Source organism: Marvinbryantia sp. (assembly GCF_047017445.1).
In the GTDB taxonomy this organism is placed as follows: Bacteria; Bacillota; Clostridia; order Lachnospirales; family Lachnospiraceae; genus Marvinbryantia.
In genome coordinates this window covers 129999-244893 of the sequence record NZ_JBKXTT010000005.1, presented here as the reverse complement: position 1 = coordinate 244893, position 114895 = coordinate 129999, and the positions used below count along the sequence as shown (strand labels likewise).

The 114895-nt window shown below is 53.1% G+C and carries 108 protein-coding genes, 2 tRNA genes, 1 pseudogene, 1 riboswitch and 1 other annotated feature (1 of these 113 running past the window's edge); of the genes and pseudogenes, 10 read left to right on the top strand and 101 right to left on the bottom strand.

The annotated features are described in order from the left end of the window. Window positions 1-242, bottom strand: the 5' portion of a protein-coding gene (locus ACLU9Q_RS07825; protein ID WP_296841006.1) for a glutamine--tRNA ligase/YqeY domain fusion protein. It extends 1438 nt beyond the left edge of the window; the window shows 242 of its 1680 coding nt (coding positions 1-242); it begins with the start codon at window positions 240-242; the stop codon falls past the left edge of the window. Window positions 243-478: 236 nt separating this feature from the next. Further along, window positions 479-2176 (bottom strand): glycoside hydrolase family 13 protein, encoded by a 1698-nt coding sequence (locus tag ACLU9Q_RS07820; protein WP_296841003.1) that lies wholly within the window; start codon window positions 2174-2176, stop codon window positions 479-481. 117 nt (window positions 2177-2293) lie between these two features. On the opposite strand from ACLU9Q_RS07820, the pseudogene ACLU9Q_RS07815 reads away from it, so the two are divergent. Next, window positions 2294-2548, top strand: a pseudogene (locus ACLU9Q_RS07815) (AraC family ligand binding domain-containing protein); the annotation flags it as partial. Between the two features lie 39 nt (window positions 2549-2587). Here ACLU9Q_RS07815 and ACLU9Q_RS07810 read toward each other — a convergent pair. After that, on the bottom strand, window positions 2588-2728 hold the full coding sequence (locus ACLU9Q_RS07810) for a hypothetical protein (protein ID WP_330490609.1): 141 nt from the start codon (window positions 2726-2728) through the stop codon (window positions 2588-2590). Between ACLU9Q_RS07810 and ACLU9Q_RS07805 the strand changes: the two genes are divergently transcribed. Beyond that, window positions 2687-3160 carry an AraC family transcriptional regulator gene (locus ACLU9Q_RS07805; protein ID WP_334297259.1) on the top strand — a complete coding sequence of 158 codons (474 nt, stop codon included), beginning with the start codon at window positions 2687-2689 and terminating at the stop codon, window positions 3158-3160. The two genes, ACLU9Q_RS07810 and ACLU9Q_RS07805, sit on opposite strands and share 42 nt — an antisense overlap. 38 nt (window positions 3161-3198) lie before the next feature. After that, on the top strand, window positions 3199-4209 hold the full coding sequence (locus ACLU9Q_RS07800) for a diacylglycerol/lipid kinase family protein (protein ID WP_296928361.1): 1011 nt from the start codon (window positions 3199-3201) through the stop codon (window positions 4207-4209). A gap of 14 nt (window positions 4210-4223) precedes the next feature. On the opposite strand, the gene ACLU9Q_RS07795 is transcribed toward ACLU9Q_RS07800, so the two are convergent. From ACLU9Q_RS07795 to ACLU9Q_RS07560, 48 genes are all read right to left on the bottom strand, one after another. Further along, window positions 4224-5237 (bottom strand): glycosyltransferase family 2 protein, encoded by a 1014-nt coding sequence (locus ACLU9Q_RS07795; RefSeq protein ID WP_302592068.1) that lies wholly within the window; start codon window positions 5235-5237, stop codon window positions 4224-4226. Window positions 5238-5243: 6 nt separating this feature from the next. Further along, window positions 5244-6332: an A/G-specific adenine glycosylase gene (gene mutY / locus ACLU9Q_RS07790; RefSeq protein ID WP_296840933.1), complete on the bottom strand. Its 1089-nt coding sequence runs from the start codon at window positions 6330-6332 to the stop codon at window positions 5244-5246. Window positions 6333-6409: 77 nt separating this feature from the next. Further along, window positions 6410-7897, bottom strand: coding sequence for a L,D-transpeptidase family protein (locus ACLU9Q_RS07785; RefSeq protein ID WP_296906467.1), 1488 nt, complete (start codon window positions 7895-7897; stop codon window positions 6410-6412). Window positions 7898-8114: 217 nt separating this feature from the next. Next, window positions 8115-8885, bottom strand: a complete 771-nt coding sequence (locus ACLU9Q_RS07780; protein WP_296906465.1) for an N-acetylmuramoyl-L-alanine amidase — start codon at window positions 8883-8885, stop codon at window positions 8115-8117. A gap of 111 nt (window positions 8886-8996) precedes the next feature. Then, window positions 8997-10667: an amino acid ABC transporter ATP-binding/permease protein gene (locus ACLU9Q_RS07775; RefSeq protein ID WP_296906462.1), complete on the bottom strand. Its 1671-nt coding sequence runs from the start codon at window positions 10665-10667 to the stop codon at window positions 8997-8999. After that, a complete protein-coding gene (locus ACLU9Q_RS07770) occupies window positions 10664-12484 on the bottom strand; it encodes an ABC transporter ATP-binding protein/permease (RefSeq protein ID WP_296840448.1) in 1821 nt (606 codons plus the stop codon). The genes ACLU9Q_RS07775 and ACLU9Q_RS07770 overlap by 4 nt, the downstream gene beginning before the upstream one ends. 200 nt (window positions 12485-12684) lie before the next feature. Next, on the bottom strand, window positions 12685-15057 hold the full coding sequence (locus tag ACLU9Q_RS07765; protein WP_296840446.1) for an HAD-IC family P-type ATPase: 2373 nt from the start codon (window positions 15055-15057) through the stop codon (window positions 12685-12687). Between the two features lie 17 nt (window positions 15058-15074). Then, window positions 15075-16475 carry an amidophosphoribosyltransferase gene (locus ACLU9Q_RS07760; protein ID WP_412624922.1) on the bottom strand — a complete coding sequence of 467 codons (1401 nt, stop codon included), beginning with the start codon at window positions 16473-16475 and terminating at the stop codon, window positions 15075-15077. 235 nt (window positions 16476-16710) lie between these two features. Next, a tRNA-Gly gene (locus ACLU9Q_RS07755) sits at window positions 16711-16783 on the bottom strand. A 230-nt stretch (window positions 16784-17013) separates the two neighbouring features. Then, window positions 17014-17086: transfer RNA gene (locus ACLU9Q_RS07750), tRNA-Gly, on the bottom strand. Between the two features lie 102 nt (window positions 17087-17188). Beyond that, window positions 17189-18673, bottom strand: a complete 1485-nt coding sequence (locus ACLU9Q_RS07745) for a methyltransferase domain-containing protein (RefSeq protein ID WP_412624938.1) — start codon at window positions 18671-18673, stop codon at window positions 17189-17191. Next, window positions 18666-20120, bottom strand: coding sequence for an IMP dehydrogenase (guaB, locus tag ACLU9Q_RS07740; RefSeq protein WP_296837073.1), 1455 nt, complete (start codon window positions 20118-20120; stop codon window positions 18666-18668). The genes ACLU9Q_RS07745 and guaB overlap by 8 nt, the downstream gene beginning before the upstream one ends. Before the next feature lie 178 nt (window positions 20121-20298). After that, on the bottom strand, window positions 20299-20808 hold the full coding sequence (locus ACLU9Q_RS07735; protein WP_412624921.1) for a DUF6106 family protein: 510 nt from the start codon (window positions 20806-20808) through the stop codon (window positions 20299-20301). 411 nt (window positions 20809-21219) lie between these two features. Further along, window positions 21220-22842, bottom strand: a complete 1623-nt coding sequence (gene groL, locus ACLU9Q_RS07730) for a chaperonin GroEL (RefSeq protein WP_412624920.1) — start codon at window positions 22840-22842, stop codon at window positions 21220-21222. A gap of 15 nt (window positions 22843-22857) precedes the next feature. Beyond that, window positions 22858-23142, bottom strand: a complete 285-nt coding sequence (gene groES / locus ACLU9Q_RS07725) for a co-chaperone GroES (protein WP_412624919.1) — start codon at window positions 23140-23142, stop codon at window positions 22858-22860. Window positions 23143-23359: 217 nt separating this feature from the next. Continuing rightward, a complete protein-coding gene (gene codY, locus ACLU9Q_RS07720; protein ID WP_296837061.1) occupies window positions 23360-24145 on the bottom strand; it encodes a GTP-sensing pleiotropic transcriptional regulator CodY in 786 nt (261 codons plus the stop codon). Window positions 24146-24243: 98 nt separating this feature from the next. Then, window positions 24244-26232 (bottom strand): type I DNA topoisomerase, encoded by a 1989-nt coding sequence (gene topA / locus ACLU9Q_RS07715; RefSeq protein ID WP_412624917.1) that lies wholly within the window; start codon window positions 26230-26232, stop codon window positions 24244-24246. A 20-nt stretch (window positions 26233-26252) separates the two neighbouring features. Continuing rightward, window positions 26253-27356 (bottom strand): DNA-processing protein DprA, encoded by a 1104-nt coding sequence (gene dprA, locus ACLU9Q_RS07710; RefSeq protein ID WP_412624916.1) that lies wholly within the window; start codon window positions 27354-27356, stop codon window positions 26253-26255. A 13-nt stretch (window positions 27357-27369) separates the two neighbouring features. Then, a complete protein-coding gene (locus ACLU9Q_RS07705) occupies window positions 27370-28902 on the bottom strand; it encodes a YifB family Mg chelatase-like AAA ATPase (RefSeq protein ID WP_412624914.1) in 1533 nt (510 codons plus the stop codon). Between the two features lie 166 nt (window positions 28903-29068). Beyond that, a complete protein-coding gene (locus tag ACLU9Q_RS07700; RefSeq protein ID WP_412624913.1) occupies window positions 29069-29626 on the bottom strand; it encodes a 4'-phosphopantetheinyl transferase family protein in 558 nt (185 codons plus the stop codon). Between the two features lie 29 nt (window positions 29627-29655). After that, window positions 29656-30288 (bottom strand): RNA polymerase sporulation sigma factor SigK, encoded by a 633-nt coding sequence (gene sigK / locus ACLU9Q_RS07695; protein ID WP_296837045.1) that lies wholly within the window; start codon window positions 30286-30288, stop codon window positions 29656-29658. Window positions 30289-30361: 73 nt separating this feature from the next. After that, a complete protein-coding gene (gene holA / locus ACLU9Q_RS07690; RefSeq protein ID WP_412624912.1) occupies window positions 30362-31336 on the bottom strand; it encodes a DNA polymerase III subunit delta in 975 nt (324 codons plus the stop codon). Window positions 31337-31343: 7 nt separating this feature from the next. Further along, window positions 31344-31541, bottom strand: coding sequence for a small, acid-soluble spore protein, alpha/beta type (locus ACLU9Q_RS07685; protein ID WP_296837039.1), 198 nt, complete (start codon window positions 31539-31541; stop codon window positions 31344-31346). 70 nt (window positions 31542-31611) lie between these two features. Further along, entirely contained in the window at window positions 31612-31794 is a 183-nt protein-coding gene (locus tag ACLU9Q_RS07680) for a PspC domain-containing protein (protein ID WP_412624910.1), read from the bottom strand. Beyond that, a complete protein-coding gene (locus tag ACLU9Q_RS07675; protein WP_412624909.1) occupies window positions 31791-32486 on the bottom strand; it encodes a TIGR01906 family membrane protein in 696 nt (231 codons plus the stop codon). The genes ACLU9Q_RS07680 and ACLU9Q_RS07675 overlap by 4 nt, the downstream gene beginning before the upstream one ends. Then, window positions 32467-33753, bottom strand: a complete 1287-nt coding sequence (gene hemL, locus ACLU9Q_RS07670) for a glutamate-1-semialdehyde 2,1-aminomutase (protein WP_296907840.1) — start codon at window positions 33751-33753, stop codon at window positions 32467-32469. Before hemL ends, ACLU9Q_RS07675 begins: the two co-directional genes overlap by 20 nt. Continuing rightward, window positions 33753-34736 (bottom strand): porphobilinogen synthase, encoded by a 984-nt coding sequence (hemB, locus tag ACLU9Q_RS07665; protein ID WP_412624907.1) that lies wholly within the window; start codon window positions 34734-34736, stop codon window positions 33753-33755. Before hemB ends, hemL begins: the two co-directional genes overlap by 1 nt. Next, the gene (gene cobA, locus ACLU9Q_RS07660) at window positions 34736-36256 is read right to left on the bottom strand and encodes a uroporphyrinogen-III C-methyltransferase (RefSeq protein WP_412624906.1); all 1521 of its coding nucleotides are present in this window, start codon (window positions 36254-36256) and stop codon (window positions 34736-34738) included. The genes hemB and cobA overlap by 1 nt, the downstream gene beginning before the upstream one ends. 1 nt (window position 36257) lies before the next feature. Next, on the bottom strand, window positions 36258-37202 hold the full coding sequence (gene hemC / locus ACLU9Q_RS07655) for a hydroxymethylbilane synthase (RefSeq protein WP_412624904.1): 945 nt from the start codon (window positions 37200-37202) through the stop codon (window positions 36258-36260). Further along, the gene (gene hemA, locus ACLU9Q_RS07650; RefSeq protein WP_296838273.1) at window positions 37165-38433 is read right to left on the bottom strand and encodes a glutamyl-tRNA reductase; all 1269 of its coding nucleotides are present in this window, start codon (window positions 38431-38433) and stop codon (window positions 37165-37167) included. Before hemA ends, hemC begins: the two co-directional genes overlap by 38 nt. Next, complete coding sequence (locus tag ACLU9Q_RS07645) at window positions 38430-39215, bottom strand: sirohydrochlorin cobaltochelatase (protein WP_412624903.1); 786 nt, start codon at window positions 39213-39215, stop codon at window positions 38430-38432. The genes hemA and ACLU9Q_RS07645 overlap by 4 nt, the downstream gene beginning before the upstream one ends. Before the next feature lie 35 nt (window positions 39216-39250). Continuing rightward, window positions 39251-40441 carry a YARHG domain-containing protein gene (locus ACLU9Q_RS07640; RefSeq protein WP_412624902.1) on the bottom strand — a complete coding sequence of 397 codons (1191 nt, stop codon included), beginning with the start codon at window positions 40439-40441 and terminating at the stop codon, window positions 39251-39253. Between the two features lie 263 nt (window positions 40442-40704). Further along, complete coding sequence (locus tag ACLU9Q_RS07635) at window positions 40705-41337, bottom strand: precorrin-8X methylmutase (RefSeq protein WP_412624901.1); 633 nt, start codon at window positions 41335-41337, stop codon at window positions 40705-40707. Further along, window positions 41334-42893, bottom strand: a complete 1560-nt coding sequence (locus tag ACLU9Q_RS07630) for a cobyric acid synthase (protein WP_412624900.1) — start codon at window positions 42891-42893, stop codon at window positions 41334-41336. Before ACLU9Q_RS07630 ends, ACLU9Q_RS07635 begins: the two co-directional genes overlap by 4 nt. Before the next feature lie 14 nt (window positions 42894-42907). Continuing rightward, window positions 42908-43966: a pyridoxal phosphate-dependent aminotransferase gene (locus ACLU9Q_RS07625; RefSeq protein WP_412624899.1), complete on the bottom strand. Its 1059-nt coding sequence runs from the start codon at window positions 43964-43966 to the stop codon at window positions 42908-42910. 73 nt (window positions 43967-44039) lie between these two features. Next, complete coding sequence (cbiB, locus tag ACLU9Q_RS07620) at window positions 44040-45080, bottom strand: adenosylcobinamide-phosphate synthase CbiB (RefSeq protein WP_412624898.1); 1041 nt, start codon at window positions 45078-45080, stop codon at window positions 44040-44042. Window positions 45081-45102: 22 nt separating this feature from the next. Next, complete coding sequence (locus tag ACLU9Q_RS07615) at window positions 45103-46521, bottom strand: cobyrinate a,c-diamide synthase (protein ID WP_412624896.1); 1419 nt, start codon at window positions 46519-46521, stop codon at window positions 45103-45105. A gap of 43 nt (window positions 46522-46564) precedes the next feature. Further along, window positions 46565-48568: a precorrin-6A reductase gene (gene cobK, locus ACLU9Q_RS07610; RefSeq protein WP_412624895.1), complete on the bottom strand. Its 2004-nt coding sequence runs from the start codon at window positions 48566-48568 to the stop codon at window positions 46565-46567. Continuing rightward, complete coding sequence (gene cobJ, locus ACLU9Q_RS07605) at window positions 48561-49292, bottom strand: precorrin-3B C(17)-methyltransferase (RefSeq protein ID WP_412624894.1); 732 nt, start codon at window positions 49290-49292, stop codon at window positions 48561-48563. Before cobJ ends, cobK begins: the two co-directional genes overlap by 8 nt. Continuing rightward, the gene (locus ACLU9Q_RS07600) at window positions 49285-50340 is read right to left on the bottom strand and encodes a cobalt-precorrin 5A hydrolase (RefSeq protein ID WP_412624892.1); all 1056 of its coding nucleotides are present in this window, start codon (window positions 50338-50340) and stop codon (window positions 49285-49287) included. Before ACLU9Q_RS07600 ends, cobJ begins: the two co-directional genes overlap by 8 nt. Further along, window positions 50337-51095, bottom strand: a complete 759-nt coding sequence (gene cobM / locus ACLU9Q_RS07595; RefSeq protein WP_412624891.1) for a precorrin-4 C(11)-methyltransferase — start codon at window positions 51093-51095, stop codon at window positions 50337-50339. The genes ACLU9Q_RS07600 and cobM overlap by 4 nt, the downstream gene beginning before the upstream one ends. Before the next feature lies 1 nt (window position 51096). After that, complete coding sequence (gene cobI, locus ACLU9Q_RS07590; protein WP_412624890.1) at window positions 51097-51786, bottom strand: precorrin-2 C(20)-methyltransferase; 690 nt, start codon at window positions 51784-51786, stop codon at window positions 51097-51099. A gap of 25 nt (window positions 51787-51811) precedes the next feature. Beyond that, window positions 51812-52969, bottom strand: coding sequence for a cobalt-precorrin-5B (C(1))-methyltransferase CbiD (cbiD, locus tag ACLU9Q_RS07585; RefSeq protein ID WP_412624889.1), 1158 nt, complete (start codon window positions 52967-52969; stop codon window positions 51812-51814). 98 nt (window positions 52970-53067) lie between these two features. Next, complete coding sequence (locus ACLU9Q_RS07580; RefSeq protein WP_296840266.1) at window positions 53068-53502, bottom strand: dUTP diphosphatase; 435 nt, start codon at window positions 53500-53502, stop codon at window positions 53068-53070. 13 nt (window positions 53503-53515) lie between these two features. Continuing rightward, window positions 53516-54007 (bottom strand): anaerobic ribonucleoside-triphosphate reductase activating protein, encoded by a 492-nt coding sequence (nrdG, locus tag ACLU9Q_RS07575; RefSeq protein WP_296840269.1) that lies wholly within the window; start codon window positions 54005-54007, stop codon window positions 53516-53518. Window positions 54008-54130: 123 nt separating this feature from the next. Further along, on the bottom strand, window positions 54131-54940 hold the full coding sequence (locus tag ACLU9Q_RS07570) for an ABC transporter ATP-binding protein (protein WP_296840283.1): 810 nt from the start codon (window positions 54938-54940) through the stop codon (window positions 54131-54133). Further along, a complete protein-coding gene (locus tag ACLU9Q_RS07565) occupies window positions 54934-55866 on the bottom strand; it encodes an ABC transporter permease (RefSeq protein WP_296840293.1) in 933 nt (310 codons plus the stop codon). Before ACLU9Q_RS07565 ends, ACLU9Q_RS07570 begins: the two co-directional genes overlap by 7 nt. A gap of 14 nt (window positions 55867-55880) precedes the next feature. Next, window positions 55881-56885 carry an ABC transporter substrate-binding protein gene (locus ACLU9Q_RS07560; RefSeq protein ID WP_296840296.1) on the bottom strand — a complete coding sequence of 335 codons (1005 nt, stop codon included), beginning with the start codon at window positions 56883-56885 and terminating at the stop codon, window positions 55881-55883. A 102-nt stretch (window positions 56886-56987) separates the two neighbouring features. After that, window positions 56988-57238, bottom strand: a binding site (T-box leader). A 213-nt stretch (window positions 57239-57451) separates the two neighbouring features. On the opposite strand from ACLU9Q_RS07560, the gene ACLU9Q_RS07555 reads away from it, so the two are divergent. Both ACLU9Q_RS07555 and ACLU9Q_RS07550 read left to right on the top strand, forming a co-directional pair. Next, window positions 57452-58558 carry a hypothetical protein gene (locus ACLU9Q_RS07555; protein WP_296908526.1) on the top strand — a complete coding sequence of 369 codons (1107 nt, stop codon included), beginning with the start codon at window positions 57452-57454 and terminating at the stop codon, window positions 58556-58558. Beyond that, window positions 58551-60458, top strand: a complete 1908-nt coding sequence (locus ACLU9Q_RS07550) for a protein kinase domain-containing protein (RefSeq protein ID WP_296908528.1) — start codon at window positions 58551-58553, stop codon at window positions 60456-60458. The genes ACLU9Q_RS07555 and ACLU9Q_RS07550 overlap by 8 nt, the downstream gene beginning before the upstream one ends. 142 nt (window positions 60459-60600) lie before the next feature. On the opposite strand, the gene ACLU9Q_RS07545 is transcribed toward ACLU9Q_RS07550, so the two are convergent. From ACLU9Q_RS07545 to ACLU9Q_RS07530, 4 genes are all read right to left on the bottom strand, one after another. Beyond that, on the bottom strand, window positions 60601-62559 hold the full coding sequence (locus tag ACLU9Q_RS07545) for a hypothetical protein (protein WP_296908530.1): 1959 nt from the start codon (window positions 62557-62559) through the stop codon (window positions 60601-60603). 3 nt (window positions 62560-62562) lie between these two features. Then, complete coding sequence (locus ACLU9Q_RS07540; protein ID WP_296837963.1) at window positions 62563-63243, bottom strand: hypothetical protein; 681 nt, start codon at window positions 63241-63243, stop codon at window positions 62563-62565. 244 nt (window positions 63244-63487) lie between these two features. After that, window positions 63488-63664 carry a 30S ribosomal protein S21 gene (gene rpsU, locus ACLU9Q_RS07535; RefSeq protein ID WP_006864570.1) on the bottom strand — a complete coding sequence of 59 codons (177 nt, stop codon included), beginning with the start codon at window positions 63662-63664 and terminating at the stop codon, window positions 63488-63490. A 118-nt stretch (window positions 63665-63782) separates the two neighbouring features. Next, window positions 63783-64832 (bottom strand): zinc-dependent alcohol dehydrogenase family protein, encoded by a 1050-nt coding sequence (locus ACLU9Q_RS07530; RefSeq protein WP_296837953.1) that lies wholly within the window; start codon window positions 64830-64832, stop codon window positions 63783-63785. A gap of 185 nt (window positions 64833-65017) precedes the next feature. Here ACLU9Q_RS07530 and ACLU9Q_RS07525 point away from each other — a divergent pair, with 185 nt between their 5' ends. After that, window positions 65018-66151: an ROK family protein gene (locus ACLU9Q_RS07525; RefSeq protein WP_412624887.1), complete on the top strand. Its 1134-nt coding sequence runs from the start codon at window positions 65018-65020 to the stop codon at window positions 66149-66151. A gap of 13 nt (window positions 66152-66164) precedes the next feature. Here the strand turns inward: ACLU9Q_RS07525 and ACLU9Q_RS07520 are convergent, their stop codons facing one another. The 30 genes from ACLU9Q_RS07520 to ACLU9Q_RS07375 form a co-directional block, all read right to left on the bottom strand. Next, window positions 66165-66521 carry a SpoVA/SpoVAEb family sporulation membrane protein gene (locus ACLU9Q_RS07520; RefSeq protein ID WP_296837947.1) on the bottom strand — a complete coding sequence of 119 codons (357 nt, stop codon included), beginning with the start codon at window positions 66519-66521 and terminating at the stop codon, window positions 66165-66167. A gap of 25 nt (window positions 66522-66546) precedes the next feature. Beyond that, a complete protein-coding gene (gene spoVAD / locus ACLU9Q_RS07515; RefSeq protein ID WP_412624936.1) occupies window positions 66547-67557 on the bottom strand; it encodes a stage V sporulation protein AD in 1011 nt (336 codons plus the stop codon). Between the two features lie 152 nt (window positions 67558-67709). Beyond that, window positions 67710-68603 carry a hypothetical protein gene (locus tag ACLU9Q_RS07510; RefSeq protein WP_412624886.1) on the bottom strand — a complete coding sequence of 298 codons (894 nt, stop codon included), beginning with the start codon at window positions 68601-68603 and terminating at the stop codon, window positions 67710-67712. Between the two features lie 15 nt (window positions 68604-68618). After that, window positions 68619-69560 carry an ABC transporter permease gene (locus tag ACLU9Q_RS07505; RefSeq protein WP_412624885.1) on the bottom strand — a complete coding sequence of 314 codons (942 nt, stop codon included), beginning with the start codon at window positions 69558-69560 and terminating at the stop codon, window positions 68619-68621. Next, the gene (locus ACLU9Q_RS07500; protein WP_412624883.1) at window positions 69560-70693 is read right to left on the bottom strand and encodes an ABC transporter permease; all 1134 of its coding nucleotides are present in this window, start codon (window positions 70691-70693) and stop codon (window positions 69560-69562) included. Before ACLU9Q_RS07500 ends, ACLU9Q_RS07505 begins: the two co-directional genes overlap by 1 nt. Then, window positions 70686-72224, bottom strand: a complete 1539-nt coding sequence (locus tag ACLU9Q_RS07495) for an ABC transporter ATP-binding protein (RefSeq protein ID WP_412624882.1) — start codon at window positions 72222-72224, stop codon at window positions 70686-70688. The genes ACLU9Q_RS07500 and ACLU9Q_RS07495 overlap by 8 nt, the downstream gene beginning before the upstream one ends. A 173-nt stretch (window positions 72225-72397) precedes the next feature. Continuing rightward, window positions 72398-73591 (bottom strand): BMP family lipoprotein, encoded by a 1194-nt coding sequence (locus ACLU9Q_RS07490; protein ID WP_412624880.1) that lies wholly within the window; start codon window positions 73589-73591, stop codon window positions 72398-72400. 118 nt (window positions 73592-73709) lie between these two features. Beyond that, complete coding sequence (locus tag ACLU9Q_RS07485) at window positions 73710-75875, bottom strand: complex I subunit 5 family protein (protein WP_412624879.1); 2166 nt, start codon at window positions 75873-75875, stop codon at window positions 73710-73712. Between the two features lie 18 nt (window positions 75876-75893). Continuing rightward, a complete protein-coding gene (locus ACLU9Q_RS07480; protein WP_296908532.1) occupies window positions 75894-77369 on the bottom strand; it encodes a complex I subunit 5 family protein in 1476 nt (491 codons plus the stop codon). A 15-nt stretch (window positions 77370-77384) separates the two neighbouring features. Beyond that, window positions 77385-78863 (bottom strand): complex I subunit 5 family protein, encoded by a 1479-nt coding sequence (locus tag ACLU9Q_RS07475; protein ID WP_412624878.1) that lies wholly within the window; start codon window positions 78861-78863, stop codon window positions 77385-77387. Window positions 78864-78881: 18 nt separating this feature from the next. Then, window positions 78882-80393, bottom strand: coding sequence for a complex I subunit 5 family protein (locus tag ACLU9Q_RS07470; RefSeq protein ID WP_296908534.1), 1512 nt, complete (start codon window positions 80391-80393; stop codon window positions 78882-78884). Then, entirely contained in the window at window positions 80393-80770 is a 378-nt protein-coding gene (locus tag ACLU9Q_RS07465; RefSeq protein WP_296908536.1) for a sodium:proton antiporter, read from the bottom strand. Before ACLU9Q_RS07465 ends, ACLU9Q_RS07470 begins: the two co-directional genes overlap by 1 nt. A 1-nt stretch (window position 80771) precedes the next feature. Beyond that, entirely contained in the window at window positions 80772-81743 is a 972-nt protein-coding gene (gene mbhE / locus ACLU9Q_RS07460; protein ID WP_296908538.1) for a hydrogen gas-evolving membrane-bound hydrogenase subunit E, read from the bottom strand. Beyond that, window positions 81736-81996, bottom strand: a complete 261-nt coding sequence (locus tag ACLU9Q_RS07455; protein ID WP_296908540.1) for a hydrogenase subunit MbhD domain-containing protein — start codon at window positions 81994-81996, stop codon at window positions 81736-81738. Before ACLU9Q_RS07455 ends, mbhE begins: the two co-directional genes overlap by 8 nt. Further along, on the bottom strand, window positions 81996-82373 hold the full coding sequence (locus tag ACLU9Q_RS07450) for a cation:proton antiporter (protein WP_412624877.1): 378 nt from the start codon (window positions 82371-82373) through the stop codon (window positions 81996-81998). Before ACLU9Q_RS07450 ends, ACLU9Q_RS07455 begins: the two co-directional genes overlap by 1 nt. Further along, a complete protein-coding gene (locus ACLU9Q_RS07445; RefSeq protein WP_296908544.1) occupies window positions 82360-82725 on the bottom strand; it encodes a monovalent cation/H+ antiporter complex subunit F in 366 nt (121 codons plus the stop codon). The genes ACLU9Q_RS07450 and ACLU9Q_RS07445 overlap by 14 nt, the downstream gene beginning before the upstream one ends. Window position 82726: 1 nt before the next feature. Beyond that, the gene (locus ACLU9Q_RS07440; RefSeq protein WP_296908546.1) at window positions 82727-83194 is read right to left on the bottom strand and encodes a Na+/H+ antiporter subunit E; all 468 of its coding nucleotides are present in this window, start codon (window positions 83192-83194) and stop codon (window positions 82727-82729) included. Between the two features lie 76 nt (window positions 83195-83270). Continuing rightward, on the bottom strand, window positions 83271-83732 hold the full coding sequence (locus ACLU9Q_RS07435) for a SpoVA/SpoVAEb family sporulation membrane protein (RefSeq protein ID WP_296908548.1): 462 nt from the start codon (window positions 83730-83732) through the stop codon (window positions 83271-83273). Between the two features lies 1 nt (window position 83733). Next, window positions 83734-84147 carry a stage V sporulation protein AB gene (locus ACLU9Q_RS07430; RefSeq protein ID WP_296908550.1) on the bottom strand — a complete coding sequence of 138 codons (414 nt, stop codon included), beginning with the start codon at window positions 84145-84147 and terminating at the stop codon, window positions 83734-83736. Continuing rightward, window positions 84144-84797, bottom strand: coding sequence for a stage V sporulation protein AA (locus ACLU9Q_RS07425; RefSeq protein ID WP_296908552.1), 654 nt, complete (start codon window positions 84795-84797; stop codon window positions 84144-84146). Before ACLU9Q_RS07425 ends, ACLU9Q_RS07430 begins: the two co-directional genes overlap by 4 nt. A gap of 71 nt (window positions 84798-84868) precedes the next feature. Then, window positions 84869-85585: an RNA polymerase sporulation sigma factor SigF gene (sigF, locus tag ACLU9Q_RS07420; RefSeq protein ID WP_296837828.1), complete on the bottom strand. Its 717-nt coding sequence runs from the start codon at window positions 85583-85585 to the stop codon at window positions 84869-84871. A gap of 13 nt (window positions 85586-85598) precedes the next feature. Beyond that, window positions 85599-86045: an anti-sigma F factor gene (spoIIAB, locus tag ACLU9Q_RS07415; RefSeq protein ID WP_296837827.1), complete on the bottom strand. Its 447-nt coding sequence runs from the start codon at window positions 86043-86045 to the stop codon at window positions 85599-85601. Window positions 86046-86056: 11 nt separating this feature from the next. Continuing rightward, window positions 86057-86392, bottom strand: coding sequence for an anti-sigma factor antagonist (locus tag ACLU9Q_RS07410; protein ID WP_296837824.1), 336 nt, complete (start codon window positions 86390-86392; stop codon window positions 86057-86059). A gap of 191 nt (window positions 86393-86583) precedes the next feature. After that, window positions 86584-88140 carry a tetratricopeptide repeat protein gene (locus ACLU9Q_RS07405; protein WP_302225579.1) on the bottom strand — a complete coding sequence of 519 codons (1557 nt, stop codon included), beginning with the start codon at window positions 88138-88140 and terminating at the stop codon, window positions 86584-86586. A gap of 12 nt (window positions 88141-88152) precedes the next feature. Next, window positions 88153-88299, bottom strand: coding sequence for a hypothetical protein (locus ACLU9Q_RS07400; protein WP_006864251.1), 147 nt, complete (start codon window positions 88297-88299; stop codon window positions 88153-88155). After that, window positions 88296-89594 (bottom strand): bifunctional folylpolyglutamate synthase/dihydrofolate synthase, encoded by a 1299-nt coding sequence (locus ACLU9Q_RS07395; protein WP_412624875.1) that lies wholly within the window; start codon window positions 89592-89594, stop codon window positions 88296-88298. The genes ACLU9Q_RS07400 and ACLU9Q_RS07395 overlap by 4 nt, the downstream gene beginning before the upstream one ends. Window positions 89595-89874: 280 nt before the next feature. Beyond that, window positions 89875-90615, bottom strand: coding sequence for an amino acid ABC transporter ATP-binding protein (locus ACLU9Q_RS07390; RefSeq protein WP_302225587.1), 741 nt, complete (start codon window positions 90613-90615; stop codon window positions 89875-89877). Next, window positions 90605-91297 carry an amino acid ABC transporter permease gene (locus ACLU9Q_RS07385; protein ID WP_302225589.1) on the bottom strand — a complete coding sequence of 231 codons (693 nt, stop codon included), beginning with the start codon at window positions 91295-91297 and terminating at the stop codon, window positions 90605-90607. The genes ACLU9Q_RS07390 and ACLU9Q_RS07385 overlap by 11 nt, the downstream gene beginning before the upstream one ends. Then, entirely contained in the window at window positions 91297-92088 is a 792-nt protein-coding gene (locus ACLU9Q_RS07380; RefSeq protein WP_296837833.1) for a basic amino acid ABC transporter substrate-binding protein, read from the bottom strand. The genes ACLU9Q_RS07385 and ACLU9Q_RS07380 overlap by 1 nt, the downstream gene beginning before the upstream one ends. Window positions 92089-92288: 200 nt before the next feature. Then, window positions 92289-93293, bottom strand: a complete 1005-nt coding sequence (locus tag ACLU9Q_RS07375) for a M15 family metallopeptidase (RefSeq protein ID WP_302225591.1) — start codon at window positions 93291-93293, stop codon at window positions 92289-92291. A gap of 318 nt (window positions 93294-93611) precedes the next feature. Here ACLU9Q_RS07375 and ACLU9Q_RS07370 point away from each other — a divergent pair, with 318 nt between their 5' ends. Beyond that, window positions 93612-95072: a lipopolysaccharide biosynthesis protein gene (locus ACLU9Q_RS07370; protein WP_302225592.1), complete on the top strand. Its 1461-nt coding sequence runs from the start codon at window positions 93612-93614 to the stop codon at window positions 95070-95072. 8 nt (window positions 95073-95080) lie between these two features. On the opposite strand, the gene ACLU9Q_RS07365 is transcribed toward ACLU9Q_RS07370, so the two are convergent. From ACLU9Q_RS07365 to ACLU9Q_RS07305, 13 genes are read right to left on the bottom strand one after another with little or no spacing between them, the layout of a single operon-like run. Next, complete coding sequence (locus tag ACLU9Q_RS07365; RefSeq protein WP_296837804.1) at window positions 95081-96262, bottom strand: ATP-grasp domain-containing protein; 1182 nt, start codon at window positions 96260-96262, stop codon at window positions 95081-95083. Further along, entirely contained in the window at window positions 96171-97208 is a 1038-nt protein-coding gene (locus tag ACLU9Q_RS07360) for a glycosyltransferase (RefSeq protein WP_296837801.1), read from the bottom strand. The genes ACLU9Q_RS07365 and ACLU9Q_RS07360 overlap by 92 nt, the downstream gene beginning before the upstream one ends. 26 nt (window positions 97209-97234) lie before the next feature. Continuing rightward, window positions 97235-99952: a YfhO family protein gene (locus tag ACLU9Q_RS07355; protein ID WP_296837798.1), complete on the bottom strand. Its 2718-nt coding sequence runs from the start codon at window positions 99950-99952 to the stop codon at window positions 97235-97237. Window positions 99953-99956: 4 nt separating this feature from the next. Next, window positions 99957-102095 (bottom strand): RNA degradosome polyphosphate kinase, encoded by a 2139-nt coding sequence (locus ACLU9Q_RS07350; protein ID WP_296908555.1) that lies wholly within the window; start codon window positions 102093-102095, stop codon window positions 99957-99959. A gap of 12 nt (window positions 102096-102107) precedes the next feature. Then, entirely contained in the window at window positions 102108-103625 is a 1518-nt protein-coding gene (locus tag ACLU9Q_RS07345; protein ID WP_412624874.1) for an exopolyphosphatase, read from the bottom strand. Between the two features lie 34 nt (window positions 103626-103659). Then, window positions 103660-104970, bottom strand: a complete 1311-nt coding sequence (locus tag ACLU9Q_RS07340) for an ATP-binding protein (protein ID WP_412624873.1) — start codon at window positions 104968-104970, stop codon at window positions 103660-103662. Further along, on the bottom strand, window positions 104967-106112 hold the full coding sequence (pheA, locus tag ACLU9Q_RS07335; protein ID WP_412624872.1) for a prephenate dehydratase: 1146 nt from the start codon (window positions 106110-106112) through the stop codon (window positions 104967-104969). Before pheA ends, ACLU9Q_RS07340 begins: the two co-directional genes overlap by 4 nt. Next, the gene (gene folK, locus ACLU9Q_RS07330; protein WP_412624870.1) at window positions 106109-106924 is read right to left on the bottom strand and encodes a 2-amino-4-hydroxy-6-hydroxymethyldihydropteridine diphosphokinase; all 816 of its coding nucleotides are present in this window, start codon (window positions 106922-106924) and stop codon (window positions 106109-106111) included. Before folK ends, pheA begins: the two co-directional genes overlap by 4 nt. Continuing rightward, the gene (gene folP, locus ACLU9Q_RS07325; RefSeq protein ID WP_412624868.1) at window positions 106917-107723 is read right to left on the bottom strand and encodes a dihydropteroate synthase; all 807 of its coding nucleotides are present in this window, start codon (window positions 107721-107723) and stop codon (window positions 106917-106919) included. The genes folK and folP overlap by 8 nt, the downstream gene beginning before the upstream one ends. After that, window positions 107720-108202, bottom strand: coding sequence for an HD domain-containing protein (locus ACLU9Q_RS07320; protein WP_412624866.1), 483 nt, complete (start codon window positions 108200-108202; stop codon window positions 107720-107722). The genes folP and ACLU9Q_RS07320 overlap by 4 nt, the downstream gene beginning before the upstream one ends. A 2-nt stretch (window positions 108203-108204) precedes the next feature. Further along, window positions 108205-108762, bottom strand: a complete 558-nt coding sequence (gene folE, locus ACLU9Q_RS07315; protein ID WP_296838830.1) for a GTP cyclohydrolase I FolE — start codon at window positions 108760-108762, stop codon at window positions 108205-108207. A gap of 13 nt (window positions 108763-108775) precedes the next feature. Beyond that, window positions 108776-110128 carry a bifunctional folylpolyglutamate synthase/dihydrofolate synthase gene (locus tag ACLU9Q_RS07310; RefSeq protein WP_412624864.1) on the bottom strand — a complete coding sequence of 451 codons (1353 nt, stop codon included), beginning with the start codon at window positions 110126-110128 and terminating at the stop codon, window positions 108776-108778. A 4-nt stretch (window positions 110129-110132) separates the two neighbouring features. Next, entirely contained in the window at window positions 110133-110681 is a 549-nt protein-coding gene (locus ACLU9Q_RS07305) for a folate family ECF transporter S component (RefSeq protein ID WP_412624862.1), read from the bottom strand. A 141-nt stretch (window positions 110682-110822) separates the two neighbouring features. After that, a riboswitch (THF riboswitch) is annotated at window positions 110823-110924 on the bottom strand. Window positions 110925-111023: 99 nt separating this feature from the next. On the opposite strand from ACLU9Q_RS07305, the gene ACLU9Q_RS07300 reads away from it, so the two are divergent. The 3 genes from ACLU9Q_RS07300 (at window position 111024) to ACLU9Q_RS07290 (ending at window position 112858) form a co-directional block, all read left to right on the top strand. Then, window positions 111024-111401 carry a putative ABC transporter permease gene (locus ACLU9Q_RS07300; RefSeq protein ID WP_296838823.1) on the top strand — a complete coding sequence of 126 codons (378 nt, stop codon included), beginning with the start codon at window positions 111024-111026 and terminating at the stop codon, window positions 111399-111401. 108 nt (window positions 111402-111509) lie between these two features. Continuing rightward, a complete protein-coding gene (gene pyrB, locus ACLU9Q_RS07295; RefSeq protein ID WP_296838821.1) occupies window positions 111510-112436 on the top strand; it encodes an aspartate carbamoyltransferase in 927 nt (308 codons plus the stop codon). Next, window positions 112430-112858: an aspartate carbamoyltransferase regulatory subunit gene (locus ACLU9Q_RS07290; protein ID WP_296838819.1), complete on the top strand. Its 429-nt coding sequence runs from the start codon at window positions 112430-112432 to the stop codon at window positions 112856-112858. The genes pyrB and ACLU9Q_RS07290 overlap by 7 nt, the downstream gene beginning before the upstream one ends. 85 nt (window positions 112859-112943) lie before the next feature. Here the strand turns inward: ACLU9Q_RS07290 and ACLU9Q_RS07285 are convergent, their stop codons facing one another. The 3 genes from ACLU9Q_RS07285 to ACLU9Q_RS07275 all read right to left on the bottom strand — a co-directional run. Continuing rightward, window positions 112944-113861: a hypothetical protein gene (locus ACLU9Q_RS07285; RefSeq protein ID WP_296908558.1), complete on the bottom strand. Its 918-nt coding sequence runs from the start codon at window positions 113859-113861 to the stop codon at window positions 112944-112946. Between the two features lie 30 nt (window positions 113862-113891). Next, the gene (locus tag ACLU9Q_RS07280; RefSeq protein ID WP_296835578.1) at window positions 113892-114383 is read right to left on the bottom strand and encodes a cation transporter; all 492 of its coding nucleotides are present in this window, start codon (window positions 114381-114383) and stop codon (window positions 113892-113894) included. Window positions 114384-114404: 21 nt separating this feature from the next. Further along, on the bottom strand, window positions 114405-114895 hold a 491-nt coding region (locus tag ACLU9Q_RS07275; protein WP_296928356.1), incomplete at its 5' end, for a hypothetical protein.

Sequence of the window (114895 nt, the reverse complement as noted above, 5' to 3'; positions counted from 1 at the left end):
ATGGATTCTACAAATTCCATCTTTTCCTTCGTCGGATTCGTGTCGTCAAAGCGCAGGTTGAATTTTCCTCCGTACTGCTGTGCAATTCCGTAATTTAATAAAATGGATTTTGCGTGTCCGATGTGCAGGTAGCCGTTCGGCTCCGGCGGAAACCGCGTGCAGACCGTATCACATTTTCCCTCCGCAATGTCCTTATCAATTATCTGCTCGATAAAATTTCTGGAAACTGTCTCTTTTTCCATAACGCTCCTCCATCATTCTTCTTTCTCCGGGCTGATCTCCTCCAGACTGATTTCTGCGCCCGCATCTTTCATCGTAGTCCATCTGTCCGTGCAGGCGGAAATTTTTTTGCCCTGTTGCTCCATAGTAGCATAAAATTTCCGCAAATTCAATAGGAACAGTTCAGCCTTTCCCCGTCAGAGCGCTCATAATGTTACTGTTCACTCCGTTCGCAGTAACCTCATAGCTGATCCGTATTTTACCACTCTGCCACGGGTCTGTCCTGATACAAAACTGCCATACATTCATACGGCTCCAGCGTCATAGATTCCTGTACCCTGGCCCGGTTATAATTAGAAATCAGTATTTTCCCATTTCTTCCCCGCAAATTTTCCGGCACTTCATAAGATATCTTCTGCTCCGTAAAGCTGCAGATCACCAGGAGCTTCTGCTCTTCCAGGCTGCGGATATAAGAATATATTTCTTCGCTTTCCGGCAGCAGTAATTCATAATCTCCATACACAATGATATCGTACTGTTTGCGCAGCGCAATCAGCTTCTGGTAATAGTGAAATACCGAATCCGCTCTCTCCAGCTGTTCCTTCGCGTTAATTTCCTTATAATTCGGGTTTACCGCTATCCACGGGGTCCCTTTTGTAAATCCGGCATGTTCGCTGTCATCCCACTGCATCGGAGTGCGGGCATTATCTCTTCCTTTATAGCTTATATAGTCAAACATTTCTTCCGGTGAGATAATTCCCTTTTCTGTGAGTTCATGGTAGGCATTAATGCTTTCAATGTCCCGGAACTCATCCAGCGATGTAAATGGATAATTTGTCATTCCCAGCTCTTCTCCCTGGAAAATGTAGGGGGTTCCCTGCAGCATATGCAGGCATGTGCCCAGCATCTTTGCGGATATCTCGCGATACTCCTGAGTATCGTTTCCCATACGGGAAAGTATTCTCGGCTGGTCATGGTTGCACCAGTAGAGACTGTTCCACGCCTTTCCCTGGAGCTGTGTCTGCCATTTGCTCATAACCGCTTTAAGCTCTGACAGCTTTATCTTTTTGTGATTCCATTTAAAGCTTTCTCCGCCGTCAAGATCCATATGCTCAAACTGGAACACCATATTGAGTTCTTTTCCCGAAGAGGAAGCGTATTTTTTCGCCTCTTCTACCGTAACCCCGGAGCACTCTCCTACTGTGATAAGGTCATATTTGGATAAGACCTTCCTGTTCATCTCCTGCAAATACTCGTGTACTCTCGGTCCGTTTGCGCAATATGGTCCGAAATCTCCATATCCGCTTTTCCCCACCGTTCCATCCGGAAGCTCCGGCACCTTCGATATCAGGCTGATCACGTCCATCCGGAATCCGTCGATGCCCTTATCGCACCACCAGGTCATCATATCGAACACACTTTTTCTTACAGCCTCATTCTCCCAGTTAAGATCCGGCTGCTTTTGTGAAAACAGATGCAGATAATACTGGTCTGTCGCCCCGTCATATTTCCACGCCGAACCGCCAAAGCAGGACCCCCAGTTATTCGGTTCTTTTCCGTCCTTTCCTTCTCTCCATATATAAAAATCACGGTACGGATTATCTTTTGATTTCCGGCTTTCCACGAACCATGCATGTTCATCGGAGGTATGATTGACCACCAGATCCATCATTATCTTAATTCCGAGCTCATGTGCCCGTTCGAGCATACGGTCGTAGTCTTCCATCGTTCCGAATTCCTTCATAATCGCCTGGTAATCGCTGATATCATAGCCCATATCGTCATTGGGCGACTGGTACACCGGACTTAACCAGATTACGTCGATTCCCAGTTCCTTTAAATACCACAATTTTGACCGGATTCCGTTCAAATCGCCGATTCCATCCCCATTACTGTCGCAAAAGCTCCGCGGGTAAATCTGATATACAACACTGCTTTTCCACCACTTTTTTTCCATATTTTCTGCCCCCTTCTTGTTTTTCATTGTGTTTTTTAGTATAGTATAGAAAAAGCTTTCATGCTTGCATAATCTTACCAGATAATAACACTATTTTACGATTTGGAGTGAAACTGCATGATTCCGATTTACCATGAAAACAATACGCACGGCACAGCCGTTTTTCCCCTGCAGGTATATTCCCACCATGATAAGGATGGTTTCTTTTCCGTGTCACAGCATTGGCATGAGGAATTAGAGTGGATCTGTGCAGAGCACGGCGTGCTGAATCTGACCGTACGCGGCAGGTCTTTTACCCTGCACCCAGGCGAATTTTGTTTTATTAATTCCGGAGAATTGCATGAAATTAAATCCGGGGGACCCTCTCTGCATCACGCAATCGTTTTTAATCCGGACATTCTGGACTTTACATTATACGATATATGCCAGCATAATTTTATCCGCCCGGTCACCAGCGGTAATTTGATATTCCCCACGCTTCCCTCTGTATTTTCGCCGGAAGAATCCCAGATGATTCTGTTTCACATGCAGGAGATTATACGGCTCTATCACACGCTCCCCTCCTGTGCTTCTTTAAGCATCAAAATTCATATATTACAGATACTGGAATTGTTTTTTCAGGCAGACTGCTTTTTAGAAAATACCATATCTTCAAAAGAAAAGGATTCCCAGAATAAACTGAAGAAAGTGATAGAATATATACACGAAAACTATGCCGGACCGATATCTTTACCGGATCTGGCCAAAATATGTTTTATGAGTCCCAATTATTTCTGCCATTATTTTAAACAGGAAATCGGGAAACCACCTATTGCTTTTATCAATGAATACCGGATTCAAAAAGCCTGCCAGATACTCACGGATTCAGAATTGCCGGTCTCCCAGGTCGCGCTTTCCGTCGGATTTGATAATTTCAGTTACTTTATTCGTAAATTCCGGGAATACAAAAACGTAACCCCGACGGAATACCGTTCGCACCTGTAAATTCCACATCTTTGTTTACAATTTTCGGTATATCCTGTATGATTAAGAAAAAAGGTTCCCGCTTTGCGGGACTTTGCGCTGCAAAGGAGAACATCATGTACTGTTTCATCGTCAATCCGAACGCCTGCTCCGGCAAAGGGCGGAAAATCTGGGAACGGCTTGCCGGAATATTACGGCAGGAGCAGGTCGCCTACAAAGTATTTTTTACGAAGGGACCCGGCCACGCCACGCGCATCGCGGACATGCTCTGCGCAAAATATGCCCCGCAGGCGGCAGACACCCGCACGTCCGGCAGCCCCCTCTGCACCATCGTGGCGGTGGGCGGCGACGGCACGGCAAATGAGGTTATCAGCGGTCTGCACGATTATTCCGCTATCCGCTTCGGCTATATTCCCACCGGCTCCGGCAATGACCTCGCCAGAGGGCTCTCACTTCCGACAGACCCGGAGGCGGCGCTTGCAGCGATTCTGCACCCTTGTGCAATCCGCCGCATTCATTCCGGCTGTGTCCGTGTAAACGGAAAAGACCGCCATTTCGCTGTCAGCACCGGCATCGGCTTTGACGCGGCAGTTTGTCACGAGACCTTCCGCTCGAAAATAAAGCCTGTTTTAAACCGCGTCGGACTTGGAAAGCTCACCTATCTCGGCATCGCCCTGAAGCAGCTCCTCCTGCTGCGCCCGTTTTCTCTCACGCTGGTGCTGGATGACAAAGAGCCGGTCACCTTCCCGGCGGTTTATTTTGCCGCGGTCATGAATCTGAAATACGAGGGCGGCGGTTTTATGTTCTGCCCCAATGCCACGGCGGAGGACGACCTTCTCGATATCTGCCTCATTGAAAAAATGCCGAAGCTGAAGATTCTCCTCCTGCTCCCGACCGCCTTCAGCGGCAGACACGTGGGCTACAAGGGCGTACATATCCTGCGCTGCAAAAAGGCGAAGCTTTTCGCAGGCTCTGCGCAGGCGATCCACACGGATGGAGAGGCTGCCGCCGTTGAAGCTTCCATGGAGGTCTCCTTAAGCGAAGAAAAGCTGCCGTTTATCATCGGATAAGCGGCAGTTTCTTTTTAATTAAATCCATAAAACTTCTGCGTCAGCTTGTAGCCTGCCACCGATACGGATCGTCCTCCCTTTCCCGGAAGGTTGCACGCCCGTCCAAGCAGTCCGTGACGGATTTTCCAGTACAGCCCCATGTCCGCACTTTTCAGGTAGCGCCAGAGTTCCTGTTTTTTCTCGAAATTTTCATCCGTGCCGGATTTGAGCAGCAGCATGGAGGACACCGTCATAATAATATCCAGATAGCTCATCATGTATTTCCGGCAGTGCTTGTTCAGCCCCTTCAGATTCGCCATAATATCAATCATCATCTTGTTGACCTTAATCTGCTGGTCGATCCTGCCGATCATTACCTGCTCATTGACAGACTGATCCTCGCGCCCGATGAAATAATGATAAAGCTCCACGTCCATATAATACATTTTCTTTACAAACGGAAGCGGCTGGAATACAAACAGATTGTCCACATAGAAGGTGTGCTTCGGCAGCTCCAGCTTACACTCGCGCAGAAGCTTTGTGCGGTAAATAACGGAATGCATCAGAATATAATGTCCGGTGCGCACGCCTACCTCATCCCATCTGAATACGCGTCCCACCGGGAGCTGATGACGGTACTGCATGATTTTTTTGCGCTTTGCGCCCACCTTGTCATAGATGTAGTTGCAAATCATCATGTCGACCACATCGGGACCGCCGATCAGGCTCTTCAGCGTGGCGATCACCTTCGGATAAGCGTCCTTATCTACCCAGTCGTCACTGTCAACAACCTTAAAATAAAGCCCGGTGGCATTGCGCAGACCGGCATTCACCGCCTCGCCGTGACCGCCGTTCTCCTGGTGCACCGCCTTTACGATGGTCGGATATTTCGCGGCATATTCGTCCGCGATCTTCGCCGTGTCGTCCTTTGAACCGTCGTCCACAATAATGATCTCGACGTCCTCGCCGCCCGGAAGCAGCGATTCGATGCACTTTCTCATATAATTCTGCGAATTATAGCTTGGAATTGCAATGGATAGTATCTTCATAAACTTCTACTCTTCCTCCCTGTATTTCTCTTGTCCAAGTTTTATCTGCAGGTATTTCGTATACGCTGCAAATGCTGCCGGAATCGGATATTTCTCCTCCGTCTCCCGCGGCTCGACAAATAAATATTCCGTCTCCTTCTCCGGCTCCTCGATCGTGATCACGTAACCGGTCATGTGCCACTCCACATGACTGAAAATATGCTTCGCCCCCTCAAGCGGAAGGATACGGATCGGTGAAAAACGCTTTTTTTTCAATAGCTCCAGGACCTGCCCGTCACTTAACGCTCCCTCGACATTCGGAAGCTCATAAAGTCCCGCAAGCAGTCCCTTCGGCGGTCTTTTGTGGATTGCCACCCGTTCGCCGTCTTTGATGATAAGGACCGTGCGCTCCTGCACTCTGCGCGGTTTTGCCGCCGCTTTCTTCGGAAGAGAGCTGACAATTCCCCGCGCAAACGCCCTGCACTGATCGCGCAGCGGGCAGATATCGCATTTTGCCGGACCATTCGGCACGCAGACGATCGCTCCCAGCTCCATCAGCGCCTGATTAAACGCGCCCGCCCTGTCTTTCGGCATGATCGCTTTCAGATGGTTTTCCATCTCCTTTTTTACGGATGCCTTTAAAATATCCTTTTCACTGGCGGTAACTCTGGAAATCACGCGCAGCACATTCCCGTCGACCGCCGGAACCGGTATCTGAAAGGCGATCGAGGCAATCGCTCCCGCCGTGTAGCTGCCGATTCCCTTTAACTTTAGAAGCGCTTCGTAATCCGCCGGAAGCTCTCCGCCGTATTCCTCCATCACCGTCTGTGCTGCCTTCTGCATATTGCGGACGCGATTGTAATAGCCAAGCCCCTCCCAGAGCTTTAAAAGCCTTTCCTCCCCACACGCCGCAAGTGCGGCAACGTCCGGAAGTGCCTCCGTGAATCTCTGAAAAAACGGCTTTACCGCCTCCACGCGCGTCTGCTGCAGCATGATTTCCGACACCCATACATGATACGGTGTCGGAGAATCTCTCCAGGGCAGTACCCTTGCATTTGTGTCAAACCAGGCAAGCAGGGGCTGCACGATGCTCTCTAATTCTTTGTTTGTTTCCATATTTCCCTCAGCGTCCCAGGCAAAAGCACTCTGCAGATATTCCGCGCTGCGCTTTGCCCCGGTCGGTGCCGGACATCTCAGTAATAGCAGATGATCGGCATTCCCGCATATATATTTTCGTAAATTGTCTTTGCCGCCTCCAGCGGAAGGTTGATACAGCCATGCGAGCCGTCTGACTGGTTGATATTCCCGCCGAAGCTTCCGCGCCAGGTGGCGTCGTGCAGACCGATGCCGCCGTTGAACGGCATCCAGTAAGTAACCTCCGTCCGGTAGGTCTTTGCCTCATCCTCCAGCACCGACGGGGACTCCTTGTAATACAGAGTATAGGTGCCCGCCGGAGTAGTACGGTCTGACTGCATCATATCGCCGGATACGCAGTCCGTCGAGACGATCTCTTCACCATCAATGTACATCCAGACATGCTGGTTTCCAAGGTCGATTTCCACATAGTCATAGCCAAGATCGCTGTTCTCCCAGCTCACCGCTGTCTGTGCAAACACGGCATAGCGGTCTCCCTGGTATCCATTGCGGATACATTCCAGAAGCTCCGCCGTCTCGCCCTCCTGATCGATCACCCAGCCGTAGTAACCGCCGGATACCGTAACCGTTCTTCCATCGTGCGTCTTAAATTCACGCGGCTTGTCCGCCGTATCGTATTTCGATGCAAGCTGCGCAACAAACTCACGCACAGCATCCTCGTTTAAGTTTACGTCACCGCTGTTTTCGTCGTAAGAAATCCAGCCGCGCACTGTGTCACCGTTCAGCGCCTCTGTGTTATCTCCGAACAGATAAACGATACTTGTGCTGATGAGCGTATTCAGCTTCTCGCAGGTAGCGTTCAGCGTCTCATCCTCCTGCCGTTTCTGCGGCGTCTGGTAACAGTTCTTCTCCTCCAGCGATACCTTCGCATTTGCGAAATCAACCGCCTCACGGATCACGCGCGTTACCTTCTCGCTGTCCAGCCGGTTTCCTTCTGTTTCCGGGATAATCAGGTATTTCCCGTCCATAAAATCAATGTAGGCATCCTGCGGAGCCGTCACATTGCTTTCATCCAGACAGGCAAGCGCTTTTATCGCCTGCGTCAGCATTTCCTCATCATACTGCGCGCTGGAGTTGAAAGTATAAGATATCTCATTCCACAGGCACAGCGGCCACAAAAATATATTCTGACTCTGCTTGAATGCCTGCGTCTCTCCCTGCGACACATAATGATAGTTGATCTGCTCCGCTGTGATCGTCTCGCTGCTGCCGCCGCGTTCCGCAATTTCCAGCTTATAGGAGCCTATTTTTTCCGCAATGATATCTTCCACCTCATTGACCGTCATCTCCGACGCGTCAAAACCGTTGATCGTGGTATGCAGGAAAAAGCGGTCCTTAAAATGAACCACCCCTGCAATGTAAATGCCAAGAAGTACGAGAAATACCAGCCCCAGAAAAATAAGGAAAATGTTTCTCACCCGTTTTTTTACGGATTTCTTTTCTTCTCCGGCTTTTCCCTCCCGCTCTCTGCGGGGACGCCTGTCATTTCCCGATAACATTTTCTCTCTGTCGTCCTTTGTGCTCATTTCTTCCCCTCACCAATTCATGAAAACTGCGCCTTGTAAAGCTACTAAAAACCCTGTGAAGCTACCGGCAAGTGCACCTGACTGCGTGCAGGCACGCGCGGCTGCATTGCCGGCAGCTTCCCACGGCTTATTTCCTACTGGACATTTTAACACATGGATTTGTAATTTAAAACCCCCATCTTCTTTTTTAAATAAAGATATAATAAATTTTTAAGATTTAGGTTGTGATATATGTCTGGTAGCCGTTGCTGCGAAGAATTCCTTCCATGCGCGTTGCGTTGCCAAGATTTCGGAATGCACCAACCTGCACAAGATAGTATCCGTTTTTTTCGATAATAAATGCAGGATATCCCTCGCTTACTAATTTTTCAAGCTGCCGCTGCGCATTTTCCGGGTTGCGGAAAGCGCCGGTCTGCACCCGGTAATATGTCTGCTCTTCCGGAATATCGGCGGCGCTGCTGCTTTGCACGGTATCCAGGATTCCCTGCGCGATTCCCTGTGCAATACGGTCAAATTCCTCATCAAACAGGCGATTGTCTTCCTCGCTGTTGATAAAGCCTGCCTCCACCAGCACCGCCGGCATCCGGCTGCGCCGCAGAATGACAAGCCCCGGACGCTCCTTCACTCCAATATTGCGGAAACCGACTTCTTCCAGCTCACGGTTGATATTTTCCGCCATTTCCAGCTTTTCCCCCGCTTTGTTGTAAACAAGCGTTTCCACACCTGTGTACTGATTCGGAATCGGGCTGGAATTACGGTGCAGAGAGACCAGAAAATCCGCGCCCGACTCATTCGCCGCCGTCGCCTTCTGAAACGGCGTCTGATAGACGTCCTCCGTTCTGGTAAAGAATACCTCCTGGCCGTTCTGCTTTAAAATGTCTCCCACGGCAAGCGCAAGCCGCAGATTATCGTCCTTTTCCTGCCTTCCCTCAAACACCGCTCCCGGATCGCTTCCCCCGTGTCCTGCATCTATTGCGATTTTTGCCATAAAAATACCTCTTGCATATGCTGTTCTCTATAGCATATGCAAAATACAGCATTCTTTGAATGTTTTTTAAAAGAAAAAGAGCACGCGGCGAAGCCTCGTGCTCAGGTATCATCAGCTTTTTCTCCCTCCCGCTTTTGACAGCGCTTCCACAGAGTAAACCTTATCGGCGATCCGCATGGTCGACTGCCGGTGCGATACAAGCGCTACGGTTCTTCCCGCCTGCTCCTCACGCAGCGATTTTAAGATCACCGCCTCGTTGAGACTGTCGAGGTTGCTTGTCGGCTCATCGAGCAGCAGGAAGGGCGCGTCGTGCAGGAACGCCCGCGCAAGCCCCAGTCGCTGCCGCTCGCCGCCGGAAAGCGTATCGCCAAGCTCGCCCACCGGCGTATCGTAGCCCTGCGGCAGGCTCATGATAAAATCGTGCACGGAAGCCTTTTTGCACGCCGTCTCAATTTCCGCATCCGTGGCGTCCAGTTTTGCGATGCGCAGATTATTTTTGATGCTGTCGTGAAAAAGATGTGTCTCCTGCGTGACAAAGCCCTCCATCCTGCGCAGATTCGACGTGTTGATTTCAGATACCGGCGTTTCCGTTATACAAATATTTCCTTCCTGCACGTTCCAGAAACGCATAAACAATTTAAGAAGCGTAGACTTTCCGCTGCCGCTCTTTCCGGTGATGCCGATAATGCCCGGCTCCATCCGAAGCGACACATCCTCAAGGATCGTCTCTGCACCGTAGGAGAAGGTGACATGCGCCGCCTCCGCCCCGTCAAACACAACCTCCGGTCTTCCCGTCACTTCCTCCACCGCCGGAGTCTCCTCCAGAATATCGAGCACGCGGTTTCCGGCTGCAAAGGTATTCTGCAGCGTGCTCCCCAGGTTTGCCAGGGCAACTGCCGGACCAAAGGAAGAAAACAATGCCAGCGTCGGGATCAGCACGCCGTCAAAGCCGACTGCGCCGCGCTGGTACAAAGCTGCTGAAGCAAACAGCATACAGAGGTCAAACAGCAGGATCACGGTATTCGTGACAGCCATATTCCTTCCGGAGGTGCGCTTCATACGCTCTTCATCCTTTGCCAGCGCATCGGTCCGCCGGTTCATCTCCGCAAGGCGCGCTTCCCCCTGTCCGTACTGAAGCGTCTCCAAAAGCCCCCGCAGCCCATCCAGCACAAAGCTGCTCAGCTCCCCCGACTTCGTGCGGAACCGCATACCGTCCTCCCCGCTCAGACGCGAGGTGACAAGCGGGATCGCCACGCCGACCACCGCATACGCGAGCAGCGCAAGCAGTCCCAGCGCCGGATGAAAGCTTCCGATAAACAGGCACATCACGATCGTAAAAAGAAACGCGATCGCCGCCGGAGAAATGGTATGCGCATAGAACACCTCCAGAAGCTCAATATCCGAGGTGATCACCGAGATCAGATCGCCGCGGTCTCTCCCTTCCAGCTTTGCCGGGCAGAGCCTTCTCAGCGCCTGAAACACCTTGTCGCGAATCAGAGCCAGCAGCTTAAACGCGATATAGTGATTGCACGCCTGCTCCGCGTAGCGCAGAATTGCGCGCAGCAGCGCAAAAATAAGCAGGCAGGCGAAAATCATCCGAAGAGAATGTCCCGTATCAAACCGCAGGACATCCAACACTGCATAACCGCCAAGGATCGTGATAAAGGAGGCGCAAAGATGCCCGATCAGTCCCATGGTTATCGCCAGTATCATATAGCCTGTCAGTGGCTTTACAAGACCGATCAGTCTTGCCATCACCATAAATCCGCTTCTTCTTTTCATGCTCCCACAGTCTCCTTTCCGGCGTTTTTCTCTGAAGATGCTTTTGCCGCGGCTCCTCTCTGTGCACTTGCCTCCGCATAAGCATCCTTCCGTGAAATCCCATAATTCTCCAGATCCTGCTGCGCATTCCACAGCTCTGCATACACGCCGCCCCGCATAAGCAGCTCCTCATGACTGCCGCTCTCCTTCACGTATCCGTGCTCCATCACGTAAATATTGTCGGAGTCCGTTACATTCGCCAGCCGGTGCGAGATCAGGATCACCGTCTTATGCTTTGCCAGCAGGCAGATTTCCCGCATAATATCGTTCTCGCTCTCCACGTCAATATTGGAAGTCGCCTCGTCGAAAATATAGACCGGGCTGTCATGAAGCAGCGCCCGCGCCAGTGCAAGCCGCTGGCACTGACCGCCGGAAAGATTGGAGGCGCGCTCATTCAGCCGCGTATCCAGCCCGTTCTCGCTCTTTAAGAAATCCGCAAGCTTCACGCGCGCAAGCACCGCCCACAGCTCCTCATCCGCAGCGTCCGGTTTGCCCATAAGAAGGTTGTCCCGCACCGTCCCCTTAAATAAATAGCTCTGGTGACTGATATAAGTAACGTTTCTCATCAGATCAGCCTCGCGGATATTCCTCAGCTCTTTTCCGCCAAGCGTTACCGAACCTGTATACCCTCTGTTCCTTCCCATCAGGATTGCCGCAATCGTAGATTTTCCGCAGCCGCTCTCCCCGACGATGGAGGTAAAGCTGCCCTGCGGAAATTCCATGCTCACGCCGTGCAGGATTTCCCGATCCTCCTCATAGGAAAAATGAATATCCTCGCAGTTAATGGAGCATTCCTCCGGAAAAGCTTCTGTTCCCTTTTGCGTCTCCGGCAGATCCAGCAGCCGGAAAATTTTGTCGCTCGCCGCCATCCCGTTCATCGCGATATGGAAAAAGCTGCCGAGCTGCCGCATCGGGATAAAGAAATCCGCCGCAAGTAAAATGATCAGAATACAACCCCTCACCGAAACCGCGCCCGCCTGTAACTGCGTCACCGCCATGATCATTCCAAGCGCAGCCCCGCCGTAGGCAACCAGATCCATGATCGTGATGGAATTAAGCTGCATCGTCAGCACCTTCATGGTAATTTTGCGGAATTTCTCCGATTCGCGGTTCATCTCCTCATTCTTAAAATCATCCGCCTGATAAATCTTTAAGGTCGTCAGGCCCTGCAGATTTTCCAGAAAGGTATCGCCGAGCGCCGTGTACTGCCCCCAGTATTTCGAAAGCAGTTTTTTTGCCCAGGTCTGCACCGCCGCGATCGCGATCGGGATCAGCGGCACGCAGACGAGCAGCACAAGCGCCGACGGCACATTCACGAAGCACAGAACAAGAAACAGGGTCAGCGGAGCCAGCATCGCATAGAAAAACTGCGGAAGGTAGGCGCCAAAGTATGTCTCAAGCTGGTCGACCCCCTCGACTGCCATCTGCACCACCTCCGAGGTTTTCACCTGCTCCTGGTAGGAGGAGCCAAGCCGCAGAAGCTTTTCATAAATCTGCGCGCGCAGCGTCTGCTTTACAGCCCTGGAGGAAAGATAACCCATGCGGCTTGCAAAAACAGTACACACAAAGCGCACCAGCAGCGCAAAGGCCGCGGCGATCGCCGTCCGGAGAATGGTATTTCCATCCGCTGTTTTCGTAAACAGTGACGCCAATAATCCTGCGATAGCCGACATCATACCAATATTGGCGGCAAGGGAACACCACTGCAGCGCCACATTGCCCGCGACATATTTTTTGCTTTCCGGAACTGTTCCGATCAGCCGTTTGTTTATCATCATAATCCTGCACTCCGTTTCTGTTGTTCTTTATCCGGCTATTAGTAGTAGCTAACCGTTTGCCGCCAGAAAGCGGTTACCTGAATTAGTAACCGCTAACTTGTTTTAGTATACGAAAAAACAACGCATTTGTCAAAGGATTTTTTGTCGCCGTCATATGCCCGACTGCTCACAACGTTACACATAACGTTTTTACAGTCATTTCAAGCGACAGAAGGATCGGGAGCCTTTTTGAATTTCTGTTTTATTTTGTTTATGATATCGTAGCACCAGTAGATAGCCTTTGTGAAGCCAATATCCAGCATGATCGCCATACAGGTCATCGGGATCAGCAGAAGACTCTGCCACCGCAGCAGCGGATACACGCCTAAAAAGCCCGGTGCGATCAGTACTCCGGCAATAAATACGACCGGAAGCACCGTGCACAGCAGCCTGTGAAAATGATTCATCGGCTGGCAGACGCGGTAGACAACGATCATGCTGACGAAACCGCCAAGCACCAGATTGTACGTAGAACTCATCATCTCGTCCCCGTTCCAGAAGCCGGACATCAACTGCGTCATGACGATCGTGATCACCATCGTGAGCGCCGCCGGAAGCGATACGCGCAGTACCTGCCGCAAAAATCCGCGGGATACCGCCTGCTGGTTCTGTTCCAGCGTCAAAAGGAAGCTGGGCACGCCGATCGCGGTTCCGCTGATCCAAGAAAGCTGGATCGGAATAAACGGATACGGCTGCTGCAGAAAAATGAAGATCACGCAGAGCAGGATCGAATAAATCGTTTTCGTAAGGTAAAGGGCGCTTACGCGCTCGATATTGCTGATGATCGTGCGCCCCTCGCCGACAATGTTCACCATGGATGCAAAATTGGAATCCAGCAGGACAATATGCGCCACCTGCTTTGCCGCGTCGCTTCCCGCCGCCATCGCAATGCCGCAGTCAGCATCCTTGAGCGCAAGCACGTCGTTCACGCCGTCTCCCACCATGCCGACCACATTTTTATTGGCCTGGAATGCCTTAATGATATTCTGCTTCTGCTCCGGCTTAACCCTGCCGAACACAGTATATTTTTCCACTTCTATACACAGCTCGCCAAACTCCTCCGGCAGATTGCGCGCGTCGATGTAGCGCTCACCGCCCTCCAGACCGGCTTTCACCGCAATGTTTGACACAGTCACCGGATTGTCGCCGGAAATGACCTTGATCGCCACCTCCTGCTTTTTAAAATACGCGAAGGTGTCGGCAGCCTCCGGGCGGATCTGGTCGGAAATGATGATCAGCCCGAGCGGGGCAATATTTTCCGCCGCAGCTTCCTCCCCATTGATCTCGCAGGTGCCAAGCAGCAATACACGCAGCCCCTGCGCCGAATACTGATTAACCTTCTCAAGAAGCTGGATGTTATCGCTCTGCAGAAACTCCGGCGCGCCAAGAACAAACGCCCCCTGCTCCTCGAATCCGGCAGCGCGGTATTTCCTGTCGGACGAGAACGGGATCTTCTGCGATACCTTCCACTCCTTCGACTGCGGGAAACGCTTTTTCAGCGCCTCCTGCGTGCTGTTTACATCATCAAAGATATAGGAGAACTCTCCCATAATTTTTTCTATGCGCTCCTGCGCGACACCTTCCTGCGGCACGACCTCCACCACATCCAGATCGCCGGTCGTGATGGTTCCCGTCTTGTCCAGGCAAAGAACGTTGACGCGCGCCAGCGACTCGATGGATTCCATCTCCTGCACAAGTGCCTTTTTCTGCGCCAGCCGCCCGACGCCGAGCACAAAAGAAATACTGGTGAGAAGCACCAGCCCCTCCGGGATCATACCGATCACCCCTGCAACGGTGTTTACCACCGCGTCCGCCGTCGTGATTCCCTCCACGCTGCTTTGCGAGAGGTACAGCAGAATGCCGACAGGGATCAGCAGAACGCCGTCGATCTTGATGATCTTCTTGATCGTCTCCTGCATCTCCGAGGACGCGCGCTTTTTGATACGCGCCTTCTTCGCGAGCGAAACCGCATAATTGTCTTCACCGACGTGAAAAACCTTGGCGACACCGCTGCCGGCAACCAGATAGCTGCCCGACATCAGCGTATCCCCCGGCTTCTTTTTCACCGGCTTCGACTCTCCCGTCAGCATGGATTCGTTTACTTCTATGCCGTCCGACTCCAGCACCGTGCAGTCCGCGCAGATCTGATTGCCGTTTTCCACTACAATGATGTCGTCCATCACGACATCCTCCACGGCAACCTTCTGCAGCTCCCCGTCACGGATAACGTCGGTCTGCGTCACGGTCATCACCGATATCTTATCGATCAGCTTTTTCACGCGGAATTCCTGCACGATGCCGATCAGCGTATTGATAAGGATGATGCCCATAAAGGTCATATTTTTAAACTGTCCCGTGCCGGCAACCAAAATTGCCAGAAACAGGTTTAAAAAGTTAAAATATGTCAGTGTGTGTTCCTTAATGATATCCTTCTTCGATTTCGAAGCGCTGGTATCCGTCTTGTTGGAACGCCCAAGCGACACACGGTCCTCCACCTCCGCGACGGAAAGCCCGTGATAATTCCATTTGTTCATTTTCTACCTCAATTCATTTACTCTTTTCCGTTCCAGCAATATGTGCAGAGCTTCGACGCGTCAATGCCGACCGATCTGATCATATCGTCCAGACGGTGATAGCGCAGGGAGGAGAAATTCATCTCGCGTCCGATTTCCTCCACCATTTTCTGATAGCGCTCGGAATCCGGGTTTGAGTATTCCTGCAGATGCTTCTTTGCCTCGTCCCCCTCAAACCGCTTCATCACCCGACGGGTGATCAGATCCATCTCCGACGTGGAGCGGGAAAAATTCAAAAACTTACAGCCATAAATCAGCGGCGGGCATGCCGGGCGGATATGCACCTCTTTTGCCCCGCTGTGATAGAGAAATTCCGTCGTCTCACGAAGCTGCGTGCCGCGCACGATGGAATCATCGATCAGCAGAAGCCGTTTCCCTTTGATTAAATCATGCACCGGGATCAGCTTCATCTTTGCGATCCGGTTTCTCTGGCTCTGCATCGTCGGCATAAAGGAGCGCGGCCAGGTCGGTGTATACTTGATAAACGGTCTGGAAAACGGGATTCCTGACTTGTTTGCATATCCGATCGCGTGCGGCGTTCCAGAATCCGGCACACCCGCCACGGTATCCGGGCGCACATTGTCGCGCTCCGCCAGCAGCTCGCCGCAGCGGTAACGCATCTGTTCCACGCTGATGCCCTCGTAGGATGAGGACGGATAGCCGTAATATACCCAGAGGAAGGTACAGATCTTCATTTCCTTTCCGGGCTGCACAAGCGTCACTACCGCCTCCGGCGTCATGACGGCGATCTCTCCCGGTCCCAGCTCACGGTAATCGTCGTAGCCGAGATTTAAGTATGCAAAGCTCTCAAAGGAAGCGCAGAAAGCGCCCTCTTTCTTTCCGATCACCACCGGCGTCCTGCCCAGACGATCCCTGGCAATATAAACGCCCTTCGGCGTCAGCACCGTCAGCGTCATAGAGCCATCGATCTTTTCCTGCGCGTACTGGATGCCCTCCACGATATTTTCCTTCTGATTAATAAGCGTAGCGACCAGCTCGGTTGCATTGATCTCCCCGCTCGTCATCTCCATGAAATGCGTGTGCCGGGACAGAAGCTCGTTTGTGAGTTCTTCCATATTATTAATCTTGCCTACCGTAGAGATCACGTAAGTGCCGTGATGGGAACGGATCAACAGCGGCTGCGGCTCATAGTCCGAGATACAGCCGATCCCCATATATCCCTTCATTTCATTTGCGTCTTTTTCGAACTTCGTACGGAAAGGAGAATTTTCGATATTATGAATTGCCCGGTCGAAACCATCCTTTCCGTAAACAGCCATACCGCCGCGCCGCGTGCCGAGATGAGAATGGTAATCCACGCCGAAAAACAAATCAAATACACAATCCTCTTTTGAAGCCACTGCAAAAAATCCGCCCATTTTATCTTCCTCCAGTTAATGTATGTTCAATGTCTGTGCTCCTGCACTTGCAGTCATATACCAATATACCAATATCTGAGAAAATGTACAAGGAAAAAAATATTAAAAAATAATGATATCTGAAAATACCTTTCTAAACGTTACGCCTCACAGCCCTCCGTCCATATACGCAGTCCGGAGCAGTCAAAATTGTTTGAGATAACAAAAAAATCCAGTATTTAACTGGATTTTTCAGAGCGCGAGACGGGACTCGAACCCGCGGCCTCGACCTTGGCAAGGTCGCGCTCCACCAACTGAGCCACTCGCGCATATTGTCGACCTCATTTCTTTTTGTTCCCGCCAACAGTGAATACTATACTATATCTTTTGAAGTTTGTCAACACAAAAATGAAACATTTTTTCCAAAATTTTTCCGAAATTTTTTCTTCACTTCCATTTTTCTGATTACCTCATCATTTAAGACAACTAAAAAACGTCCACTGGACGTTTTTGTCGTATGCAAGGCAACAAAAAATCCAGTATTTAACTGGATTTTCAGAGCGCGAGACGGGACTCGAACCCGCGGCCTCGACCTTGGCAAGGTCGCGCTCCACCAACTGAGCCACTCGCGCATATTGTCGACTTCGTTTCATTATCCTGTTTCTGTCGACAATCAATACTATACTACATGCATCCGAATTTGTCAACACTATTTTTGAAGTTTTTCTATTTTTCTATTTTAATCGGAATACTACTACAAAACTTCCCTCCCGCTCATTGATGCAGAACGTTTTTTTGATGTAGTAGCGTCCATGCTCTTCGAGACTGTGTTTCAGAATCCCATAGTCGGGCGTATATGCCACAATGGTTGCGCCGCTTCTCGCCACCCGCGGAATATATTCAAGAAAACGGTCATAGAGCGCCGCAACGCTCTCAACATTCCGCAGCCTGCTGGCTGCCGGAAGATTTGTCACAATCTCATCAAACGGCTTCTCATGTGTGAAATCAACAAAATCCCGATGAATATAATCGGACCGCACATGTGCAAGAGAACTGTTTTTGCGCGCTTTGCGCACAGCTTCCTCCATGATATCCACACCGTACAGCGCACTCGGCGTTGCCACCTGCCTGCGCTCGATCAGCATCGTTCCGACGCCGCAGAATGGGTCCAGCACACGCGCGCCCTCCCGCAGATAGTCCTTCACAAGATACATGATCAGCGCCGCGTTCACCGGAGCGATGGATACCGGAAGCGATTCCACGCGATAGGAAAACCGTCTGTCTTTTATCGTAAACAGCTTGAGCAGCGGAATAAAACGCCCTTCCCGGTTACCCACCAGACGCAGCTCTATCTCATAACCTCCCGGCGCATTTAAAAGCTGACGATCACTCTCTTTTTCCAACGCACGCGCCAGCTTTTTCACCAGATCCACCTTCTGCTCAGGTACCATCTGCGCGCGCACCTCCAGGCGGAAATAAAACGGCTGATCCTCCTTATGACATTTTTTCAGAAACGGAAGCATCTGCGAATGCGCAAGCTGCTCCGCCATATTCTGGGGACTTCCTTCCAGAAGCTCAAGCCCCGGAATCGGGAACAGCATTTCTGTGTAAGTACGGATAGGCTGCACACGCTCCAGATTATCGGTCACAAAACGCACGCCGCCGGCCAGCAGACGCACCTTTTCCGGCCGATAGAGCTGTTCCGCCGTCGCCTCGCGATGTTCCCGGTTCACGAGCAGAATGACTTCCAGCCGCTCATGCCAGGCAGTAAAGGTATGCTTCCGGATTTTTTCCGTCTTTACAAGGACAGTCTTCAGCGCCGTCTGCTCACAGTAGACATGCTTTTCCTCCTCCGGCGTCACCGCGATACGGTCAAGCTCCTCCATGCGCGCCTTTATAGCCTCAAGATAAGGCGTACAGTCATATTGTGAGAGCGCCTTTAAATAATCTGCGCGGATGTAAAGAATCTCCTCCCGCTGATATGCTTCCCAGAGGACAGGCTTTAAGGATTCCTCTCCCAATTCTCCCATCACCAGCGCCACATTCTTTCGCACCTTGGGATCCTCATGCTTCAAAAGCTCCGTGAACACAGAGAAATCCCCTGCAAGCTCTTTTGCAAGGGTTTTCCCACTGTGTGTTTTCCGTATCTCTTCTTTTAATCCGAGCGCGGACTCGCGAAGATCTACGCCTTTTTTTAAATTGTCCAGATATTTATTCATCAACACTGTAATTCGGTGCCTCTTTCGTTATATGAATATCGTGCGGATGAGACTCTTTAAGAGCAGCCGCCGAGATCTTTACAAATCTTCCGTTCTGCTTCAGATCCTCGATTGTCGGCGCACCGCAGTATCCCATACCGGAACGCAGACCGCCCATAAGCTGGAACACGGTATCTTCCACGCTGCCCTTGTATGCTACACGTCCCTCTACGCCTTCCGGTACAAGTTTCTTTGCGTTTGACTGGAAGTAACGGTCTTTGCTTCCGTTTTCCATCGCCGCAATGGAACCCATGCCGCGGTATACCTTATATTTTCTTCCCTGATAAAGCTCAAAGGTTCCCGGGCTCTCGTCGCAGCCTGCAAACATGCTTCCCAACATGCAGACATTCGCGCCTGCCGCAATCGCCTTTGTGATATCGCCGGAGTATTTAATGCCGCCGTCCGCAATGATGGGGATGCCGCTCTCCTTTGCTGCCTCGTAGCAATCCATAACCGCCGTGATCTGCGGAACGCCGATACCGGCAACAATACGGGTGGTACAGATGGAACCCGGTCCGATGCCGACCTTCACTGCATCCACGCCGGCCTCGATCAGCGCCTTCGTGCCCTCTGCCGTCGCAACATTTCCTGCGATCAGCTGCAGATCCGGGTATGCCTCCTTGATCATCTTTACACATCTGATAACATTCATGGAATGTCCATGCGCAGAATCCAGTACAACGACATCGACGTGTGCCTTCACAAGCTCTTCCACGCGCTCCAGGCAGTTTGCCGTGATACCGATCGCTGCGCCGCAGAGAAGACGTCCCTGCGCATCCTTCGCAGAGTTCGGATACTTGATCTGCTTTTCGATATCCTTAATAGTAATGAGCCCTTTTAAATTGTAGTCGTCATCAACGATCGGCAGCTTTTCCTTGCGCGCTTTGCCAAGGATCTTTTTCGCTTCCTCCAGCGTGATGCCGACCTTCGCTGTAACCAGCCCCTCGGAGGTCATGCTGTCTTTAATTTTCTTTGTATAGTCTTCTTCGAATTTTAAATCACGATTTGTAATGATTCCTACCAGTTTTCCGTTTTCTGTGATCGGTACTCCTGAGATTCTGAATTTTGCCATCAAATCGTTGGCATCCGCCAGCGTATTTTCCGGTGAAAGATAAAATGGATCTGAGATAACACCATTTTCTGAACGCTTTACTTTGTCTACTTCCTCTGCCTGCGCTTCAATAGACATGTTTTTGTGGATGATCCCGATTCCACCCTGTCTCGCCATCGCGATCGCCATTCTGTGCTCTGTAACGGTGTCCATTCCGGCGCTCATCATCGGAATATTCAGCTTGATCTTCTTTGTCAGATACGTGGTAAGATCAACCTGGTTTCCGATCACCTCGGAGTATGCCGGCACCAGAAGCACGTCGTCAAATGTAATTCCCTCACCTATGATACGGCCCATTTCCTATTCCTCTCTTTCTTGTATTTCCCGATATTCTATCAAATATCATTTCGGCTGTCAACTGTCAGAGACACTTTTTTCCGCCCCTTAAAGCATTCTTTTTTACCCACACATTTGTCCGTCTTTTAAAGACATTTTGCGCAGATCCCGCACCTTTTCAGATCTTTTGCGCCTGCCGTTAATACAGGTTTACCTCGCGCGGCGCCACGCGCTTCATATCCTTCAGAATCACCTCGTTCGGCTCGAAGATCACGCGCTCCAGCCCTTTCTCTCCCTTGACGATCATCGTGTAGGATTTGTTCTGCTCATCACGCGAGGAAAAATCGAGTGTTTTTAAATCCTGACGGCGATTGTAGGAATCCAGCGCGTGAGAATTTGTGGGCGCCAGAAGCTCCAGATTTTTGATATCGACGCTGTACACGCGCTTTCTCTTCTGCTTTGACATGATCTTGTCGATATCCAGCTCACCATTTACATACAGATACTCAAATTCCACATCAAATGTCGGGATAAGGAAAAAGTCCGCGATGCCGAGCGCGACCGCCACGATAAAAGCAATCAGTCCGAGCGTCGTGAACAGCGCTGCCAGCACTGCGAGAACCGTCGCTGCGATCAGCAGAGCTTTCAGGATGGTGTCCTTTGGTGTCTTCTTCCTCTTTACAATAATTTCCGTATACAAATCACTCATATCCGAGTCCTCCTTTTTCGAATAGTATATCATATACAAAGGACACTTGCAAAAGAAAATTGCAAGTGTCCTGATATTGTAATTAAAATTTTGTGCCTGCAAGCAGCCAGCGGATTTGTACGCCTCACTCCGCCGTGCAGACTCGGAAACTTCGTTTCCTCGTTATCCGTTGCACTCATATAACCTTACGGGAATGTGCTTGTCTGCTTCCGCAGACACCGGAGGACGGAAACAAATCCTTCTGCCTGCAAGCAGTCAGCGGATTTGCCACCTCACTCCGCCGTGCAGACTCGGAAACTTCGTTTCCTCGTTGATGGGCATTCGCCCAATGAATCCGCGGTCACCCTGCGCTGCCTGTATGCAAGCATACACAGCGCATGTGTCCGCGGATTCGCACGGCTCATTGCTTTATCACATCATTCCCTGGTTCATTCCGCCGCCCTGCATTGCCGGTTCCGGCTCTTTGATGTTTGCCACGCAGGATTCTGTGGTGAGGAAGGTGGCAGCTACGCTGGTTGCGTTCTGCAGCGCGCTTCTTGTTACCTTCGCCGGGTCGAGGATGCCCGCCTCGATCATGTCTACGTACTCTTCCTTATATGCGTCGAAGCCATGACCTTTCTCTTCTTCCATAACCTTATTTACGATTACGGAACCTTCCAGACCAGCGTTTTCTGCAATCTGGTAAAGCGGTGCACTCAGTGCTTTCAGAATAACCTTAGCGCCGGTCTTTTCATCGCCATCAAGATTCTCAACCAGCTTTTCTACTTCTTTTGCCGCATGGATATATGCAGAACCGCCGCCTGCTACGATACCCTCTTCTACGGCTGCTCTTGTTGCGTTCAGAGCATCCTCCATGCGGAGCTTTGCTTCCTTCATTTCTGTCTCGGTAGCTGCACCGACACGGATTACCGCTACGCCGCCTGCCAGTTTCGCAAGGCGCTCCTGCAGTTTCTCTTTATCAAACTCGGAAGTTGTCTCCTCGATCTGTGCCTTGATCTGTGCAACTCTTGCCTTGATTTCTTCACGGTTGCCCTCGCCGTCCACGATAACGGTGTTCTCTTTTACAACCTTAACGGATTTTGCACGTCCGAGCATATCGATCGTGGTATCCTTCAGCTCCAGACCAAGCTCCTCGGAGATTACCTGTCCACCGGTAAGGATCGCGATATCCTTCAGCATATCTTTTCTTCTGTCGCCATAGCCCGGTGCCTTCACAGCAACTACGCCGAAGGTTCCTCTCAGCTTGTTGACGATCAGCGTGGTGAGCGCTTCGCCCTCTACATCCTCCGCAATGATCAGCAGCTTTCTGCCGGACTGCACGATCTGCTCCAGAAGCGGCAGGATATCCTGGATCACGGAGATCTTCTTGTCGGTAATCAGGATGTACGGATCTTCCAGCACTGCTTCCATCTTTTCCATATCGGTTGCCATGTATGCGGAGATATAACCTCTGTCAAACTGCATACCTTCTACCAGGTCAAGCTCGGTCTTCATGGTCTTGGATTCCTCAATAGTGATAACGCCGTCATTGGAAACCTTTTCCATAGCGTCCGCAACCATATTTCCAACTTCCTCATCACCAGCGGAGATAGCTGCGACTCTCGCCATCTGATGCTTTCCGGTAACCTTGCTGCTCATGGATGCGATAGCTTCTACCGCAACATCGGTTGCCTTCTTCATACCCTTTCTCAGAACGATCGGGTTTGCGCCTGCCGCCAGGTTCTTCATCCCCTCCCGGATCATTGCCTGTGCAAGAACGGTTGCTGTCGTCGTACCGTCACCGGCTACATCGTTTGTCTTGGTAGCAACCTCTTTTACAAGCTGTGCGCCCATGTTTTCAAACGCATCCTCCAGCTCGATTTCCTTTGCAATGGTAACGCCGTCGTTTGTGATGAGCGGAGCGCCGTACTGCTTGTCAAGTACTACGTTTCTTCCTTTCGGTCCAAGTGTTACCTTGACCGTATCTGCCAGCTTATCTACGCCAGCCTCAAGTGCTGCTCTTGCCTCTGAACCATATTTGATTTCCTTTGCCATAATAATGCACCCTCCTTATTCTACTATTGCCAGAATATCATTCTGTTTTACAATGATGTATTCCTCGTCGTCCAGCTTCACTTCATTGCCGGCATATTTGGAGTAAATTACCTTATCTCCAACCTTAACCTGCATCGTAACTTCTTTTCCGTCTACCACGCCGCCCGGTCCTACAGCGATAACCTCTGCCTGCTGCGGCTTCTCCTGCGATTTTGCTGCCAGGATAATCCCGGATTTTGTAGTCTCTTCTGCTTCAAACTGCTTTAATACAACTCTGTCACCCAATGGTACTAACTTCATGATTGTTTCCTCCTTCATCAGCTTTCTTATTATTAGCACTCATTTCAGTCGAGTGCTAATCACAAGACATATATTAGTAAATATATGTAAAATATGCAACTTTATACGTTTGCAAAAATCAGGAGCATTCTTCCAATAACTCTCGTTATCTTTCGAATGCTCCCGTTTTCTCACTTTTTCAATATAATTTCTAAAAATTTTGTAAACACACGGCTCCTTAAAACTTCTTCCTGCTCGCCTTGATTTCTTTTAATTCATCAAACACAACGTCATTTACGACCTTGATATAGGTCCCCTTCATTCCGGAGGAACGTGACTCTATAACACCGGCGCTCTCAAATTTGCGCAGTGCGTTGACGATCACCGAACGCGTAATGCCCACGCGGTCCGCCACCTTGCTCGCCACCAGAATGCCCTCGTTCCCATCGAGCTCGTCAAAAATATGGATGATCGCCTCCAGCTCCGAGTAGGAGAGCGTGCTGATGGCAGATTTTACGATCTGGATCTTGCGGTTCTCCTCCGCATTCTCCTCGTTTACAGAGCGCATCATCTCCAGCCCGACTACCGTCGTGCCGTACTCGCTCAGAATAATATCGTCGATCGTGTACTGACTGTCGCATTTATACATAAAAACGGTTCCAAGGCGCTCGCCCGCGATATCGATCGGATTGATAATCGCCTGATACTTTCCGACGTCCCCGTCCACAAATCCAAGTGTTTCCAGATTGACATTTTCTTTGGTAGAAAGTACCGCCAGGAGACGTTCGTTCAGCAGCGGGTCAATAAAGCCGCCCACCTTATCCGCAATCAGCTCGTGAATCTCTTCCACCTGGTCACTCAGACTGACACCGAGCACCTTGCCCTTCCGGCTGATAACCAGAATATTGGAATCCAGAATATCCGTCAACACCTGACAGATGTCGTTGAAAACTACCTTACTGGAGTTGTTGTTGTGTAAAAGCTTGTTAATTTTTCGTGTCTTGTCCAATAATTGTACACTCATTGCGCACCCTTCCTTTCCGTTGTTGTCCAATGCCTCATGCGCTCAGTGTACCACAGTTTTCACAAAGCATCAATAAAAAATATATTAATTTCAGACAATTACTTTTTTTCCTCCACTGGTTTTGGTTTCTGCCAGGTCATATAGTCGCATTCCGGATTATTCTCGCAGCCGTAATAACGTCTGCCCTTCTTCGTTTTGCGCACGACAAGCTCCCTGCCGCACTTCGGGCAGGGCACGCCGATCTTCTCCAGATAGGGCTTTGTGTTGCGGCAGTCCGGGAAGCCCGGACATGCGAGGAATTTTCCATGCGGTCCGTATTTGATCACCATATTGCGCCCGCACTGCTCACAGATGACATCGGTTTCCTCATCCGCGATCTTTACGCTCTCCAGCTCCTTTTCCGCCTGCTTCACCGCCTCTTCAAGGTCAGGGTAGAAATTGCTGACCACCGTCTTCCAGTTCACGACACCCTCCTCTACCTTATCGAGAAGCGACTCCATGTTTGCCGTAAAGTTTACGTCCACAATGCTCGGGAACGCCTTCTTCATCATCTGGTTGACGACCTCGCCCAGCTCCGTCATGTACAAATTTTTATTTTCTTTTATTACATATCTGCGCGCAAGCAGCGTCGTGATGGTCGGCGCATACGTACTCGGACGGCCGATGCCAAGCTCCTCCAGCGTTTTTACCAGCGCCGCCTCCGTGTAATGAGCGGGCGGCTGCGTAAAGTGCTGCTTCTCCTGCAGCTCTTTTTTTGTCAGAACCGTATCCTTTGTGATTTTTGTAAGAACAGACTGGCTCTTTTCGTCCTCCTCCGACTCCTGCGTATAGACAGCCATAAAGCCCTCAAACGCCAGATGAGAGGCGGAAGCGGTAAAGCGGTACTGTCCGGCTCCGATTTTCGCCGATATCGTCTCGTAGCGCGCGCCAGCCATACGGCTCGCCGCAAATCTTCTCCAGATAAGCTGGTAAAGACGGAACTGATCCCGCGACAGCGACTCCTTGATGAGCGTCGGCGTGCGCCCGATATCACTCGGACGGATTGCCTCGTGCGCGTCCTGGATCTTCTTTCCGAATGCCTTCACCTGGCTTTCGCCCGCCACATAATCGCTTCCATACTGCTCTCTGATATATTCTTTTGCCGCCGCATCTGCCTCGTCAGCGATACGGACGGAATCAGTACGCAGATAAGTAATCAGACCGACGGTGCCGTTTCCCTTGATATCCACGCCCTCGTAAAGCTGCTGCGCGATACGCATTGTTTTCTGCGTGGAAAAATTCAGCACCTTAGACGCCTCCTGCTGCAGGGTACTGGTCGTAAACGGCAGCGGCGCCTTGCGCACGCGCTCTCCGGTCTTAATTTCTGCAACGGAAAATTCCTCCTGTTCAATTTCCTTTAAAACCGTATCCAGCTCCTCCCGGGAATGAAGCGTCATTTTCTTTTTCTCGGTTCCGTAAAAGGCTGCCTCCAGGGGCTTTTTTGAGCCCTGCACATCCAGGACCGCATTTAAGGTCCAGTATTCCTCCGGCACGAATGCATTGATCTCCTCGTCCCGGTCGGCGATCAGACGCAGAACCGCAGACTGCACTCTTCCGGCGCTTAAGCCCCGCTTTACCTTCGCCCACAGAAGCGGGCTGATCTCATAACCCACCATGCGATCCAGCATACGCCTTGCCTGCTGCGCATCCACAAGGTTCATATCGATCTTCCGCGGGTTTTTGAGCGATGCCTTCACCGCGTTTTTTGTGATCTCGTTGAAGGTGATTCTGCGCATCTTGTCCTCGTCCAGCTTCAGCGCATGCGCAAGATGCCAGCTGATCGCCTCCCCCTCGCGGTCGGGGTCGGTTGCCAGATAAACTTTATCCGCTTTTTTTACTTCCTTGCGCAGCGACGCAAGCAGCTCCCCTTTTCCGCGGATGGTAATATACTTCGGCTCATAATCGTGCTCCACGTCGATACCGAGCTGGCTTTTCGGCAGATCGCGCACATGCCCGTTGGAGGCCGCCACCTCATAATTTGAGCCTAAAAATTTCTTTATCGTCTTGACTTTTGTGGGAGACTCCACAATTACCAGGTTTTTCGCCATCAGGATTTCCTCCGTAAAAATCATTTCATTTTTACATAATTATTTTTACCGCTTTCTGACGCAAGCCCCTTCAGCTCCAGGGTGCTTAAAACTCCCATAAGCTGCCAGATGGGAAGATCTGTCTCCTCCGCCAGCGTCTGCAGGTTCTTTGCATCAGAATCCAGACAACTATACACCAATTTTTCAGACGATGCAAGTACCAGATTTGGATTTTTCTCTTTTGCGGCTTTTCTTGTGAGGAAACCATTTGTTTCCAGAAACTCCTCTATATCGGTGATCATCCCCGCGCCCTCCTGGATCAGGCGGTTGCATCCGGCGCTCAAAGCGTCCTGCATACGTCCCGGGAACGCATAGACATCCCGTCCCTGCTCCAGCGCCAGATCCGCCGTGATCAGCGTACCGCTTTTTTTCCGCGCCTCTACCACCACTACGATCTCGGACAGCCCGCTGATAATACGGTTTCGCATAGGAAAATGCCAGGCGGCAGGCGCCGTGCCCGGATAAAATTCTGAGATAACGCCGCCTTTATCCGCCAGCGCCTCATATAACCCCCTGTTTTCCTTTGGATAGCAGATGTCCGCGCCGCAGCCAAGAACGGCGTAGCTTTTGCCGCCGGCTTTTACGCATGCCTCCTGTGCCTGCGCGTCGATACCGTATGCCATGCCGCTCACCACGGAAACGCCGTTTTGAGCAAGTCGCTCCGAAAACTCCTGGGCAGTGTTTCTTCCATTATAAGTGCACATTCGCGCGCCTATGACGGCCACACAGCGTTCCTCCTTCGAAATCATCGCTCCTTTATAAAACAGGCCGGAGGGGTAATCCGGTATCTGCAGAAGCCGTGCGGGATACAATGGATTTTCGCAGCTAATAAATTGTATTCCCTTTTCTCTCCACTTATGATAGGCATCCTGCGCGCGGGAAAGCTCCCAGTGACTGCGCACCGCCTGCAGCTTCTTCTCCGTTAAAACCGGAAGCAGCCCCTTTTTTCCCTTTGCCTCAGTATATAATCTCCCCGGTTCCCGGTAAACCTGCAGAAGCCGTTTCCGGTCTGCTTCAAAAAGCCCGGGAATGCTGCAGAGCCAGAACCACTCCAGCTCTCTTCTCTCGTCGTATAGCTTCTCCAATTTTCCGCCCTTTCTATCGGTTTAGCCAGTAGCGCTTATGAATGCTGCGGTAGCAAAGCGCTTCCTGCAAATGCTCCGTCTCGATCCGCCCGCTTTCCATCATATCGGCGATCGTCCTCGCCACCTTCAAAATACGGTAATACGTGCGTGCGCTTAAATCAAGCTTCTCAAATGCCTCCTGCATCAGCATCTCCTGTGTGCTGCCAAGCGGACAGTAAGTGCGGATGCCGCTCTGGTCGAGATCGGCGTTGAAACGAAACGGCGTATTTTTGTAGCGCTGCTCCTGTATCCGGCGCGCCTTTAACACCCTTTCCCGGATCTGCGCCGACGTCTCCGCCGTTTTCTTCACCTCCAGAGACCGGTACTGCAGTGCCGGGACCTCGATCGTAATGTCGATGCGGTCCAGAAACGGCGAGCTGATCCGGTTTAAATACTGCCGCACCTGATGATTCGTGCAAAGACATTTTGCAATATCAGGATAATTTCCGCACGGACAGGGATTCATCGCCGCAACTAACATAATATTTGCCGGATAAGTGCAGATGCCGCTGGTTCTGGAAATACACACCCGGCGCTCCTCCAGCGGCTGCCGCAGCACCTCCAGCGTCTCCCGCGAAAACTCCGGCAGCTCGTCCAGAAACAATACGCCGTTGTGCGCCAGGCTTACCTCTCCGGGACGCGGATAGTTGCCGCCTCCCGCCATCGCCTTTGCCGTGATGCTGTGATGCGGAGCGCGGAACGGACGCTGCTGTACAAGGTGGCAATCCCTGTTCAGCATCCCGGCGATGCTGTAAACCTTCGAAATCTCGATCTTCTCCTCCAGCGAAAGCGGCGGCAGAATCCCCGGTATGCGCCGCGCAAGCATCGATTTTCCGGAGCCGGGCGGTCCCACCATCAGCAGATTGTGAAAGCCGGACACCGCCACCTCCACCGCCCGCCGCGCCGCCTCCTGTCCGGCAATCTCCGCGAAATCCTCGTAGTGCGTCTCCGCTTCCCCGGCGCCATTTTCCGAAGCGCACGCCGGCTTCAGCGCGCGTTCGCCCTTTAGGTACGCGATCGTTTCTGCCAGTGTCTCCACGCCAAGGATCCGGATACCGGAAATAACCGCCCCCTCCTTTTCGTTTGCCTTTGGAAGAATGCAGGTATGACAGCCGCTTTCCCGCGCACCCGCCACGATTGGCAGGATGCCCGGCACCGGCAGCACCTCTCCGTTTAAATTTAATTCTCCGGCGATCAGAATCCCCTCAAGACGCTCTCCCGGAACCTTTCCGTAAGCTGCAGCCACCGCCACCGCGATCGGAAGATCAAAGCCTGTTCCGCTCTTTCTTACATCCGCAGGCGACAGATTGACGGTAATCCTTTTGGGCTCCATACGAAGCCCGCTGTTTTTCAGGGCGGTGCGCACGCGCTCCTGCGCCTCCTTCACCTGTGTTGACAAAAAGCCCACCATCGCAAACGACGGCAGCCCGTCGGTAATATCCGCCTCCACATTCACCGGTCTGCTCTCCACGCCAAAGATAGCCGCAGACGTCACTGTACTAAACAAACACATTTCCCCTTTCACTTTCGTACTGCCGCGCGCAGGTGATAAAAGATTCCCATAACTATAAAGATACAGGATCGTCACGATTTCCAGATGATTCAGATAAAATTTTAGACTTATTTTAATGATATGATATCATAAACACTTTATAAATGCAACAAAAATATATTTAAATTTCTAATTGTGTAAGTGCGCCGCGATAAGGCACTTCTGTGCAGGCGCACATACAGATCTCCTCCTGTTCCCAGAGCCGCAGAAAACAGCCGCCGTACGTAAACTTATCCTGCCGCACAGCAGCAGACATATCCAGAAGCCGCATATCGCTTCGGATGCCGGTGCCGAGATATTTCAGATACGCCTCCTTTACCACCCAGATTCTCGTCAGCATCCGGTTCTTCTGCGCTGCTTCCTGCAGAAGAGACACTTCCTGTTCATGACATACCCGCTTAACCAGTGGTCCTTTGTAATCCCGCACAGTCTCCATATCCACGCCGATGGGCGTGCTGCTGATGCCGCAGAGGATCCCCTCCCGGCAATGACTGTAATTAAAAAAAATCTGCGGCATTTCCGGAAAGTAGGGCTTTCCCAGCTCCGACGCCGCGATCACCGGCAGCCGCTCTATGCCGTACTCCAGACGAAGTCCGGCAAGCAGCAGCTCCCTTGCGTTTTCTGTCTGCTTTGTATGCTTTTCCTGTTTTTCTATGGTTTTTCTGCAAAAATAGATCATGCTCTCTCCTTATAAAACGCCGCCGTCCGTCATGCCTGCGATATCTGGAAGTGCTGCCGCAGCTTCGCGACCGCGCTCTTTTCGATCCGCGATACATACGATCTTGATATCCCCATTTTATCAGCAATTTCCCGCTGTGTCATCTCCGATTTCCCATAAAGCCCGTACCGGAGCTTTAAGATCTCTTTTTCACGCTCTGAGAGAACATTTTCCAGTAGACCATAGAGTTTCTGCGTATTTTGATCCAGCTCCATGCGCTCGATCACATCAATGGTCTCCCCCTCGATCACGTCGATCAGGCTGATCTCATTGCCCTCCTTGTCGGTTCCGATCGGTTCATTTAACGATACCTCGCGCGCAATCTTTTTTCGTGAGCGAAACAGCATCAAAAGCTCGTTTTCCACGCATCGGGCAGCGTAGGTTGCCAGCTTGTTGGTCTTGGCGTGATCAAAGGTAGAGATCGCCTTTATCAGCCCGATGGTTCCAACCGCGATCAGGTCCTCCCCATCCTCCCCCTGCTTCTGATACTTTTTTGCCACATGCGCCACCAGCCGCAGATTCCGCTCAATCAAAATTTTTTTCGCTTCCAGGTCGCCCTCCTTATATTTCTGAAGAAACAGGGCTTCTTCTTCGGGAGTAAGCGGCTTTGGAAAAGACTTCATAAAAAAGCACCTCAAAGGGGTTTCTATTAGTCTATGTGAGAACTCCCTTTTTAGTGCTTTTCCCTTTTTCCGTCTATGATTTTTTCGCGAGGATCAGCTCCACGCCGAGTTTTTCATTTAAATTGCCGGTCTTGACCGCTTCCTCCGTCTCCACGCACTGCGTGACAAGCTGCTTTAGCTGCGCCTCAGAAAACCGCTCCGACTGCCGCACGCAGCCCTGGGCGACAAACCGCTGTATTCCCAGCCTTTCCGCAATGCTGTCCGCATCGTAGCCGTGGCTTCGCAACCCCTTCACCTGAAGAAGCTGGTTGAACTGCCGGGTCACAAGAAACAGTATCCTCATAGGCGGTTCCTTTAACGCCAGCAGATCGTAGTACAGATCAAGCGCCCTGCGGTTATTTCCGGCGGAAACGGCGTTCACCATCTCAAAAATTTTGTTGACAGTCTGCGTCGTGCAGATTTCCTCGACGTCCTCCGGCATGATCACATCTTTGTCGATGGTGTAGCAGAGCAGCTTTTCCAGCTCCGTGCTGATATTGTTCATATCCGTTCCGGTCTTTTCCAGAAACAGATCCATCGCCCTGCGCGTAATATTCTTGTTTTCCTTTTTTAAAATCCCCAGGATCCAGCGCGACAGCGTATCCTCCGTCTGCTTCTTAAATTCCACGATCCTGCCGTGGCTCTTCACCGCCTTGTAGAGCTTCTGCCGCTTGTCCACCTCATCCTCCACGAAAAGAAAATACGTGGTGGGCGGGACATTTTCAAGATACTGTGCGAGCTGCGCGCTGGCGCTCTTAAAGAACCCGCTGTCCTGAATGACAAGAAGCCTCCGCTCCGCAAAGAACGGCAGCGTCTCCGCCTGATCGATCAGCTCGTTCACTGAAATGTTTTTCCCCTCGTAGCAGTTCAGATTTACGGTATCCTCCGGGGAGATGAGCGCCGTCTGCAGACGGTGCTTATACTGCTTTTTCAGATAGTCCTCCTCCCCGAAGAGAAGATAAATATTTTTGAAATCGTTATTTTTCAGATCCTGTATCAGATTTTTCATGTAATCCCTATACTTTTTCTTCCCGTCTGCGCTTTGTAATAAGACCGCCGATGCGCCCCGTCTCCTTTGCGGACAGCGACCGCCAGCCGTCCTGCAGCACACGGTCTAAAAGTCCCAGCTCATCCGCGATCTCATACTTCAGCTTTTCCTCCGGTTCCATATTCTCCAGATCAATTTTTTTCTTGCTTTTCGGCATAAAAACCATACCCCTTTCCTGTTTTCTTTAAGGAGTATCGTCCATTTTCCGCCGCTTATACATCTTTTTTAAAAATCCTCTACGGCTCCGACGGGATAATGATCACCGCGATAATGTAAGCAAGCACCCCGCTGCCGCCGGTGAGTCCGAGGATCGCAAAGATCAGCCGGACCAGCGTCGAGTCGATATTAAAATATCTTGCGATCCCGCCGCATACGCCGCAGATCATCTTATCGTCTGCCGATTTATAAAGTCTTTTCATTTTTCTCTCCTTTTCCGCGCGTTTTGCGCATTATGCTTTTCTTTTACGATCCCGGAATCTCCGCGCAGGGACTGCACCCTGGAAAGGACCACGCAGACTGCCGAGCCGATCAGGATCAGCGCCAGGATCAGCACTGCGCAGTGCAGGAAATAGGTATCCGGAAGAATGGTGATCACCGGATCCGTCGCCGGATCGAACAACCAGTAATCATTTGCAAAAACCAGCTCATGGAAAAGTACAAACGCACGGTCCCAGTCCACGGCGATCAGTATCGCAAGCACCGCGACAAGAAGCGGCGTCAGAAGTCCTGCCCATTTCAGAAACGTCACTTTCCATTTTTTCACGCAGAAAACAATGACGGCTGCCGCCACCAGCGGCGCAGTGACTGCCAGTATCCGCAAAAAGAGCTGAAAGATCACCTTCACCTCGCCAAAATGAATCTCCCCCTCCCTGGACATCGGCAGCGTCGGAAATTCCAGTTTTTCCTGCCGCGGCGAGAGGTTGTAGTCGATCAGCGCATCATAGTTTTCCCGGATCTCCTTCTCGGAATAACCCGATTCCTCCGCAATCTTTAAATGCTGTATATCAAAATAATACAGCGGTCTGCACGCCAGCGTCAGGTACACGGCTGCTGAGATGAGAAACAGTATCGTGACCGGCACCAGAATGATCTCAGTAATTTTCTTTAACATAATCCTCAGCCCTCTGCAGGGTATCCGCCAGCTCCTTCTTGCGGGTATGTGCAGCCGAGAGGAACATTGCCTCAAACTGCGATGGTGCAAAATATACACCATGATTCAGCATATATGCAAAATACCTGCCATAGCTCTCTGTATCCGCCGTCTTTGCCGAAGCATAGTCGTGCACCTTCTCCCCGGTAAAGAATACGCAGCCGAGCGAGCCGATATGATTCAGACAGTGCGGCACGCCATAATGCGTCAGGATCTTTCCAAGCTCCCCGTAGAACCAGTCGCCCTTTGCATTCAGCTCTTCATAGAAGCCGGGCGTATTCCGCAGAATGTTAAGCTGCGCAAGCCCTGCCGCCATCGCCACCGGATTGCCGCTTAAGGTACCCGCCTGGTAAACTCTTCCGACGGGCGAAACCATCTCCATGATTTCCCGTCTGCCGCCGTACGCGCCCACCGGCATCCCGGCTCCGATGATTTTTCCAAAGGTAGTCAGATCCGGCTTTATGCCGAAGTACTCCTGCGCTCCGCCTGCGCTTAATCGAAATCCGGTGATCACCTCGTCAAAAATAAGAAGGCTGCCGTACCTGTCGCAGAGCGCGCGCAGTCCCTGCAGAAACCCCTCCACCGGGGGCACAACGCCCATATTAGCGCCGACCGGCTCCACGATCACTGCGGCGATTTCCTCCCCGCAGCTCTCAAACAATGCACGCACGCTCTCCAGATCGTTGTATACCGCCGACAGCGTATCCTGCGTACAGCCCGCCGGTACGCCCGCACTGTCCGGCACGCCCGCCGTCATGACACCGGAGCCTGCCTTTACCAGCATCGCATCGGTATGACCATGATAGCATCCCATAAATTTCACGATTTTATTTCTGCCTGTAAAGCCGCGCGCTGCCCTGAGCGCACTCATCACCGCCTCCGTGCCGGAGTTTACCATGCGCACCATCTCGATAGAGGGAACCATCTCCGAAATCAGCCGCGCCATCTTTACTTCATTTTCCGTCGCCGCGCCGAAGCTCAGTCCCTTCGCCGCCGTCTCCGTGACGCTTTTTAATACCTCCGGATGATTATGCCCCAGAATCATCGGCCCCCAGGAACCGACAAAGTCAATATAGGTATTGCCGTCCGCATCTGTCATATATGCGCCGTCCGCGCGCTCGATAAAGCGCGGCGTCTCCCGCACGCTTCCGAATGCGCGCACCGGGCTGTTCACCCCGCCAGGCATCAGCGTGACCGCCTCCTGAAAAAGCTGCTCTGATCTTGTCATCAGCCGATTCTCCCTTCGTCCATATACTTTGCAAGCTCTTTTGCAAAATACGTGATATAAATATCGCTGCCCGCACGGTAAGCCGCCGCCGCCATCTCGCAGATCACGCGCTCCTCGTCGATCCAGCCCAGCTTCGCAGCCGCCTTAACCATCGCGTACTCACCGCTTACACTATAAGAGGCAACCGGCGTATGCACTGCTTCCTTCACCTTCGCCACCATGTCCAGGTACGACATCGCCGGCTTCACCATGATGATATCCGCTCCCTCTTCCTCGTCCAGCAGCGCTTCCTTAATACCCTCGCGGCTGTTGTGGAAATCCATCTGGTAGGTCTTGCGGTCCCCAAAGGACGGCGCCGAGCCTGCCGCATCGCGGAACGGCCCGTAAAATGCAGACGCATATTTCACCGCATAGGACATGATCGGAATATTCGTAAAGCCGTGCTCATCCAGCGTATTGCGGATCGCAAGCACGCGCCCATCCATCATATCGGACGGCGCCACCATGTCCGCTCCCGCCTGCACATGGGAGAGCGCGGTCTTCGCAAGCAGCTCCAGCGTTTTATCATTCTCAACATCGTGTCCGCAAAGCACGCCGCAGTGTCCGTGCGAGGTATACTCGCACATGCAGACGTCCGTGATCAGGTACATCTGCGGGAAATGTTCTTTTGCGTAGCGCAGAGCGCGCTGCACGATGCCGTCGGCGGCATACGCCTGGCTTCCCACCTCATCCTTCACCGCCGGAATGCCGAACAGCATCACAGACGTCACCCCTGCCTCAAGCAGCTCCTGCAGGCACTCGCCCATGCGGTCGACGCTGTAGCGATACTGTCCCTCCATAGAGGGAATTTCTTCTTTGATGTTCTCTCCATCTATCACAAACATCGGATATACTAAAGACGCTTTATCCATCCGTGTCTCCCGCACCATCCTGCGCAGATTCTCCCCACCGCGCAGTCTGCGCGGACGCTTTCTCAACTCCATTACAACGCTTCCTTTCTTTTTCCGCGTGCAAGCTCCTCCACCAGTCGCACGACCGCTTCCATGGACGGCTCCTCTGCCATAAAGGTCTCCATGCCAAGCTCCTCTGCGGCGGCTCTTGTCTTTCTGCCGATGCAGACTGCACGCACCTTTGCAAAATCCAGCCCCAGAACACTCTCTTTAAAACCCTTCACTGTCGACGCGCTCGTAAATACCGCATAGTCGATCTGCCCGTTTTCAAATTCCGCACGCACATCGATCAGCGGCGACATCTCATAGACCGTATCGTATGCCGCCAGATCCACTGCCGTTATGCCCGGCGTCTTTTTCAGCTCCTCTACAAGCTCCGTGCTTCCCGCTGCTGCACGGAACAGAAGTATTTTTTCACCGCCCCGGCATTCCTTTGCAAGCGCTCTTCCAAGCTCCTCTGCATATGCCTGCTGCGGCATCAGATCCGCATAGCAGCCGTATTTTTCCAGCTCCTTTTTCGTACCGCTTCCGAGGACGGCAAGCTTCAGGGACGCCAGACGCCGGACGTCCATGCGGCATTTCTTCATGTCCTCAAAGAATACCCGCACCCCGGAGGGACTGGTAAACGCCAGCCAGTCGAAGGCGGACAGATGCTCCAGCGCATCCTGTATTTCTCCCGCACATTCCCGCGGCGCAATGCGGATCGCCGGCAGCTCCAGCACCTCCGCCCCCTGCTCCCGCAGTCTTGCGGCCATCTCTGAGATCAGCTCCCGCGGTCTTGTGACAAGGATTTTCTTTCCGAACAGCGGTTTTTTCTCCTGCCAGGAAAATGCTTCCGCCAGGCCGCACACCTCTCCGACCACAATGATCGCCGGCGTCTCAACGCCCTGTCTTCTCACTTCCTCCGCCAGGTCAGCGACGGTGGCAACAATCTTTTTCTGCGCCGCCGTCGTTCCCTTTTGCAGGACCGCCGCCGGCATATCCGCGCGCATCCCCGCCGCGAGAAGCCCTTCGCAGATATCCTCCAGGGCGGTAACTCCCATCAGAAACACAAGCGTCCCGCCGATGCGCACCAGCGCCTCAAAATCTATGTCGTACTCTTTTTCCGCGCGCTTATGCCCGGTGACAATATGCAAAGAAGAGCAGTAGTCCCGGTGCGTGACCGGGATCCCGCAGTATGCCGGAACGGAGAGCGCCGACGTCACGCCCGGCACCACCTCGAAGGGGATCTGCTCTTTCACCAGAAGCTCCAGCTCCTCGCCGCCTCTGCCGAAGAGAAAAGGATCGCCGCCCTTCAGGCGCACAACAAGCCTGCCTGCTTTTGCTTCCCGGACAAGCACACGGTTGATCTCCTCCTGCTTCATCGTATGATGACTCGCGCGCTTTCCCACATTGATCAGCTTTGCCTCCCGCGGGATCATGCCAAGCACGCCCTGCCCGACGAGGGCGTCGTAAACAACGACCTCCGCACGCTTTAAAATCTCCTCGCCTCTTCTCGTAAACAGACCGGGATCAGAGGGACCGGCCCCGACAAGATATACTTTTCCCTGCATACTATGGTTCCTTTCCTACCAAACAAATATCCGCAAGATGCCCGCCTTTTTCTGCCTCTGATGAGCAGACGCTCTGAAAAAGACATTCGGCAAGCCTCTGACCGATCTTTACTGCTTCTGTGCGCGCTCCGCTTATGCTTCCCCTGCGCCATCTTGCGCTGCTCTCCTCACAGTAAAGACCGGTCAGAAAAATCCGCCCGCCCTCTATCCGGGCATACGCCGCCGTCGGCGAGCTGCAGCCTCCGCCAAGCGCCCGCACAAAAGCGCGCTCGCAGAGCGCCGCATCCCGCGCCTCTGTATCCGAGACTGCCTCCAGATACCCGTAATCCTCCCCTGCCCGGCCCTGCACGGCAAGAATGCCCTGTCCGGCGGCGGGAACGATCTCCTCCGGAGAAAAATAGCGGCTGATACGCGCCGCAAGCCCCAGCCGCATAAGACCGGCAGCCGCCAGGACAAGCGCGCTATATTCTCCGCCATCCAGCTTTTGCAGCCTGGTGAGCACGTTTCCGCGCACCGGGCGAAAATCCGCCTGCGGATACAGCTCCTTTAGCTGCAGGATCCGGCGGCTGCTCGAACAGCCGATCGGTTTTGAAAAATCGATCTCCCGTGCGCCCTCCGGCAGCACCAGCACATCCCGCACATCCGCCCGCTCAGAAAACGCAAGCAGCGGAAGATCATCCGGGATCTCCATCGGGACATCCTTCAGACTATGTACGGAAAGATCGCTCCTTTTTTCCAGAAGCGCCCGGTCCAGCTCCTTCACGAACAATCCCTTGCCGCCCACCTTATCCAGCGTGCGGTCCAGAATTTTATCGCCCGTCGTCTTCATCGTCAGTATGGAAACAGACAGCCCGGGATTTTCCCGCTCGATTGCCTGCTTCACCATCTCCGCCTGGATAACGGCAAGCTTACTCTCCCGGCTGCCGATGATAATCGTCTTTTTCATATAAACCTTCCAATGCCTCCATACATTCCCGGAACGCCCGGTCGCTTATGCTTCTGCGCAGTCCGAACATCATCTTGTTGATGGTCTTTGCGGCCGCCGTCTCAATATACTCCTGGTATTCCTGCAGCGCCTGCGCGTTCTCCGTCTGCAGGCTTACGCCCAGCTCCCGCGTCTTTTTCTGGGTGCGCAGGTGAAAATCCTCCACAAACGCCGCCTTAACGTCCTGGATCTTTTCGACCACATCCCTGCCCTCGTACCAGTCGAAGAATTCTGTGATCTGCTCCTTTAAAATTTCCTTTGCACGCGCGATATCCGCCTGCGTCTGCGCACTGATGTGTCCGGCGTCAAAATGGTCGATGTCATAAAGCGTAACGCCCGGCAGTTCTCCAACCGAAGGCTCAATATCCCGCGGCACCGCCAGGTCGATCATGATCACCGGTTTTTGAAGCGCCGCACGCACCTCTTCCCTGCGCAGCGTATAGTTCGGGCTTGCCGTCGCACTGATCACATAATCGCACTGTCCCAGGATCGTCATGCGCTCCGCATAATCAATGCGCTTACAACCCTTTGGAATATCAACGATACCGCTTCGGTAGCTGCGCACTGTGACCGTGACGTCGGCTCCCTCGTCCCGGAATACATTTGCGGAAAGCTTTCCCATCTCGCCGTTTCCGATCACCATGCACTTCCTGCCCGCAAAACAGTACCCTTCTTCTTTTAAGACCTCTGCCGCCCGGTGGATGACAGAGCTGTCCTTTTTGGAAAGCAGTACCTCCGTCTTTACCTTCTTTCCGGCAGTTACCGCCATACGGAACAGGACCTCCAGCACATTGTCCGCCGCATACTGCTCCCTGGCAAACGCGAGTGCGTCCTTCACCTGCGTGATGATCTGATCCTCCCCAAGAATACGGGACTGAAGACCGCAGGACAACTCAAACAGATGGTTTACCGCCTCGCGCCCTTCCCGCAGAACGGCATATCTGCGGTACTGGCCTGCGTCCACTCCTTTTTCCCGGCAGAGAAGCTCAAACAGATCCGGCTCCGTCCCCTCCTGCACACTCGCCCAGAGCTCCATGCGGTTGCAGGTGACGATCATCACACAGCCTGAAAATCCCGGAATCTCCTTCCACTTCTCCATCGCCTTCGCCATGCTCTTTTTCGTAAAGGAAAATACGGAACGCACGTCAAGCGGCGCTTTTGTATGGTCGATGCCTGCCATATATATGCTCATTTCGCTTCCCTCACATGACGCGCAAACATTTCCCGGATAAGCGGGTATTCGCCAAGCCCCTTCAGATGACACTCGACCGCAAAGCCCTCCTGCATAAACCGGCTTGCCCAGGAATCTTCCTCCCCGCCTGCCATATCGTTTTTCGCATGATCTCCCGCTACGATCATAAACGGGGCGAGATGCACCTTCTTTGGAGCTGCTTTTTTCAGTTGGCGGATCAGCGCCTCCAGCGTCGGATACGCCTCCACCGTGCCGAGGAACATATTTGCATATCCCATATCCTTCATCATATAGTCCAGCGCGGCATACACCGTGTTCGCATAGTGCTCCGTCCCGTGCCCCATCAGCACCAGAGCCTCATTCTCCGGCAGTGCGTTCCACTCCTGTCCCAGCGCCGCGATCGCCTCCCGGCTGTCCTGCTCTGTCGTGAGCAGCGGCGCGCCTGTCCGTACCGTGTCAAACTGTTCTTCATATGCGCGCACATCCGCAAGCATCCGGTCATTCTCAATACCGTTTATCACATGCGTCGGCTGGACGATCACCTCGCGGATGCCGTCCGCCGCCATCCGCTCCATCGCCTCCCTTGCCGTGTCGATCACGATACCGTCCCGGATCTTTAGTTTTTTCAATATCATTTTACTGGTCCATGCGCGGTAAATGCGGTACTCCGGAAATGCCGCGCTGATATCCGCCTCGATCCGGTCTATATTTTTCTCCCTGGCGTCCGCATGGCTGGTGCCAAAGCTGACGACCAGAATCGCCTTTGTCTGCTGTTTCTCCATAACCTCTCACTCCTGCGCCGATCCGCCGGATCATTTTAGTATCCGTTCAGACCGTGCGCTTTTTCGTATTTTACCATTGTCGAGATATTCGCAATCTCGCAGTCATTAAACACGGAAGCCGCGTAGCTGTCCGTAAAATCGCTGCCCGCCACCGTCGGCTGATACCAGCTCTTGCTGCGGAAATATTCATCAAGCGCCGCATTGTTGAAGATCCGCCCGTGCTTCGCATAAATTTCATTGCGCGCAAGCAGGATCTCGTCTGCGGAAAGACTGCTTAAATCTTCCTCCGTAATATAGCGGCTGTCGCTGTCCGGGATCACATAATCCCCGTCAAAGCTATAATGTACGCCGTCCGTCTGGGCGGTCTGCGCCTGCCCCGCGCTTTCCGTAAGCTTGACGGCAAATTCTTTGGCGAATTTATTTTCCCGGTCCGGATTCATATAATTTTTAAACCAGGTTTCGCCGTACTGCTGCGCCTGCCCCGCATCGATTGCCGCCCGGATGTTCTCATATTCAGACGTATGATAGCGCCTGACTGTACAGATCAGTCCCAGCCCGCACTGCTCCGCAGCGGAAGCCCAGATCAGATCCTGCGGATACAGCCCGACCGCGTTCATCGCGGTGCGCGCCGCTTCGGTGTCCTCCGCAGAAAAGGCGCTGCCGGCCATCGAAACGTTTGACACCTCATAAAAGCTTTCCCCGTCATACCCGGCTGCGCGCATACTCCAGGTGACGCCGTCCGCAAGCAGCGTCGCCGAGTCTCTCGCCTCACAGCAGAGAAACTGCCCGCTCTCCCCGTCTACCGCAAACACATCGATCTGCGCTCCGTCGTATGCCAGAATATCCTCCGCCAACGTATACTGCGCACTGCGCTGCAGTGTGTTGTCCTTTCTCTGATAAACCTCTGCGATCAGTGTGTTTACCGTATCCCCGTCCTCATCCGCCGCCGGTTTCAGGCGGATCGCCAGCAGCTCCTCTGTGCCATCCCAGTCGAGATCCGTCTGAGAGAGCGCCAGAAAGCCGTCGTAGCTTTTCTTCTGAAGCTTCCCTGACTCCGTGAGATAGTTGCTGTCATAATACTCCACGATCATATTGTCTTTGGAATATGTATAAAACAGATCTACCAGCGTCGCCCCGCCATCTTCCTGTGCCATCGCCGGAAATGCCGCTGAGATCGCCATGCTTCCCGCCAGTGCTGCCGCCAGAATCGCTTTTGTCCTCTTCATCTGTTCATCCCCCTTATTGTAAGTAAATACGTGTCACAGACGTAGTATACCATATCCTGCTTTGAATTTCATTAAACTGGCCTTAAAATTTTCTGAGGGTTTATGAACAATGGTTACTGTTCACGTCGTTCACAGTAACATTCGCAAATCCATTTAAAATTCGCTCCGCGAATGGGATTTGCTCACACCTGTATCACTTTCTTACGGACTTTGCCCACAGGACTAGCTGCGCGTCGCAGTGAATGCAAAGTCCTGACCTGATGTCAGCGACCGCCTGCCATATAAAGCAGCGCATTGCAGATGCAGGCGGCAATGTTGCTGCCCCCTTTTCTGCCCCTCGCCACAATATAGGGGACATCTGTCTGCATAATCAGCTCCTTCGACTGCACCACGTTTACAAAGCCGACCGGAACGCCAATGATCAGCTCCGGAGCTATTTTTTTCTCCTCTATCAGCTCGTAAAGGCGCACCAGAGCCGTCGGAGCGTTGCCGATCGCAAAAATCAGCGGCTTTTCAAGCGCAGCCGCCTTATCCATGCTGGCTGTGGCGCGCGTGGTCCCGTTCTCCCGCGCCGTCTGCGCCACGTCCTCATCCGACATAAAACAATAAACCTCTCCGCCGAATTTGGCAAGTGCTTTTTTATTAATACCCGATTTCGCCATCTGCGTGTCAGTCACGATGCAGGCTCCTGCCTTCAGCGCTGCCAGTGCTTTTTCCACGACATGCTCTGAAAAGCAGAGGTTATCGGCGTAATCAAAATCGGCGCTTGTGTGGATACAGCGCTTAATGATCGGCGCGGTATCCTCCGGCAGCTCTCTTTTCAGCTCCGCCGTAATGATCTCAAAGCTCCGCCGCTCGATCTCCATCGGTTTTACATTTTCCAGCTCTACCTTCATGCGATGCCCTCCTCCAGAATTTCATATATTTTTTTCATATCGAGATGTTTCCGCAGTTCTGATGCCAGAATATCATACTGGCTCTCCTTAAATGCCGCAAAATCCACCGCCGTAATCTCTGAGACGTCCAGTCCCTTCGCTTTTCCGAGCGCCGTCACGACGCCCTTCGCCACATTCTCCCGGTCAAAAATGCCGTGCACGTAAGTACCGTACACATTGCCGCGGCAGGCTCCGTCCGGCTTTTCCTCTCCGGCAAAAGCTTCTTTTTGATTCTGCATATTTTGTGCAGAGCACTGTCCCGCCGCGTAATTCCTGATTCTGGTAAGGCTGCGGCAGTCTTCTCCTGGTGACGTTACGCCCATATGGATCTCGTAACCGGAAAGCGGCTCCCCGGAAAGCCCGGCGAGGATGCCATCCACATGTTCAAAAGCGCCGTTCACCCGCGTGCGCGTCTTCTCGCCCGCAAACACAGTCTCCATGGGAAGCAGCCCCATACCGCGCATCGTGCCTCCGCCCTCTACTCCCTGGGGATCGCTTAAGCTCTCACCCATCATCTGATAGCCGCCGCAGACGCCGAAAATCACCTTGCCGGCTGCCGCGGCCTTCAGCACCGCCGCCTCCAGACCGCTCTGGCGCAGCCAGCGCAGATCCTCCATCGTGCTTTTGGTGCCGGGAAGGATGATCATATCCGGGTTTTTCAGCTCTGAAACATTTCCGACATAGCGCAGAGAGACGCCCTCCATATTCTCAAAAGGATTGAAATCCGTGAAATTGGAAATACGCGGCAGGCGGATGACTGCAATATCGATCAGTCCGACTTCCTGTTTCCCTGCGAAACGCTCTGTCAGACTGTCCTCGTCCTCCACCTGGATATGCAGGTACGGCGCAACTCCTACGACCGGAATCCCGGCACGCTCCTCAATCATCCCGATGCCAGGATCCAGGATCGTCTTATCTCCGCGAAATTTATTGATGATCAGCCCTTTGACCATCGCCCGCTCATCCTCATCGAGCAGCATAACTGTCCCGATGAGCTGGGCAAACACACCGCCGCGGTCGATATCTCCGACGAGAAGCACCGGCGCCTTCGCCAGCTTTGCCATCCCCATATTCACAATATCGTCCGATTTCAGATTAATCTCCGCCGGGCTGCCCGCGCCCTCGATCACAATAATATCGTACTCCCCGGACAGCTTATCAAACGCTTTCATCACATCGGGAATCAGCTTTTTCTTATAAGCAAAGTATTCCCGCGCCTTCATATTCCCGATCACCTCGCCGTTTACGATCACCTGCGAGCCCACATCGTTTGTCGGCTTCAGAAGAATCGGGTTCATGCTGACGGACGGCGCGATGCCTGCCGCCTCTGCCTGCATCACCTGTGCGCGCCCCATCTCCAGCCCTTCCTCCGTGATGTAGGAATTCAGCGCCATATTCTGCGACTTAAACGGCGCGACCCGGTAGCCGTCCTGTTTAAAGATCCTGCAGAGCCCCGCCGTCAGAAGGCTTTTTCCAACGTTTGACATCGTGCCCTGCACCATAATTGCTTTTGCCATAAATACCCTCCCTGTCACTTCCGATCCTTCACCGGATCGCAGCTCTTTCTGATCGCCCGTATTAATTCTTCATTTTCAGCGTGCGTGCGCACAGCGATCCGGTAATATCCGCCGCAAAGTCCCCGGTAGTTTGCGCAGTCCCGGATAAGGATTCCCTGCGCCCGGCATTTTTCCGCCAGTCCCTCTGCGCCCTTAAAAAACAGGAAATTTGCGCGCGAATCATACACGGTAAAGCCAAGCTCTGTCAGCTTTTCGCACAGCCACCGCCGTTCTTTTTGAACCAGTGTCCTTGCTCTGGAAACGTAATCCGTCTCCCGCAGCGCTGCCACACCTGCCATCTGCGCCGGGATCGAAACGCTCCAGGGCTGACGGAGCTGCTCCATGCGTGCAAGCAGCGCCTCGTCCGCACAAAGCCCATACCCTAAACGCAGCCCTGCCATCGCATATGTTTTCGTGAACGCCTTTAAGAGAAAAAGCTGCGGATTTTCCCTGATGACCGCATTAAAATCGCTCTCCTGCGGATGCTCCAGAAAATCAAGAAAGCAGACATCCAGAACCATGCGGATACCGCGCTCCCTGCACACGCCAATAATACGCTTAAGAAGCGCACGCGGCATCTGTACGCCCGTCGGATTATTCGGATTGCAGAGAAAAATAATATCGGGATCACTTGTCAAATAAGTGATATAATCCTCTCCGACCGAAAAACCGTTTTCCTCACGCAGATCGTAATAGCAAATGTCACATCCATACGCCTCCAGCGCCTGTCCGTATTCCGCAAATCCGGGTGAAACCAGCAGCGCCCTTTGCGGCTTCTCTGCCGATGCCAGCAAAAAGATCAGCTCCGCCGCACCGTTCCCGCAGATAATCTGCTCCATCGCTATCTGTTCTTTTTCCGAGAGCGCACTGCGAAGCGCACTGCAGCGCACATCCGGGTAATTGACGGAGCGCCGTACTCCCTCGCAGGCTGCCTCTTTCACCCGCTCCGGCATTCCAAGCGGATTTAAATTTGCTGAAAAGTCGATGCGGCAGGACGTTGTGTAAATATCGCCGCCGTGCTGATGCTTTTGCATAGTACCATTTCCTCATTTCTCTGTATTTTGCCGGATACCCGGCCGGCAGCGCCTCTCTTTTGCCGCTTTGCGCTTACAAAAAGATACCTTTTACCGCCGCCAACACAAGCAGCGCCAGCACAGCCGTCGCGTAAAGCAGACGGTTCGCGCGCACAATATCCTCCGGCTCGATGGGACGGAGGTCGTCGCCGATGGTTTCTTTTATATGAAGCACGCCAAAATACCAGGCGTCCCCGGCAAGCTGCACGTCGAGCGCACCCGCCATCACCGCTTCCGTCTGTGCCGAATTCGGACTTGCATGGCGCAGGCGGTCCCGCCGGAAAATCCGCCAAGCATTTTTGCCATCCATTCCAAGCAGGAAGGATGCCGCGATCATAAACAGGGCGGAAAGACGCGCCGGAAGAAAATTGGCGACATCATCCAGCTTTGCCGCAAATCTGCCAAAATAAAGATAGCGCTCATTTTTATAGCCGAGCATGGAATCCATGGTGTTAATTGCCTTGTAAAAAAATCCAAGCACAGCGCCGCCGATCGCCATGTAAAACATCGGGGCGATCACTCCGTCCGAGGTATTTTCCGCCACCGTCTCCACTGCCGCCTTTGTCACGCCCGACGCATCCAGATTTTCTGTATCGCGTCCGACGATCATCGAAACTGCCTTCCGGCTTCCCTCCAGATCGTTATCCGCCAGCTTCCGGTATACCTTCATGCTCTCATCCTTTAGGGATTTCGTCGCCAGAAGCTGCCAGCAGAGCAGGCTCTCCAGCGCAAGACGCAGATACGGATGGACCCACTGCGCTGCAAGCAGAAGGAGGAGCGGAATGCCCGCCGAAATAAAAACCACCAGCACCGCAAGCAGTGTTCCGGCCGCAAATTCCCGTTTGTGAAATTTTTCCTCCAGGTGCGCCTGTTCCTTTGCTTTTCCCTTAAAGCGGACGATTTTCGGATTGCGCGCCGTTTCCGCTGGTATCACTTTAAATACCCTTCGCAGCGCCGCCTCCAGCACAGCGATCAGATTACCGATCAGACGGATAGGGTGGTAAATCCATGCCGGATCGCCAAGCAGCAGATCCAGCAAAAAGCCGACGACCAGCGCCAGCAGTGATAATTTCATCGCCTTATACCTCTCTTGCTTCTCATTTTCCCTGCACTGCGCCGGGATCTTCCAAATTGCGGCCGGCATGATACCCGGCACACTTTTTTACAAACTCCTCCGCGAGCTTCGGGTTGGAATAGTAATACAGGTGCGGAAAGCCCGCCAAAAGCGTGTCCGTCCTGTGCATACACCGCCAGCTCCGTTTGCGCAGCGGCTTGCGCGCCAGAAAGCCTTCGCCATTGTCCGTGCTGTCAAAATAGTGAAACTCATGACCGCGGATTTTCTCCAAGGCGTCAGCCGCCTCCAGCTCGACATAGCCGAAGCGCGTCAGCTTTTCCGTGCGATAGGCTTCCGCGTCGATCACGCCGGCCATCCGCCACTTTCTTTTCTCCATGTCCTCCATCGTGCGGTGCAGATACATAAAGCCGCCGCACTCCGCCATGCATGGCATTCCCCCGGCTATTTTGCCGCGGACATCCGCAAGCATCGTCGTATTGGCGGAGAGCTCTCTGGAATACAGCTCCGGATAGCCTCCATACAAAAGCAGCCCGTCCGCCTCCGCCGGAATATGCCGGTCGTGTATCGGGGAAAATTCAACAATTCTCGCGCCGCACTCCCGCAGAAGCTGCAGATTATCCTCATAAATAAAGCAAAACGCCTCGTCGCGCGCCACAGCGATCGTGGCGGAATTTCCCGGAAAATTCCCGGAAAGCTGCACATTTCCGGAATACTGCAGCTTTCCGCCCGGCAGCGGTCCCGCCGCTTCCGCCAGCTTCAGAAGCCCTTCGATATCAAGGCTTTCCTCCAGCACCCGCGCCAGCTTCTGCAGCTTCTCCTCCAGGCGTTCCACCTCGTCCGGCAGAACCAGACCAAGGTGGCGGCTCTCGATCAGACAGTCCGTTACCTTCGGGACATAACCGTACACGCGCACGCCAAGCTCCGCTTCAATACGCGAACTGATCTCCGGGTAAAGTCCCGCAGACATCTGATTTAAAATTACGCCGCAGATCCGGCTGTCCCTCCGGTATTCCAGAAAGCCCTTGATATACGCGAGCACCGACAGGCTCATGCCCCTGGTATTCACGATCAGCACCGCAGGCGTTCCGGTCACGCGCGCGAGATCATAGGCGCTCGCCGTATCGGAAATACCGCCAAGCCCGTCGTAATAGCCCATCACGCCCTCCATGACCGAAATATCCGCCCCGGCAGCATTTTTCGCAAACAGGTACCGCGTCATTTCCTCCCCGGTGAAAAAAGTGTCCAGATTGCGCGCCTTCGTTTTCAGCACCTTTTCGTGGAACATCGGATCGATGTAATCGGGACCGCACTTAAAGGAGGCAGCCGTCAGTCCGCGGTTTTTCAGCGCCTGCAACAGTCCGCAGGTGATCAGCGTCTTTCCGCTCCCGCTCGCTCCCGCCGTCAGAAGAAAGCGCGGATATTTTTTCTGAATTTCTTCCATAATATATACCTGCCTTTTTGTTCCCCGGCAAAATCATCTGCATTTACAAAGTCTCTCCCGCCGCATCAGCCTCTCCGCTGCAGGATATGATATAGACCGGATTCTGCCCCATCATCATGTGGTACCTTCCAACTTCTTTTGCACGCGCAGCGGAAACAGTCACGATCTCCGTATCCGTCACCGGCAGCGTTTTCAGGCACTCCAGCGCCTCCGCCACCGTCTCCAGCGCTATGCAGTTTACGACAATGCGCACAGACGGATTTTTATTAAGAACCGCCTCCAGGATTTCCCGCATATTTCCGGAAGAACCGCCGATAAACACATGCGTCGGCGCGGGAAGGTTCTTTAGCGCCTCCGGCGCAGAACCGGTGATCACCGTCAGATTGTCGACTGCAAATTTTTGCTGATTTGCCAGAATCAGCGCTGCCGCTTCCGGCTTCTTCTCGATCGCATACACCTGTCCGTCCGCTGCCTGCAGCGCCGCTTCAATGGAAACGGAACCGGTGCCCGCCCCCACGTCATAGACAATGGAATCCGCATAAAGCCGCAGCTTCGACAGGGAGATGCTGCGCACCTCGCACTTCGTCATCGGCACAGCATCGCGCAGAAATTCCTCATCCGCGATCCCATGCGTGACGACCGGATGCGCCTTCTCATTTTCTATCAGCACCACGCAGAGATCTCGAAACGTTTCCTGCGCCAGTTCGCCCGCCGTCGCCGTAAAGATTTTTTCACCGAGATAGGAAAGATCCTCGCCTACCGTCACCTGCACGTCCGCCATGCCGTAATACGTCAGCTTCTCCATAAGCTGCCGCAGGCTCTCGCCCTTTCCGACCAGCGCAAATACCTTTTTGTGCCGCTTTACCGCCGCGATCGCGTTTGCGTATCTGCCGTGCAGACTGATAAGCTTCACATCCTCCCAGGGAATATGCAGCTTTGCACAAAGATACACAACCGAGGAAATGCCCGGATAAACCGTCGGTTCTTCCTGTGCAAATATCTCATATAAATTCTTCGCTCCGCTGTAAAAGCCGACGTCGCCCGACTGCAGCAGCGCTATTTTTTCAAATTCCGGGTGAGCCTCCACATATTCCCGGATTTCCTGCGGCTGATAAGACACAAACTGCGCCTTCGAAAGGTCGCCAAAGCTCTCCATCATCCGCTTCGCCCCGACCAGCAGCTCCGCCTCCAGGCATACCTTTTTTGCCTCTGCCGTCATGCCGTCCTTGGCGCCCATACCGATCCCGACGATCGAGATCTGACGCTTCGGCTTTGTCTGCAGCTTTTTCATCAGATACGCGCGGACCTTAAAAGGCGTCAGCCCTTCCTCCTCCGGAGGGCGTCCGATCAGCACCACATGTGCGCCAGCCTTTTGCGCCGCACGGATCTTTTCCTCAAAGCCGCCTGCTTTGCCGGATTCCTTTGTGACCATCCATTTCGCGTCAAACTGCCGCAGCATCGCCGCATTTAAATCCTCACAGAACGGTCCCTGCATACAGATCAGATGCTTTCCGGTAAACCCGAGCTCTGCGCACGCCGCGGCAACCTCCGGTGTCGAGAGCACCCGCGCAAATACGCGTTCTGCGAAATCCGGCAGCTCCGTAAATTTTGCCAGCTCCTTGCTTCCGGTCGTCACCAGGATATTTCCTTCGGTTCCTTTTAAAAATTCCACAGCCTCCTGCACGGAATCGACCACAGTCAGATCACCGCCTGCCGCCTCGCCGCTCTCCCGCAGCAGACGGATGTACGTTGCGCCGCTTACCTTGCACGCCGCCAGGATATTTGCCGACACCTCCGCCGCATACGGATGAGTCGCATCTACAACGAGCAGGCCGCCCGCCGTTCCTTCCGCCAGTTCCTCCATCAGCGCGCACATCGCGTCCGCCGTCAGCCTGCCCGCATGGACCGTGCGATACGCATCCTCTCCCAGGAGCTGTCCGCCGTACTCCGTCGCCACGCAGACATGCGTCTGTATCTCCTGGCGGCTTAAATACTCCGCCAGCTCGCGCCCCTCTGTCGTTCCCGCAAAAATAAGTATATTATACATTCCGGTATCCTCTAGGCGTCACCATTCTGCCGTCAATTTCCTTTGTCTGGGAGTTGCCGACAAAAACGGTGGTGAACATATCGACCTGCGTATCGCGAAGCTCTGAAAGCGGCAGCACGCGGCACGCTTCCCCGTCTCTTCCGATATTGCTGACGATACCGCAGACCGTCTCCGGCGCTTTGTAATGCAGCATCAGATCGCATGCCTTCTGCAGATAGTCCGCCCGCTTTTTGCTGGACGGATTGTAGAGACAGATCACAAAATCCGCCTCGGACGCCAGCAGGAGCCTTTTTTCAATTTTCTCCCAGGGCGTCAAAAGGTCGCTCAGGCTGACAAGTGCGAAATCGTGGATCAGCGGTGCGCCAAGCACCGCCGCTCCGCCGGTCGCCGCCGTGACGCCCGGGATCACCTCCACCTCAATTTCCGGGAAAGCAGTGCCGATCTCCAGCATCAGCCCGGACATGCCGTATACCCCGGCGTCCCCGCTGCAGATCATCGCAACATTTTTCCCCTTTTTCGCTTCCTCAAAGGCCAGGCGGCAGCGCTCTGCTTCCTTTCGCATCGGCGTCGTCAGAAACTCCTTGTCCGCAAAATGCTCTCTCACAAGCTCCACATACACCGTATATCCCACAATGGTATCGCACGCCCGCAGCGCATCCGCAGCGCGCATCGTCATCTGCTCATACTGCCCCGGACCGATCCCGACCACATATATCTTACTCAAAATCCACACTCCAATCCCGGACGGCGGCGGCAACCGTCACGCCGTCCCCCGCTGTTTTTTTCAATAATATCTGTCCGTTTCCCGACGCCAAAACTGCGCTGCGCTCGCAGACATTGTCCACGCCGGTGACGGATCTCACAAAAGCGGAATCCGAAAAATCTCCTTCCGCCCTCTGCAGCTCCTCTGCATCATAGGTGACAAGCGGCAGATGGTATTTATCAGCAAGTGCCAGCAATCCCGGCTCCTGCGCCTTCAGGGAAATACTGGCGATCCGCTCAATGCTGTGCATGGAGATCCCGCATGTCTGCAATGCCTCCAGCACCTTTTCCTCAAGCTTTTCCGCCGGCATGCCTTTTTTGCAGCCGACGCCAAGGCTTATGATCCGCGGAATCAGATTTAAGGTCTGCCTGTAGGGCTTTTTATCCTCCGCAAGGCTTACGCAGATGCCGTTCGTCCCCGCAAAAACCTTCTGTTCCTCCCAGACCTCAATTTCCTCCGGGATGCTGCCGATCACTGGAAAATCGCTGTAAAAGCCGATTTTTTTCTCATCCAGCACGTCCGCCGAAATCTCCTTCGCGTAGTGCATATTCGTGATATACAGGCGATTCTTTTTCGCAAACACGTCCACTGCGAAGCGTCCGTTCACGTCGGTCGCCGTCGTGATGACCGGGATCGCACCCGTCAGATTGGCGAGCGTACCGGCAAGCTCATTGGCGCCCCCGATATGCCCGGAGAGCAGAGAAATGACAAAAACCCCCTTCTCATCCATCACAACCACCGCCGGATCCTTCGTCTTGTGCTCCAGGAACGGCGCTATGCTGCGCACGGCAATCCCTGTCGCTCCGATAAACAGAATCGCGTCCACAGAAGAAAACATCTGCCCGGTCCACTCTTTTAAAGGAATATCCAGCGCCGCAAGTCCGTGTTTTTCTGCATATCTCGGCATTGCGTAGCCTGCGCAGTCATAGCCCTGCCTTGACAGCAGCTCCGTGACCGCCGCGTTCAGACGGCTCCCGCGCCCGGTAAAGCTGACGCTTGCGAGCTTCATTTGCTTGCCTCCCGGAATTCCGTCGTAAATGCCGGGTTGTAAAGCTCGGAGCGGTTATAATGACTGTGGCTGACCACATCGCCGATAATCATCAGCGCCGTCTTGGTGATATTATTTTTCTTTGCCGTCTCCGCCAGCGTCCCCACCGTGCAGACAAAGGTTTTCTCATCCTCCCAGGTCGCCTTGTAGACGATCGCCGCCGGCGTGTCCGCCGTATAACCGCCCGCGATCAGCCGCTCCGAGAGCTTTTCCAGCATACCGGTACTTAAAAATACCACCATAGTTGCCTGATGCGCCGCAAGCGATGCGATTTCTTCCTTCCCCGGCACCGGCGTTCTGCCCGCCATGCGCGTGATGATCACGCTCTGCGATACGTCCGGAAGCGTGTACTCCAGGTTGAGCGCGGCAGCCGCCCCGCAGAACGAGCTGACGCCCGGACAATCCGTGTAAGCAATGCCCTTTTCATCGAGCGCATCCATCTGCTCGCGGATCGCACCGTACAGGCAGGGGTCGCCGGTGTGAAGGCGGACCGTCATCTGCCCCTCTGCCTCCGCCGCATACATCACCTCAAGCACCTCTTCCAGTGTCATCGTCGCACTGTTATAAATCCTGCAGCCCTCCTTTGCATAGGAAAGGAGCTGCGGGTTCACAAGCGAGCCCGCATAAATAATCACATCTGCCTCCGAGAGCAGCTTCTGTCCACGCACCGTGATAAGATCCGGTGCCCCCGGTCCTGCGCCTACAAAATTTACCATCTCATTCCTTCTCCTTTACTATAATCAGTGAATAGTACCCCGCCGTCTCCGGAATCTCCTCTGCGCCGCGGTACAGCTTTTCTCCCGGCATCCCGCAATTTTCAATCATCAACGTTTCCGTGTTTTCCATCTGCAGGAGCTGTTTTTTCACCTCCTGCATCTTTTTGCCTGCCTTCATAAGCACCTTCGTGCCCGGAAGCTTTAAGGCGTCCTCTATCTGATAGGAAGCCGGGATAACATGAAGCGGCTCCGCTTTTTCCACCAGCCCGATGTTCATACGCGCCGCAGCCGCGCAGAATGAAGGGATCCCACTCACCATCTCCGCGCGGTATCCCATCGCGAGGATTCTCTTGTGCACATAAAGATAAGTGGAGTACACGCTGGGGTCTCCGAGCGTCAGAAACGCCACATTTTTTTCTGTTTTTAATACTGCCGCCACCTGCTTTGCCGCTGCGTCGTGGCTCTCTTTCAGAGCCGTCTTCTCCTTCGTCATCGGCATATGGATCTCCAGGCATTCTTTTTTGGCGATCTCAGGCACTGCCTGCACCGTGATCTGCCAGGCGACCGTCTCCTCTTTTTTCGTCCCCGGAACAGCGATCACATCCGCTTCCCGGATAATACGCGCTGCCTTTAAGGTCAGCAGCTCCGGGTCTCCCGGTCCGATTCCCACTCCATATAATATTCCCTGCATATTTCCTCCTGCTCATTTTTGTATTTTATCTGTCCGCCGCGCGAAACTGCCGGAGCAGTTCCTCCGCTCCTTCGGTTTCACCGAGATAGCCATGCTGGTTTGAGAAGAGCACTGCCTCCGTTTTCAGCGCGCCCCCGCAGCGATGCTGCAGATAGTAACGGATGCGCGGCAGGATTTCCCTCATCGTCTGCGCGGCCAGATTTTTTTCTTTTAAAATGTCAAGCGCTTCCTCTGTAGTGATCGTATCCAAAATCCGCCGCACAGTTTCCGGATCCGCCCCTGCGCGCAGCGCCTGCGCCGCCATCAGCTCCGCACGGCAGTCTGCCGAGCGCGAGTGCGTATTCATGATGCCGCCGGATACCTTGATAAATTTTCCGATGTGCGCCACAAACAAAATGCCCCGGAAACCAAGCTCCACCGCACTGTCCAGCGTCTCGCCCACGTAGTTGCTGCATTTCATGCTGTCTGATGTGTCAATTTTCATCCCCTCGCGCAAAAAATCCTCGCCGTAATTGCCTGGCGTGATCAGAAGATACTCTCTGCCCGCCGCCCGCTTCATCTCCATCTCCAGACGGATGCTGGCGATCAGCGCCTCCTCGCTCATCGGCACCACAATGCCGCTGGTGCCCAGAATGGAAATGCCGCCCTCTATGCCAAGCCGCGGATTAAAGGTGCGCTGCGCGATCTCCTCCCCGCCGGGAGCCGAAATTTCCACCGCTATCCGGCAGGGCTGCTCCAGCTCCTCGCAGACCTCCTCCACCGCGCGGGTGATCATTTCCCGCGGAACCCGGTTGATCGCCGCCTCCCCGACAGGCTGCCACAAGCCCTTCTTCGTGACAATGCCCACACCTCGTCCGCCGCTGATCTGTACGCCGTCCGCGTCGCTTTTCCTTACCCTGGCAAAAATCAGAAGACCATGCGTAACGTCGGGGTCATCCCCGCCGTCCTTGCGCACCGCACAGGATACCGCTTCCGGCTCCCGGCAGATTTCCTCCACCGCAAGATGCAGGCACGTCCCCTCCGGCACGGTCAGCTCGATTTCCCGGATATCCTTCTTTAGAAACAGCATAAAGGCAGCCGCCTTTGCCGCAGCCGCAGCGCAGGTGCCTGTCGTGTAGCCGCAGCGCAGCCGCTTATTATTTTTCAGTACATAGCGGTCCTCCAGACCGGTCCTGTGCTCCATAAAGTGCCCTCACTATCCCATATCCTGTGCGTTAATTTTTTGTCATTTATACACCAACAAAACCGCTGCCCGAAACAGGCAACGGTATACTCTCTTTTCTATGCTTTGCCGGTACTTCCAAAACCTCCGCGGTCTGTACTGTCCAGCTTTTCCACCTGCTCAAACACAATGGTCGGCTGATGCTCCATGATACGGAACTGGCAGATGCGGTCGTTTACATGGATCTGCGTATCGCGCACCGCGTACACCGGCATAAACCACTGGTCATTGTCGCCGCTGTAGGTTTCGTCGATCACACCGAAGTGGTTCGTCTGTATAATCCCATAGTTTTTGAAGGTGGAGCTGCGCGGCACCACATGCGCCTCGTACCCCTTCGGCAGACGCATGGCAACGCCAAGCGGGATCAGCTTAAACTCACCCGCCTTCAGCACAATCTCCTCCGCTGCACGCAGGTCGATCCAGTCTGACTTTCCGTCGACATAGGTGAGCGGCTCAATTTTGTCCGTAAAATATTTAATCTGTATTTTTTCCATTTCCGGCGCTCCTTTACTCACAGTGCAATACAACGCTGCCCGACGCCAGCGACTTTGGTACATCGATCACACGCTGATTAGAGCTGCCCTTCCAGTGGAGCTGCTTATCCAGCTTATCTACCTCAAATTCGCCGTCCACCAGCACGTCCACATAGCGCATGACCGGACTTCTGCGTACTTCCTCCCACAGCCCGCCGGTGTACAGCCAGATCGTCTTATCCGGAAACTTTTCTTTGATCTCCTTTGCCAGAGCCTCGATATCCAGCTGGTTCGTAGGATACATCGGATCGCCGCCGCTGAACGTGATGCCGGAAATATACGGCTGCTCCAGCTGCTCAAACAGCTCCTGCTTCGCCGCGTCATCGAACAAAAGCCCTCCGTCCGGATCCCAGGTGATCGGATTCTGGCACTGCGGACAGCAGTGCGCGCAGCCCGCCACCCAGAGCACAACACGAAGCCCGTCGCCGTTTAACATGTCATCCTTTGTGATATTGTGATATCTCATAAATATCTCTCCAAACGCTCTTCTGAATCAATATTTTGTATTTTTGTATTTTACGCAGCACACGATTTAGTGCCTGTTACTGATTTTATCATTTTCACAGAAGCACGTCAAGAGAAGATTCCCTTACTTTGAAAACAAAATCCGGTCGTTATCCAGCGCCTTGCCCGCCCCGGCGGAGAATTTCTCCAGCAGGCCGTCCACGGTCAGCCCTTTTCGCTCCTCGCCGCTGATATCCAGAACGATTCTGCCGCCGTCCATCATCAGCGTGCGGTTGCCCATCTGGAGCGCGGAGTGCATGTTGTGCGTGATCATCAGGCAGGCGAGATTGTTTTCTTCCACAATGCTTCTCGTCAGCTCCAGCACCTTCTCCGCCGTCGCCGGATCGAGCGCCGCGGTGTGCTCGTCAAGAAGCAGGATTTTCGGCGGAACCAGGGTCGCCGCCATCAGAAGCGTGAGCGCCTGACGCTGTCCGCCGGAGAGCAGACCCACCGGCTGCTTCATGCGGTCCTCAAGCCCCATGCCGAGCAGAGAAAGCCGCTCCCGGAAATAATCGCGCTGTCCCTTGCTGATACGGGAGAATGCGGAGCCTTTTCCGCTTTTGGACGCGCGCAGATAAGCGAGCGCCAGATTTTCCTCGATCGTCATATGCGGCGCCGTTCCGCGCATCGGATCCTGGAACAGCCTGCCGATCTCCGTCGCGCGTTTGTAGTCCGGAACATAAGTGATATCGCGGTCATCCAGCTCCACGCTTCCCTCATCCACGTAAAAGCTCCCGGCGATACAGTTAAAGAGTGTTGATTTCCCGGCGCCGTTGCTGCCGATGATCGTGGCAAACTCTCCGTTTTCCACGGTAAGGGTGACGTCCGAGAGTGCCACCTTTTCATTCACCGTGCCTGCGTTAAAGGTCTTTTTTACATTTGTCAGTTTTAACATTTGCTGCCGCCTCCCTTTCTCGCAGACATCGCCGCCATTTTCCGCTTCTGAAAAGCGACCTGGTTCTTTATATACGGAGAAGCGATCGCAATCGCAACGATCACTGCCGAGACAAGCTTTAAGCATTCCGCCGGAATATGCAGGCGCAGAGCGATCGCAATCGCAAAGCGGTACAGGCAGCTTCCAAGGATAACGCCGACGATCCTCTTAAACATGGTGCCCTTTCCGATCAGCGTCTCGCCGATGATAAGGCTGGCAAGCGCGATCGTGACCATGCCGGTTCCGAGGTTGATATCGCAGGATTTCTGATACTGTCCGATCAGGCAGCCCGAAAGCGCGGTCATCGCGCTGGAAACGCAAAGCCCGACGGTAATCGTAAAGCCAGGATTGATGCTGGAGGCTTTTACCATATCGGCATTGTCTCCGGTGGCGCGGATGGAGAGCCCCAGCCGCGTTCCCAGAAACCACGCCAGAAGCAGGCAGACAATGACAACCACAATGATCGCTGTGATCAGCTTATACCAGGTCGTTCCGAACACGTCCTTAAAGAGGCTGAAAATGGTTTCGCACTTAAAAAGCGACAGATTTGACGAAAAGCCCATCACGGCGAGATTGACCGTGTACAGCCCCGTATTAACGATGATCCCGGCAAGGATCGGCTCCACACCGAGCTTCGTCTGCAGCGACGCCGTAATATAGCCGGAGCAGACGCCCGCCGCCATCGCCGCAAAAAGCGCGAGGATCGGATGCCCCATGATCGCGATCTGCGCGCCGACTGCACAGCCAAGCGTGAAGCAGCCGTCCGTCGACAGATCCGCGATATTTAAAATGGAGTAGCTCAGAAAGAGCGCCAGCGCTACCAGCGCGTAGATGAAGCCAAGCTCCAGCGCGCTGATAATGACCGGAAGCGATAACAGTGATCCCATAATATTTCTTCTCCTTACTCAAATTCCTCTGCGGTAACGGTTTCCACAACAGCTGTGCATTTTTCTGCAAATCCGCTGTAGTCAAGCCCGAGCGCCTCTGCTGTTTCGGTGTTCACAGTCGCGATACCATTGTCAAAGGTGAGCACCGGAGTCGCTGCCGGATCAGCGCCCTTTAAGATTTCCACAACCATATCCGCCGTTGCCGTGCCAAGGTTTTCATAGTCTACGCCGTATCCGCAGAACGCGCCGTTCAGTGCGAAGGAATCTGCGCCTGCATAGTGCGGAATGCCCGCGTCAATAAATTTCTCATAAATTGCAAGCTCAGCCGTCATAACAGTGTTGTCGGTTGGTGTAAATACCGCGTCAACGCCCGCTGCGATCAGTGCGTCCGCCGCCTGTGAAACCTCAGTGTTGTTCGTACCGGTCTTCTCTACTACCTCTATGCCCTTTTCCTCCAGATATGCCTTTGCGTCCGCAATCGGCTGTTTGGAGGAATCCTCGGACTGGCTGTACAAAAGTCCTACGGACTTGATATCCGGATTTGCCACAAACATCAGATCCAGGATCGCCGCCGTATTTAAGGAATCGCTGGTGCCGGTGATGTTTGCTCCCGGAGCTTCCATTGTCTCGGCAAGTCCTGCGCCCACCGGATCGGATACCGCGGAAAATACCACCGGGATCTGATTATCCTCTGTGGCAGTCTGCACGATCTGCGCCGCCGGGGTTGCGATCGGCACGATCACATCCACCTCATCCGCAATAAGCTGCGTTGCGATCTGGTTCAGTGTCGTCGCATCCGCCTGCCCGTTAAACACATAACCGTCATAAATAAACTGATCCTCGCCCTCCGCGGAAATCTCATCCAGACGCGTCTCGATCGCTTTCTCAATCTGATTTAAAGAAGCGTCGTCCACAAACTGGATGATGCCTACCTTGTAGTCCTGCGCCATCGCACTTCCTGCCATCATAACCGCTGCTGTCAGTGTTGCTGCTGTGCTTACCAATACTTTTCTTTTCATAATTTTACTCTCCTTTATATTTAAATTTTTTGTTGCCTTTCCATACCGGGATTTACGCGGCCGAATACTTTTGCGAAAAAAAACCGCCTCAAACAATTTCTTGCCTGAGACGGTAATAATCTGAATTATTATCGCGGTACCACTCAACTTAACGTAAACGTCCACTTTCGCATGTACTTTCATACACTCCTGATTGATAACGGGTTCGGTTCCCGACAGCGCCTACTCTATACTTCTTATTTCAGGCTGCCCTCAAAAGTCCATTCAGCAAATCATTCCATACCGCAATCCCACCGCCTGCGGCTCTCTGTGATTTCATCGAAATGCCTACTACTCTTTCTCAACGGTTTGTTCCTATTGATATAATGGATTTTAGCACGCTAAAGTGCATTTGTCAACCGGTGATTTAAAAAAAGGTATGGCAATTTTACGGAAAAAAGTTGCCACAAAGAATAGTCTCAAAATGCTATAATCTTTTATTCATCAGGATGCTTATTGAATTTGTTAAAAACTCATGGTAAAGTATTTTTATTACAGCATGATCTACGCTATGAAAGGTTCTATCTATGAGCGATGCAGGATACACTTGTTTTAATAATCCGGCGCAGCCGGAATCCCGGAAGTTTTCTGAGCTGTTAAAAGAAATCTGGCAAGGCAGTCAGCCTTTGAAAAACCAGCTGACGGACAAATTCTGTGAATACAATCCCTCAACAGACCGGGAGAAAATCTCCCGGAAGATCAGCAACTGGCTGGCAGACAGGAATCTTCCGGCAAACAGAGAAGAGTTTTTCAAGATCTGCTTCGCGCTGCATGCCAATGAGGCAGATGCAAACCGTCTTCTGGGAATAACTGCGGAAAGCAGTATTCACTACCGCAATCCCAGAGAGCTGGTTTATCTGTTCGCTCTGCGCAGCGGGATGGATTATCCGGAAGCGCGCGCCCTTCTGACCCGTGTGTGGGATCAGAAGCTCCCTGCTACCACAGCAGAATACCGCGAATACATTCTCAAATACGGAAGATCGGAAAAAACAGGCTACCTGACTTCTTTTTTCCAGAATAGTTTCCGCAATGTAGCAACAGAGCAGGAACTGGCATTATTTCTTCAGAAAAACCGCGGTCGGTTCGGGTGCTGTCACAATACGGCTTACCGGAAATTTAAACAGATGATAGACTGTCTCATCTCTCCCGCCTCGGAAGATAACAGTTTTCTGGATGAAAAGAAATATACGCTCCGGCAGGTGGTGGAAGAATATCTCCGCATGGACGTACCCTATGCCAGAGATACCAAAGAATACACCAGGCTGCAGAAAACCATTAAGAAATCCTGGCCTTCTTCCAGGACGATCTATGAAATGTACAGCCGAAAAAGAGATGTTGACCGGAAGACATTGCTGCTTCTCTATCTGGCTACCGACGGAGAGACTATGTGCTCTCCGGAGAATTATGCGCGGGAGCATTGCCGGAGAATTGATCTGATGCTGTCTGAATGCGGGTTTCCGCTTCTGAATCCGCACAATCCCTTTGACAGTCTCGTCATTTCAGCAATCCGTTCAGAGGACGAGGAGGACTCTATCAGCGACAGAATGGTTCAGATGATACGTCAGCTATATGAACCGGAAAATAAGGAAACGTGGGGACGTTTAGTGTACAGGCAGGAAAATTGCAATGGATAAACGGCAGGCGCTTCCGGAAGGTTACCAGCTTCACGGAGGCAGACAAACTTATAAAATCGAAAAATTTATCAGTTCCGGCGCCAACTCAATGGTTTACCAGGCGTCTTATCAGGATACTCTGATGTCGGAGCATATCCATACCGTATTGATCAAGGAGCTTTATCCTTACACGCCTGACGGAGGCATCACACGGGATGAACAGATGCAGCTTCATGTAAAAGCCGACGCAGAAAAGCTGTTTGAATTTCATAAAAACAGCTATCTGTCCGGAAACCAGGTTCACCTGATTCTCGGTATGGACGCCGACCGGAATATTGCGCAGAATCTGGATTCTTTTGAGCAAAACCAAACGCTGTATACCGTCTTTTCTGCGCGGAAGGGACAGACACTCGGAGATGTGTTAAAGCAAAAAAAGGGCTTTCCCTCTCTGACAGACGCCGTTCTGTGCATTCAGAATATTCTGTATGCGCTGCGGATTTTTCACTCGCATGGTTTTCTGCATATGGACCTCAGTCCGGAAAACATCTTTCTTCTTGACACACAGGATGAGAGCTTCCCTTCTGAGATTCTTCTTCTGGATTTTAACAGCGTCTGCTGTATAGAAAAAGGCAGCGACAAAGAAGAATTGTTCCGCCTTTCTTACTATCCCGGAAAGGAAGGCTACATGGCTCCCGAGATCCTGCTGCAGAAAACAGACGAGCTCGGTCCGTGGACGGATTTATATTCCGTCTGCTGCATTTTTTACTGCATTCTTATGGACGGAGAGCGTCCACAGGATATGGAGCTGAAACGCGAACCGGAAATTATCTCCCCATATTCCAGACTGCTTCTTCACGAAAAGGAAGTGGCCGCCATGCAGGTGAACCGGATTCTTTCAAAAGGAATGCACGTGCTTCCGGACCAGAGATACCAGAACACAGAAGAGCTTTTAAAGGATACGCAGGAGCTTCTGGAAATTCTAAACGGAACGAGACGCATTGCCGTAGAAGTTGTGCCGGAGGGTCAAAACAGCAGAATACCGGCTGCAGCCGGGCAGAAGCGGAAACGAAAAATCCTTCTTGCTTCGCTTGCCGGCGCAGTTGTCCTGGCCGGTACTGCCGCAGCTGTTTTTCTGAACCAGCCACCGAAAGAGGACACGGTTCTGGATCTGACACAGTACCCGCTGGAAACGGACGATTCCGTGATCCTCACGCAGCAGAACGTCCGCTACCCGCTGAAGGATAATATCATGGAGGTGCAGGTGCAGGGCGATACCGCTGTGCGCATTCTGCTGAAAGACTTTACATACGAGCGGGACACGACCGACGCGCTCGACACCTACTCCTTTTTCAGCTTTTATAACGGAAAGGGCGATAAAAGGGGCTGGCAGAACGCCGGGCTTACCTATGATTTTTTCTATACTGAGGATAACAGGCTGCACACGGAGCTGCCGTTCCAGGATACGGAGGAGTTTCCTCTGGAATATGTTGGCGTGATCATGCAGAATTTTAATTACAGCGAAAGCAATGTGCTCCTTGAAGTGACCGGCTGCACACTGGTGGACGGAGCCGGAAACAGCTATGAGATGACGGAGCTGCTCGGTTCCCATCTGCTGTTTTTTGATGAAAACTACTGGCAGCAGAATCTGATCACACAGCAAAACCAGGAATATGTGGAAAACTTTTCCGATATTCTCGGCGGGAAGCTGGTGGTGGACGCGCAGGTATGCGACCTGGACCCGGTTCTGGAGGTAAGCTGGAGCAGCGACCATCCCGAGATCGCTTCGGTAGATGACCGCGGCCGCGTACATGGGCTGCGCCAGGGAACGGCGACGCTCACCGCGCGGATCCGCAGCAGACAGACCGGCGAGGAGCGCAGCACACAGATGCTGGTTCATGTTATCTCAAAATTGCCAGGATGAATCTATGCTCTGCCGGATTTTGCGCTGCAAGCATCCTTCATAAGCGATACGAAAAAACGTCCACCGGACGTTTTTGTCGTATGCATGGCAATAACAGACAGGAGGGAGCAATCGCTCCCTCCTGCTTACGATATCGGATATACTAATTATTATTTATATATTCTCTGGACGCATCTCCTATGGCGTATTCCGGCAATTTTATTTCTCCTTCGGAGTCGAATGTTTTCATTATGTCCTTTGACTGCCTTGACTTATTTTCCAGCCCTTTCATTATTGTATTAAGATTCTCTGTTGTTCCCGGTACAACCTCCGTTGGAATAAGATGCTCATTTACCCAATCATACAGCTTTGGATTTACTTCGTATGGGACATGCGCATCATACGCATCGTTGGAGTCCTTCATCAGCTTTGCAAAGTTAAGTACCCCCATAAGCTTCCTGAGCCCGGCTGCAAATTCACTGCTCACCTTCTTTTCTGATTCAAGCGCTGTCAGCAGGATCTCCAGAGCAGTCTCCTGGTATTCGCCTTTGTTTATCGTCTCCAATGTATCCTGAAGATTATCCAGAAGCTCATCGGATGATGTATTTTTTTTCGAGCCTGTGTCCTTTTTCCCGCTGCTGCCCGTTGTCTTCCGCTGAAGCGCAACATACGAGGAAATCAGCTTACTGTGCGTTGCATCGATTACTTTTGCCTCCACGTAATTGCCGTTTCCGGCGCAATGCTGCTCATAAAAATACTGCGTTGCCTCAAAAAGATCCGCAAACTGCTCCCATGCGGCGGAAGCATATTTTATTGGCATTCCCTTCCGAATGGTATAATTAACCATATCCACCTCTGTCTGCAGACTGTCAAGCGTAGCCTTCAGTTTCTGCGCGCTGATCGTCCGTAAAAGCTGCCGCGTCCTAATTGCAAGCTCCAGCCAGTTGGCGGCAGCATCTACCTCTTCCTGTGTAGAGGAACCCTCTTTATAAACGCCGGAAGCGTTGGAGCCTGCCAGAACCAGTTCCTTAAAGCTTGCATCTGTAAGCTCCTCCACCGGATTATTCATATGTTCGGAAGCAATCTTCGCAGCCTCCTGCAGCAGCTCCTGCAGCTTTTCCTTATTCACCTTTTCTGTTTCGGTCTCAGATTCCGTTTCACTGTCCGGTTCGGATTCCGTGGGAGGTTCGGTAACCGGCTCGGTAGACGGTTCCGTGGACGGCTCCGTGGTCGGTTCCGTTGGGAACTCTGAGGTCGGTTCCGTGGATGGCTCCGGCATTTCTGTTTCCGGAGGATATGGTTCTTCTGTGTCAGGTTCCGTTTCCGGCTCATAGGGGTCGGGAACACCTTCATAAAAATGAGCATGCTCCGGTGGATATGGCGGATAATAACCCATCTTTTGTTTATATTGCCAGTAATCGCAATCAAAGGACTGCTTATTGATTTCAAATGCCCATTTTCCCGGTTCTAATTCATTCGGTACAGCCTTCTGATTCACATGATATACCCCTCGTCTGTTCCAGTCCCCCCAGACCAGTGCATATGCTAAATTAGATGATATTATATACACGTACGTTGAACCGGACGGCAACCATTGCCCTGTAGGCGCAACCTGGGGCGGCTCTGTTTCCGTCTCCGGTTCAGATGACGGCGGCGTATCTGTTTCCGGCTCGGACGGCTTCTGCGGCTCCGTCTCCGGTTCAGACGACGGCGGCGTATCCGTTTCCGGCTCCGACGGCTTCTGCGGCTCTGTCTCCGGCTCAGACGACGGCGGCGTGTCCGTTTCCGGCTCCGACGGCTTCTGCGGCTCCGTCTCCGGCTCAGATGACGGCGGCGTATCCGTTTCCGGTTCCGACGGCTTCTGCGGCTCCGTCTCCGGCTCGGATGACGGCGGTGTGATTACCGTAACGCCGCCAGAACCTGTCACAGTGCCTGTTTCGCTCTCACTTTCCGTTTCTTTCTCATCGGTTTTCTGATTATTTATCTTTCCATCATCCTGCGTCTGATAAACATCCGCTGTATCCGCGACAGCAGGAGCTGTAATTTCCGCTGCCGCCACAGAGCTGGCTGCTACAGACAGGCACAGCATCAGTGCCATCGCCTTTTTTAATGTTTTTTTCATAAGCTATGCCTCCTCCAGAAGACTGGCAAACGCCAGCAGAATCTGCAGATCCTGTTCATCCATACCCCGGTTTTCCGTTGCGCCTGCTATCGTATAGCGGACACCGTCCACGACAGTAATCAGCGACTGCATAAGAAACTGGTTTTCCTCTGAATAAGCGGCATCGGATACAAACGTATAGTTGCCCAGCGGCAAGATCTCTCCTCCAATGGATTCCGACTGTGCTGTAATTTTTTCCAGAAAGCGCTTCTGCTCTTCTTCCGAAAGATCATCCAGATTTCCGGTTATCGCGTCCTCTTCATTTTCGCAGTAATTTTTTTCTGGAACGCCGAAAAAGAACAGTGACAGGTCATCTATCATCCCCGATGCGGCAAAAATGGATTCTCCCTCATAAACCCAGAATCCAAACTCTCCCGGCATCTTAAAAGCCATCCCGCCAAGCGGGAGCATATACGTGCTGCCCGGCTCGCCCTCCATCCAGACCCAGTCATCCTCTGTTCCATCTGCCGCGGCTGTTTCCTGTGTCTCTTCCGACGCTTCATCCGCCGTAGTTGTTTCCTGCTGCTCTTCCTCTGCTTTTACGGTACTGCCCGCTTCCCCTGAAGGGAAAAAGAATACGTTAAGCGTCAGACAGCCTGCCAGAAGAAAAAGCCGCCGGTACATGCTGCAATGCTTTTGCCTCATAATGTTCCTCCTTTTCTAAAAATCTTTTTTATATAAGGCAGTATAGCATACCGCAGTTCGCAGATTTGGCAACCTTTTTCCGGCGTCCACGGATCACATTGTTTGTTGCGTCTCAAGCCAACAGAACTGGCTTCACCCTCGCGGCAGTCGCCAAATATCCGCACATGTGCGGATACCTGGCTCGTTGCTCACGGAAATAACACAAAATTCCCGGTCTTACGACCGGGAATTTATTTTCTGCACATTAGTTAAATTTACGTTTGCGAGCTGCTTCGGACTTCTTTTTACGTCTTACACTCGGCTTCTCGTAATGCTCTCTCTTACGAATCTCCTGCTGAATGCCAGCTTTCGCGCAGTTTCTTTTGAAACGGCGTAATGCGCTGTCCAAAGTCTCGTTTTCTTTAACGATTACATTTGACATAGTCTCACACCTAACCTCCCTCCAGTTGTAGATTGTGCATAATACAACTGTGGGTATTTTTTATTGCACTAGAGATATTATACCCAGTTTCCGGTCATACGTCAAGCGATTTTGAAAATTACTTTTTCTCTCCGTCATGCGGATGTACCACCACCTTGATGGACTCGCTGCTCATCTGCATATGGATCGCGTCGTCCAGATGATAGAGATCGTAGCTGTGCGTGATCAGCTTCTCAATTTCCAGGCGCTGTGCGTTGATCAGATTGACCGCACGCTGATGGGTATCGGGATTGATCATGGAGCCGCCAATCGTCAGCTCTTTTTTGTACATATCGAACAACGGCAGCGGAATGGTCGCATCGACCGCCGGAACACTGAACAGCATAACCATCGCGCCCGGACCGGCTGCGTCGATCGCCTGCTGTACGGCAAACGTCTTGCCCACGCACTCGATCACCACATCCGCGCCGTCCTCCCCGGTGAGCTTCTGCACCGTCTCCGCCACATCCTCGTGCAGCGGATCGATCACGGCATCCGCGCCTACAGAGAGGCCGATCTTTCGGCGCATCTTGATCGGCTCGCTCAGGATGATCGGCGAAGCGCCCTTTAATTTTGCAAGCTGGACGATCAGAAGCCCGATCGTGCCGCCTCCAATTACCAGCACGCTCTGTCCCTGCTGGATATTGCAGCGGTCAATGCCATGGATCGCGCAGGCAAGCGGCTCCGTCATCGCGCCCACGTCAAAAGGAATCTCCTTTTTCAGCAGAAAGCACTGCGTATCCGGCACTACAGAGTATTCCGCAAAACCGCCGTTCACATTCACGCCCAGAGCGAACAGGTGCTTACAATTCTGCTTTTTCCCCATGCGGCACGGTCTGCATGTTCCGCAGTAGATGTTGGGGTCCAGCGTCACATGATCTCCGACGGCAACACCCGTTACCGCTTCTCCTGTCTCCACCACGATCCCGGCGTATTCATGTCCAAGGACCACCGGCGGCGCCACCTCCGCCGAACCCTTCTCCCCGTGATAAATATGTACATCTGTTCCGCAGATTCCCGCGGACATATTTTTCACCAGCACCTCGTGCGGCTTCAGCGGCGCAAAATTCATTTCGCGCACTTCAAATTTCTGAGGCTGATCGGCCCCGACAAAAAATGTTCCCTTCATCTTCTCGTCTCCTTGTCATATTTTATTATTTACTTTTATAAAAATCTTTTCTATAATAGTACTATATCATAGATATCGGAAATTGCAATCGGCGAAACGACGCATTTATTTATGTATTTTTACCAATGTGATCCGCCATTTTGTAAAAAAACAGTCCCGATTTTTTTAAAATAAAGGAGGCTCTTATGAGCATTACCACCACCGAAATCCGAAAACTGAACTGCAGCATGGTCTACAAAATGATTTACGAAAGCGACGGCGTCTCCAAGGATATGATCTCCCGCGAGCTGAATTTCAGCCTTCCCACCATCTCGCAGAATCTGAATACACTGCTGGCTGCAAACAAAATTTACCGTGGCTCTGTGCAGACCGCCACCGGCGGTCGTCCGGCTGTTCTGTACAAATTCAATGCCAACGCCAAAATTGCCATCGGAGTGGAGGTTTTGGCAGAACGGCTCAACGTGGCGGCAGTAAACCTGCGCGGGGAAATCCTCAGAAACGACACTCTGGAGATCAGCTTTCTGACGGATGAGGCGTATTTTTCTCTTTTCGGCGGATGGATCAACCGCTTTATAAATTCCCTGGAACGTGACCCGCAGGATATCCTTGGCATCGCCGTGACCATCCAGGGGATCGTCGCCGCGGACGGCGAGCATATTCTGTACGGAAAAATCTTAAACAGCAATGCATTTTCCCGCTCCGACTTCGCCCGCTGTTTTTCCTGCCCGCTCACGCTGATCCACGATGCGGAAGCAGCCGCGATCGCGGAGCACTGGCACGATCCATCACTGGAGAACGCTATTTATCTGTCGCTCAATCCGCATCTCGGCTCTGCGGTCATCCTGCATGACGGCGTGCTGCACACCCCGCAGCTCAGCAGCGGAACCGTCGAGCATATGACGCTCCATCCAAACGGCAATCTCTGCTACTGCGGAAAACGCGGCTGTGCGGATGCCTACTGCTCCGCGAACAGCCTGCTGCGCAGTGCAGCAGAAAATTTCCCCGCTTTTTTTCAGAATGTACGTATCGGAAACATTAAGGCTGTCCGGATCTGGCACAATTATCTGCAGGAGCTCGCCCTGCTGATCGATAATCTGCGCATGGTAACGGGCTCCGATATCATTATCGGCGGGCTGCTGGCAAAGTATTTTTCGCCGGAAGATCTGCAGTATGTGAAAAACAGCGTTCTCTCTTACACTACCTTTCGAACCGTTGATTTTCAGATTCACAAAGGCCATCACGGAGAAAAAGCAGCGCTGGTCGGCGCCGCCCTCACATTCATCTGCGATTATTTAAAGAAAGAAGCGCTGATTTCGTAATTCTTTCGCAGCGTCATTTCTTCATCTTCGGCTGACAGAGCAGGCTTGCGATATAGGAAAAGATCAGTGCCGCCCCGATCCCGGCGGCTCCTGCTGTAAATCCGCCCTTAAACAGTCCGATAAAGCCCTCCTTGTCGATCGCTTCCTTCATACCCTCCCAGATCACGTTTCCGAAACCAAGAAGCGGCACGCTCGCCCCCGCCCCGGCAAATTCCTGGAAGGGCTTATAAATGCCGAGCGCTCCCAGGATCGTCCCCGTCACCACCAGGATCACCATGACGCGCCCCGGCATCAGCTTTGTTTTCTCCAAAAGGATCTGCACCAGCGCGCAGATCAGTCCTCCAACCCAGAATGCAGTGATATATTCCATCGTATTTCCCCCTGATTTTTTATTATCAACAGTGCTCGATCACGACCCCATGCGCGATCCCCGGCACGCTCTGCCCCTCGTTGAAGCTCACCGTCGAGAGCAGCGCTCCGGTCGGCACGAACAGCACGCGCTTCCAGACGCCCTTGCAGATCTTCGGAAGGATCATCGCCGCAAGCGTCACCGCCGAGCAGCCGCAGCCGCTTCCGCCCGAATGCGTATCCTGCGTCTCGCGGTCGTAGATCTCAATTCCGCAGTCCATGTGCTGCTTTGCGATGTCAAACCCCTTTTCCTTCAGAAGATCAATTAGGATCGTCTGTCCCACATATCCCAGATCACCGGTAATGATCTTATCGTAGTCCCCCGGCTGGCGATTAAAATCCATCAGATTCTGATAGATGGTGTCGCACGCCGCCGGCGCCATGCACGCACCCATATTCAGGGAATCCTTCACGCCAAAATCGACGACCTTTCCCGTCGTGATGCCGGTGATGCGCGCGTGACCGCCCTTCTCTGCCAGAATAAACGCACCGCTGCCCGTCACCGTCCAGGTCGCCGCCAGCGGACGCTGGTTGCCGTAGCCGAGCGGAAAGCGGAACTGCTTTTCCGCGCTCGCAAAGTGGCTTGACGTGATCGCCGCCGCATAATCGGCATAGCCGCCCGCCACCGTCATCGCCGCGAGCGACAGCGATTCCCCGCAGGTGGAGCAGGCGCCGTAAAGCCCAAACAGCGGGATATCCAGATTTTCCATGCCAAAGGACGTGGCGATGAGCTGCCCCAGGAGATCGCCGCCAAACAGATAGCGCACCTGCACCGGGAGGAGCTTTGCGTGCTGCAGCGCCGTTTTCATCGCCTCGTTCTGCATGGTACTCTCCGATTTCTCCCAGTTATCCTCTCCGAAACGATCATCACTGCAGATCAGGTCGAACGCCTTCGCAAGCGGACCCTCGCCCTCCTTCTTTCCCACCACAGAGGACGATCCAATGATATGCGGCGCCCTGTCAAACTGTATACTTTGCTTTCCCATCATCTGATTCATCATTTCCACAACCTTTCCGCATGTCCCCTGTGCACGGCAATCGTACATACGGATTCCTGCCGCCGCAGGCATCCCGGTCGCCTGGCAGCCAAAAAGGAGACACCCTATTAACGCTAGTGTCTCCTTTTTCTTAACCTTTATTCATTTTCCTGTTAACTAAACTCATGTCCCGGCACGCCGTTATTTACCATTGTCTTTCCCTCTACCGGAGCAAAACCGGTAACCACAATATCTGTCACCGCCGGAAGCGCATTGTGATCATCCGGAAAATAAAACTTCAGCGTATATTCCTGTCCATAGAAAGCCGCTGTTTTACCTCCGTTCTCAAAATATGCCGTATTCGGCATGAAAACAGTCTGCGCATCTCCCGTAGCGCCATTCACCTTCCATATGGTAAACTCAAATGAAGTATCGGTGACTTCCGAAATAGACAGTGTGTAATATTCCTCCAGAACGCCGTCCCAGAAAACAGCACTCTCCCGGTAATCTCCTTCGTAAAGCTGCACCGCCGCTTTCACCGGTTCCCCGGCATCCTCCCCGGTATCTGCCGCCCCATCACTCTGTCCTTTCGTAAGCACAATATGTTCCTTTACAAAGTCCATATCGTCGCATAGTTCGCGCCACTCCTGCAGACTTTCCTCATCACCGAAGCCCTGAACATCCGTAGGAAATGTCAGGTAATAAACACCCTCTTCTGTACCTCCGACAATAGAATATGAGGGATAATAGCTCATAAAATCATAGTTCTCGCTAAAATTAATCGTAAACATATGACCTGCCGAAGTATACCCTTCCAGATTTGCAGCCTTCATAGAACTGATGTGGTAAAACATGGCGCTGCTTTCTGTCAGATGAATGCCATATTTCCCCTGCCAGCTTTCCGGCAGCGTCACCTGGACTTCCGCAAAATCAATGACATAATTTCCCTGCCCGTCAGAAGTCCTCACAAATCCGTCCATAAGATCGGCAGCCCCCGCTGTAACACCACATGCGAGCAGCACTCCCATGCCAAAGCATACCGCCAGTTTCTGTATCCGGTATCGCATATCTTTTCCTCCGTTTTATCTCTGCCCCTTGTCGTACGGAACACCCTCCGCCTTCGGCGCGCGCGACTTGCCGGAGGTAAACGCGAGCACTACCAGGGAGATGATGTACGGCAGCATATTGTAGATGGTACTCGGAAGCTTTAACGCTACCAGTGCCGGGAATCCGGTGTATACGTTGGACAGCGCACGGAACAGACCGAACAGAAGCGCTGCGAAACCGATGTTTACCGGCTTCCACTGACCGAAGATCATTACCGCAAGTGCCAGGAAGCCGAAGCCCGCCACGCCGTTTTCAAATTTCCATTCGCTCACGCCCGCCGTGATGTACACGATACCGCCAAGACCGCCGAGCATACCGGAGATCAGTACACCCGCATAACGCATTTTATACACGTTGATGCCAACGGAATCCGCCGCCTGCGGATGCTCGCCGCACGCCTGCAGGCGAAGTCCGAATTTCGTTTTATAAAGCACGATATAGGATACCACCAGCGCAACCAGCGCGATCAGCATGAACCAGTTAAATTCAAATCCGCCGATGCGCACCAGGAACGCCTTCTTACTCTCAATATAGGTAATGGTAGCGGATACGTTATCAGCGCTCTCCGCCATGTTGATCGCACGCACGATAACGACCGCCGCTGCCGTGCCGAGAAGGTTCAGCGCCGTGCCGACCAGCGTCTGATCCGCCTTGAAATTAATCGCTGCCACTGCCAGAAGCAGGGAATACAGCATACCAAGCGCAACCGCCGCCACGATAACAAGCACGATCATAACAATCGCCGGAACGGACGCCGGAACGAATTTCAGCATCAGCGCGCCGCCAAGCGCTCCCATAACCATGATACCCTCTAATCCGATATTGATCACGCCGCTATGCTCGGAAAAACATCCGCCGAGCGCCACCAGGATCAGAACGGAAGCAAATATTAATGTGTATTGGATCAAAAGCAGCATTATGCTTCGCCTCCTTTCTGCATCTGCGCCGCGCGTTTTTCGTCCCGCTTATCAAGAAGCCGGTTCAGCCAGAGCTTAAAGAAAAATACAAAGCCGCAGAGGTAAATGATCAGCGCCGAGATCAGATCCGAGATCTGCGAGCAGTACATCGACTTATCCACGTATGCGCCGCCGCTGGTAATATGCTGGATAAAGTAGGAGGAGAAAACCGCTCCGATCGGATGCAGTCCTCCCAAAAATGCCGCCGCGATTCCGTTAAAGCCCATGCCCGGAACGCTCGTCTGCGTAACCGCCCACTGCTCCACGCCGGTCAGATAGAAAAACGCAGCGCCCATTCCCGCAAGCGCGCCGGAAATCGCCATCGTAAGAATGATGTTATACTTCTCGCGCATACCGCAGTATTTCGCCGCCTGCTTGTTTAAGCCCGTCGCCTTCAGCTCATAGCCGAGCTTCGTTTTTTCCAGAAGCACCCACACCAGGATCGCCACCACCACCGCCAGCGGAAGCGCAATCGTCACGTATTTGTTGTTGGCAAAAAGCGCTGAAAGCCCCATGGACGGAATCATCGCGCCCGGATTTTTGGAGGTCAGCGCCTCAGAGTACGGGCTTGAGGGATCCTTCACCGTGGAGAGCAGCATATTCACCACATACAGAGAGATCCAGTTCAGCATGATACAGGAAATTACCTCGTTTACATTGCAGTATGCCTTTAAAAGACCGGAAATTGCCGCCAGCGCAGCGCCAACGACCACCGCCGCCAGGATGCAGACATACCACGGAAGATTCCATGCCAGCGCACAGTAGAGACATGCGCCCGCGCCCGCCACATACTGTCCCGCCGCGCCGATGTTGAAAAGTCCCACCTTATAGGCAAACAGCACGGAAAGCGAGCACAGAAGCAGCGGCGCCGTCTTTACCAGCGTCGTTCCGAAATACTGCAGCGCCTTCACCTGCGTCGGATAATACATAAAATTCTTCAAAATAGAAATGATCGCTTTGCCCGCTCCTGCCGGATTGATCAGCAGCAGTACGATATAACCGACCAGAAGACCGATCAGAATACAGGCCAGCGAAGCTAACAGAGACTGAAACGCACCGTTGCGCAGGAGGCTCCTCTTTTCTTTTTTATTCATTTGTGCTGCCTCCCTTCTTTGCGCCCGCCATATAAAGGCCAAGCTCCTCTACCGTAACCTTCTTCGGATCAAACTCTCCGACGATCTCACCCTCGTACATTACAAGAATGCGGTCGGACACGTTCATAACCTCGTCCAGCTCCAGGCTGATGAGAAGCACGCCCTTTCCGGCATCGCGCTGCGCCACGAGCTGACTGTGAATATACTCGATCGCGCCGACATCCAGACCTCGCGTCGGCTGCACCGCGATCAGAAGCTCCGGGTTTTTATCGATCTCACGGGCAATGATCGCCTTCTGCTGGTTTCCGCCCGACATGGAGCGCGCCAGCGTAACCGGTCCCTGCCCGGAACGCACGTCATACTGCTCGATCAGACGCTCCGCGTAGGCGCGGATATCCTTCTTCTTCAAAAATCCCGCTTTATTGGTAAACTGCGGCTCAAAATAGCGCTGCAGCACCATATTGTTTTCCAGCGTGTAATCAAGCACCAGCCCGTGTTTGTGGCGGTCCTCCGGGATGTGGCTCATGCCCATGACGGAACGCTTCCGGATAGGCGCATGGGTGATATCCTCGCCGCACAGCCTGATCGTACCGGATTTTAAAGGCTCCAGCCCGGACAGGCCATAGACAAATTCCGTCTGGCCGTTTCCGTCAATTCCGGCTATGCAGACGATCTCGCCGCGGCGCACCTGCATACTGACATTGTTCACCGCATTGTTTTTGTGACGCTTCGACGCCACCGTCATGCCCTGGATATCGAGCACCACCTCGCCCGGCTTCGCATCCTCTTTCTCTACGGCAAAATTAACGTCCCTTCCAACCATCATCGCGGACAGCTTTTCCGGCGTGGTATTCTTTGTCTCAACGGTGCCCACATATTTTCCTTTTCTGAGAACGGTACAGCGGTCGGAAACCTGCATGATCTCCGCCAGCTTGTGCGTGATAAACAGGATACTCTTTCCCTCCGCCGCCAGACTCTTCATGATCGCCATCAACTCCTGGATCTCCTGCGGCGTGAGCACTGCCGTCGGCTCGTCGAAGATCAGTATCTCATTGTCACGGTACAGCATCTTTAAAATTTCCGTGCGCTGCTGCATCCCGACTGTGATATCCTCGATCAGCGCGTCCGGATCCACCTGCAGGCCGTATTTCTCAGACAGCGCCATCACCTTTTTCTTTGCCTCCTCCTTCTGCAGGAAGCCGCCCTTCGTCGTCTCCACGCCAAGAATGATATTGTCCAGGACGCTGAAGCACTCCACCAGCTTAAAATGCTGATGCACCATGCCGATCCCCAGAGCGTTCGCATCATTCGGATCCCTGATCTCCACCTTTTTTCCATCCTTGCGGATCTCGCCCTCCTCCGGCTGATACAGCCCGAAAAGCACGCTCATCAGCGTGGATTTTCCTGCGCCGTTCTCTCCAAGGAGTGCATGGATCTCACCTTTTTTTAGCTGAAGGGTGATATTATCATTTGCTATGATGCCCGGAAAGCGTTTCGTAATGCCAAGCATCTCGACAGCATAATTTTCCAATGTCACCTTCCCCCTTTCTTCCTCTCTCGCATATATTTTTATTCTACCATATATTCTACAGAATTCAAAGAAAAAATAATGATAACATTATGCAATTCATCAAAAAAGAGGCACTGCTCTGCGGCGAATTCTGCCGCATTGCAATGCCCCTCTTATCTTTTCAGATAAAATTTTTATTTGATGTTTCCAAGGTCGTTTACAGTGATCGCTGTCTCCGGCATGGTCTCGGTGTTGTTGTCAACCGTAATGTCGCCTGCTACCATAGAAGCTACCAGCGCTCTGTAGTCGTCCTCTGTGAAGGTGTCGCACCACTGCGTGCTCTCAAGCGGGAGCTGTACGTAGTTATCTTCCGGATTCTCGGATACCAGACCAAGGTTGTCGATCTTGCCGACATACTGATCCCATGTTCCTTCCAGAACGATCGCGGAAAGCAGTGTGTTTACCGTCGGAGCAAGACCCTTCATTGCGGAAGTGATGGTCATGCCTTCGCCGTATGCGTCGATGACCGGAACCTGGTCGGAGTCAACACCGATCAGCTTGCCGCCAACCTTTGCCGCTGCCTCTGCTGCGGAGGTATAGATGCCGCCGCCGCATGCAAATACTACTTCTACGCCGTTGGTGGAATACCAGGTATCCATCGCTGCTGTGATATCAGCGTCGCCGTAGAACTGTCCGCCGTATGCGTATTCGATCGTAACCTCATCCTCGATGCCCATCTCTACAGCCGCTGCGTTTGCACCCTGCACGTAGCCGAAGCCATAGCGGATAACTGCCGGTACGGACATACCGCCGAGGAAGCCGAGATGCTTATAACCCATCTTTACTGCCGCATAGCCTGCCATGTAGCCCGGAAGCTCTTCCTGGTAGATTGCGCAGTAGGTATTTTCTACATTATAAACCTCAGAGAGATCGACATCCGTCTGATCGCCGCGAAGGTCTGCCTCAGACATATCGAGCGCCACAAATTTCACATCCGGATAAGCCGGGGATTCTTCTCTTAAGGTAGCTCCGAACAGATAGCCCGGAAGCACGATGATGTTGTAGCCCTCTGCGCACGCCTGGTCAACTGCCGCGATACGGTCCGCATCGGAATCTCCGCCCGGTTTGTAGTAGTTGAAGTCTACGCCGTTTTCCTCTGCAAATGCCTTGCATGCCTCGTAGGTCGTCTGGTTGAAGGACTGGTCTGTGATATCACCGGAGTCTGTAACCATCGCAATTCTGTAGGTCTCGCCGGAAGTTGTCGTTTCTGTTTCATTCTGCACAACGCTGGAGGTTTCCGCCTCTGTAGCCGTTTCCTTCGCGCCGCATGCTGTAGCAGACAGTAACATTGCACCTGCAAGCACTGCTGCCATGAGTTTCTTTTTCATGATTCTTTACCTCCTTTAGTGATTAACAATAGTGATATTATAGTAACATTTTTTCGAAATATAAGCAAGCTATTCTAAAAATAATTTTATAATTCTATTCTAAAAATAATTTTATAATTTAATGCATCAGCATGGAAACCAGCAGGTAGATCAGCGTTCCGCAAAGCCCCAGGCAGAACAGGATCAGTCCGTAGGAAAGGCTTCGGCCGATGATGCCGGTATTCTCCTTAAAGCTCTCGTAGGCGAGCGCGAAGCTGTGCTCATAATCTTTCTTCTTCGGATGCCTGCGCCATACGGTCAGATTGAGCAGCCCGACGATCCGGTTGACGATGCGCCCGCACACATGCGTCAGCGCATTGCCCTCCTCCAGCTCATGCGGCTGCGGACTGTCCTGGTAGATGGTCTTTCGCAGGAACACGATCACGCCGTCCGTGATCGTATCGAAAAAGCCAGCCTCCACGCTTCCGGCTATCGGAAGGATTTTTGCGAGAAAATCTACCGCGTGGTCGAGCACCGTGCAGACGCCGCCGCACACCGCCGGGATCGCCGTCAGCAGGATCGGACGGTACACATAATCCTCCAGATCCAGCACGCGCGGCCAGCGGTTCACGTAAACGGTGCTGCCGTCCGGCTGCTTTACAATCATCCAGGTGCGCACGATAAGCACATAGATCAGCACGCCGATCGTGATGGAGATCAGTCCTCCCTTTAAATTTGTCAGACTGAAATATGCCACCGTGTGCGGATTTTCCGCAAGCCCGCAAAAACTCTGCGCCATATCAGCGATCTTATCCATCGTCAGATGCGGAAACGCGCCCATCAGAGGAAACAGCAGCGCCGGAACGCCGATTGCTGCCGCGCTCACCTTATTCATATACCTTCCGCACATGCTGTCGTACTTTTTCTGCACTGCCGCGTCGTTGTTTTTCTCAACGAACACCGCAAAGAACAGCTTGCACATATACGCCACGGTAAGTCCCCCGCTGATAAGGAACAGCCACTCGATGATCTTCATATCGCTGACGCCAAAAAAGCCCTGCGCCAGCGCGCCCTCTTTGAGCGCCTCCATATACTCCACAATGCTCTCGTGGATAAGCGTCTTGCTGATATAGCCAGAAAACAGCGGAATGCCGCCGATGCCGAGCGCTCCGGAAAGATAAATTGCCGCGAGCAGCGGCTTCTTTCTGCCAAAGCCGCGGATTTCGTTAAAGTTTAATTTATGCAGGTTCATAAAGATGACGCCCGCCACCATAAAAAGCACCAGCTTGAAAAGCGAATGGTTCACCATGTGAAGAATGCTCCCGCGCACCGCAAGGGCGTTTTCTTCTGCGAGCAGTCCCTGCATCCCGACGCCCACCAGGATAAAGCCGATCTGCGACACCGACGAGCACGCCAGCGTGCGCTTGAAATCAACGGAGAACAATGCGAGCATGGCACCGACCACCATCGTGAGCGTGCCGATGATCAATACGAAGGTTCCCCACTTCCAGTCGTGCAGCAGGATCTTGCAGCTGATCACCAGAATACCGAACATACCGGTTTTCGTCAGGATACCGGAGAGCAGCGCGCTCGCCGGAGCCGGAGCGACCGGATGCGCTTTCGGAAGCCAGATATGTAAGGGAAAAGCGCCCGCCTTCGCCGCAAAGCCAAAGAACAGACACCCCGCCGCCACGTACACATTTTTGCCCTCGCAGGCGTCGTGAAGCTCGCTGATCTTTAAGGTGCCGACCTGGTTATACAGGAGGAACAAGCCCATCAGCATCACCAGACCGCCGATCACCGCCACGGCAAGGTAGGTCGCAGCCGCGCGCAGGGACTCCTCTCTCTCGTCCTGCGCTACCCACACGTAAGAAGCAAGGGACATCACCTCAAAGAACACAAAGGTCGTATAAAGATCCGCCGAGAAGAAGATTCCCTCGGTTGCCCCAAGCGTCACCAGCAGGAACAGGTAATAGCGGTTCCGATTGCTGTAGTGCGCAAAATACTGCGCGCTGAACAGCGTCGTCGCCATCCACATAAACGCCGCGATCGCGCCGTATACTGCGCGGAAGCCCTCCGTCTCGAAGGAAAGTCCCATGCCGCAGACGCCCGGAACCGTAAAGCCCGCCCCGTTTGCCCCTTTTATGATAAGCAGAAGGAGCACAAGCAGAAACTCTGCGATCGTGACGCAGCCCGCCGCCCGGTCGCGCAGCGTCTTATCTTTTCTTCCCGCCAGGAAGGATACGCCCGCTCCAAGCATCGGAAAAAATACGATAACCGCCAGTAAAAAGAAATTGTTTTCCATTTTTGCGTTCCCTCCTTTCTAATAGATACCCGCCGCAACGTCCTGGAAAAAGGCGATCAGCGGCGAGGAAAACAGACCGAGCACGATCACGCCCGCCGCAAAGCAGATGAGCGGCAGACACATTTTCCAGGTCGGGTCCTTCACGGACGCAATTGCAGAATCATCGAAATCCCTGCCCGGGAAAAACGCCCGGATGACGATCGACATCATATAGATTGCCGTCAGAAGCGCGGAGATCAGCAGGCAGCCGATACCAAAATACGCCTGCACATTGCCGCTCTCCACTGCCGCCCCCGCCAGATTCCACTTGCTGACAAAGCCTGCCAGTCCCGGCACGCCCATCAGTCCGAGCGCGGAGACAGTAAAGCAGCCAAACACGACCGGCATTTTTCTGCCCATGCCGTTCATCTCATAGATGTAGCTCTTGCCCGTCTGGTGCATAAAAGCACCGGCGCACAGGAAGGAGCAGATCTTCATAAAGGCGTGGCAGACCATATGCGCCAGCGCGCCCGTCATCCCCCACGGAGTCATAATGGTGGCGCCGAAAATGATGTAGGACAGGTTGCTGACCGTCGAGTAGGCGAGACGCCGCTTAATGTGCGTCTCCTTGACGGCACGGCTGCAGCCGTACACGATGGAAAACATCGCAAAGCCCATCACGACTGCCTGCACCCAGGTACCGCGCAAAAAGTCCGTGCCAAAGCTGTAGTATGTCAATCGGATGATCGCAAACACACCCGCCTTCACGACGGCAACCGCGTGAAGCAGCGCCGTGACCGGCGTTGGCGCAACGCCCGCGCTCGGAAGCCAGGAGCTTAAAGGCCAGATTGCCGCCTTAACGCCAAAACCCATAAACGCAAGCAAATAAATCAGCAGCAGCGTGTTCGTCTTATCGCCGATTTTCTCGAGGTTTAATACGCCGCCCATCACAAACTCCACCGTATCCCCGTATACGATCAAAAAGACCAGTCCGAGGAGCGCGAACGCCGCCCCGCCCAGGGAATAGTAAAGATACTTGCGGCTCGCGAGGATCGCCTCCCGCTTTAAGGTGTGCATCACCAGCGGCACCGTCACCAGCGTCAGCATCTCGTAAAAGAAATACATGCTGAGCATATCGGACGCAAACGCAATGCCAAGCGTTATGCCGTAGGTCATACTGTAAAACATGAAAAATATCTTCTCGTGCCCCTCATGCTCCATATACTCAAAGGAGTACAGCATCGCCAGCGGCCACAGCACCGCCACCAGACCTGCAAACACCATCGACATGCCGTCGATCTTGAAGGAAATGGACAGATCGCGCACAAAATAGATCACCTCAAAAACCTCCGTCGGGCCGTGCGCCACCAGGGACAGCACGATCGCCGAGGTTGCAAGCATAAGAAGCTCCAGATATACCATCATTCCCTTCCGCTTTTTAAACGGAAGCAGCGGCGTCAGAGCGCCGCCGATGATCGGCAGCAAAATTGCAGCTAAAATCCAGTATTCACTCATATTCCGCCGCCCTCCTTACAGCACCGCACTGACGATCCCGGAAAGATACGCCGTCAGCGGGTTCGGGAACACGCCCAGAAGCACCGCAAGCGCGGCAAGGATCGCCAGCGGAATCGTCATTGTCTTTACCGGTTCCAGTTTTTTCAGAGACTTATAATCGTAGTCCGCTCCCGGCAAAAAGCCTTTGATGGTAATTGGCAGAAGGTATCCTGCCGTCAGCAGCGCGCTGACAAGCAGCACTACCGGACCGAGCCAGGAAAATACGGAAATGCCCGATTCCAGGGAGCCGGTCGCCAGATACCATTTGCTGATAAAGCCGCTTGCAGGCGGAATACCGATCAGCGCCAGGGATGCAAACGTATAGCACCAGATCGTCACCGGCATCTCCTTGCCGATGCCCGTCAGCTCATCCACCCGCGTCCTTCCGGTGCGGTAGATGATCGCTCCGGCGGAGAGGAACAGGCAGGACTTGATGATCGCATGGAACACAATATGCAGGAGCGATCCCGTCATCGCCTGCGGCTGCAGCAGCGCAAGCCCGAACAGGATGTAGGACGCCTGGCTGACGGTCGAGTAGGCGAGCCTCTTCTTTAAAAGCTTCTCACGGTAAGCAAGCATGGAGCCCATAAATACCGTGATCAGCGTCAGCACCAGCCACGTCGTCTGCACCCAGGTACCACGCAGAAAGTCCGGACCGATCACATAAAATACGGTGCGGATCACGCCGATAACGCCCGCCTTTACGATCAGACCGGACAGCACCGCGCTCGCCGGAGCAGGCGCCACCGGATGCGCAGTCGGCAGCCAGGCATGCATCGGAAACATACCCGCCTTCACGCCGAAGCCAAGGATCATAAAGAACGCGATCACCAGCAGCATACCCTCATGACCGACCACCCGCGTCATGTCGAGCGAGCCTCCTGCGGTAAAATCAAGTGTCACGGCATACTGGTTCATAAAGTAGATACCAAGCAGCACCATGTATGCGCCGCAGAGAGAATAAAACAGGTACTTCATTCCCGCCATCAGCGCCTCCCGCGTCCTTGTGTGCAGCACAAGCGGGAGCGACGTCAGCGTCATGAGCTCATAAAATACATAAAACGTGATCAGATTGCCGGAGAACGCCAGCGCGAGAAGCACCCCGTACACGATCAGATAAAAACCAAAATAGCGCTTTTCCTCCTGCTCGTGTTTCATGTACTCGAAGGAAAATACCCCGGCAAGCACCCACACAAGCGACACGATCACCGCATACAGCCTGCCGAGCGCATCCACACGGAAGAAAATTTTTAAGTTATCTCCGAATTGCAGCAGCAGTAATTCCTTTTCGCCGCCAAAAGTTACCAGCATCGCCAGCGCCGCCGTGACCGCAAGGGCGATGCCCGTCATGCGGATAAGTCTTGCGCGCTCCCTGAAAACCGGCAGAATCAGTACCGCCGCGCCGCAGAGGATCGGAAAAAATACCGCGATAACGATCCAGATAGAATGATTCATTTGTCCTCTCCTTTCCTCTTACGCAAAATTTGAAAGCCCGGTCTCTATGATGTGCAGGATCGGCTCCGACATCATACCGAGCGCCATATTCAGCATCACGAACAGCACGATCGTAAACGTGTAAAGCTTCTGCTGGCCCATGGTGACGGTCGTATAGCCTTTTTCCTTTATCACACTCTTCTTTTCCGGCACGTAGATGCGGATAACCGTCTTTAAGAAATAAATCGCATTTAAGATCGTACTGATCGCCAGAACGATCAGCGTCGGCAGCATCTTCATGGTCGGATGCAGCACCGCCGCCTCCGCGAACAGAAGCTTGCTCACAAACCCGGCAAAGATCGGCACACCGACCATCGAGAGCGAGCCGACCGTGAAGCCGACGCCCGCGATCTTGTTACGGTAGCCCGCGCCCGTCAGCGCGAAGAAGCTGCGGCTACCCGCCGACACATCCGTAAGCCCGATCGCCGAGATAAACAGCAGCGACTTCGTGGCGGAGTGCGCCAGGATATGAAAGATGCTTGCCACCATACCTTCTGTTGTTCCAAGTCCAAAGCCCATGTAGATATAGCCGATCTGCGCCACCGACGAAAAGGCGATCATCCTGCGGATGTCCTTTTCCATGATCGCGCTCACGGAGCCGAAGATCATGCCGCAGAGGCCGAACACAAACAGCACGTTCAGAATCTTGCTTTCGCAGATAATGTCAAAGCCGATCACACGATAGAATATCTTGATCAGCAGGAAAATATATCCCTTGGACACCAGGCTGGACAGCATCGCCGCCGAGGAAACTGTCGAGTAGCCGTAGGCGTCCGGCAGCCAGGAATGGAACGGGAACAGGGCGCTCTTGATGGAAAGACCGACCGTGATCAGACCGATGGTGATGATCATCGGGATGCGGTAGGTTCCCGCTGCCATGATTGTCTCCACCTGCTCTTTGATGTTGGACATCAGCAGATGCCCGGTCAGGTCATAAAGCATACAGATGCCCATGAGCAGCAGTCCGGAGCCTAAAAGACTCATGATCATGTAGCGCACCGCCGCCTCGATCGTTCTTCCGTTCTGGCGGATCATGATCAGACCGCAGGCGGAGATCGTGTTGATCTCGACAAACACATACGCCGTAAACAGGTCGTTTGTGTAGACCAGCGCCAGCAGGGAGCTTAAAAGAAGGTCCGTCAGGATATAGTAAATGTTGTGCTTGCTCTTTTCCACCTCATCGTCCAGCTTTTTTCTGCCGCCGAGCATCGAGAGCAGCATAACCATGCAGAAGGCGAGCGCCATCGCCGCCTCCAGCGCGCCCGCGCGGATCTCGTTGCCCCAGGGAGCCGGGAAGTGTCCCATCATAAAGGTATAGCTTCCGCCCACCTCTATCATGTAGCCCAGAAGCCACGCCGACATCACCCCGATAACCGTGATCACTGCCGTGTTCAGCCACTTTGCATATTTTCCGGGCAGAACAGAGGATATTATACCGGAAAACATGGAGATCATGATAGAAAAGAAGGGGACATTCTGTACAAACGCCATCACAGTCCCTCCTTTTTCAGCCGGGAGGAAATCTCATCCAGATCCAGCGTGTGATAGCGCTTATAAAGCCGCACCGTCAGGGAAAGCATCAGCGCCGTGACGGAGACGGATACCACGATGCCCGTCAGCACAAGGCCGCTGGGGATCGGGTTGATATACGCCTCGACCTCCTGCACGCCGTTCACTACGATCGGAGCCACGCGTCCGGAAATATAGCCCTTTTCCGCGAGAAACAGGTACACCGCCGTGTCCATGATATTCAGACCGATGATCTTCTTGATCAGATTTTTCTGAAGGAGCAGGTTTGCGAATCCGATCCCGAACAGGATCATCGCGATCTCCTCTCCCATATTTGCCATAAAGTTTGAACCGATCATGCTAAAAACCTCCCTTACGAAACAGTGCAAAGAATGCGTACATCGTGCAGGCGACGACCAGTCCCACGCAGATATTTAAAGGCAGGATCAGTCCGCTGCTCAAAATCGCGCCCGGTGTGCCGAGCGGGATCCCGCTCTCCAGATGGTGCGCGCCGGTGTAGAAGGAGTAGCTTTTGGCCAGACAGTAAAAGGTCAGCGCCGAAAAACTCACCCACTTGTAGGTTTTCTCCGTAAAGAACCGTTCTGTCTTTTTAAAACCAAAGGCGTTTAGGTAGAGGATCAGGCCGGCGCCGATGATCGCGCCGCCGGAAAAGCCGCCGCCCGGAGACAGATGTCCGTTTAAGATCACGTAGATGCCGAAAATAACGATGATCGGCACCAGCACGGAAGCGATGCCCTGCAGGATGGTGTCGTTCTTCGGCTCATAGAAGCTGTCGCGTTTTTCTTCCTCCTCCGCGCTCTCCCTGCCCTTTTTCTTATCGTTGCGCAGCAGGATCAGCACCGTGCAGGTCGCGATAAACAGCACGTTTGACTCGCCGAAGGTATCGAATGCACGGTAGTCGAGGATCATGCCGGTGACGATATTGACCGCCCCGGTGTCCTGCAGACCGTCCTCAATGTATTTCGCCGCCACCTCGTTGTTGGTCGGGTTATGATCGCTTCCCACAGGCGGAAGGTAGGACACCTCGACCAGCAGGATCGTGATCAGAAGCAGACAGCAGATCAGCGCCGCCGCCCTGTAAAAGCGCTGGAAAAAGCGGTAGATCGGGTTGTGCTCAGTATCGTACACCCTGTCGATCACCTTGTCGTGATCCCTCCGATAGCGCCGTAATTTCTTTTCATTCGGTATGTACTCCTGCTGCGGCACGATCTCAACGTTGTCGAGGTAGGGATCCTTCTCGCCGCTGATCCACCCGCGCATACGGACCAGGAGCCGTTTTTTGTATTCTTCCTCGGAAATCTTCTTACTCATCTTCCTTATCGTCCTCCTCTCCCATCGCGTGGATTTTCTTCAATGTCACAAAAAACAAAAGACTGGTGACGCCCGCTCCCACAGCCGCCTCGGTGATTGCAAGATCCGGGGATTCCAGCAGGATCCAGATGATCGACATGATCAGACTGTAGGACATGTAGATCAGGATGGAATTCAGGAGGCTTTTGGAAAAGCTCACCGAGATCGCGCAGACGATCAGAAAACCAAGCAATATATACTGAAAAATCTGCATCACGCTTCCTCCTTTGCTTCGTTATTTTCTTCCTCAAGGTATTCCTTTATCTCGTCGGAAACCTCGCAGTAATTGTCCAGGTGCGGGTTTGTGGTCGCCTCCAGCCTAGAGATCAGATGCGAGGATACCGGAGATGCGCACCACAGAAATACGACCACCAGTCCCATCTTCAGAGTGGTAAAGTTGAACCCGGAGAGAATCATCAGACCGATCAGCGAGATGCCGATGCCAAGGGTATCGCCCATCGCCGCGGCGTGCATCCGGTTCAGCACGTACTTGAATTTAAACACGCCGAGGATCTGCACAACAAACGTGAACAGTCCGAGAAGCAGCATCCCGGTGCCGAGAATAAACTGTGTCCATTTAAGAATTACCATGCTCTTCCTCCCCTTCTGCACTCTGCTCTTCTTTTTCTTCCATTTCCCTGAGCCTTCTGCCGTGGTCGCGCCGCTCCAGGTAAACGCCGGTATAGACCTTCGTCAGCACGACGACCGCCAGGAAGCTGATCATCGCGTAGATCAGACAGATATCCACCAGATATCCCTCATTTAACCGCAGGGCAAGGATGGAAATAATTACCATAACCATCGTGCCCAGCATATTTACCGCCACAAGACGGTCGGCGATCGTCGGTCCGATGATCGCGCGGATCAGACAGAGCACCGCCATGACCGCAAGAACGATCAGAGCAATGTCGAACACCCATGCATACGCCTGCATCAAAGCCATATCACTCACCCGTCCTTTCCAGCTTCTCCAGCATTTTCACGAAAACGGAATCCTCCATCCCTTCCGCCAGGCTCTTGTCAAGACAATGCACCACCAGGCGGTCCTCCTGCAGAGATACGGTGATCGTTCCCGGCGTCAGAGTGATGGAATTTGCAAGTATCACACGCGCCGCCCGCGATCTCAGGCTTGTCCGGAATGTGACCATCACCGGCTCCACGATCTCCCGCTGCGACAGGATCAGATGGATGACGGCAATGTTTGCGCGGACGATCTCCACGATCAGCGTCCCTATGTACCATAGAAAATAACCGCTCTTTTTGTACAGGATGATTTCCTTATGTATGCTGTAATCCATAAATTTACAGATAAAAGCAAACACGAAAAGAGCAATCACCGCGCCGAACACAACGATCTCAGCGGTAATCGCTCCATTGAAAATGATCCAGACCAGAAAAAACAACACTAACATTTTTCTTATCACTCCTTCATCTGCTCGCTAATTATTAATTATAGCAGAATAGAAGAAGGAAGTACAAGCTTATTTTTTATAAAAAGTTAAGGATTACCCAATAAATCAGCCCCAGCACCCAGCCGGAAAATATGCCGTAGAGGATCACCGGTCCGGCGATGGTAAAAATCTTGCAGCCGATGCCGAACACCTGCCCCTCCTTCTGAAATTCGATCGCCGGAGCCGCCACGGAATTTGCAAATCCGGTGATCGGCACAAGCGTTCCGGCTCCGCCGAATTTTGCCAGCCGCTGGTAGATGCCGCAGCCCGTCAGAATAACGGAGATGAGCACAAGCAGCACCGAGCACCAGGTACCCGCCAGCTTCTTGTCGGCGCCCAGATTCATCGCCATGTTGATGATGAACTGCCCCAGGGCGCAGATCGCGCCGCCCGTCACAAAGGCGTGCCACATATTGCTCCAGAGGCTGTGCGTGGGCGTCACCTTTTTCACGTAGTCGTTATATGCTTTGTTTTTCTGTTCTTTTAAGATATCTGCCATGCTACCACCCCATATAAAAATATAATAGACTTCCGATCGTCTTGCCAAGCGCCAGAAAGATCACGATGACACTGATCCCCTTCGCAAGCCCGATGCGCCGTGCCGCGATCGGGAAAATGTTGATCACCTCCGCCAGCGCCATGATCCAGGCGCCCACGTACATGCCCGCCGTAAGTCCCAGCACCGCCAGCATCAGCCTGCCCTTAAAAATGGTCATGCCGTAAACGGTAAACATATTTCCATAAACGGCGCCCAGCAGGATCATGCTCTCATAGAGCTTTGTGTGGACAGCCGTGCGTGAGATCCCGGCAAACCGCGTGATGATGCCAAGTCCGACAAGCAGCGCGACCACGCCCGCCGCCACCAGGACGCCGCCGCCCGCTCCGATCAGGATCAAAAGTCCCGTGCGCATCATCCCGTGATCCCCTTTCCGCTGCTCTGCGTGGTCTTTCGCTCGTTTTTCGGCACGTGACGGCTGGCCTCGATGATGGTATCGTTCACATCGTTTTCATAGGTGCGCATCTGCACCTCCAGAGGCGTCGGGTCCGCCGTCAGCTTCTTTCCCGCAAAATGATTGAAAAATACGATGATGCCAAGCCCCAGCCCCAGGGAATATGACAGCTCCAGGACCGTGAAGCCGTCCGAGGTCTGCCCGGTAAACAGCTCGTACACCTGCCCGAACAGCTCGGTGATCGACACGTCATTGTTGAACGTCATGATCGAAAAGGAGGCTCCGAAAAAGCACAGCACGCAGACCGCCGCCGTTTTCAGCCAGCTCACCGCATCTGCGGGCTGTTTCTGTTTCTCGTAAGTGATGATAAAATCCGGTACGCCGATATTGTTGATCTCCAGACTGGGAAATTCCTTCTGGATGCAGGCGATCACCTCCATCACCGATTTCACATAGCGCCCCGGCTCCCTGCCGACCGCCTCCGGGAAAAGCATCGTCTTTACCCGCGCCTCGATCTCCTTATTACTGCAGGAAATCTGGGCAATGTCTTTTAAAAAAACACGGCGGTCATGTACCCCGACATTTTCGTCTATTTTCAGATATAACGTATCCACGTCCGTTCCTCCTGTGGGTGATCTCCATTACTTTTCTGCTAGTATCCGCAAAACAACAGAAAATATACCGTTTATTGAAGAGCGTCGCGCATTTTTTTCAAAATCTTCTTTTCCAGGCGCGATACCTGCACCTGTGTCCTTCCGAGCATCTCCGCCACCTGCGACTGCGTCTGATCTTTAAAATAGCGCATAATGATAAGAAACTGCTCCTCCGGCTCCAGCGTCTCCATCACCTCCGTCAGCACCATGCTGTCGAGCACCTTTTCGTTCATATTTTCCTTTTCCTCGATCCGGTCCTCCAGATAAATTTCCGTACCGTCTCCCTGATAGACCGGGCGGTGCAGCGATTCCACCTCCGATGCCGCCTCCATCGCAAGCACAATGTCCTCGCGGGAGATTCCGATCTCCTCTGACAGCTCCTCCACCGTCGGCTCGCGCCCAAGCCGCTTTTCCAGGCTCTCCCGCGCGGACGCCGTCTTATATGCCGTCTCCTTTAAGGAGCGGCTGACCTTCAGCATCCCGTCGTCCCGCAGGAAGCGTTTGATCTCCCCGGCGATCATCGGCACAGCATAGGTGGAAAATTTCACACCGTAGGACAGATCAAAATGATCGATCGCCTTTAAAAGCCCGATACTGCCGATCTGAAAGAGATCCTCATCGTCCGTCCCCCTGCCGGCGAAGCGCTTCGCGATGGTGAAAACAAGTCCCAGATTTTCCTCCACTAATTGTTCTCTTGCAGCTTTATCCCCCTGGTGCGCTTTCTCAATTAACCATTGGGTGTGCTCCATCTAAGACTTCCTTTCAATCATGATATTCGTTCGGGGTCCTGCCAATGCGCTTTTTCATCGTCACCGCTGTTCCCTCGCCGACGGTCGATTCCACCTGCACGTCGTCCATGAATGCCTCCATAAAGGCAAAGCCCATGCCGGAGCGCTCGGTGTCCGGCTTGGTCGTAAACAGCGGCTCCATCGCTTTTGCGATATCGGCAATTCCGACGCCCTTATCCGACACGGTGAGGGTGAGCACCTGCCCGCTGATGCTGCAGGAAACCGTCACCTTTTTCACCTCATTTTCATAGCCGTGGACGATCGCGTTCGTCACCGCCTCCGAGAGCGCCGTCTTGACGTCCGCCACCTCCTCCAGCGTGGGATTTAACTGCGTCATAAATGCCGCCACCGCCACGCGCGCAAAGCTCTCATTGCAGGAGCGGCTGTCAAATTCAATCATCATTTCATTCGTCTGTTCCATATGCTTCCCCCTCAAAACATTTGCGACTGCTCCGGCAGTCCCTCATAAATATCGATCACCTTGTAAATGCCGGACAGCGTGAGAATCCGCAAGATCCGTTCGTTTACATGAACCGCCGCCACTGCGCCGCCCATAAACCGCATATTTTTGTAGCGTCCCATGATCAGTCCGATCCCGGAGCTGTCCATAAAGCTTGTCTTCCGGAAATCAAAAATGATCCGCCGGATATTGCAGCTCTGTATCAGCCGGTCCGATCCGCGCTTGATCTTTTCCGCATTGTGATGGTCCAGCTCCGCCGGAAGAAGCACCGTCAGATCCGTCCCGTTAATTTTAAAAAAGTCCTCCATCCTCTATCCTCCCCTTTCTTTATCTATGAGCTGCCCGATAAATGAGCCTTCATCGATTTTTCGTGCTTTCCATGACTCCTATCTATACAATAAGGACCCGGAAGGTTTTCCTTCCGAGTCCCTGCTTCGAGCCTTCTCTTTTGTTTTTGTCCCGGCTTCCGGTCTGCGCCGTCCGCCTTTCCTGGGTACGCTTACCAGTTTTGCGTGCCATCCACCGATGTCCCGTCCGCGTTGGTTTCCGACACCGGCGTGCCGTCTGCGTTTGTCTCTGCCGCCGGCGTACCGTCCGCATTTGTCTCCGCCTGCGTCTCTCCTGTATCCGCCGTGCCGGTATTGGTCAGCACCGACTGGTCGCTGACATACTGCGACAGGTTTGCCGCCTGCGCCTGTGCCGGGAATTTCTGTATCGTCTGGGCAAACGTCTTGTCCGCGTTTTCCGTATCGCCGAGATTGTAGTAGGCAAAGCTTAAATAATACCATGCGTCATACTGTGTATCGTCCGTCTCCGTTGCCTGTTTAAGCTTCTCTGCCGCAGTGCTGTAATCGCCCTGCGCGTAGGCAGTCGCGCCCTCGGCGTACTGCGACTCGTAGATCGTGGACTTCACGCTCGTCATAATCGTATCGTAAAGCGTCTTGCCGTTGCCCTCCAGACTGTCCGCTTCCACCCCGGCAAGCTCCGTGGCAGCGCCGTTCTGGTCGCCCGACAGGAATTTTGCCGCCGCAGACAGGAGCTGGTCATAGCCGTCCGCCTTGCTCTGGGCAGCCTCCATCGTGCTTGTGGCCTCGTCGATCTGCGCCTGATAGCCCGCGATCTCCTCCTCCAGCGTGTCCACCTTCGCGCTCTCCGCCGCCAGCTTTGTGTTGGCGTCCGTCACCTGCTGATTGGCGCTCTGGTTTATCTTTTTCGTGTTCGACGGGATCGCCAGAAACCAGATCAGCGCAGCTCCCAAGACAAAGCCAAGCAAAATATTCAGAAACGTTGCCGCGGATGAGCTGTCGCGGAACGTGGTTGGCTGAATGATCGTATCATTGCCGCTCATATATCTGACCGGACCGAGGAATTTCTTTTCTTCCCGCTCGTCCAGCGGCGTTACCCGCCGACGGTACTTCTTTTTGCCGAGATTGGTGGCAACGCCTGTCGCCTCCTCCACCTCATTGAGATAGCGCAGCGTCGTCGTGTTGGTCGCGTCGATCTGCGACGCCTTCTTCAGCAGTCTTCGCGCTTTCTCATACTCCTCCTGCTTCAGATAAACCAGCGCAAGCAGATGGTAGCCCTTGATCAGATTCGGATTCTGCGTCAGCACACGCTTCAGCTGGATGACTGCCATATCGTCGTCACCCTGGCGGCAGTACTGCAGCGCCTGATTGTATTTATGGATCGTCTGGTTAATGACGTCCAGCTTGTTTTTATTCGACTGAAGCCTGCTTATGTAAAGGTTCGCCGCATTATTCTCCGGCATGATATTTTTGCTGATGACCCACTCGCTGAGTGCGGAAACCACCTCGCCGATCTCATAGTAAACAAGACCGAGCAGGTTTCTGGCGTCGATGTTTTCTTTATTAAATTTCAGGCTTCGCTTCAGACAGGACACCGCTCCGGAAAGGTCGCGGACGCTTGCCTTCTCAAGCCCCTCGTTGTACAGCAGATTGGAAATCCGCACCACCCTTTTGAGGATCGTGACATCCGCTCCGCAGCCGCTGCAGTAATCTATGGAAGATAACGGCGTGCCGCAGTAAATACATCTCATACGACCGCCCCCTTATCTGTGCTTGTTCTTTTCTTCCTGCAGCATTTCCTTCAGGATATCGGTGATATCTGTGAAGTCGCGCTTGTAAATAGCATCCTCCGCCTCGTTTACATCCAGGCTCGGATGAAATTTCTTCAGTTCCTCTTCGTAATTAATCATGTATTCCTCTCCTCTATGAGTGCTTTGATTTCCCCGACCAGATACAATGAGCCGACGCAGAACAAAAGCCCGTCTCCCCGCTTTGCGAGCGCCGTCTCAAAAGCCTTGCCGATGTCCTCTTCCGCTGTCACCTCTGCATCTGTATATTTCCGGAATATCCCGGCAAGCTCCCCCGCCGGAACGATGCGCTTCCCCTCGATCTGCGTGGCGACAACCTCAGAAAGCCTGCCGGTCTCACAGATGGTTCTGATCATCTGCTCGTAGTTTTTCTCGACCACCGCGGAAAAAAGCAACACGATCCGCCTTCCCTCCTGTACGCCGTTTAAAGTACGCACAAATTCGCGCACGCCGTCCTCATTGTGCGCGCCGTCCACGATCACGCCCGGCAAAATAGTCTCCATGCGCCCCTGCCAGTGCGTATCCGCCATCGCCTGCAGGCGCACATCGCAGGGAATCTTATGCTCCGGATCGACCGCTTCCATTGCCAGGAGCGCCAGCGACGCATTCTCCGCCTGATACGGAGCCGGGTAGGGCACCGTGATCTTCCTCTTCTCATAATACAGGGCATCCAGCTCAAAATCAATGCTTTTATCGGTTTTATCCAAAATTTCGTACATCTCCCTGTGCAGCCCCACCGCCGGAGCGTGCATCTTTTGCGCCCTGCCCAGGATCACCGCCTCCGCCGCCGTACCGCGGCACCCGTCGTAGATCACTGGCACGCCCGCCTTAATGATGCCCGCCTTTTCCTGCGCGATCTGCTCTATGGTATCTCCGAGGATCTCCGTGTGGTCGAGGCTGATGCTGGTAATCACACACGCCAGCGGATGCTCCACGATATTGGTGGCGTCCAGCCTGCCGCCAAGCCCCGTCTCCAGCACGGCGTATTCCACCTCATGCCGTTCAAACAGCACCAGGCAGACCGCAAAGAGGATCTCAAAATACGCCGGATGAGCAAAGCCATCCGCCTGCATTTCCCGGATCACCTGCCAGACCTTTTCGTATGTCGAAAGAAATTCCTCATCGGTGACCGGTACATTGTTGATCTGAAAACGCTCGTTTATCTTTACCAGATGCGGGGAAATAAACAGCCCGGTTTTCTTTCTGCCCGCTGTCAGCATAGACGACAGAAACGCGCAGACAGACCCCTTGCCGTTCGTACCCGCCACATGGATCACCTTCATTTTCCGCTCCGGCCGTCCCAGCCGCTCTATCATCTCAACCGTGTTCTCCGGCTTGTTTTTTTTCGTAAACTTCGGAACGCTCTCGATATAGCTTACCGCTTCCTCGTATGTCATAATGAATGTCTCTTCTTTCTTCGCTCTCTCATTTTTCAGACGGCGGCATTTTTTTCATCGCTCCCGTCCTCATCTATCATATATATTTCGGGGCGGCATTGCAAGTAATTTTTTTCGCGTGTTTCGACATGACTGCGCTGCTGCTCACGTCAGCCCCAAACACCTGCTACGCCGCGAAGCCAGTCCTGTGGGTCTGAGACGTGAGAATGCGATTCAGGTGCGAGCAGATCCTGTAAAAAATAATACGAGCCGGGCATCTTTCATCCCGGCTCTGCTATACTTAAATAACTTTACTTAAAAATGCTTTTAAGCGCTCGTTTTTCGGATTTCCGAAAAATTCTGCCGGAGCTGCCTCCTCCAGAATATGCCCGTCCGCCATAAAGAGGATGCGGTCCGCCACCTCTTTTGCAAAGCCCATCTCATGGGTGACGACGATCATCGTCATATGCTCGCGGGCAAGCTCTCCCATAACCTGCAGCACCTCGCCGACCATTTCCGGGTCGAGCGCCGAGGTCGGCTCGTCAAACAGCAGCACCTCCGGTTTCATACAGAGCGCGCGCACGATCGCGACACGCTGCTTCTGTCCGCCGGAAAGCTGGCTCGGATACGCGTTTGCACGGTCGGCAAGCCCGACGCGCGCCAGAAGCTTCATCGCCTCGCTCTCCGCCTCTTCTTTGCCGACGCCCTGCAGCTTCATCGGCGCGATCGTCATGTTTTTCAGGACTGTCATGTGCGGGAACAGATTAAAATGCTGGAACACCATCCCCATCTTCTGACGATGAAGATTGATGTTGACATTTTTGTCCATCAGATCGACGCCGTTAAAATAAATGTGCCCGCCCGTCGGATCCTCCAGACGGTTCAGACAGCGCAGGAAGGTGCTTTTGCCGGAACCGGACGGTCCGACCACAAACACAACCTCCCCTTTCTGGATCTCGGTCGACACGCCGTTTAACGCGTGTACACCGACAAACTCTTTTTTCAGATCTTCCACCCGGATCAGGGGTTCGTTACCGTTCACTGTTGCGCAGCCTCCTCTCCAGAATACTCAGGAGCTTGCTGAACGCAAGCACCATCACCAGATAGATCAGCGCCACTGCGATCAGCGGCATGAACGCATCGTAGGTGCGGCTTCGGATAATATCTCCGCCCTTTGTGAGATCCTCCAGCGCGATATAACCGGCAACGGAGGTCTCCTTTAAAAGAACGATAAACTCGTTGCCAAGCGCCGGAAGCACGTTTTTGAATGCCTGCGGCAGAACAATATAGATCATTGTCTGCGCATAATTGAAGCCGAGGCTTCTGCCCGCCTCAAACTGCCCGTTGTCGATGGACATGATACCGCTTCGGATGATCTCCGCCACGTATGCCCCGGAATTCAGGCCAAACGCCAGAATCGCTACAAAGGTCTTGTCAATCTTAACGGAACCAAAAATAACGAAATAAATGATCAGAAGCTGGACAACCACTGGCGTCCCGCGAATGACCGTGAGATACAGCTTACAGAGCGCATTCAGCACCTTCAGCTTTTTCGTCTTATCGTAGGTGGAACGCACCACCGCTACCAGAAAGCCAAGCGCGATACCGATCAGAACGGCAAAGACCGTCACCGTCAGGGTGGTCTTTAAGCCGTTCGTAAGATATTTCCAGCGGTTATCCGCTATAAAATTTAAATAAAACCGGTCGTATAAATTCTGCAGCATTATTCTGTAACAGCCTCAGTTTCTGCCTCTGCGGCTTCCGTTACTGCCTCGGTCTTTGCTTCCTCCGCTGCAGCTTCTGTCTCGTCCTCGCCGCTGTCTTCGTTGATATATTTGTCAACAACCTCCTGGAATGCACCGTTCTCCTTCAGTGTGTTGAGCGCGGTATTTACCTTCTCCAAAAGCTCGTCGTTATCCTTTGCGATAGCGATCGCATATTCTTCATCGGTATATGCCTCGTCGATGATCTTGATGCCCTCGTTCTCAGATACAAATACCTTTGCCGGCTCGCTGTCGATAACAACCGCATCGATCTTGCCCTGTGTCAGCGCCTGCACTGCCTCAAAGCCCTTGTTGTAACGCTCTACGGTAACATCCTCCTCATCGCTTACATAGATGTCGCCGGTGGTGCCGAGCTGTACGCCGACCGTCTTTCCGCCAAGATCATCCGGGCTTGCGATCTCGCTGTCCTCTTTTACAATGATCACCTGCGTAGCGGTTGCATAAGAGTCTGTGAAGTTTACGGACAGCTTACGGTCCTCCGTAACGGTAAGACCTGCCATACCGATATCCGCCTTGCCGGACTGAACGGCTGCCAGCACGGAATCAAACGCCATATCCTCGATCTCCAGTGTCATGCCAAGCTCCTCTGCGATCAGAGCCGCGACCTCCGCGTCGATGCCGACGATCTCGTCACCCTCGTGATACTCATACGGCGGGAATTCTGCGTTGGTAGCCATCACCAGAACGCCGCCCTCCTCTGCCATAGCGGTAAAGCCAAAAGACATCGCCATAGCGCCTGCAAGTAAAGCTGCTGTTAATTTTTTCATAATACTCATCCTCCTGCATAATTTTGAATAAATATACTTGAATATTTATGATTAATACGCTACCACCAATCAAAATGTTTGTCAATCATTTTCGGCGAAAAAAGCACCGGGAACTCAGGCCTGCGCTTGCTTCCCGGTGTTTTTTGACGATTTGCACGGCTTTGCTAGGTGCCAAAGTATGAGAAGTGCATGTAATCCTTGCTGTTTCCCCAGTCGCCCTGGCTGAAGCCGTACTTCTTGAATATTTTCGCAACAACGCCGTTTTTCGGTATGGAGTAAGGATCTTTGCCCGGCCTCCAGTATTTTCCGGCTGTGATAGCCCCTGTCGCGATGTTGACCATGTAGTTTTCCGTCCAGTTAATGTCGATCGCAGTCCCGGTGTTGTGCTCGGAATGACCGCCTCTCCAGTCATACCCGCCCAGCTCATGGATCGGGAATTTTTCAGAGTTGTTGTAGATCTCTTTAAAAATCTGCTGAACCGTCGCCGCGAGATTTTTATGCACCATGATCGTCCATGTGCGTGTATACTTCGCTCCGCTCCTGCCGTTCTTGAAATCCCAGGTTTTTACTGTGATGGATTTCATATTTTTCTTAGCCTGAGACGCCGAGGTGTAATACCCGCCCGGATAACGCATACTCAGATTTGCATTTCCAAATACCTTCTGATATTTCTGTTTTGTGGTCGGGTTCTGGATAATGCCTGAAGAAGCGGCAGCGCCGTTCGTACCGGAATTGTTTCCGGTGGCCGGTTTCTTTGTCGTCGTCTTCTTAATAAACCCGTAAGCGATACCTGACAGCTTTCCGTAGGCAACGCCGACTGAGTTTTTCTTATAGGCGCGCACCACGTAAGCATAAGCCTTGCCCTGCTTTCTGCCGCTGATCGTACAGCTCGTCCTGGACGCGCCGCTGATCGTCTTTACACGCTTGTACAGCTTGCTGCCGGTCGAGTAATCGCGGCAGAAGATCTGATAGCCGGTTGCACCGCTCACCTTTTTCCAGGTAATCTTATGACTGCTGGTGCCGGATGCCGTCACCTTCACGTTTTTTACCTGCGCAGGCGCCGAAGGTTTTTTCGCTGCCTGTGCAAACGCCGCCAGTCCTGTCCAGAGCATCAGCGCCGCAAATAATGCCATCATAACTCTGACTGCGGATTTTTTCTTATGAACCATGTCTGTTCCTCCCAATTTGCAGCTTTCTCAGTCAAATCCCCCACAGCAGGCCACGGACATGACCCCGCCTGTTCTTTCCGCCCCGTGAGGCGGGTATTGGACTCTCCCGAAAGATATCATAACATATTTTTTAACAAATGGGAAGTATTTATTTCAAAATTGTTACAATTTTGTTTCTTTTGTTTCTTCAAAAAATTCTCCGACACATTGCTATCCGTGCTTTTTTCTGCTATACTCTTACCATCAGGCCCGGTATCCATGACGGCATCCGCGGCAAATACTTTACGCCCGTCCGGGGCAGAAAGAGAAATGTACGGCATGAATGCACAAAAACCATCCGCATCCCACAAAGAACAAAGCACCTTAAACCGACTTGCCTTAAAAGCCGGACTATTCTATATTTTTGCACAGCTTCTCGTGCGCGGAATTACCTTTCTGACAACACCGATCCTCACACGGCTTCTGTCGAAAGCGCAGTACAGCGACATCCGGCTCTATGAATCGTGGCTGCTGATCATCGGTCCGGTTTTTTCACTGAACCTGTACCGCAGCGTGGAGCGCGCGAAATATGACACGGGAGAAAACTACAATGAATTTGTGTCGTGTACATCCATGCTCTCCTATCTCTCCATCGGGTTCTGTTTTCTGGTCTGTCTTTTTTTTAAGGAACCGGTGAAGATTTTCTGCGACATGAATGATCTGATGTTTTACACAGCGTTTCTCTATACCTTCGCCCACACGGCGATCATGTTTATGCAGCGCCGCGAAAAGCAGCTGATGCGTTATAAGGTAAGCACCGCCGTGACGGCGGTGACTGTCATTCCCGCCACGCTTTTGTCCATCCTGCTGATCTGGATCGGAAGAGAAACGGGGCATACCGACGCGCTCGTCTCCCTGCGCGTAATCGGCTACTATGTGCCGTTTATCATCGCTGGGATCATTATTGCCGCCGTACTGCTGTTTCAGGGAAAAAAGGCGTACTCCCGCGCACACTGGAGATATGCGCTGCTGTTTTCCCTGCCGCTGATCCCAGAGGCGATCTCTATCCAGATCATGAATCAGTCGGACCGCATCATGGTGCGTCACCTGATCGGCAAAGAAGAGGTTGCCATCCTTGCGCTCGGCACAACCGTTTCTTATATTATATGGATTCTGGAGGATTCTGTCTGGAACGCCTGGCTTCCCTGGCTTTACGAAAAGATTTCCCGAAAGGAAACGAAGGATGTGGAAAAACCGTGGACCATTCTCATGCACGGCTTTGGAATGCTTTCCTGGTTTCTGGTGCTGCTCGCGCCGGAGATCGTGGCGATCCTCGGAAGCAGCGAATACCGCGACTGCATCTATCTGACAGCGCCCATGCTGACCGGCACGCTGTTCCGTTTCTACAGCTACAGCTATACCGCCGTAGAAAATTATCATAAAAAAACCGGCTATGTGGCGGCCGCCACCGTCGGCACCATGCTGCTCAACGTGATTTTAAATTACGTCTGCATCAAAAGCTTCGGCTATCGCGCCGCCGCTTACACGACGGCGTTCAGCTACTTCGTTCTGCTGCTCGTACAGAGCTTTATGGAATACCGTCTGACCGGCGCGCTCATTATTCCCATCAAAAAGACCGTCGCCGTCTCACTCGCTTACTTCGCACTCTGCTGCGCAAGTATGCTGCTCTTTGCCTGCCCTTCACTTATCCGCTACGGCGTGCTGGCGGCAGGCGTACTGCTGGCAGCAAAGTTCCTGCTGCCGCAGTGTTTTGGTATTCTGAAATTATTGAAAAAATAACAGCAAATTTACTCTACCTCAATTTGTATCTTTCCCATCGCCTCATGCAGCAGCTCCACCGCCTTTTCCAGCGTCTCGCCTTTGGTGACGACGTGACCGATCCGATGAGGCCCGATGCGGAATTTTTCTACTCTCTCGCCCACCTCATGATCAAATAAAATCTCGTAAATATCCGGGTTTTCTTCGTTGCGGTTGACGATGGAACGGATCACGCCGTCCCTGTCGCTCATCAGCAGATGACTGGCATTCGGCACCTTCGCATCGCCCGTAAAATCCAGATCCTGCTCTCCGAGCGCCGCCCGGAGAATTTTTTCATAATAATCAAAGCCATAGTAGATGGAAACGGATTCCGCCAGGCAGGTCGCGCCGGAACGTCCGCCGATCTCCAGCACATACGTCTTGTTATCCTTCAGGATAAAATCCGCATTGATCGCACAGTTGTCCAGCTCCATCGCCTCGATCGCCATCCGCAGCTGCTCCTTGGCGTCCTCAATGACCGCCTCGTCCAGCTCGTAAGGCACAAAGTGTCCGATCGGTACGCCGGTGTCCCCGTGGAACACATAATCGCCGTGCGGCATGATAAACTGCACCTTCCCCTGGTAAACAAACGCCTGCGCGCCAAACTCCTCGCCCTCGATAAACTCCTCGACGATAAAATAATCCTTCTTCGTATATTTCTTCGCCAGCGCGATCGCCCCGGCAAACTCCTCGCGGCGGTTCACCCGCGTGATGCCGCGGCTTCCGGAGGAATCGACTGCCTTAAAGATCAACGGCAGAGAAAGCTCGTCTATCTTCTCATAGACGTCCGGCGCGTCAAAGGCGATCTTACGGTACTTCGCCGTCCGCACGCCGTGCTTCTCATAGACCTCTTTCATAAGAAGCTTGTTCGTCGCAATGGTCGCTCCGCGGCAGGAAAGCCCGCAAAGTCCCAGGGCATCACAGACCTTTCCGATCGTGATAACGGCAACGTCCGTTCCCGCCGTCACGATCCCGTCAATCTTTTCTTCCTTCGCGATCTCCAGGATCTTCTCCCAGTCCGTCGTATTTTCATAATACACCTTATCTGCATATGCAAAACCCGGATAATTTCCCGGTATACTAACCGCGATGGAATAAATCCCCAGACGCTTCGCCGTCTGGATCAGCGGCACCTGATATATCCCCGCGCCCAGAATCATAATTTTCTTCATCGTTCGTTCCTCTCTTTCCTTTCCGTCCGTAAACCTTTCGCACCACAAACTGCGGCGACCGCTGTATCACAAGAAACATCCTGCCGATGTACTCCCCGATCAGACCCATAAACAGCAATATCACGCCGGAGAAAAAACACACCGCGGCTACCATAGTTGACCATCCGATCGGAACCGCCGGATGGATCGCCTTGTTGATAAAGACGGCGATCACCCCGACCAGTCCCAGGATCGAGAACAGACATCCGAGCCTCGTCGCCACCCGCAGCGGCACAACAGAAAAGCCCATAATATTCGACCAGAGCTGAAGCAGCTTTTTCAAAGTATAGTTAGACTGTCCGATCTCCCGCTTAAAGTGCTGGATCGGCACGCTGCTGATATTTTTTGTCGTGCGCAGAAACAGTCCCTGCAGGTGCGTAAACGGACTCTCATAGCGGATCACCGAATCCCGCACGAACCGGCGGATCACCCAATAGCTCGACGTCTTCATCCCTTTTGGTTTTCCGATCAGCCAGCGCACCGTCATATAATTGACATAACTGCCGAAATTGCGGAACGGGCTCTGCTTTTTCTGCTCGTAATAGCCATAAACAATATCGTAGCCCTTGTCAAACTCTGCAAACAGATATTTAAGCTGTGAGGGATGCGTCTGCCCATCGTCGTCCATCGCGATCAGGATATCCCCCTCCGCATAGTTCAATCCTGCCATCACGGCATTATGCTGCCCGCTGTTAAACGCAAGCTCGACCACCCGCACGCAGTCATACTCCTCTGCAAGCGCGCGCAGCTCGTTTATCGTCTTTGGATTATTTGGAGAATAATCATCCACCAGCACAAATTCATATTCGTTTCTGCCAAGGCGCTCCATTTCTTCCATGGTCGTCTCGACGACCTTACGGATCGTCCTGTCTGAATTATAACACGGAATGATGATGCTGTGCAGCATTTTTTCTCTTCCTCCTTCTTTACTTCTTATTCAAAGTCCGTCGCCGCCTTGCAGGCGCGTCTCCTTCTGCGCGCAGCAAGCAAAAGGAACAGAAACACTGCGAATGCGATAACAGAAACACAGACGCCGATCCGCATTCCCGGCATCCGGTAGCGCAGCTCGATCGTATGCTCTCCCGGCTCCAGCCAGATGCCCATATACATCAGGTTTGCCTTTTGGATCTCTGTCTCCTGTCCGTCCACATACGCCGTCCAGCCGTTCTGGTACGGAACAGAAAACACCAGAAGCTTCCTCTCCTCCAGACTGATCGTTCCCCTGACGCAATTTGTCAGGACCTCCACATTCTCCAATGAGTTTTCCTTCAGATGATCCGTGTAGGAGCTCATATTCCCCATCGGCTGACAGAAAATCTGAATATCGTCAAACTTCAAAGTATCTTTATCGGAAAAAGTAATCTTGCATTCACCGGCGGCTTCCTTATGGTATCCCAGATTGAACAAGTATGCTTTCTGTCCGGAATAATAAGGATTCTCCACACCGTGAAGGCTGTAGGAGGATTTGTATTCCCCGCAGCTGTAGCTAAACGATGTGCTGTAGCCCTCCTCATAGCGCAGCCCTTTGATATACAGATAGACCTCGGAATCCGCCGTGCCGTCAAATTTCAGGGTAAGAGAAGCCTCCTCATCCTCTGACGCCTGGATCGTGATCCTTCCCTCCTCCAGCGTTACGTTTTCGCAGATCTTTTCCGTAATCTCTGCAGTCCGTCCGGTGATCTGCACATCACCGTCCGCCGCTGTGGTTTCAAAGTCCGCTCCGCTTTCCGTGCTGTCCAGCGAAGCCGCCTGCATCAGCACCTCCTGCCGTGCCGGCACCTCATACGAGAGCAGCTCGTCCTCACTGATCACAGTGTCATACGTGTAGCCGATGGGCAGCGCCATCTCATTTTCAAACACCTCATAGGTCTTGCCGTTTTTCTCCGTCTCCAGCATCTTTGTGTAACCGTAGGGCAGATCATATGCGGTATCCTTCAGAAGCGCATAATATTTCACACACGCCAGCGTGTCCAGGAAGGAGCGCCCGTTAAAGCCCAGAAGGCGCACGCCGCTCCAGGTGCAGACGCCCATCTGGCTCCAGAAATCCTGCATGATCCTGCTGGTCGTACTGGAATACCAGACTGTGCCGTTGTAGTCCAAAAACTGCGCAGCTCCCTGTATCTGCCGGTAGGTCTGCCTGGTAGCCGCACGGTAAAACGTGTCGTCCTCCACATCCTCTATCGCTGCCAGCGGCATATTTGTGATGCTGTCCACCACCGTGCCCGCCTGCGGAAATTCATCAGTGTAATTGCCCATTCGCGGCGCAAAGGTTTCCAGTCCATAGCACCACAGGGATACAACCGTCAGGCCGACCAAAGCTCCGCCTGCCAGACGCGTCTTTCCCGGTTTTCGCCATAAAAACAGCAGGACCGCAAGCGTCAGCACCATCACAAAACCCGATACCAGCGCAATATAACGGTTTTTTCCATGAGCGAACAGCACCTCCGCTGCAAACAGCGCCAGGAAAGGCAGCGACGCCAGCACCACGATCAGCCGCTCTTTTTTTGTAAGCTCGCAGATATCCTCTATCACAAACGCCAGTGCAACGGACAGCGCAAACGAATACACATAGCTCCAGCGGTTGTTGATATTACTGAAGCCGCTGAACACAAATGCCACCGCCGGGATCATGCAGAAGATCGTTCCCGTGATCACCGATGCCTTGACGATTTTCCTTCCTTTTCGCAGGAAAAGCACTACCAGCCCGATGTAGATCAGCGGGATATATCCCAGACGCAGCCAGTTTCCCGGTCCCCGTCCGGCCGTCAGAAAATCGCGCAGGAAATTGATCGGCCACTTCCATCCATAGGAAAGAAAATTCGTACTGCTGCCGTACTCCACCGCCTCCGTGCGCCCGCTCGTCAGATAGGATGCAAAGGAATCCACCAGCGTAGCGTTCCCGATCAGAACGCCGAGCAGATAGGAGCCGATGATCATGCCGGCCAGCTTCCAGAATTCCCGCCAGGTGCGCCGCCCACGATTTCCAAAGAACCGGATCAGGAAATAGACGCCGGTGGCAATCGTGTTGATATAGAAAAAATAATAGCCGCACCAGAGATGGATCCACACAACCAGCGTGCAAAGCCACCAGCGGTTGTTCTGATAGATTTCTTCCACGGCAAGAATACACAGCGGCAGCATGATCAGACCATACAGGAAGTGCGCATGCCGCATACACGCCCACATCCCATAGCCGCAGTAAATATAGGAAAAACTGCCGATCAGCGCCGCCGTCCATCCTTTTTTAAAGTACATCAGGAACGCCGACATGGAAAGTCCGGCAACGTAAAACCGCGCCAGCAATATAAACGTATAGGCAAATTCCACGTCAGAGGCGTCGAACAGCAGAAACAGCCAGTACAGCGGTTCCAGGTGCACGGTAATGGTGTTCCCCATGCCAAGCGTGAAATCGTAGGTGGGAATGGAAAAATTTCCATCAAGAAATCCCGCAAGAATCTCCCGCGTTTTTTTTCCAAAATAAGCCGCCCGAGGCACGTATTGCGCCACCGCGTCAGAATACCATACAAAGCTTTTATCCTGCACGAGCAGCACCAGAAATACGCCTGCTGTCACCACGGCAAACAGCACGCTGTACAGCAGAATATATTTCAGGTAATAGCTCACCCTGCGCGTTGAATGCATTTCTGCCATATCCTTACTCCTCCGACACCGGCTCCGCCGGGATAAATACGCGGTCGTGGACCGGATCCGCCGGCTTTGCCACCCGCTTTACCGCCTCTTCACAGAAATAGTCCTGCGCGCACAAAAGTACCTTTCCGCGCTTGTCGATCTTCTCGTAGGTGCCGTCCGGCTGCAGGATGTGCGCCTTGACATTGTCCGCGAGCTGGATCTTTAAAATATGAAATGCCTCTTCCTTAATCTCGTCGTTATCCAGCGGGAAAAGGATTTCCACACGCTTGTCGAGGTTGCGCGGCATCCAGTCCGCGCTGCCCATGAAGATCTCCGGCTGCCCGTTATTGTGGAAGTAGAAAATACGCGCATGCTCCAGGAAGTTTCCGACGATCGAGCGCACCGTGATATTCTCGCTGACGCCCGGAATACCGGTCTTTAAGCAGCAGATGCCGCGGATAATAAGCTCGATCTTCACACCTGCCGCGCTCGCCTCATAGAGCTGGGCGATGATCTCCCTGTCGCACAGGGAATTCATCTTTGCAATAATATGCGCCGGTTCGCCTGCCCGCGCGTGCTCCGTCTCCCGGCGGATCAGCTCCCCGAAACGGCTGCGCAGCCATATCGGCGCAAGCGAAAGCCGGTTCCAGTGCTTCGGCTCCGAGTAGCCGGAAAGCATATTAAACACAGCGGTCGCGTCCTCGCCGATCGCCTCCGCACACGTTAAAAGACCGCAGTCCGTGTAGAGCTTTGCCGTGGAATCGTTGTAATTTCCGGTGCCGAGATGCACATACCGGCGGATGCCGTCCTCTTCGCGGCGCACTACCAGCGTGATCTTGCTGTGTGTTTTTAAACCGACCAGACCATAAATGACATGACAGCCCGCCTTTTCCAGCATTTTCGCCCAGACGATATTGTTTTCCTCATCAAAGCGCGCTTTCAGCTCCACCAGAACGGATACCTGCTTGCCGTTCTCCGCCGCCTGCGCGAGCGCAGCAATGATCGGTGAATTGCCGCTGACGCGGTAGAGCGTCTGCTTGATCGCCAGCACATCCGGATCTTTTGCCGCCTGGCGCACGAAATCCACCACCGGATCGAACGTCACGTACGGATGGTGCAGCAGAATATTGCCCTCGCGGATCGCCGCAAAGATATCGCTGCAGTTCATCAGCGCCGGAACCGGCTGCGGAACGTAGGGCTTGTTCTTCAGATGGTCGAAGCCGGACAGACCGTACATCTTCATCAGAAACGTGAGATCGAGCGGTCCGCTGATATGGAACACATCGTCACCTTTAATGTTGAATTCTTTTTTCAGGATCTTCAGAAGCTGTTTGTCCATGCCGTCCTCGACTTCCAGGCGGATGACCTCGCCCCACTGGCGCTTCTTGAGCTGCTTCTGGATCTCCTTGAGCAGATCCGCCGCCTCGTCCTCCTCGATCGTCAGATCGGCGTTGCGCATGATGCGGTACGGGTGCGCGCAGACTACGTCGTAGCTTAAAAACAGCTTACCGATGTTGCGCTCAATGATCTCCTCAAGCAGAATCACAGAACGCTTCTCCGGCTTTTCTTTCGGCAGCTCAATGATGCGCGGGAGCACGGACGGCACCTGCACGGTCGCAAACTGTATGGAGGGTTCCTTTTTGCCCTCCTCCTTTTTGGAGATCAGCGCACCGATGTTCAGTGTCTTGTTGCGGATAAGCGGAAACGGGCGCGAGGAATCCATCGCCATCGGCGTGAGCACCGGATAAACATTTTCCTCAAAATAGCGATCCACATACGCCTTCTGCTCGCGGTTTAAGTCCTCATGCTTCGTAACGACCTCCAGCCCCTGCTGCTTCAGCGCCGGAAGCAGCGAGCGGTTGTAGGTGGAATACTGCAGCGCAACGACCTCCTGCACGCGCTTTAAGATCAGCTCCAGCTGCTCGGACGCCGTCATGCCTGCAATATCATGTTTTGTATAACCGGCGTGCACCATATCCTTCAGAGAAGCCACGCGGATCATGAAAAACTCATCAAAGTTCGACGCGGTGATGCTCAAAAACTTCAGGCGCTCAAAAAGAGGGATGCTTTTATCGCGCGCCTCGCTCAGCACGCGCTCGTTAAAGCTGATCCAGCTGTCCTCCCGGTTCCGATAGTATTCCGGTTTCGTGAAATCCATATCCATTGCCTTTCCCTCCTACATCGTCTTTTTCTGCCGGATAACCGGGCGAATATGAAATACCTCTTCAAAATAATCTGCCTTTGGCGGAAACAGTCCCTTTTCCAGCGTGATATCCTCCGTCGTCTCCACGTGGATCTGAAGCTCCGCTTCCTTCAGCGTAAAGCGAACCTGACTGAATTTCTGCTTGTGGCTGCGGTCAAGGGCGTTCGCCACACGCAGGATCGCCGTCAGCTTCATAATGATCAGATACTCCTTCTCCCCAAGTCCCGGCTGCATCATAATATCCTCGTAAGTGAAATCGAGCGTATTATATTTTACCACATTTGCGATCATGCGCCGCTCCTTATTAGACAGCCCGATGATCTCGGTCGCCATGATAATGCTGTAGGAACACTCTGCGCCGTCGGAGAGGTTGATGTATTTTCCGCAGCCGTGCAGGATCACCGCGATCTGCAGCAATAACCGCTGGCGCGCGTCCAGCCCGGAGAATTTTTTAATCTTGTCAAAAATCGGCAGCGCCAGATTTTCCAGATTTTTGATATGGCTCTTGTTGCACTGATAGCGCTTTGCGATGATCCGCGCCGCGGCGATGATATCATCGTCAAAATTATGCTCCATGCGGATCAGCCTGCTTCGCTGCGCATAATCGCAGGCAATGCCGTCATTTAAGCAAAGACCTGGCATCCAGATGGTCTGCGCTCCCATCTCCTCGATCAGTCGCTTGTAGATGGTGACGGACGGCAGCACCAGGGAAGCGCTCTCAGACGGAATGCCGTACTCGCGCGCGATCTCCTCCGGACGCATCTCGATCACCCGTTCATACATCTCCATAAACTGCGCGGCGTCCACGGTTGGCTTTCCGAGAAGCTCCAGGATATAGTCGCCGGCAACGATCAGATTTTTGATCTCACGGTCCTTTAAGTACATTTTTTTAAAGCTGGCAAGCTCGTTGTTGATAAGCTCCTCCGCCATCTCCTCCATATGAAGGGTGTGGCGTACGAGATCCGCCATCTTTTCACGGATACGCAGATGCCCCATACGGATATTCTGCGTTGTCACCAGCTTGTCGTTGTCAAACAGACAGATCTGGATACTTCCGCCGCCCACATCCACGATCGCGGTTCCGTTCTGGATGATTTTGTAGAAATCCTTCTCCCCAAACGCGATCGACTTATAATCCAGGAAGCGCTGCTCGGAATTGTCAAGGATCTCCAGGTTAAGCCCCGTCTCCCGCTTTACCTGCTCCAGAACGAGCATACGGTTTTCCGCCTCCCGCACGGAGCTGGTCGCACAGGCACGGTATGACGTTACCTTGTAGCCGTTCATGATCCGCACAAAATCCTTCAGGACGCTGCAGAGCTCCTCGATCTTTTTCACGCTGATCTTGCCGGTATTGAAGGTGTCCTTTCCAAGCTCCATCCGGTAACGCACGCAATCGATCTCTTTCATCTCGTGCCGCGCCGGAAATTCAAAGATTTTCATTCCTACCTCGTAGGAACCCACATCAATGGATGCAAACATTTTCACTGCCATGTCATGTTTTCTCCTTGCTTACGATATAATGCCTTTACATCTGTCCGAGCAGATAATCGATAAACTGCTGTGCGGTCCTGCCGGAAAGCCCGCCGTGGGACAGCTCCCACTTGTTCGCCTCCAGCAGAAGCTCCTCCTCCGGAAGTGCAACGCCGTTTTTCTCTGCCAGCACCCTGACGATATTCTGAAATTCCTTTTTGTCCGGTGCGCAGAAGAAAATCTGCACGCCGAAGCGGTTGACCAGGGAAAGCTTTTCCTGCACGGTGTCGGAGGAATGCAGATCGTCCCGGCGATCTTCCTTGTCGCTGAATTTCTCCCGCACAAGGTGACGGCGGTTCGACGTCGCATAGATCAGAACGTTGTCCGGCTTTTTCTCCAGTCCGCCCTCGATCACCGCTTTCAGATACTTATATTCTATCTCAAAATCTTCAAAAGACAAGTCATCCATGTAAATTATGAACTTATAATTGCGGTTTTTTATCTGTGCGATCACGTCGTTCAGCTCCTGGAACTGATGCTTATAAATCTCGATGACGCGCAGCCCGCGCTCATAATACTGATTTAAGATGCCCTTGATGCTGGAGGATTTTCCGGTGCCCGCATCGCCGAACAGCAGGCAGTTATTCGCTTTCCGCCCGCTCACAAACGCCTCCGTGTTGTCGATCAGCTTCTTCTTCGCGATCTCATAGCCCACCAGGTCGTCCAGATGTACATGCGCGATATTCCTGATCGGCACGATCTCCACGCCCCCGTCGGTGCGCTCCACCCGGAACGCCTTGTGAAGCCCCAGCTTTCCGACGCCGAAATCCTTGTAAAAATCTATCATATGCTCCATAAATTCGTCCACATCTCCCGACTGCTCCAGTAAAAGCGTCAGGCTGCAGATGCGGTCGCGGATACGCTTATTGAAGGTCTTGCTGCTGCGGTCGATATTCCGGTAATCCATCAGGCAGCGCATCGCGGTTATGCCGGTTTTTTTCTCGATCTCCCTGAGGTCAAACGCATAAAGACCGCGAAAAATCTCAAAATCGTGTCTCGCGATGTCGACGATGCTGCCCTCCACCTTTCCCACGATCTCGCAGGAGGTGCTGAATGCATTTTCATGGTTCACCAGCAGATAGGTCAGATAGTTGTGCCAGAGGTTGCCCTCAAAGCCATAGGAACCGGCCATCTCCACCAGGCCGCTGATGCAGTCATAGTATACGCCCCGCAGGGTATCCATTCCATACTGCTCGCTGCCGTCGTAATCGAGATTTTCCATCACCCAGACCATATTGTCAAAAACCTTGGCGTCCTTAAATTTACGGTATACCAGCAGTTCTTCCACTCTTGTATTTCCGGTCATATTTTCCCTCCGCAATAATTTCCGAGGATTTTTACGTTTGCCGCTTCCTCCGTAATACCGCGCAGCGCATTTTTCACAGCGCTGTCGTTCAGATTACCCTCCACATCCACGAAAAACCGGTACTCCCAGTTCCGCTCCGGGATCGGGCGCGATTCGATCTTGCTCATGTTCAGATTGTTGTAAATAAAATGCGACAGTATATGGTACAGCGCTCCGCTTCTGTGCGGCGTCTCAAAACAAATGCTGATCTTGTTGGCGTCTTTTTCAAAAATGCGCTGGTTTGAGACAATGATAAAGCGCGTGGAGTTGCCCTTTGTCGTGGAAATATGTTCTTTCAGCACCTCCAGCCCGAACACCTCGCCAGCAAAAGCGCTCGCGATCGCCGCCTGCGAAGCGTCCTGCTCCTTTGCGACCTTTTTCGCCGCCATCGCCGTGTTGTCCACTGCCACCTGCTGCCAGTCGCGGTGCTCGTTTAAAAATTCCTCGCACTGCATCAGTCCCTGCTCGTGCGAGCAGACCGTCTTAATATCGGAAAGCTTCGTCCCCGGCAGTCCCAGCAGCGTATGCTCAATACGGATGATCTGCTCGCCGACAATGTAATCGTCGTATTTCAGAAGCAGATCATAAATTTCACTGACGAAGCCCGCAGTGGAATTTTCGATCGGCAGCACCGCGAAATCCGCCATGCCCTCCGAGATCGCCTCCAGCGCGTCGCGCCATTTTGCCACCGCAAAGGAATTTACCCTATCGCCGAAATACTTCTTCATCGCCGCCTGCGTGTAGGCGCCCTCCACGCCCTGGAACACGACGCGGATATTCTCTTTTTCAATGCTCTCCACCTGCGTAAACGGCAGCCTGCCGATCACCCCCTCGCGCGCGAGAAGCTGGTACTGCCGCTTTCTGCTTATCGACATGATCTGCCGGAAAAGCTCCTCGATGGCGTGACTGTTGAAATCGCTGTCCGTCAGCGCCGTCAGCGCGGCGATCTTCGCATCCTCACGTTCCTTGTCAAACACCTTTTTTCCGGTCTGTATCTTATATTCCGCGACCTTCTCGCAGACTGCCATTCTCTTTTCATAAAGCTCCACGATCTGTTTGTCGATCACGTCGAGCTCCCCCCGTAAAACGGATAACTCTGTCATCTGACCACCTCCATCTTCAGTTCCTCTATCGTCCGTCCAAGCAGCGGATGCCGCACGTGCGGCGCGATCTGCGCAAGCGGAACCAGAACAAAATCGCGCAGATGCAGCTCCTTATGCGGAACGGTAAGCGTTTCCGTGTCGATCACCGCGTCGTCGTAAAGCAGGATATCGAGGTCGAGCGTGCGCGGTCCCCAATGAACAACGCGCTCCCGCCCCGCCTCCGCCTCTATCTCGTTCAGACGAAGAAGCAGCTCCTGCGGCGTAAGCAGCGTGCGAAGCTTCAGCGCGCCGTTTAAGAAATCGTCCTGCTTTACGCCGCCATAAGGCTCCGTGACGATATAATCCGCGACCGCCTCCACCTGGCAGCCGCGCGTCTTTCGCAGCGCCTCCACCGCGCCGTCAAGATAAGCCTGTTTATCTCCCATATTGGAGCCGAGCGCAATATACGCCGTGTGCCAGCCGCGCGTAATCTCTACGCTCACCGTCTCCAGCGGCAGGCCAACCGGCGCCCACGGCTTCTTCACCTCAAGCTGTATCGCCTGCAGACGCGGAAACGCAAGAAGCAGCTCCTGTGCGAGCTGCTCTGCCGCCGCCTCTATCAGCTTAAACGTGTGCTCCTGCATAAATTTCGTTATATATTGACTAACCTCTCCGTAGTGGATAGAATATTCCAGGGCATCCGTCATGCCTGCCGTGCGCGTGTCCGTAAAGAGCACGGCAGACAGCACAAATTTCTGCCCAAGCACGTTTTCCTCCGGAAATACGCCGTGGTTGGCAAAGACCTCAAGATTTTTGATGATGATCTTATCCATGAAGAATAGCCTCCGTCATCCTGATCGCCCTGGCATTTTCCTTCACATCATGGACGCGCACAAACATCGCCTGCTTCATCACTCCGAAGACCGTCGTCACCAGCGTGCCCTCCACGCGCTCCGCCGCCGGAAGGTCCAGAGTCAGCCCGATCACCGACTTGCGTGAGGTACCAAGCAGCACCGGGTAGCCGAGAGACTGCAGCTCCTCCAGGTGGTTGATCGCTGTCAGATTGTGCTCGTAGGTTTTGCCAAAGCCAACGCCCGGATCGAGAATGATCTTATCGTCGGCGATCCCCGCCTTCTTTGCGATCGCCACCGTCTCCCGCAGATCCGCAAGCAGCTCTTTTCGAAAGTCCGTGTAATCCGCCGCCTGCCGGTTGTGCATCAGACAGCAGGGCACGCCCGCCTGTGCGATGACGCCCGCAAGCGCCGCGTCGTATTTCAGTCCCCAGATATCATTGACGAGATCTGCGCCCGCCTCCAGCGCAGCCTTCGCCACCGCGCTCTTATAGGTATCCACTGATATGGGAATATCAAAATGCTTCTTTACCAGCTCGATCATCGGCGTCACCCTGGCGATCTCCTCCTCGTCGCTCAGCATCGTGTAGCCCGGTCTGGTGGACTCACCGCCAATATCAATAATGTCCGCGCCGTCCGCGATCATCTGCTCCGTGTGCGCAAGCGCCGCCTCCGGATTATTCCAGCACCCGCCGTCTGAAAAGGAGTCCGGCGTCACGTTTAATATCCCCATAATGTATGTGTGTCCCGTCTCCCGAAATTCCCGGTTTCCGATTTTCATAGTATGATCCTCCAGTTTTTCTTCTCGTTTTTCCAGTCGCACTGCGGCTCTGCAGGGCAGGCAAAGCAGCTTCTTGAAAGCTTATCCGCCCGGTAAATAAGCCCGGAAAGATTTCTTTCTTCGCGAATGCCTGCATTGCGGTGCTGCCTGATCGCTTCCAGGATTTCCGCTGATTCGCTCTCCGTGAAACCGCACTCCTTTAAAATCTGCGGCGCCAAAAGTACGCTCGCCTGCTCGTGCGGCGTCCCCTCCCGGTACTGCAGATGCCTGCCGATATCGTGCAGCAGCGCCGCCGCATAGATCATTTCCTTTGAAAGTCCCACCGCCTCCTCCAGGTTCAGAAGCTGCGCGATCCGCGCCACATCCAGGAAGTGCGCCATATTGTGGCGGCAGAAAACGCGTGTCCTTTCACATTCCTCTATCTCTCTTAAATACGACCGGTAGGTTTTGTTTTCCAGTATCTTATTTACCCGCTCCATCGCTATCGCTCCAGCATCCGGTAAAACTGATTCTGCAGCGCCTCATTATTTTCAAAGATGCCGCGGGTGACGACGGTGACAGTCTTTGTGCCCGGCTTTTTCACGCCGCGCATCGTCATGCACATATGCTCCGCCTCCAGCATCACCATAACGCCCTGCGGCGCCAGATGCTCCATAAAGGCATCCGCCACCTGTGCGGTAAGCTGCTCCTGCAGCTGCAGCCTGCGCGCAAATACATTGACTGTGCGGGCGATCTTGCTCAGCCCCACAACGCAATCGTTCGGCACATACGCCACATGCGCCTTTCCCCAGAACGGCAGCATATGATGCTCGCACATGGAATAAAAGGTGATGTCCTTTTCCATGACCATATCGCTGTTTTCCACATGGAACCGCTTTTTTAAATGCTCCCCGGCATCCTCATACATGCCGCCCGCGATCTCCTCATACATGCGCGCGATGCGGTCCGGCGTCTCGATCAGCCCCTCGCGGTTTATATCCTCGCCGATTCCTTCTAATATCAGCCTTACGCCCTCTCTGATTTTATCCTGATCCATCATGACATTTTCTCCTTCATCCTCTGCAGCGGACCGGCATTTCTCCGCCGCAGTTGATCTTGTTACTGTTCACTCCGTTCGCAGTAACCTTCTCTGCTTCCCCGGCAAGCGCCCCCAGAAACGACAGGGAACCGAACGCCAGTATCACGCCATCCTCCCTCTCCGCCTTCGCGATGCTCTCCGCAGCAGCCTCCGCGATACTTCCGGCTGCATGCACCTCCGGGATATATTTTCCTGCAATTTCCGCCAGCTTCTCCGCCGGCAGCGCCCGCGGATTGTCCGGCGTCTCGATCGTGATCATTTCTTTTATGTAGGGAGCCACCGTTTTCAGAACCGCTTCGTATTCCTTGTCCCTTAAAACGCCGCAGATCGCAATGATCCGCCTGCCCTTTAAATAAGTCTCAATGGAAGCCTTTAGCTGCTCTGCCGCGCCGCGGTTATGCGCCCCGTCGATGATAAAAAGCGGCTTTTCATTCAGCACCGTAAAGCGTCCGCGCCAGACAGTTTTTGAAAGCCCCGCCCGCAGCTGCCCCTCCGTGATCTTAAAGCCCAGGCTATTAAGCGCGCGTACCGCCTCCACTGCAACGACCGCGTTTTCGATCTGACAGGTGCCAGCAAGGTGAATCTCCAGGTCTTTATAGCCGCCGTAGGAAAAGCTCTGCCTCCAAAGTCCGCAGGAGACGTCCGTCGCCTTCACCACGTCCGCAATGCAAAGCTTCGCCCGCTGCTGCGCAGCCGTTTCCCGGATCACCTGCATCGCCTCCGGCTCCTGACGTGCGCTCACCACCGCGGTGCCCGGCTTGATGATGCCCGCTTTGTGCGCGGCAATCTCCGCCAGTGTGTTTCCAAGAAACTGCATATGATCGCGGCTGATGGAGACAAGCACCTCCAGCACCGTCGTTTGCACCGCATTTGTGGCGTCCGTGTCGCCGCCCATCCCCGTCTCCAGCACAACGATGTCACATTTTTCCTGCACAAAATACAAAAATGCCAGAGCGGTCTCTATCTCAAATACCGTCGGCTGCGGTTTTCCCGCCGCCTTAAGACGCGCCGCCGCATCGCGGATGCATGTCGTGTGCTCTGCAAGCGCCTCTCTTGTAATATATTCCTCATTTACCTGGATGCGTTCCCGGTAGGAAAACAGCGTCGGTGAAATGTATCGCCCCACGCGGTATCCCGCCTCCTTTAAAATGGTGGACAGGTATGCCAGCACAGAGCCCTTGCCGTTTGTCCCGGCTATATGGATAAATTTCAGCGCATCCTGCGGATCGCCAAGCTCCTTTAGCAGCGCCCGCATACTCTCAAGTCCCAGAATACTCCCGGTTTTTCCCGCCTCGTCGAGGTACGCCCTCGCCTCTTTATAATCCATACCGCTACACCGTCCTGCGCGCCGCATCGCCGCGGACCAGAGCAGTCAGGGGGCTGTAATACAGAAGATTTGTGAGGACGCAGTACACCGGTATCATCGTCCCGCACTGGATCAGTCTGCCCGGCAGGATCGCACGCAGATCGTAACCGTTCATCAGCACCAGTCCGCTTGTCGTCAGCACCAGTGTCCCCAGAACCGCACAGCACACGATCGACAGGCACAGATACAGCATTTTCTGAAGCTTTGCGCCCTTCATCAACGGCTGCATCAGCGCCGGGATAATGCCCCAGGTCATCGTGGAGAGCGTGATCAGCGGATTGACCGCATAGCCTTTCAGCAGACAGCCGAGAATATCCGCCGCCATGCCGCATAAGCCGCCGGCCAGCGGACCGAACCAGAGTCCGGCGAGAATGGTCGGCAGGCTGCTGATCGTGATCCGCGCAAAGCCAAGGTCGATCGAGATCACTTTGCTCAAAATGATCTGCATGGCAACCAGAAGCGCCATAAATACCAGTGTACGTGTTTCGATTGTCGTCTTGTTATTTCTTTCCATAAAAATAACACCTCCATAATGTGATTTCAACGGATAAACCTTATCCGCCCCGAAAACACCGCCGTCCGCCGACATACAGACGGGGCATTTAGAGTAGATAAATAATATTCCCTCCACACTATGAGGCGTTCTCATATATGTAGCAACGGGTGCGGAAAAAGCATCGCAAGCCCCGTCGGGACTTTTCGGTTCAGGGCGACTCCCCAGCCGCTGACAACTTAACGCGCTTATTCCTACTTCGCTATTATTTATTTATCGACATTATACCACAGTGCCCGCGATTTTCAATACTAAGTTGCATTGTTACGCATAATTTTCGCCGCATCTGTGCATACTCACACTATGAAAAACTTTTTGAAATGCGGCGTATTCGGCTGGTGTCTGGAAATTCTCTGGACCAGCCTCGATTCCCTCCGCCGCGGGGAATTTAAGCTGATGGGACAGTCCTCGATCTGGATGTTTCCCATCTACGGCATGGCTGCCGTCATCCGCCCGCTCTCGGTGCTTTTTGCTCCGCTCGGCGTGATAAAGCGCGGGCTGATCTATATGAGCGGCATTTTCAGCATGGAATATCTGACTGGATCCTTCCTGCAGAAAAGGGGCATCTGTCCATGGGATTACAGCGACGCGAAGCTGAATTACCGCGGGCTGATCCGCCTGGACTACGCGCCCTTATGGTTCCTCACCGGGCTTTTTTATGAAAAGATTTTAAAATCATGATTTTTGTTCTTCCCTTCCAGCCCATTATAGTGTATACTTGTAACGATCAGCAGGTCTGCCGCCTGTCATGCAGCCTGCGAGAAAACATGGGAAAAGGAGATGCAATTTATGAGACACTTAATGAGCCCTCTGGACCTCTCCGTTGAGGAGCTGAACGACATTCTGGATCTGGCAGGCGATATTGAAGCCAATCCGAAAGCCTACGCTCACAAATGTGATGGTTTAAAATTAGCCACTTTGTTTTATGAACCAAGTACAAGAACGCGACTCAGTTTTGAAGCAGCAATGATGAATCTGGGTGGCAATGTACTTGGTTTTTCTTCGGCCGCCAGCTCCTCCGCCTCCAAGGGCGAGAGCGTTTCCGATACCATCCGCATGGTATCCTGCTACGCCGATATCTGCGCAATGCGCCACCCGAAGGAGGGGGCGCCGCTGGTCGCTTCCACAAAATCCTCCATCCCGGTCATCAATGCCGGCGACGGCGGTCATCAGCACCCTACACAGACGCTCACCGATCTGATGACCATCCGCTCCCTGAAGGGACGGCTTGACAACCTCACCATCGGTCTCTGCGGCGATCTGAAATTCGGGCGCACGGTCCACTCTCTGATCCACGCGATGATCCGCTATCCGAACGTGAAATTCATCCTGATCTCCCCGGAGGAGCTGCGCATTCCCAGCTATATCCGCGAGGATGTTCTTCAGAAAAACCATATCCCGTTTGAGGAGGTGGTCCGCCTGGAGGAGGCGCTGCCGAAGCTTGATCTGCTCTACATGACACGCGTACAGCGCGAGCGCTTCTTCAACGAGGAAGATTACGTGCGCATGAAGGATTTCTACATTCTGGACAAAAAGAAAATGGCGCTTGCCGGACCGGACATGCTGGTGCTCCACCCGCTCCCGCGCGTCAACGAGATTTCCGTGGAGGTGGACGACGACCCGCGCGCCGTTTACTTTAAACAGGTACAATACGGTGTCTATGTAAGAATGGCACTGATTCTCACACTGCTGAAATGGAGGGATACCACATGTTAAACGTAGGCGCACTGAACGAGGGCTTCGTGCTCGACCATATCGAAGCCGGAAAAAGCATGACCATTTACCACTATCTGCGGCTGGACAAGCTGGACTGCACCGTGGCGATCATCAAAAACGCCGTCAGCAATAAGATGGGCAGAAAGGACATTATCAAGGTGGAGTGCCCGATCGATATGCTGAACCTGGACATCCTCGGCTTCATCGATCATAACATCACCATCAACATCATCCAGGACGGAAAAATCGTGGAGAAAAAGGACCTTTCTCTCCCGAAAAAGATTGTGAATGTCATCAAATGCAAAAACCCGCGCTGCATCACCTCCATCGAGCAGGAATTAGACCATATCTTTATCCTGACAGACCCGGAAAAAGAGGTGTACCGCTGCAAATACTGCGAAGAGAAATACCGCGGAAAATAAAATCACTGAAAAACAGGGCTGTGAAAAACGGAGTGGAAAACCTCCGAATTTCATAGCCCTTTACTTTGCAGAATAAATTTCATATTCATGGCACACGGCGCTGTTTTTTCTTTTTTCCTGCCGCGCAGACCAGCAGAACCATTACCGAGCCTCCGCAGAGCAGTATCCACAGCATCAGGTCTGTTTCATCCCCGGTTTTTGCTGCGGCTCCTTTCGCATCGCTTCCGGAGGAATTGCCTGGTGTTTTCCCGGATGTTCCCGTGTTCCCCGTCTGTTTTCCGCCCGTTTTTTCGGTTTCTGTTTCCGACTCTGTTTCGCCCGGCGCTTCCGTTTCTGTCTCCGTCTCCGTTTCATCCGGAGCTTCCGTTTCTGTCCCCGTTTCTGTCTCATCCGGCGCTTCCGTTTCGTTTCCGCCCTCCGGCTGCTCCGCCAGCACATAATAGCTGTTGTGTGTGGTGGCAAAGGAAATCTTACCGCCGGATACGCTGCTCTCCATCCGGGTCACGCTGCCCTGTCCGGATACATAATAGACGGACGGGTTTCTGTATCCACCATTCAGGCCGATGGTAACGGTGATCTGTCCGTTCACCTCATAACGCTGTCCGTTGCTGTCCACAAAATAAATGTCGTAGACGCGCAGGTTCGTCCCAAGCCCTTCCATGCAGTTTTCGATCCAGTCATGGATTTCCCCGTTTTCTTCCTCCAGTATGTGCTCCACCACGAAGAGCAGCCCGTCCGGCAGGCTGTCCCCTTCCACGGTCACAGCCGTCCCGTCGTCAAGCGTCACTTCCCCGCTGCCCTTTTCCACAGTATCCGGATGTCCGTTCACCTTTGTGGTCAGCACGGTCTGGCTGTCCTGCGCAGTCTGTGTTTCCTGCGCCGCCTGGCTGTCCTGCACGGTCTGTGTTTCCTGCGCCTGTGCAGGTGCCGGGAGCGCTGCGAGCAGGAGGCACAGCGACGCCGCTTTCGCCAGTGTCCGGATCCTCTTCTTTAAAAATCCCACTTTCCCGTCTCCTCTCTGAAATTTCCGGTCTTACTGTGTATCAGCAAGCTCTGCCGCAAAGGTGACTAACGCCCGGTAGGTGCCCGGACTGGTTTTCCCCCACGTTTCGCTGGGGATGTGGACTGTCAGCGAGACAGATGTCCCACCGTTTTCCAATTCCTTACTGCTCCAGTTCTTCCCGGTAAATGCCGTGCCTCCCTGCCAGAGTGCAAACGGGAAGCGGTTCCCGTCATCCGCCGTGTCCGTAAATTCCGTGGTATCCACGCTGACACGGACCTCCTGCTTTGTTCCGATCTCCCCTGTCACAGACAGGCTGCCGATTTCTGTGTCCACCGTCCCGAAAGTGATATCCTGGCTCGCCGGGATGGACATTGTGTAGGACGCATTCTTTTGGATGGTGAGCTGCATGGACTGCGACTGGCTGCCGTCAGCGGCATACGCTGTGCAGACGGACATTGCCAGGACAGTCGCTGCGAGACTCGCGCCCGCAGCTCTCTTTTTCCATTTTTTCCCTGTTTCCATGCCTATGCCGCCTCCCGGTGCTTAGTTTGTGCTGTCTACAACTGATGAAGTGAACACGATCTGTCCGCTGTAGCTTCCTGCTCCTACCGTTCCAAGAGCAGCGAAATGTAACGTACCGGTTCCGGTCTCTGCCTCCAGAGAATTTCCTTTAAACTCTGCCACCACTGCGTTATCTGCGATTGCTTCCCCTCCTGCGCTCAGGCTGACGGTGGATGTTATCGTATTTGTCGCATCTGCAGAATCTGTAAGCGTTACCTTGCCGCCTGCTATTCCGCTTGCAACAGTAACCGCCACTTTCTTACCTGATGCCACATTACTTTCTGTAAGTGCGATCGGCTCTGCAGCAACACTTACTGTTTCACTCAGCGTCACAGTTTTCGGGATGCTCAGTACATACCGGGAATCTTTTGCATATGTCACTGTCAGCGTATCGTTTTCTGCCGCGAAAGCGGTCAGCGCCCCTCCTGCGATCATTCCTGCTGCAAGCACTCCTGCAAGTCCTTTTGTAAGAT

What these genes read in the sequence shown, in the direction of transcription:
- guaB (WP_296837073.1), bottom strand. Translation starts at nt 20,120, where the DNA reads ATGGGCCGTATCATAGGTGAGGGAATTACATTTGACGACGTGCTTCTG.
- ACLU9Q_RS07450 (WP_412624877.1), bottom strand. Translation starts at nt 82,373, where the DNA reads ATGGTAATTCTTAAATGGACACAGTTTATTCTCGGCACCGGGATGCTG.
- ACLU9Q_RS07490 (WP_412624880.1), bottom strand. Translation starts at nt 73,591, where the DNA reads ATGAAAAAGAAACTCATGGCAGCAGTGCTTGCAGGTGCAATGTTACTG.
- ACLU9Q_RS07360 (WP_296837801.1), bottom strand. Translation starts at nt 97,208, where the DNA reads ATGCTGCACAGCATCATCATTCCGTGTTATAATTCAGACAGGACGATC.
- ACLU9Q_RS07305 (WP_412624862.1), bottom strand. Translation starts at nt 110,681, where the DNA reads ATGGAAAGAAATAACAAGACGACAATCGAAACACGTACACTGGTATTT.
- ACLU9Q_RS07550 (WP_296908528.1), top strand. Translation starts at nt 58,551, where the DNA reads ATGGATAAACGGCAGGCGCTTCCGGAAGGTTACCAGCTTCACGGAGGC.
- ACLU9Q_RS07500 (WP_412624883.1), bottom strand. Translation starts at nt 70,693, where the DNA reads ATGAATAAAAAAGAAAAGAGGAGCCTCCTGCGCAACGGTGCGTTTCAG.
- ACLU9Q_RS07565 (WP_296840293.1), bottom strand. Translation starts at nt 55,866, where the DNA reads ATGGGATCACTGTTATCGCTTCCGGTCATTATCAGCGCGCTGGAGCTT.
- ACLU9Q_RS07290 (WP_296838819.1), top strand. Translation starts at nt 112,430, where the DNA reads ATGTTAAACGTAGGCGCACTGAACGAGGGCTTCGTGCTCGACCATATC.
- ACLU9Q_RS07675 (WP_412624909.1), bottom strand. Translation starts at nt 32,486, where the DNA reads ATGTTAAAGAAAATTACTGAGATCATTCTGGTGCCGGTCACGATACTG.
- ACLU9Q_RS07780 (WP_296906465.1), bottom strand. Translation starts at nt 8,885, where the DNA reads ATGGCAAAAATCGCAATAGATGCAGGACACGGGGGAAGCGATCCGGGA.
- hemC (WP_412624904.1), bottom strand. Translation starts at nt 37,202, where the DNA reads ATGAAAAAGACGATTATCATCGGCAGCCGGGAGAGTAAGCTTGCCGTT.
- ACLU9Q_RS07395 (WP_412624875.1), bottom strand. Translation starts at nt 89,594, where the DNA reads ATGACATACGAGGAAGCGGTAAGCTATATCGAGAGCGTTCCGAAGTTT.
- ACLU9Q_RS07520 (WP_296837947.1), bottom strand. Translation starts at nt 66,521, where the DNA reads ATGGAATATATCACTGCATTCTGGGTTGGAGGACTGATCTGCGCGCTG.
- ACLU9Q_RS07465 (WP_296908536.1), bottom strand. Translation starts at nt 80,770, where the DNA reads ATGATCGGTTCAAACTTTATGGCAAATATGGGAGAGGAGATCGCGATG.
- groES (WP_412624919.1), bottom strand. Translation starts at nt 23,142, where the DNA reads ATGAAGTTAGTACCATTGGGTGACAGAGTTGTATTAAAGCAGTTTGAA.
- ACLU9Q_RS07350 (WP_296908555.1), bottom strand. Translation starts at nt 102,095, where the DNA reads ATGGATATGGATTTCACGAAACCGGAATACTATCGGAACCGGGAGGAC.
- mbhE (WP_296908538.1), bottom strand. Translation starts at nt 81,743, where the DNA reads ATGAGTAAGAAGATTTCCGAGGAAGAATACAAAAAACGGCTCCTGGTC.
- ACLU9Q_RS07340 (WP_412624873.1), bottom strand. Translation starts at nt 104,970, where the DNA reads ATGACCGGAAATACAAGAGTGGAAGAACTGCTGGTATACCGTAAATTT.
- groL (WP_412624920.1), bottom strand. Translation starts at nt 22,842, where the DNA reads ATGGCAAAGGAAATCAAATATGGTTCAGAGGCAAGAGCAGCACTTGAG.
- ACLU9Q_RS07365 (WP_296837804.1), bottom strand. Translation starts at nt 96,262, where the DNA reads ATGAAGAAAATTATGATTCTGGGCGCGGGGATATATCAGGTGCCGCTG.
- ACLU9Q_RS07480 (WP_296908532.1), bottom strand. Translation starts at nt 77,369, where the DNA reads ATGAGTGAATACTGGATTTTAGCTGCAATTTTGCTGCCGATCATCGGC.
- ACLU9Q_RS07370 (WP_302225592.1), top strand. Translation starts at nt 93,612, where the DNA reads ATGAATGCACAAAAACCATCCGCATCCCACAAAGAACAAAGCACCTTA.
- codY (WP_296837061.1), bottom strand. Translation starts at nt 24,145, where the DNA reads ATGAGTGTACAATTATTGGACAAGACACGAAAAATTAACAAGCTTTTA.
- holA (WP_412624912.1), bottom strand. Translation starts at nt 31,336, where the DNA reads ATGAAAAATCTGATACAGGATCTGAAAAATAACGATTTCAAAAATATT.
- cobI (WP_412624890.1), bottom strand. Translation starts at nt 51,786, where the DNA reads ATGCAGGGAATATTATATGGAGTGGGAATCGGACCGGGAGACCCGGAG.
- ACLU9Q_RS07430 (WP_296908550.1), bottom strand. Translation starts at nt 84,147, where the DNA reads ATGATGCGCACGGGACTTTTGATCCTGATCGGAGCGGGCGGCGGCGTC.
- ACLU9Q_RS07525 (WP_412624887.1), top strand. Translation starts at nt 65,018, where the DNA reads ATGAGCATTACCACCACCGAAATCCGAAAACTGAACTGCAGCATGGTC.
- ACLU9Q_RS07510 (WP_412624886.1), bottom strand. Translation starts at nt 68,603, where the DNA reads ATGCGATACCGGATACAGAAACTGGCGGTATGCTTTGGCATGGGAGTG.
- ACLU9Q_RS07770 (WP_296840448.1), bottom strand. Translation starts at nt 12,484, where the DNA reads ATGATGATAAACAAACGGCTGATCGGAACAGTTCCGGAAAGCAAAAAA.
- pyrB (WP_296838821.1), top strand. Translation starts at nt 111,510, where the DNA reads ATGAGACACTTAATGAGCCCTCTGGACCTCTCCGTTGAGGAGCTGAAC.
- ACLU9Q_RS07345 (WP_412624874.1), bottom strand. Translation starts at nt 103,625, where the DNA reads ATGGCAGTGAAAATGTTTGCATCCATTGATGTGGGTTCCTACGAGGTA.
- ACLU9Q_RS07760 (WP_412624922.1), bottom strand. Translation starts at nt 16,475, where the DNA reads ATGGGCGGATTTTTTGCAGTGGCTTCAAAAGAGGATTGTGTATTTGAT.
- sigK (WP_296837045.1), bottom strand. Translation starts at nt 30,288, where the DNA reads ATGAAGTCTTTTCCAAAGCCGCTTACTCCCGAAGAAGAAGCCCTGTTT.
- ACLU9Q_RS07560 (WP_296840296.1), bottom strand. Translation starts at nt 56,885, where the DNA reads ATGAAAAGAAAAGTATTGGTAAGCACAGCAGCAACACTGACAGCAGCG.
- hemB (WP_412624907.1), bottom strand. Translation starts at nt 34,736, where the DNA reads ATGGAGTTGAGAAAGCGTCCGCGCAGACTGCGCGGTGGGGAGAATCTG.
- ACLU9Q_RS07300 (WP_296838823.1), top strand. Translation starts at nt 111,024, where the DNA reads ATGAAAAACTTTTTGAAATGCGGCGTATTCGGCTGGTGTCTGGAAATT.
- ACLU9Q_RS07405 (WP_302225579.1), bottom strand. Translation starts at nt 88,140, where the DNA reads ATGAGATGTATTTACTGCGGCACGCCGTTATCTTCCATAGATTACTGC.
- ACLU9Q_RS07280 (WP_296835578.1), bottom strand. Translation starts at nt 114,383, where the DNA reads ATGGAAACAGGGAAAAAATGGAAAAAGAGAGCTGCGGGCGCGAGTCTC.
- ACLU9Q_RS07530 (WP_296837953.1), bottom strand. Translation starts at nt 64,832, where the DNA reads ATGAAGGGAACATTTTTTGTCGGGGCCGATCAGCCTCAGAAATTTGAA.
- ACLU9Q_RS07410 (WP_296837824.1), bottom strand. Translation starts at nt 86,392, where the DNA reads ATGGAGGACTTTTTTAAAATTAACGGGACGGATCTGACGGTGCTTCTT.
- spoIIAB (WP_296837827.1), bottom strand. Translation starts at nt 86,045, where the DNA reads ATGGAACAGACGAATGAAATGATGATTGAATTTGACAGCCGCTCCTGC.
- ACLU9Q_RS07400 (WP_006864251.1), bottom strand. Translation starts at nt 88,299, where the DNA reads ATGATTAATTACGAAGAGGAACTGAAGAAATTTCATCCGAGCCTGGAT.
- ACLU9Q_RS07800 (WP_296928361.1), top strand. Translation starts at nt 3,199, where the DNA reads ATGATTAAGAAAAAAGGTTCCCGCTTTGCGGGACTTTGCGCTGCAAAG.
- ACLU9Q_RS07570 (WP_296840283.1), bottom strand. Translation starts at nt 54,940, where the DNA reads ATGTTAAAACTGACAAATGTAAAAAAGACCTTTAACGCAGGCACGGTG.
- ACLU9Q_RS07545 (WP_296908530.1), bottom strand. Translation starts at nt 62,559, where the DNA reads ATGAAAAAAACATTAAAAAAGGCGATGGCACTGATGCTGTGCCTGTCT.
- ACLU9Q_RS07470 (WP_296908534.1), bottom strand. Translation starts at nt 80,393, where the DNA reads ATGGCGTTTGTACAGAATGTCCCCTTCTTTTCTATCATGATCTCCATG.
- ACLU9Q_RS07640 (WP_412624902.1), bottom strand. Translation starts at nt 40,441, where the DNA reads ATGAAGAGGACAAAAGCGATTCTGGCGGCAGCACTGGCGGGAAGCATG.
- ACLU9Q_RS07795 (WP_302592068.1), bottom strand. Translation starts at nt 5,237, where the DNA reads ATGAAGATACTATCCATTGCAATTCCAAGCTATAATTCGCAGAATTAT.
- topA (WP_412624917.1), bottom strand. Translation starts at nt 26,232, where the DNA reads ATGGCGAAAAACCTGGTAATTGTGGAGTCTCCCACAAAAGTCAAGACG.
- ACLU9Q_RS07685 (WP_296837039.1), bottom strand. Translation starts at nt 31,541, where the DNA reads ATGGTTTTTATGCCGAAAAGCAAGAAAAAAATTGATCTGGAGAATATG.
- ACLU9Q_RS07355 (WP_296837798.1), bottom strand. Translation starts at nt 99,952, where the DNA reads ATGGCAGAAATGCATTCAACGCGCAGGGTGAGCTATTACCTGAAATAT.
- ACLU9Q_RS07735 (WP_412624921.1), bottom strand. Translation starts at nt 20,808, where the DNA reads ATGAGTGATTTGTATACGGAAATTATTGTAAAGAGGAAGAAGACACCA.
- sigF (WP_296837828.1), bottom strand. Translation starts at nt 85,585, where the DNA reads ATGGAGCACACCCAATGGTTAATTGAGAAAGCGCACCAGGGGGATAAA.
- ACLU9Q_RS07630 (WP_412624900.1), bottom strand. Translation starts at nt 42,893, where the DNA reads ATGGCAAAAGCAATTATGGTGCAGGGCACGATGTCAAACGTTGGAAAA.
- ACLU9Q_RS07645 (WP_412624903.1), bottom strand. Translation starts at nt 39,215, where the DNA reads ATGGAGAAACAGCAGACAAAGGCGATTCTGGTCGTCAGCTTTGGCACC.
- cbiB (WP_412624898.1), bottom strand. Translation starts at nt 45,080, where the DNA reads ATGAAATTATCACTGCTGGCGCTGGTCGTCGGCTTTTTGCTGGATCTG.
- ACLU9Q_RS07475 (WP_412624878.1), bottom strand. Translation starts at nt 78,863, where the DNA reads ATGAATCATTCTATCTGGATCGTTATCGCGGTATTTTTTCCGATCCTC.
- ACLU9Q_RS07445 (WP_296908544.1), bottom strand. Translation starts at nt 82,725, where the DNA reads ATGGCTTTGATGCAGGCGTATGCATGGGTGTTCGACATTGCTCTGATC.
- cobA (WP_412624906.1), bottom strand. Translation starts at nt 36,256, where the DNA reads ATGCAGGGAAAAGTATATCTTGTCGGGGCCGGTCCCTCTGATCCCGGT.
- ACLU9Q_RS07455 (WP_296908540.1), bottom strand. Translation starts at nt 81,996, where the DNA reads ATGCAGATTTTTCAGTATATATTGCTTGGTTTTCTGATCGTCTGCGCG.
- ACLU9Q_RS07745 (WP_412624938.1), bottom strand. Translation starts at nt 18,673, where the DNA reads ATGAATAAATATCTGGACAATTTAAAAAAAGGCGTAGATCTTCGCGAG.
- folP (WP_412624868.1), bottom strand. Translation starts at nt 107,723, where the DNA reads ATGAAAATCGGAAACCGGGAATTTCGGGAGACGGGACACACATACATT.
- ACLU9Q_RS07700 (WP_412624913.1), bottom strand. Translation starts at nt 29,626, where the DNA reads ATGATCTATTTTTGCAGAAAAACCATAGAAAAACAGGAAAAGCATACA.
- ACLU9Q_RS07765 (WP_296840446.1), bottom strand. Translation starts at nt 15,057, where the DNA reads ATGAACAAATGGAATTATCACGGGCTTTCCGTCGCGGAGGTGGAGGAC.
- ACLU9Q_RS07440 (WP_296908546.1), bottom strand. Translation starts at nt 83,194, where the DNA reads ATGTTAGTGTTGTTTTTTCTGGTCTGGATCATTTTCAATGGAGCGATT.
- ACLU9Q_RS07310 (WP_412624864.1), bottom strand. Translation starts at nt 110,128, where the DNA reads ATGGATTATAAAGAGGCGAGGGCGTACCTCGACGAGGCGGGAAAAACC.
- folK (WP_412624870.1), bottom strand. Translation starts at nt 106,924, where the DNA reads ATGGATAAGATCATCATCAAAAATCTTGAGGTCTTTGCCAACCACGGC.
- hemA (WP_296838273.1), bottom strand. Translation starts at nt 38,433, where the DNA reads ATGAGCATATATATGGCAGGCATCGACCATACAAAAGCGCCGCTTGAC.
- hemL (WP_296907840.1), bottom strand. Translation starts at nt 33,753, where the DNA reads ATGACAAGATCAGAGCAGCTTTTTCAGGAGGCGGTCACGCTGATGCCT.
- ACLU9Q_RS07600 (WP_412624892.1), bottom strand. Translation starts at nt 50,340, where the DNA reads ATGAAGCTCGCAAGCGTCAGCTTTACCGGGCGCGGGAGCCGTCTGAAC.
- ACLU9Q_RS07805 (WP_334297259.1), top strand. Translation starts at nt 2,687, where the DNA reads ATGATTCTGTTTCACATGCAGGAGATTATACGGCTCTATCACACGCTC.
- ACLU9Q_RS07635 (WP_412624901.1), bottom strand. Translation starts at nt 41,337, where the DNA reads ATGAAGGTAGAGCTGGAAAATGTAAAACCGATGGAGATCGAGCGGCGG.
- ACLU9Q_RS07485 (WP_412624879.1), bottom strand. Translation starts at nt 75,875, where the DNA reads ATGGAAAACAATTTCTTTTTACTGGCGGTTATCGTATTTTTTCCGATG.
- pheA (WP_412624872.1), bottom strand. Translation starts at nt 106,112, where the DNA reads ATGACAGAGTTATCCGTTTTACGGGGGGAGCTCGACGTGATCGACAAA.
- rpsU (WP_006864570.1), bottom strand. Translation starts at nt 63,664, where the DNA reads ATGTCAAATGTAATCGTTAAAGAAAACGAGACTTTGGACAGCGCATTA.
- mutY (WP_296840933.1), bottom strand. Translation starts at nt 6,332, where the DNA reads ATGGAAACAAACAAAGAATTAGAGAGCATCGTGCAGCCCCTGCTTGCC.
- ACLU9Q_RS07775 (WP_296906462.1), bottom strand. Translation starts at nt 10,667, where the DNA reads ATGAAAAGAAGAAGCGGATTTATGGTGATGGCAAGACTGATCGGTCTT.
- ACLU9Q_RS07380 (WP_296837833.1), bottom strand. Translation starts at nt 92,088, where the DNA reads ATGGCGATGTCTTTTGGCTTTACCGCTATGGCAGAGGAGGGCGGCGTT.
- ACLU9Q_RS07540 (WP_296837963.1), bottom strand. Translation starts at nt 63,243, where the DNA reads ATGAGGCAAAAGCATTGCAGCATGTACCGGCGGCTTTTTCTTCTGGCA.
- ACLU9Q_RS07680 (WP_412624910.1), bottom strand. Translation starts at nt 31,794, where the DNA reads ATGAAAAGACTTTATAAATCGGCAGACGATAAGATGATCTGCGGCGTA.
- cobM (WP_412624891.1), bottom strand. Translation starts at nt 51,095, where the DNA reads ATGGTAAATTTTGTAGGCGCAGGACCGGGGGCACCGGATCTTATCACG.
- ACLU9Q_RS07505 (WP_412624885.1), bottom strand. Translation starts at nt 69,560, where the DNA reads ATGCTGCTTTTGATCCAATACACATTAATATTTGCTTCCGTTCTGATC.
- ACLU9Q_RS07615 (WP_412624896.1), bottom strand. Translation starts at nt 46,521, where the DNA reads ATGGAAGAAATTCAGAAAAAATATCCGCGCTTTCTTCTGACGGCGGGA.
- cobK (WP_412624895.1), bottom strand. Translation starts at nt 48,568, where the DNA reads ATGTATAATATACTTATTTTTGCGGGAACGACAGAGGGGCGCGAGCTG.
- ACLU9Q_RS07580 (WP_296840266.1), bottom strand. Translation starts at nt 53,502, where the DNA reads ATGGAAAAAATACAGATTAAATATTTTACGGACAAAATTGAGCCGCTC.
- ACLU9Q_RS07555 (WP_296908526.1), top strand. Translation starts at nt 57,452, where the DNA reads ATGAGCGATGCAGGATACACTTGTTTTAATAATCCGGCGCAGCCGGAA.
- nrdG (WP_296840269.1), bottom strand. Translation starts at nt 54,007, where the DNA reads ATGAGATATCACAATATCACAAAGGATGACATGTTAAACGGCGACGGG.
- ACLU9Q_RS07435 (WP_296908548.1), bottom strand. Translation starts at nt 83,732, where the DNA reads ATGGCAGATATCTTAAAAGAACAGAAAAACAAAGCATATAACGACTAC.
- ACLU9Q_RS07820 (WP_296841003.1), bottom strand. Translation starts at nt 2,176, where the DNA reads ATGGAAAAAAAGTGGTGGAAAAGCAGTGTTGTATATCAGATTTACCCG.
- ACLU9Q_RS07785 (WP_296906467.1), bottom strand. Translation starts at nt 7,897, where the DNA reads ATGAGCACAAAGGACGACAGAGAGAAAATGTTATCGGGAAATGACAGG.
- cbiD (WP_412624889.1), bottom strand. Translation starts at nt 52,969, where the DNA reads ATGGAGCACAGGACCGGTCTGGAGGACCGCTATGTACTGAAAAATAAT.
- ACLU9Q_RS07375 (WP_302225591.1), bottom strand. Translation starts at nt 93,293, where the DNA reads ATGGTTCATAAGAAAAAATCCGCAGTCAGAGTTATGATGGCATTATTT.
- folE (WP_296838830.1), bottom strand. Translation starts at nt 108,762, where the DNA reads ATGATGGATCAGGATAAAATCAGAGAGGGCGTAAGGCTGATATTAGAA.
- ACLU9Q_RS07320 (WP_412624866.1), bottom strand. Translation starts at nt 108,202, where the DNA reads ATGGAGCGGGTAAATAAGATACTGGAAAACAAAACCTACCGGTCGTAT.
- ACLU9Q_RS07385 (WP_302225589.1), bottom strand. Translation starts at nt 91,297, where the DNA reads ATGCTGCAGAATTTATACGACCGGTTTTATTTAAATTTTATAGCGGAT.
- ACLU9Q_RS07625 (WP_412624899.1), bottom strand. Translation starts at nt 43,966, where the DNA reads ATGCAAAAGCATCAGCACGGCGGCGATATTTACACAACGTCCTGCCGC.
- spoVAD (WP_412624936.1), bottom strand. Translation starts at nt 67,557, where the DNA reads ATGAATCAGATGATGGGAAAGCAAAGTATACAGTTTGACAGGGCGCCG.